Below are 115,343 nucleotides of genomic sequence, written 5' to 3'. Positions count from 1 at the left end.
TAGTAGCTCACGGATGTTAGATACTTTTTTATCTACAAGTAGAATGAATGGGTTGTCTAGCTCTACAGCGCCTTTTTCAGCGTTGTTGATGAAGTAAGGTGAAAGGTAACCGCGGTCAAACTGCATACCTTCAACTACGTCTAGTTCGTTTTCTAACGACTGACCTTCTTCAACAGTGATAACGCCTGAATCACGGCCTACTTTTTCCATTGCTTCTGCAATGATGTCACCGATTTCTTTATCAGAGTTAGCAGAAATAGTACCTACTTGTGCAATTGCTTTAGTGTCTGCACATGGAACAGAAAGTGCTTTAAGCTCTTCAACTGCTGCAGTAACTGCTTTGTCGATACCACGTTTAAGGTCCATTGGGTTCATACCCGCTGCAACTGCTTTTAAGCCTTCGTTTACGATAGCTTGCGCTAATACTGTTGCAGTTGTTGTACCGTCACCTGCAGCGTCATTCGCTTTCGACGCTACTTCTTTAACCATTTGTGCGCCCATGTTTTCGAACTTGTCTTCAAGCTCGATCTCTTTAGCTACAGATACACCGTCTTTAGTGATTACTGGCGCGCCGAATGATTTGTCTAATACAACGTTACGGCCTTTAGGACCTAAAGTTACTCTTACTGCGTTTGCTAAAATATTTACGCCAGTTAGCATTTTGCCACGTGCGTCACCTGCAAAAAGTACTTCTTTTGCTGCCATGATTAAATTCCTCTTAAATTCTGTAAACGGGTTGCTAAACGAAAAGTAGGATTAGCCTACAATGCCTAGAATGTTATCTTCACGCATGATCAGGTACTCTTGACCTTCGATCTTTTCAGCTTTTTCAACATAAGAGCCGAACAGCACAGTGTCACCGGCCTTAACTTCTAATGCTCTTACTTCACCGTTGTCTAAAACACGGCCATTACCAACAGCGATAACTTCTCCGCGAGTTGATTTTTCAGCTGCAGAGCCAGTTAATACAATACCGCCAGCAGACTTAGTTTCTTCTTCTAGACGCTTAACGATGACGCGATCATGTAAAGGACGAATGTTCATTTATTTAGTTCTCCTAACAGTTTCTGAACAGTACAGAAAAAATCTTGTGTTATTGCAGGGGAGTGCTAAAGCCACCCGTTGCGTTTCATTGCATTCATTAATGGGGGTGGCTTAAAAAAATCCAAGTACAAAAATTAAAAAATTTTAATCTTTTCGCTCAAATTCACCATCAATAGTTGTAGGTTGATGGTTTGGCTCTTCATGAGTGGTTGTTTTACTATGATATTGGAAGTGTGCAGAGCCTTGATTTGCCTGCGAACTCATACGTACAGTCGCTTGGCTGGCAAGGCCTGCAGCCAGTTTGTTGCGGATTGCTGGCGTAAGTAGTAAAAAGCCAAAAAAGTCAGTCATGATGCCTGGTGTCATTAATAAAACACCGGCGATAATGACACATAATCCAGTAAATAATTCTTTTGCAGGCATTTGCCCTTGTGCCATTTGTAATTGCACGTTTTGAATCGCGCCCATACCTTGCTGCTTCACTAATTTTGCACCGACAATAGCGGTCACAATTACAAGCGCTATGGTGGCAAAGCCGCCGATCACTTCACTCACTTGGATGAGTAACGCGATCTCCACAATCGGCACTAAAATAAATAACAAAAACAAAAATCTAAACATAACGCTCTCTAAAAAATGTCATTCTCTTTCGAGTCAGTGAAATATAAATTGGGGTGAGCAGGTCATTTTTCAAGACGGAACCTAGGATCACCTTGCTCGCTACACATTATAGTTACTATCGGATACTATGGTGCGACTCACGTAATCAAATAAAGGTTCCTTATGACTACGCATTTTCGACTTATTTTTACTACTTGTGCAAATGAGGCTGAAGCCCGTCAGTTGGCACAACATCTAGTTAAAGAAAAGCTAGCTGCTTGTGTGAACATTTTGCCTACTATTGAATCTATTTACATGTGGGAAGGCGAGGTGACTCAAGCTATTGAGAGTAAGTTACTGATCAAAACTAAGTCAGAAAAAATGAATGAGGTGATCCAAACTATCAAGAAATTGCATAGTTATGAGGTGCCTGAAATTCAGGTCGTTGATGTGGCTACAGGCAATTTAGCCTATTTTAATTGGATGGATGAGGTACTTAATTAATGCGATCGTTCCTTTTATTACTTTGTGCATTGTGGCTAATGCCAGCAAGCGCGAGTAATAACAATTTACTTGGAAATCTACTACAACCTGCGGAGCAAACATTTCTCCCAGTTGATCAGGCTTTTGTTTTCGATTTTGACCAGCAAGGCAAAACCTTATTTATTGGCTGGGATATAGCGCCTGATTATTACCTTTATAAAAAGAAAGTCGAAATTATTGCCAAAGGCGCAGATATTGAAATTCCTGATCTTGGCAAGGGCGTGATTATTGAAGATGAATTTTTTGGTAAGACCGAGGTATTCTTTGATTCGTTAAGTGTGGTTTCTAAGCTTAGTAACGTCACAGAAGGTGCGGTTGTTAAAGTGCGTTTTCAAGGCTGTGCTGAGGCGGGGTTATGTTATCCGCCAGAAGTTAGAACCATTCCTTTATCTGTGATTGCAGGTGAGCAAGTATCACAGGCTGCAGATGCGGGGAATGCATTGGCTGCATTAACACAAGCAGCCGATACTAATGAAGCGTCATCAGCCCCTTCTCAAGAAGTTTCAAAACCAGCTGGTGAGCAGTCATATACCGATAAGCTGGCATCGCAAGGTTTACTAACTAACCTAGTAATCTTCTTTTTAGTTGGTGTTGGTCTTGCCTTTACGCCATGCGTATTCCCAATGTTTCCGATTTTGTCGAGCCTTATAGCGGGTCAGCAGAATTTATCGACTAAAAAAGCGTTCTCGCTGTCGTTTGTATATGTACAAGGTATGGCCGTTACTTACGCAGCACTGGGCTTAGTGGTTGCATCATTAGGTGGGCAAGTACAAGGGTATTTACAGCATCCTACTGTACTAATTAGCTTTAGTATCTTATTTGTATTATTGGCAATGTCGATGTTTGGCTGGTACGAAATCAAATTACCTAGCGGTATGATGAATAAGCTCACTCAGGTTAGTAACCAGCAAAAAGGCGGCAACTATGTTGGCGTATTTATGATGGGTGTACTGTCTGGTTTGATTGCCTCACCGTGTACAACAGCACCATTGTCTGCTGCTTTACTTTATGTGGCGCAAAGTGGTGACTATCTTGTCGGTGGTTTAACACTTTATGTGCTCAGTTTAGGCATGGGCTTACCGTTATTATTACTGGGGACTTCTGGCGGTAAGTTACTACCAAAAGCCGGTGGTTGGATGGAGCAAGTGAAAACCCTATTCGGCTTCATCATGCTAGTTGTACCACTTATTCTGCTTGAGCGTATTGTTGATATTGAAATCATCTGGTTAATGGCGGGTTTATTAGCACTTGCTACAGCGCTTTATTTACATCATTGGCAAAGTGGTCAATCACAAGGCAAGCTAAAAACAGCATTGTGGTTTGCAGCAACCTTATTGGTTGTGACTGGGGCGAGTTTAACGAAAAATTATTTTTGGCCTAGTAAAGCGGTGGTTGCTGAAGCTGCTGTACAAACACATGGTTTTAGACAAGTTGCTAATCTAAGTGAATTAAAAGAAGAAATTGCACAGGCAAGTAGCGAAGGGCGCTTAGTAATGGTCGACTTATATGCCGACTGGTGCGTTGCCTGTAAAGAGTTTGAGCACTACACGTTTCCTGACGCTAAAGTGCAAGAGCAATTTGCTCACTTTGAGTTAATCCAAATCGATTTAACCGAAAGTGATGCAAAAACAATTGAGCTTATGGAAGAATACACGGTATTTGGTTTACCAAGCATTTTGTTCTTTGATAGCCAAGGTAATGAGCTTTTAGAGCAACGGGTAACAGGCTTTTTAAATGCCAAAGACTTTGCAGAACATTTAGCAAAAGTTCGAAATAGCGCTAAATAAACGCAAACGTGCAAGAAAATAGCAAAACGCCACTCATCTGAGTGGCGTTTTTGTATCTGCATCGTAAAAAATACTTATTTTAAGTGAAAAATGGCAAATTCACTGATTGAAGCTCAATTAATCAGCAGGAAAACGCTTAGAATGACCCTGTTGTGTGCCTTGCTATGCTTGACTTTGCCACGAATAGGGAGTGATTAGACCAGTATTTTGCTGCTATTTACGTCGAAATATCTATAATAGGTGGTTAACGTGAGAAATAGTTGCTATTTTACATCAGCACGCTTAGGTTAAGCGTGGGTTTATGATGAATATGGTTAAACTGCTTACTTATAGGATATATCGCGTATTATGGCTGCAAAATTCAAACTTTTAGTTCTAAATGGGCCAAATTTAAACATGCTTGGCAAGCGTGAACCAGAAAAGTACGGTACTCAATCTCTTGATGAGATTATAGCTGAACTTAGTCAGGTTGCTGCCGGTCTCAATGTTGATTTAACGCATTTCCAAAGTAACAGTGAAGCTGCATTAATAGAACGCATTCACGATGCATGGCAAACGGTTGATGCAATTATTATCAACCCTGCTGCATTTACGCATACAAGCGTAGCCTTACGGGATGCATTACTTAGTGTAAACATTCCCTTTTACGAGGTGCATTTAACTAATGTGCATGCTCGAGAAGCATTCCGTCATCATTCGTATTTTTCGGATGTGGCACAAGGCGTCATTATTGGATTAGGAGCAATGGGTTATAAGGTGGCACTTGAAGCTGCTGTTAGCCGGTTGCAAAACACACATTAATTTTTAAATAACTAACAGGCGGGTCGTTCAATGGATATTCGCAAGATCAAAAAACTTATCGAATTAGTAGAAGAATCTGGTATTGCTGAATTAGAAATCACTGAAGGTGAAGAGTCAGTACGCATCAATCGTAACAATATGTCTGCAGCACCTGCAATGCAGTATGCACCACAACAGTTTGCAGCACCGGCGCCAGCAGCGGCACCAGCTCCAGTAGCAGATGCTCCAGCAGCAGAAGCGGCTGCTCCAGCTGCACCGACTGGCCATCAAGTTAAATCTCCTATGGTTGGCTCATTCTACTCAGCGGCTTCTCCAGAAGCAGCACCATACGTAGAAGTAGGTTCTAAAGTAAATGTTGGCGATACGTTATGTATCGTTGAAGCAATGAAGATGATGAACCAAATCGAATCTGATAAAGCAGGCACAGTAAAAGCTATCTTAGTTGAAAATGGCGAGCCAGTAGAATTCGATCAACCTTTATTCATCATTGAATAATAGCGCAACAAAAGGCCAACTCTATGTTAGATAAAGTAGTCATTGCAAACCGAGGTGAAATTGCACTTCGCGTACTGCGCGCCTGCAAAGAGCTTGGGATCAAAACTGTTGCTGTGCATTCAACGGCAGACCGTGATCTTAAGCACGTGTTACTGGCAGACGAAACAATTTGTATTGGTAAACCAGCAGCCACTGAAAGTTACTTAGATATTCCGCGCATTATTGCAGCGGCAGAAGTAACAGACGCAGTTGCTATCCACCCAGGTTATGGTTTCCTTTCTGAAAATGCAGACTTTGCTGATCAAGTTGAGCAAAGCGGCTTTGTATTTATCGGTCCTAAAGGCGACACAATTCGTTTAATGGGTGACAAAGTTTCTGCAATCGAAGCGATGCGTAAAGCCGGTGTACCTTGTGTACCAGGTTCTGATGGCCCATTAACGGCAGACAGCGAGCGCAACATTCAAATCGCTAAGCGTATTGGTTACCCTGTAATCATTAAAGCAGCAGGCGGCGGCGGTGGTCGTGGTATGCGTGTTGTTCGCAGCGAAAAAGAGCTGGTTGATTCAATCGCTCTTACTCAGCAAGAAGCTAAGCAGTTCTTCGGTAATGGTATGGTTTACATGGAAAAATTCCTTGAAAACCCACGTCACATCGAAGTTCAAGTACTTGCTGATGGCCAAGGCAACGCAGTTCACTTAGGTGAGCGTGATTGTTCAATGCAACGTCGTCACCAAAAAGTTGTTGAAGAAGCGCCAGCACCAGGTATCACAGCTGAAATGCGTAAGTTCATCGGTGACCGTTGTACTCGTGCATGTATCGAAATTGGTTATCGCGGTGCAGGTACGTTCGAATTCTTATACGAAAACGGCGAGTTCTATTTCATCGAAATGAATACCCGTATTCAGGTTGAGCACCCAGTAACAGAAATGGTCACTGGCGTTGACTTAATCAAAGAACAGCTAAAAATTGCAGCGGGTCAACCATTATCATTCACACAAGAAGATGTGGTTATTCGTGGTCATGCAATTGAGTGCCGTATTAATGCGGAAGACCCAGACACCTTTATTCCATCACCAGGTAAAATCACGCGATTCCACCCTGCTGGCGGTTTAGGTATTCGTTGGGACAGCCACATCTACGCAGATTACACAGTACCACCTCATTACGATTCAATGATTGGTAAGCTGATCTGTTACGGTGAAAACCGTGATGTAGCTATTGCTCGTTCACGCAATGCGTTAAACGAATTAGTGATCGATGGCATCAAGACCAACACACCACTGCACAAGAAAATCTTGGCAGATGAAAACTTCCAAAACGGTGGTACAAACATCCACTACCTTGAGAAGAAACTAGGTCTGTAAACAAAATTCTGTTTAAGCTAAAAAGCCGGCAACTTTGCCGGCTTTTTTTTGTCAAACTAGGCATAAGAGCGGCTCTCGCCTTACAAAATTATTCTGGTATGATTAACAAAGTAATGTGTTTTTAGTTTTTCATGAGGTAATAATGACCGACAGTGTTGGTTTTCCACTCGCTGATGAAGCAGCAACGGTTAATATGGGTAAGCAACTTGCAACCTTAATGGAGCAAGGGGCAGTCATCTATTTACATGGTGATTTAGGTGCCGGTAAAACGACATTAACCCGTGGTATCGTGCAAGGTTTCGGTCATCAAGGTAAGGTTAAGAGTCCAACTTATACACTGGTTGAGCCTTACCAATTAGCTAAAGCTGATGTCTATCACTTTGATTTATATCGCTTAGGTGATCCTGAAGAACTTGAATATATGGGAATTCGTGACTATTTTTCACCACAGGCTATTTGTGTTGTGGAATGGCCTGAAAAAGGCGGCGAATTTATTCCAACACCGGATCTTGATATCACCCTACGCTATGAAGGCGAGGCGCGTGCTATTGCAATTAACAGCTTAACCGAACGTGGTCAGGTAATTGTTCAGCAACTTAAGAGCGCGCAAGAATAAACATATAAAAATAAAGGTGTATTAGTAAAAATGGGTCGTTGTACGTTTAAACTATTAACTACTTTGATGTTATTGGTTGTGAGCCAGGTTGCGCTTGCACAAAATACTATTAATAGCGTACGTGTGTGGCCTTCACCTGACAGCACTCGTGTGGTCTTTGATTTAAACGATAAACCTGATTTCAGCTATTTCATGCTGAAAAATCCAGCTCGTTTAGTCATTGATTTAAAAAATACCGACAAACTAGATAGCTTGCCTGCTATTCCTAAAAAGCATCAGATTGTTTCAAAACTGCGTTACTCAAAACCTAAAGACAGCAAAAGTGTGCGCTTTGTTTTTGAGCTAGCCCGTGCCAGCAAACCAGTGGTATTTGCTTTACTACCTACCGAACCCTACAAGCATCGTCTAGTGGTTGACCTTGTTGATAAAACACCGAAGGCAGAGCCTGTTGTTTCGACTAACACCAGTGTGAAAAAGCGTGAGCTTCATCAAGAGCGCGATATTGTTATTGCCATTGACGCAGGTCATGGTGGTGAAGATCCTGGTTCAATTGGTCCATCGGGCACTTATGAAAAAGACATTACGCTACAAATAGCGAAGCGCTTAGAGCGAATGATTGATGCTGAAAAAGGCATGATTTCGCGTATGGTGCGCCGCAGTGACTACTTTGTAAATTTAAACACTCGAACTAGCATTGCCCGTAAGAAAAAAGCTGACTTCTTTGTGTCGATTCATGCGGATGCATTTACCAGCCCGCAGCCAAACGGTGCCTCAGTGTGGGTGCTATCACTACGCCGTGCAAATTCAGAAATTGGTAAATGGATTGAGGATAAAGAAAAACACTCGGAGCTTTTAGGTGGTGCAGCTGGGGTATTAAAAGATACCGCAAGCGAAAAATATTTAGCGCAAGCACTGCTAGATATGTCGATGGATCACTCTATGAAAACAGGCTTTAGTGTCGCGGAAGAAGTGGTCAGCGAATTACGAAAAGTGGCTAAAATGCATAAGAAACGCCCGCAAGCGGCGAGCCTTGCAGTATTAAAGTCACCAGATATTCCCTCTATTTTGGTTGAAACAGGGTTTATTTCGAATCCACGCGAAGAGCGAATGCTAAAAACGGCGCAGCATCAGGAGCGCTTAGCTAAAGCAATTTTCACCTCGATTAAAAATTACTATATGCAAAACCCGCCAGATGACTCGCTTTTCGCTAAGTTAAAGTCGCAGTTTCCGACTAAGCACAAAGTTCGCCCTGGTGAATCGTTAAGTATTTTAGCAAGCAGATATAACACCTCGGTGAGTAAGCTAAAAACGGCCAACAACTTAAAATCGAATACCTTGTTCATTGGTCAAGAGCTTGATATTCCTCAAAGCTAGTCAATTTTCGTGTTAGGAACACTATGAGTATAGAAATACTACCCGCGCGATTGGCTAACCAAATTGCTGCGGGTGAAGTGGTTGAACGCCCAGCATCCGTTGTTAAAGAGCTGGTAGAAAACAGTTTAGATGCTGGCGCAACGCGCATTCAAATAGATATTGAGCGTGGCGGTCATAAGCTTATTCGCATTCGCGATAATGGCTCTGGCATTAATAAAGATGAGCTAACATTAGCCTTGTCGCGCCATGCTACGAGTAAGCTTAAGTCACTCGATGACCTAGAGAACATCTGTTCACTTGGCTTTCGTGGTGAAGCGTTAGCATCAATTAGTTCTGTTTCTCGCTTAACCTTAAGCTCAAAGCCAAAGCAGCAAGAGGCTGCATGGCAAGCGTTTGCTGAAGGTCGCGATATGGCGGTGCAGATTAAGCCAACCGCACACCCTGATGGCACTACCATTGAGGTGAAAGACTTATTCTTTAATACCCCTGCGCGCCGTAAATTTCTTCGCACCGAGAAAACCGAGTTTTCACATATTGATGAGCTCATAAAACGCATTGCGCTGAGTCGTTTTGATGTTTCTATCACCCTGACCCATAACGGTAAAGTAGTGCGCCAATATCGTGCTAAACCAAACCCTGAGCAAGCAATAGCGCGTGTCGCTCAAGTTGCTGGTAAAGCGTTTAGTGAACAGGGGCTACATATTCAATCAGGTGAGGCCGGTTTGATGCTGCGAGGTTGGGTATTACCCGTGGGCTCAACTAATAGCACGCAATATACCTATGTGAATAATCGCATGATGCGCGATAAACTCATTCTGCATGCAATTCGCCAAGCCTTTGAAGAAGTCGCAGGCTCTGAAGAGCTACCAGGTTTTGTCATTTATATTGATATTGACCCACGTCAGGTCGATGTAAACGTGCACCCAGCAAAACATGAAGTGCGTTTTCATCAAGGCCGTTTAGTGCATGACTTTATTCTACAGGCAATAAAACAAGTGGTGGTGCCGCTTCAGCACGAAGCTGGTTTTACAGAGCATAATGACACTGCTTTTCAGCATGCTCCGTTTGATGAGGCGCACTCAAGCAGCACACAGCCAAGTTTTACTCAATCAGCGCCAACAGAGCAGTATGATTACCCTAAATCTGAATTACAGCCGACACGTTCAGCGAGTTATTCAGGGGCAACAGGAGCAGGGCGCTCTGGCGGTGGGTTTAGTAGCGACAGTCAAGGTCGCAGTAAAACATCGCACCAAGATGTCAATGCATTTTATCAAGGGATCAGCGAGCAACATGCTGCGCATTTTGACCAAGTACGCCCTGAACCAAGTGTTACAGCACCGGTTGTAGAGCAAGCAAAACTTGCCAAGCTTATTCATGTACGAGAAGGCGAGTGCGTATTTAGTGAAGACAACCAACTCTTTGCTGCGCACTTTAAGCATGCATTAGCACTCGACTGGCAAGCGCACGTAGAGCAAGCAGGTAGCCTTGATGGCAAAGCCTTGTTGTTACCTGTGCGAGTAAATGCAAGTGCTGATGATATTCGTGCTTTAAATGCTCAGCAGTCGTGGTTTACATTACTTGGTTTTGATTTAGTCATTGAAAAACAGTTTGTGATGGTGAAAAAGCTTCCGCCTTGTGTCTATTTACTTGATGTAAGTGATGCTATTGAGCGACTTATTGCTGGCTGTAAAGCCTCACCAAGTTCACTCGATGAATGGTTAGCTTGGTTAGCTCAGCAAATCCCAGCACGCTATTACGCAAGCCAAGCCTTTTTGGAGCAAGTGGCTCGGTTAGAAAATAATCCACAAACTATGCAACGTTTACGTCAAAAAGCAGTTAAAATAGAACTATCTCAGTTTTTAAACTAAGCAAGGTATTTAGGCTTGAATAACTTACCCGTCATTTTTTTAATGGGACCAACCGCTGCAGGGAAAACAGATTTAGCAATTTCTTTGTGTGAGCATTTAAACACAGAAATAATCAGTGTTGATTCAGCATTAGTCTATAAAGATATGGACATCGGCACCGCAAAGCCAAATGCCGAAGAGCTTGCTCGTGCGCCACATCACTTAATTGATATTATCGACCCAGCAGATAGTTATTCAGTGGCAGATTTTCGCCGTGATGCAATTGAAAAGATTGATCTATTTCATCAGCAAGGTAAAGTACCTGTATTGGTTGGCGGTACAATGATGTATTTTAAGTCGCTTATTGATGGCTTATCACCGTTACCAGAGGCATCACCTGAAGTACGTGCTGAACTCGAAAAGGAAGCAAAGCAGTTTGGCTGGCCACATTTGCACAAAGAACTTGTGAAAATCGATCCTGATGCAGCAAAAAAAATGAGCGAAAATGATTCGCAAAGAATTAATCGTGCATTAGAAGTGTATCGTATTACAGGTAAAACAATGACTGAGCTGCAAAAACAAAAGCAGCCTGAGCTTCCTTATACTTTCCATCAATTTGCCATTGCACCTGATGATCGCAGTGAATTACATCAGCGAATTGAGAAAAGGTTTAAAATAATGCTCGATCAGGGGTTTGAAAATGAAGTTTCATCCCTATATAAACGTAAGGATTTACACCCAGACCTGCCTTCGATTCGTTGTGTGGGTTATAGACAAATGTGGGATTACATTGCTGGCGAAATTGACTATGATGAAATGGTCTTTCGTGGTATTGCAGCCACACGGCAGTTAGCCAAGCGACAACTCACTTGGTTAAGAGGTTGGCCTGAAGTAACTTGGTTGACCACGGGTGATGAAGAAAACTTGCAACGTGTAGTAAGTTCGCTAAGCTAGTAGTAGCTGGAAGTTTTTTAGCTTTGTTAAATTAGTTCAGCTACTTAATTATAATAACACCTAGAACGAAGGAAAATAACATGGCAAAAGGCCAGTCGTTACAAGACCCATTTTTAAATGCGTTACGTCGTGAGCGCATTCCAGTATCAATCTTTTTGGTTAATGGCATTAAATTGCAGGGTAAAATCCAGTCATTTGACCAATTTGTTATTTTACTTGAAAACACCGTAAATCAAATGGTGTATAAACACGCTATTTCAACTGTTGTTCCAGCGCGTTCTGTTAACTTCCAAGGCGTTCAAGGAAGTGATGATTCAGAAGAGCAAGAATCTGGAAATTTTTAAACTTAGGAGCGTAATGCTTGTTTGACCGTTATGAAGCCGGCGAACAGGCAGTTTTAGTTCATATCGACTTACCTAAAGAGGGGGATCGCGAAGATCTTCACGAATTAGAGTTGTTGGTATCTTCTGCTGGTGTTAGTAGTTTGGCGATTGTGCAAGGCAGTCGTCAAGCACCACATCCGAAACTTTTCGTCGGGACCGGAAAAGCAGAAGAAATCGCTGAAACTGTCAAAATCCACAATGCAGATGTCATCATTTTCAACCATCAACTTAGCCCGTCACAGGAACGTAATTTAGAAAGCGTTTGCCAGTGCCGCGTTCTTGATCGTACGAGTTTGATCTTAGATATTTTTGCGCAGCGAGCGCGTACTCACGAAGGTAAGCTTCAGGTTGAGTTAGCTCAGTTACGCCACATTTCTACTCGCTTGATCCGTGGTTGGACCCACCTTGAAAGACAAAAAGGCGGGATAGGTTTACGTGGCCCAGGTGAAACCCAGCTCGAAACCGATAGACGATTACTGCGCGCAAGAATTAAAAACATTCGTGCCCGTTTAGATAAAGTGGCTGTTCAACGTGAGCAGGGACGACGTGCGCGTACGCGAAATGAAATCCCAACTGTGTCACTGGTAGGTTACACCAATGCGGGTAAATCAACGTTATTTAACCGTATTACAGACTCAGATGTGTATGCTGCTGATCAGTTATTCGCAACCCTAGATCCAACCTTACGTAAGTTGGATATCGGCGATATAGGTCCAATTATTTTAGCTGATACGGTAGGTTTTATTCGTCACTTACCACACGACCTTGTTGCAGCATTTAAAGCAACCTTAACAGAAACCCGTGAAGCTGATTTACAGCTACATGTTATCGATGTGGCAGACCCTCGTCGAAAAGAAAATATTGAGCAAGTACAGTCTGTTTTAAAAGAAATCGAAGCAGATGAAGTGCCGCAATTATTGGTTTATAACAAAATTGATGCGCTAGATGACGTTGCGCCACGTATAGATAGAAACGACGAAGGTCAGCCAGTACGAGTCTGGTTGTCGGCGCGCACAGGCGTTGGTTGTGAACTGCTAAGTGAGGCAATTAATGAGTTACTTGCCAAAAAGATGTTTGCTGATGAGCTAAAATTACCACCACAACATGGTCGTATTCGCGCAGCATTATTCAACTTAAATGCAGTTCATCAAGAGTGTTTTGATGAGCAAGGAAACTGGTTATTATCGGTACGCTTGCCAATGGCAGAATGGAATCGCTTGAAAAAAGAGATGGGACAAGACCTAGACTCTTTCGTAGTGACTGATTAAAAATCACCAGCATTTGTCTTTTTTAGTATGAGAAATGCTGTAGATTTGATAGATTTAACCTAATTCATTTAGATAACAATGGAGTATAGCTATGGCCTGGAATGAACCGGGTAATAATGGCAATGATAAAGATCCGTGGAATAATAAAGGCGGAAAAGATCAAGGCCCACCTGATTTAGACGAGGTAATGCGTAAGTTCGGCAACAAGTTTGGCGGTTTATTTGGTGGTAATAAGCCAGGTAAAAACGGCGGTGGACTTGGTGGCGCAGGCATTTCTTTCATCCTTATTATTGCCATCATTGTATGGGCATTAAGTGGTATTTACACGGTAAAAGAAGCTGAGCGCGGTATTGTTTTACAATTTGGGCAATACGATCGCATTGCTGAACCTGGCTTACGTTGGAAAATGACCTTCATTGAACGCGTGATCCCTGTTGATATCGAAGCGGTACGCTCGTTATCTGCTAAAGGTTTTATGCTTACCGAAGACGAAAACGTGGTAAATGTAGAGTTTGAAGTACAGTACCGTGTTATCGACCCACATCTTTACAAGTTCAGTGTTACTGATGCCGACCACAGCTTACAACAAGCACTTGATAGTGCATTACGTTATGTAATTGGCCACGTAAAAATGGACCAAGTACTAACGACAGGCCGTGAGTTAGTGCGTCAACAAACGTGGGATGAACTTAACAAAATCATCGAGCCATACAATCTAGGTATTATTGTAAGCGATGTGAACTTTAAAGATTCACGTCCGCCGGGTGAAGTAAAAGACGCGTTTGATGACGCTATTGCTGCACAAGAAGATGAAGAGCGTTTCATCCGTGAAGCAGAAGCCTATGCTCGTGAAATTGAACCTCGTGCCCGTGGTCAAGTTACTCGTATGACGCAAGAAGCAGAAGCGTACCGTGAACGTATTACATTAGAAGCACAAGGTGAGGTAGCGCGTTTTGAAAAGCTATTACCTGAGTACCAAGCTGCTAAAGAGGTAACTCGTAAGCGTCTTTACATCGATGCGATGGAAGAAGTGCTAGGTAACAGCTCTAAAGTGTTAGTTGATGTTGAAGGTGGTAATAACATGATGTATTTACCGCTTGATAAAATCATGGAAAAGCAAGGTACAGCAACACGTGTTGCATTACCAAGCTCAAGTGATATTAAAGACCTTCGCAATAAAATAAACACGTCGCGTAACAGCACGGTAAATTCAAGCAATGACCGTTTCGCAACTGACCGTTTTAATGAGGGAAGATAAGCAAGATGAAAAATTTTAGTTTAGTAATACTTGCCCTTGCAGTTGTGCTGTCTTTCTCAGCGATTTTTGTTGTGCAAGAAGGCGAGAAGGCAATCGTACTGTTATTCAGCAAAGTTGAAAAAGACAGTGATGATAAGGCTGTAGTGTATGGTCCAGGCTTACACTTAAAAGTGCCTTTCTTTAGCCAAGTACGTCGTTTAGATGCACGTATTCAAACGCTAGATGGTGCACCTGACCGTTTCGTAACAAGTGAGAAAAAAGACTTAATCGTTGATTCTTATGTTAAGTGGCGAATTAATGACTTTAGTGCATTCTACCTGCGTGCCCGTGGTGATAAGCAATACGCTGAAACACTACTTAAGCAAAAGGTGAACAACGGTCTACGTACTAATTTCGGTTCTCGTACTATCAGAGAGATCGTTTCTGGTGAGCGTAGTGAGTTGATGGAAGAAGCATTAGTTCAAGCCTCTGAAAGTGCACAAGAGCTAGGTATTGAAGTGCTTGATGTACGCGTTAAGCAAATTAACTTACCACAAGAAGTGAGTAGTTCAATCTTCCAACGTATGCGTGCTGAGCGTACTGCGGTTGCAAAAGAGCACCGTTCTGAAGGTCAAGAGAAAGCTGAAACAATTCGTGCAGAAGTCGACCGCCGTGTAACAGTAATGCTTGCAGACGCTGAGCGTAATGCGCGTACTGTTCGTGGTCAAGGTGATGCCGATGCAGCCGCTATCTATGCTAACGCTTATAACAAAGACGCTGAGTTCTTCGGTTTTGTGCGTAGCCTAGAAGCTTACAAAAACACCTTTAAAAATAAGCAAGACGTGATGGTGATTTCACCTGATAGCGACTTCTTTAATTATATGAAAGGTACAAAAGCACAGTAATTAATATTTGTGTGATAAAAAGCCCTGCTTTATGTAGGGCTTTTTTGTTTTTGCGTGTGATTAATTTTTATCCTTAACTATTTTATAAACCCCTGTTCTGCATGTAGTTGTTTAAGTAATTAAGAAGGTAAAAATTCATGCGCAGAAAAAATAAGCTAAACGGGGTGATCTTTCACCTCGTTTTCTGATAAAATCTCGTCCTAATTTTTTCTAAGTGAATTTGCAATGGGTAAAAACGTTGTTGTACTAGGCACCCAATGGGGTGACGAAGGTAAGGGTAAGGTAGTTGACCTCCTTACAGACAAAGCATCTTTAGTAGTTCGTTATCAAGGTGGTCATAACGCAGGCCATACTCTGGTAATCAACGGTGAAAAGACGGTTTTACACCTTATTCCATCGGGTGTATTACGTGACAATGTTAAGTGTGTGATCGGTAACGGTGTTGTTTTATCACCAGAAGCATTAATGAAAGAAATCGGCATGCTAGAAGAGCGTGGCGTACCAGTACGTGAGCGCTTATTAATCAGCGAAGCATGTCCATTAATTTTACCTTTCCACATTGCATTAGATTTAGCCCGTGAAAAAGCACGTGGCGATAAGCCAATTGGTACTACAGGTCGTGGTATCGGTCCAGCTTATGAAGATAAAGTAGCACGTCGTGGTTTACGTGTAGGTGACTTATTCAACCCTGAACAGTTTGCTAGCAAGCTTAAAGAAGTATTGGAATACCATAACTTCACATTAGAGCATTACTATAAAGCTGAACCAGTTGACTTCCAAAAGACATTTGACGATGCAATGGCTATCGCAGATATCTTAAAAGCAATGGTTGTTGATGTTACTGAGCTTCTTGATCAAACGCGTTTAGCGGGCGACAACATCTTATTTGAAGGTGCGCAAGGTACATTACTTGATATCGACCACGGTACTTACCCGTACGTAACATCATCAAACACAACAGCTGGTGGTGTAGCAACAGGTGCTGGTTTTGGTCCATTACACCTTGATTACGTGCTAGGTATTATTAAAGCTTACACTACACGTGTAGGTTCTGGTCCATTCCCTACAGAGCTTTACGACGGTCTTGATAAACAAGATCCAGTTGGTAAGCACTTAGGTGACAAAGGTCATGAGTTCGGTGCAACGACAGGTCGTTTACGCCGTACAGGTTGGTTAGATGCAGTGGCAATGCGCCGCGCAGTGCAAATCAACAGCATCTCAGGTTTCTGTTTAACTAAACTAGACGTTTTAGACGGTTTAGAAACATTAAAAATCTGTACTGGTTACCAGTTAGAAGATGGCACAGTAACGAACGTTACACCATTAGCAGCTGAAGGTTACGAGAAAGTAACACCAGTATACGAAGAGATGCCAGGCTGGTCAGAAAACACAGTAGGTGCTACGTCAGTTGATCAATTACCGCAAGCGGCACTTGATTACATCAAACGTATTGAAGAAATCACTGGCGTTCCAGTTGATATCATCTCTACTGGCCCAGACCGCGTAGAAACTATGGTATTACGCAGCCCGTTTGCATAATCGTCATAGTGACTGAAAAAAGAAGCTGCCTCGGCAGCTTTTTTTGTGCCCGAAATTCACTCTGGAATGATAATTGTATATTATTTGCTAAGACTGACTTTATTTAAGTGATTTTGATGCGTGTTTTATTGCCTTTAACATTACTCTTCTCAAGCCTAAGCATGGCTGAAGAGCCTATAACAGCTGTGCCTCTGTACACAGAGAGCGAGTTAATTGGCTTGATCAATAAAAATGCACACCTAGCACGTGTAAAGGCAGATGATTGCCAGTTAGTGCAAGATATCGAAGCGCGAGCCAATAAAATGGCACTGCCATCGTATCAGTTCTTGTATGGCGATATGCTAGCTTATGCTGTGTGTGTAGACCGTAATGTAGAGTTAGGGGTCTATTACATGCGTCAGGCTGCTCAACAAGGGCTAGGCGCGGCATTAGAGCAACTTGGTCGCTACTACGATGTAGGCCAGTTAGTGCAGCAAGATAAAGCGATGGCGGTAACCTATTTACGAGAAGCATCAGCCCAAGGCAACTTAAAGGCACAAATGCGACTGGTTAACCTGTTTAATCAAGGTTATGGCAGCCCGCGCGATTATGAAGATGCCTACCGTTGGTTATTTCATTCAATGGTTGCCGATAAAGCAACTCACAAGAAAGTCGAAAATTTACTCGCTAAGCTTGCCGAAAAAATGCCAGACAGCGTCGTTGCACGCGCCCGTTTACCTATGTAGGTAAATACAAATACATATAAAAAAGGCCAGCTAATGCTGGCCTTTTTTTATTTCTCTTCTTTAGTTTCTTTTGGTTTGCCGTTGTTCGGGTCTTTTAGTACCGACAACTTAGGTGGCTGTAGTGCCACAATACGTTCACCTACTTGCGGTGTTTTTTCCATATTTGTAGTGAACGGGCGAATTTTAATAGGTGAATCGTCATCATCAGTTTTCTCACCATTTAAAATAAACAGCGGGATAGCTTCGCTATTAACGTCTTTGTATTGCTCCCAACTAAACTCTTCAGAAATACGTGTTGCACTTACCTTGCCGCCTTTGGCAATTAAGCTACTTAAGCGCGCATAAGCGCCATTGTCGCCAAACAGAATTTGTCGCGATAAGAAGGTCGCACTGTCTTTATTTGCTTTAGCGTGGTTTGTTGAAGAACGCAGTGAAAACACATCTTTTTCGTCAAGTAAATGCGAGAAATACTGCACGCCTAATGCGTTGTGGTGACGGTTAGGCGAAAGCGCGAGTACGCTACGAATCGTCGTTAACGGTAAATAACGCTCAGCATGCTCTGACTGCGGATTACCATAGTAACAAGGTAAGCCATCCATGCGTGCCATTTTGCAGTTCTCCCATGCAGGATCAGATAAGTGCACCGGAATGTTTTGATCTTTTAAGCCGCAAGCAATGGCACGGGCCACATGGTTTGCACCAATAATCAAAATGGTATTTGGCGCTGGCTGACGTACTTTTAATAACTTTGCTAATGGCGTTGCCGTTAAGCTTTGCAGTACCACAGTCACGATGATCACCGTGAAGATAAGTGGCACAATTTTCTCAGCATCGGCAATGCCAGCTTCCACCATACTTAACGCGAATACAGAGCCTACCGCCGCTGCAACAATACCCCTTGGCGCAATCCAAGCCAGAACTAAGCGAGACTTAAGTGGTAAATCGGTTTTAAAAGTCGATATTGCGATACACGCAGGACGGGCTACGAATAACACGATGGCTAAGAAAATAAACACATCGCTATGTAACATCATTAAATCTGATAGCTGTAGGCGGGCTGCAAGTAAGATGAATAACGATGAAATCAAGATCATCGAAAGGTCTTCTTTAAACTCAAGTACAGAGTCAATTTCAAGTTCGTCTTGGTTGGCAAGCCAAATACCAAACACGGTAACAGCGAGTAGGCCAGATTCATGGCTTAGGTGGTTTGAAACCGTAAAACTGATGAGTACTAAGGCAAGAATACCAAACTTGTGTAACTCAAACGGCAGCCACTCCCTACGAATAAGCAGCGTTGTAAGCCAGCCTGCAACCACACCAATGGTTAAACCTACACCGAGAGTTTTAAATAACGCGATAATGGTATGACTTAGTACCTCGCCTTGGCCTACCAGCATGACAGCTTCAAAAACCAATACAGCAAATAAGGCTCCAATAGGGTCTATTACTATGCCTTCCCAGCGTAAAATGCGGTCTATGTCTTGGTTTGGTCTCATAGAGTTTAATAACGGTGCAATAACCGTAGGGCCTGTTACAACAAGTACCGCACCAAGTACAGCGGCTACACGCCAATTAAGTTCTAGAATCCAATAGGCACTTAAACTTATCACCAAACATGTTGTGATCATGCCTATTGAACAAAGGTTACGAACTACCTTGCCAATCCCTTTAAGTTCTCGAAAGTGCAGAGTGAGTGAACCTTCGAATAAAATCACGGCCACACTTAAAGAAACCACTGGGAATAATAAATCTCCCAACAATGCATCTGGTTCTAATACGCCACTAAAAGGCCCGAGAATTAAACCTGTTAGTAGTAAAAATAAAATAGCCGGTACACGAAACGCCCAAGCTATCCATTGTGCCAATACTGAGCACAAGGCGATCCCTGCTATAAAAATTGCTGACATAGAATGAATTATCCTTTAGTTACTACAATTTAAAATGCCAACACCTTAAATAATCGCGTCATTAGTTGCTGACATTATTAAAATAATGCTTGCCTATTAAAGCCTACTCACCGTCATGGATACAAGCAAACTCGTTGCTTCAAATACGATTTTAGTCGTTATTAATACTTTTTGGGTGTGTTTATGAAATTAAACCCTGCTAGGCTCGTTAAAAATTATTACACAATAAAAATGCGCGCCTAAGGTACTGTTAATAAATGTATATTTTCTATGTTTATGGTAAGTATAAAAGTTATGACTACTTTTTGCACTTGATCTTTGCCCCTGATTTCCCGTATTATAATTCGTGTTCAAACAATTTGATATCTAAATAGTTATTAGCTTTAGAGACACTCTTTATAGCTTAGCTTTCTGAAAAGATACTTGTTTGCGACATTATTAGTGTTTTATACACTTTGTTTTCTAATTAAATAGAAATGAGCTCTAAGTTGTTCAGTACATATTTATTACGTGTTGAATAGAATATAAGTTCATTATCTGGTCAATGTTTAGCTCCCATCGTGGCAGCTAAATCTCGGTCATACAATCTACACCCTATCTGTTGGTGTACCAGATTGTATAGGCTCTATGTATGTTGTTATTAATAAAAGCCGCACACAGCTTTTTACAGCGATACATAAACAACACTTATCTTTTTTTATCAACTTATGGTTTATAACCGTTTGGTCTACTGACTGAATAAAAGTTGTGCTATATCTAATCGCAGTACTTGCGTGGCGTAGTCGTGTGCATAGATAAGTAGTTTGGCAAAGTGATAATAGTCAGTGCGTTTAGTAAAGCTAAGCGCGAGTCTTTTAATCAGTGGCAAATTGGCACTGAACAGATAGTAAAATGGAAAGTTGAACAGTTATGCAAAAGTTAAATTGGCGACGTATAGTACTAAAAGTAGGTAGCGCATTAATCGCACCCGAACAAGACGGGTGTCGCTCTCGTTATTTACTGACCATTGCACAGTTCATCGTTCGCTGTCGAGCGCAAGGTATCGAAGTTATTTTAGTATCATCGGGTTCGGTAGCTGCTGGTTCGCATTTATTCCCTGAACAAGAAAAGCGTTCAGTGACGATGAAAAAAGCAATGGCTGCTGCCGGTCAGACAGAAATGATGGCGATGTGGGATCGCTTCTTTGATTTCCCATCAGCACAGATTTTATTAACTCATGGTGACTTACGTGACCGTGAGCGTTACACAAGTATCCGTGAAACCGTTTTCACCTTACTTGAGCATGGTGTATTACCTATCATTAATGAGAATGACACGGTAACAACCGACGATTTAAAAGTTGGCGACAATGATAACTTGTCGGCAATGGTAGCCGCAGCTGCGGATGCCGATGCATTGATGATTTTTTCGGATGTTGATGGTCTATATGACAAAAACCCGAATTTGCATGAAGATGCAGTTCTATTGCCTGAAATTGATAGCATCGATGAATCAATTTACGCCATGGCCGGTTGTGCAACCAGTGCCGTTGGTACAGGTGGTATGAAAACGAAAATCGAAGCGGCTGAAAAAGCCACTTCACATGGTATTACAACCTTTATTTTAAATGGTTTTAAAGAAGAGACATTTAACCGACTGCTTGCGGGTGACAACCCAGGTACTATCTTCACACCATATGAAAAACCAATGCAAGAAGCAGTGCATTGGATGACTCACACAGCAAATGAGCAAGGTGAGGTTGTCGTTGAAGGTTCATTTGATGAATCATTAAAAGATGAAGACGGTTGTATTCGTAGCGATGAAATCGTTGCAGTACACGGAGAATTTGGCGTAGGCGATACCATTTTAGTTCGTAGTGATGATGGTACGCGCCTGGCAAAAGCAACAGCGAATTATAGTAGCTGTTTATTGAATTTTATTGCTGACAACGAGCAAAGTGAATTTAGCGAAAAAATGCAAGATTCAATCGGCCCAGTTGTTTCAGAGAAAGATATCGCATTATTGGAGAAGTCATGAGTTTAATTACGGATATTTCGAGTCAAGCTGCAAAAGCTGCAACCCAGTTAGCTTTACTTGATACTGCTACTAAGAATCAAGTGTTAACTGAGATGGCAGAGGCGCTACGCGAAAGCAAAGCCTTTATCATCAAAGAGAACGAAAGCGATTTAGCGGCAGCACGTGATAACAACCTTGCAGCATCGATGATTGACCGTTTAACGCTTAACGATGAGCGTATTGAAGCAATGGCCGAAGGTATCGAAGTAATTGTTAGCCTTGATGATCCTGTAGGTCAATTACGTGAAATTTCAGAGCGTCCAAATGGTATTAAGATCAGCAAGATGCGCGTACCACTTGGTGTTGTGTGTATGATTTATGAAGCACGTCCAAATGTGACGGCTGATGCCGGTGCGTTATGCTTTAAATCGGGTAATGGTGTTATTTTACGTGGTGGTAAAGAAGCACTACGTAGCTCGCAAGCAATCGCAAGTGTAATGCATAAAGTACTTGAAAAGCATGGTTTACCTGCTGCGTTGATTTCAGTGATCCCAGATCCAGACCGTGGTCTACTCATGGAGCTGATGCAACAGCGTGAAACAATTGATTTAATCATTCCGCGTGGTGGTGAAGGTTTAATTAATTTTGTAACAGAAAACAGCACTATTCCAGTGATTCAGCACTTTAAAGGTGTATGCCACCTTTATGTAGATAAAGACGCTGATTTAAACGTTGCAATCAATTTACTATTAAATGGTAAAACTCAGCGAACTGGTGTGTGTAATGCCCTAGAAGGCTTAGTGGTTCACCAAGATATCGCTGATGAGTTTTTAAACCTGTGTGCAGTTGTTCTTCGTCAAGAAGGCGTAAAAGTAAATGCAGATGCGAAAGCTGCCGAGTACTTTGATAATGCAACAGTACTTGCTGACGACGAGTTTGGTGAAGAGTACTTAGATTTAGAAATCGCAATTAAGGTTGTGCCTGACTTTGCTGGTGCCATTGATCATATTGCTAAATTTGGTTCAAACCACACTGAAGTGATTTGTACTAAAGACCAAGCTGCAGCTGAGTTATTCCAACGCAGTGTGGATGCATCTGTGGTAATGGTTAATGCGTCATCGCGTTTTTCTGATGGTTCACAGTTAGGTTTAGGTGCTGAGATTGGTATCGCGACAACTAAGCTACATGCTTATGGTCCAATGGGTCTAGAGTCACTTACAACTGAAAAATACTTAGTGAATGGCGAAGGCCAAATTCGTGAATAATCACTAAAAAGTAATTGCTTAAAAAGCCGGGCTTTGCTCGGTTTTTTTTGTGTTTAAAATAAAACGAAGACGGTAGAAAGACTAATAAAGTCGCTTTAATTTAGAATTTATTGGTTTTTATTAAAAATTTGGCAGATTGCCTAAAGAGAGGTAGGAAAGTGGTGGAGCTAAGCAGGATCGAACTGCTGACCTCCTGCGTGCAAGGCAGGCGCTCTCCCAGCTGAGCTATAGCCCCACATTCCTAAAAACAGGATGCTTAAGTCTTGCGTCTCAAGCGGGGTGAACTTTAAATATTTTTGCATTTGTGGTCAAGTATTTTTTTTAAAATGTTAGATTTTTTACTCTGTTGTTTTATTTTTGGTAGACTAAAGCGCATTCACTGTTCAAGGCTTATCCAATAATGAAAAAAATAGCATGGCTTTTGGTTGTTTTACTTGCCGGTTGCGCAAGCCAACAAGAAGCGCCTCCTTTTGAAATCAATAATAAGCAGTTTTACGAAAAAAATGATGAGCAAGGCAATAAAATCTTTGCCTATGTAGTGTCAGTTAAAGCACAGGGCAGACGCCCGATTAATCTTGATAAGCCAATGACACGCCGGCAGTTTAAAGATTTTGCCGAGCAAGAAGTATTTGAAGAGTCGAGCAACTTAAAACTTATGCTCGAAGACCAAGCGGTTGAATTATTAAATGAAGAGCTTAAAGAACGACAATACTGCGACGATAAACACGTTATTGACGAAGTATTATGGCGTGATTTAAGTGTGCAATTACGAGGACGTTGTTTGTAAATGTATGCAGATAAAAGCAAGTTAGCTGCTACGCTAGCTCAATTAGATATTAATTATGATGTGATTGAGCATCCACCATTACACGGCAGCTTAGATGCCGATAAGTTTATGCTCGATAGACCGGGCACACGTTTAAAAAACCTGTTTTTACGAGATAACGAAGGTAAGCGCCACTTTTTAGTGATCACCGCTCACGACAAACAACTCGACTTAAAAGCCATTGCTCAGCAGCAGGGGTTATCGCGTTTAGGGTTTGCATCTGATGAGCGATTAGCGCGTTATCTTAAAGTGCCACCGGGCTGTGTTTCTATGTTGGCACTGTTAAACGATAAGCAAAATAATGTCACTCTTTGGCTAGACCAAGAAATTTGGTTTAACGAGCTTTTTCATTGTCACCCTTTTGAAAATACCGCCACTTGGCTGATGAAAAAAGGTGACTTAGAGCTGTTTTTTGAAAGTACCGGGCATCAACCGCGTATCGTATTTCTACCTGCCAAATAAACTAAGCTTAAACCTACTAAGCAGACTAAAAGTAGCACGGTCATAAAGGCAACTTGGCCGTGTTGCTGATATACCAGCCCAGGCAATAACGAACCTAATGCCCCACCGCTATAATAAAACGATACATAACCGCCATTGGTGACACTTGCAGGTGCACTGCTGATTTTATTTACCAGTGGAGCGGCACTTGAGTGGATCACAAACATTGCGCCACAAAAGCCAGTAAAAGCAATAACAAAAAGTAATAACTGTTGGCTCATCAATAGCACCATCGTCAGGCTATAAAATACAAAAACCCAGGTTAGTAAACGCCAAGGTGTTGATGACTTTCGTAACAGCCAAGGTGTGGCTATAGAAGCTAGTGCACCAAGCAAATAACCGCTGTAAACCAGTCCGATGTCTCGGGTGTTAGTGATAGCAAAACTGTCTTGCAGAATGAAAGGTAAATAATTTAACAGTGCCGCAAAACAAAAGAACATACAAAACACCGCTCCGTAGAGCTTTAATACCAACGGATCTTTTAATTGCTTTAGATACAACAGCGGCGACTTTGCAGCATGAATACTCGCGCCTTTACTTGATTTAGGAATGGCGAGCGCAAACAGTACTAACCCTAGTGCTATCACATAGTAAAAACTTTGCCAGCTCAAAAAGTCGGTGAACAAGGCAGCGAGCATACGTCCGAAGTAGCCACCAACAATGGTACTGCCAATGTAAAGCGTCATATTACGTTGTAATTGGTCAGCCTGAAAAGTCACACCGATATAACTGGTCATAGCGGTGAGAGCCGCAGGTAGGGTGATCCCTTGTATAAAACGAACCAGTAATAGCAACTCAAAGCTTGGTGCTAAAGTAAAAGCGATACAGCTGATTGCTAACACAAACATTGCAATTTTTAGAATTGTGAGTGGGTTTCGCTTAGCTAAAAACAAGCCATACACTAAAGGAGCAATTGCTAGTGGCAACATAGTTGCGGTCATTAAGCTACCAGCAGTGGCTGGCGATACAGAAAAATGACTGGCAAATAATCCAAGTAAGGGTTGTGGGGCGTATAAAACAAAGAAAATAAACACAGAGCAAAGTAACAAATGTCGCAGCTGCATTTTTAGCTCCCAAGAGGAAAAGCCCTAGCTTATCGGGTACAGGTTTTTTTACAAGTTCAAAGGCGACTAAAATGATAAATCTTGCGTTAAATCAATATGTCATGATTTCATCGCGTGTTAATCTCACATCAATATACTCGATTGCTGTTAATCAAGTGGGCTCAGTACTGTTATTTGTTGGCAGAGCTGATTAAAATAACCCTAATACGCATTAATAAATTGGAATTTCGTCATGGGTTCATTACAAGATCAATTACTTAAGGCTGGTCTTACTACGGCACATAAAGCTAAAGTAGCCAAATCTGAAAAGCGCAAACAGCAAAAGAAGAAAAAGAAAGGCGCCACGAGTAATCCTAGCGATCTGCAAAAGCATATTGAGCAGACTAAGCTTGAGCAACAGAAAAAAGCCGACGAGCTTAATAAAGCGCGTTTAGAAGAGCAAAAGCAACGTGAGCAAGTGGCTCGCGTTAAACAGATTTTAGAGCATCACAATCAAGATGAGATCCGTGGTGATCGTACATTTAACTTCACTTATGAAAATAAAGTGAAAGAGCTCGAAGTAAACGAAAAAACACAAAAGGCCCTAGCTGGTGGCCGTTTAGCAATTTGTGTTTTAGAAGGCCAATTTTTTGTACTGGAAGACGAACCAGCACGAAAAGTCGCTGAAGTCAGCGAAGACTACATAGTGTTCCATGTTGAGCCTGAAGATAAGCAAAAGGATGAAGATGATCCGTATGCTGATTTTGAAGTACCTGATGATTTAATTTGGTAGTGACTGTTTCTATTGCCGTTACAATTTTCGGGTGCAATATTGTTAAATCATGGTCTACACTAAAGAAAATGTTTAATAACCCGTCAAAAAAGAGAAGATACAAATGAGCAAGATCACGAAAATTTTATGTGGGGCTGGCATTGCAATGGCTGCAAGCCTATCTTTCAACACTATGGCTGCGGATGGTGCAACACTATACACAGCTAAGCTTTGCCAAACTTGCCACGGTGCAGAAGGTAAAGCGCCTATCATGCCTCAGTACCCTAAATTAAATGGTCAAAATAAAGAGTACTTACTAGCACAAATGAAAGACATTAAGTCAGGTGCGCGTAGCAACGGTATGGCTGCTGCGATGAAAGCAATGGTTGCAAACGTATCTGAAGAAGAAATGGCTGCAATTGCTGATTACTTATCACAAGTAAAATAAACACCATTTTAGCGTGAAAAGGCCACATCAATTGATGTGGCCTTTTTGTATCACCTATTGATCATCTATTAATAGTAATTTAGACTTCTATACATCTATTTGTGCAGTGTCACATATACAAGGTTTTCCATGTTTGACTTACCAAAACTCGATTTAAAAAATAAAGTATCTGAACAAGAATGGCAGCTTCGTGTTGATTTAGCAGCATGTTACCGTTTAGTTGAGCACTTTAGATGGGGGGATTTAATTTATACCCACCTATCGGCACGTTTACCGGGCACAGATCACTATTTAGTTAATGCATTTGGTCTTAGTTTTGATGAAGTGACGGCATCTAATCTTGTGAAGGTCGATTTAGCCGGCAATATTCTTGATGACACGCCATTTAAAATTAATCCGGCTGGTTTTACTATTCACAGTGCCATTCATGAAGTTCGTGATGACGCTCACTGTGTTATTCATTTACACACAAAAGAAACCATCGCCGTTGCAACGCAAGAAAAAGGCCTGTTACCACTTAGCCAATACTCAATGTTCTCATTGCCATCATTGTCTTATCATGGCTACGAAGGGTTAGCGGTAAACAGTGATGAGAAAAAGCGCTTGCAAGATGATTTAGGCACTACTAATCACATGCTATTGGTTAACCACGGTGGCTTAACTGTTGGCCCAACAGTGGGAGATGCCTTTATGCGATTTTATGATTTGCAGCGTGCCTGCGAAATTCAATTGGCTATTCAAGCCAGTGGTCAAACGGCAATTCCAGTACCACAACCTATTATCGATAATATTTATAATCAAGCGAATGTCGTGCATAGCGGCAGCACCGGTGGCCAGTTAGCTTGGCCAGCCATGTTGCGTAAAGCTTATCGTCTTGATCCTAGTTTTGCTCAGTAAGGAGTAACCATGAAAGTTAATCGCGTCGAAGTGTTCGATATTCATTGTCCAGACAGACCTGCTTGGACACCTGTTTTTGTGCGTATTCACACCGATGAAGGTATTAGCGGTGTGGGTGAAGCGGGTCTGGCTTATGATTTAGGTCATAGCGCAGCTGCGGCAATGATCAAAGAAATGGCTGATGCCTTTTTAATTGGTCATGACCCATTTCAAACAGAAAAACTGTGGTCACGAATGCTACGCGAAAGCTTTTGGGGTTTAGGTGGTGGTCCTGTTGTATATGCAGCAATGAGCGCCATTGATACTGCACTTTGGGATATTAAAGGTAAAGCACTAGGCTTGCCTGTTTACCAGCTATTAGGTGGTAAAGTTAACGATAAGCTGCGTACTTATGCATCACAATTACAGTTTGACTGGGACAGCGAATTTAAAGCGCTTGTTCACCCAGAAGAATACGCAGAAGCAGCGCTTAAGGCGATGGCTGAAGGGTATGATGCGGTAAAAGTTGACCCAATCCAGTACGATAAGAACGGCAATACTTATTACGATCGCACTAACATTATTTCTCGTGCAGAAATGAAATTATATCGCGCGCGTATGCAGGCTATTCGTGAAGCAGTCGGTGACGAAGTTGACATTATTTTTGAGTGTCACAGTTTACCAGGCGCAACATCAGCAATTCAAATTGGTGAAATTGCTGAAGAGTTCGATTGTATGTATTACGAAGAGCCTGTGAATTACTTAAATCATTCATTACATGCAAAAGTTGCTGATAAAGTAGCGGTGCCAATTGCAGGTGGTGAACGTTTGTATAACCGCTGGGGTGTGCGTCCATACTTAGAAGATCAAAGTATTGATGTGCTACAGCCAGACTTAGGCCTGTGTGGTGGTTTCACTGAAACTAAAAAAGTGTGTGATTATGCTGATATCTTTGATGTGCGTATTCAAGCTCACGTGTGTGGCGGTCCAGTAGCAACCGCAGCTTCGTTACACCTAGAAACTGCGATTCCTAACTTCTTAATTCACGAACATCACACCTATGCGATTAAAAAATGGAACCGTGAATTGTGTATTCAAGATCCACAACCTAAAAATGGTTTCTTCCAAGTATCTGAAGAGCCAGGTATCGGTATTGAATTAAATGATGAAGTTGTTATGCGTTCTCAACGTGTTGAGATTAAGTAATACTAATTCACAATATCAGAGTTAAAATTTAATGTTGAATATTGATAAAGGCCCGTTAGGGCCTTTTTTGTGAAAAAATGTAATTGTTAATATTTATGTATTAGGCTTTTTTATTAAATAATAGGCATGTTTAAGCTGAATGCCGAATCTAAGTTTGCTAGCTTTAATGTTAAATGTTTTGGTTTATTTTGATGTTTTTAATATAACCCATCTCTGTATTGTTTATGTTTCTGAAATTATACAGGTTAAAACCCTTTAATTACATAAAGTTACATTTAACCCCTGATTATAATAAATATGGTTTTTTTGTAATATATTTGTGTTTTTTAATTTACATTCTTGTTTCACTTTACTAATGTAATTGTGCCTATTTTATAGGCGCAAATAATTATAATTTAAACAGGGATACAAAAATGAAATCTATGTTTCGGAAAAGCATAACAGCGATAGCAGTTACTGCATCGCTAGGTTTAGCCCTTCCTGCATCTGCATCGGACGTAATTGGTTCTGTTCAGAATGTGGCAAATACCTCTTCTTACACTGTAAAAGTTAAAAACCCAGCAACAGGTTTAGAACGTACTTTAAATATTTCAGAAAATGGAACGTTCCGCTTTGCATCATTACCTTCAGGTAACTATGACATTCAGATTCTAAAAGACGGTAATGTTGTTGCTGAAGACAAAGTGCGTGTTTCTTTAGGTGCTAACTCAAAGGCAAACTTTGATTTAGCAAGTGTTGCAAACTCAGGCCCTGAAGTTATTCAAGTTGTTGGTGCACGTATTTCATCAATTGATTTATCGACAGCTGACTCAGGCTTGGTTATTACCGATGCTGAAATCGATCGTATGCCTATCAGTCGTGATCTTACTTCGGTTGCATTATTAGCGCCTGGTGCAGTTAAAGGTGATAGTGCATTTGGTAACACTGCGTCATTTGGTGGTTCATCTGTTGCGGAAAATGCTTGTTATATCAATGGTCTTGAAGTAACAAATACACGTCAAGGTCTAGGCTGTGGTGAAGTGCCATTCGAATTTTATGACCAATTCCAAGTAAAAACGGGTGGTTACTCAGCGAAGTTTGGCCGTGCGACGGGTGGTACGATTAACACCACAACCAAAAGTGGTACCAATGAATGGGAATTCTCTGCAGTTGTGCAATATTCTCCTGACTCACTTCAAGAAGAGGGTTCTATTTCACGTGGTAACCAAGGCGCGGGGCAAATTTTCCGAGATGAAAGCGTAGCTTCTGATAATAGCGCGGATGTCACTTTAGCAGTGGGTGGTCCGTTAATTGAAGATACTTTATTCTTCTATGGCTTAGTAAATCCTCGTGATACAGAGTCTACATACACTTGGGGAGGTGACGAATTCTCACCAAACGATCAATATCGTAAAGAATCAGCATCAGGCGGTGATAACCTTTTCTGGGGTGGTAAGCTTGATTGGGATATTACGGATAACCATCGCTTGAGCTATTTTGCTTACTCAAACCGTCGTGATATTGAGCGCTCTGTTTTTGAGTATGACAATGGTGCGATTGGTGATCGTATTGATGGCGCACTTCTAAAACGTGGTGGTAAAGCACAAAGCTTAAGCTATACAGGTATCTTAACAGAAGACCTAGTAGTTACAGCAATGGCTGGTAATATCAAAACTGAGTATGAAACTCAGTCTGAAAATCTAGTTTGTCCAAGTGTAACTGACTCGCGTGGTACTTCAAACCCAATCACTGGCTGTGGTGCTGGTGGTAGTTTTGGTGCAAATAACGATGACAACACACAATACCGCTTAGATGTTGAGTATGTGTGGGATGCACACGAAATTAGCTTTGGTATCGATTATCAAGAGCGTAAATCAGAGCGAATCAGCCAACCAATTGGTGGTCATAGCTATGATTATCGTACGCTTGCAGATAATGGTAGCTGGCAAGCTGATAATGGTGCACTAACCAATAACACAGGTGCTGCACTTGATTATGTTGAAGATCGTATCTTTGACGGTGGTGGTAGCTTTGAGTCAGAATTAACCGCTTACTATCTTGAAGATCACTGGCAAGTAACTGATGATTTTGCTGTTAAAGTTGGCCTACGTATCGACGAATTCGATAGCTGGGGTACGACAGGCAAGTTATTAACAAGCTTTAAAACAGACATTGCTCCTCGCTTAGGTTTCACATGGGATCCAACAGGTACGGGTGATACGAAAGTGTACGGTACATATGGTCGTTACTATTTACCAGTTGCTAATAACACGATTTTCCGTGCGGCATCAGGTGTCAGTGATATTACGACTGCTTATACGTATACGGGTGTGGATCCAACAACAGGCGCACCAACAGGCCTTGCTCCTTTAGCTGATACTATCGGTAGTGGTGGTTTAGCAAACTCACAACAAGTGAGTGGTGTACCTGTTATCCCTGAAAAAGATATTTTCCAAGCAAAAGAAGCGGATCCATTTTCTAAAGATGAGTACATCATTGGTGTGCAACAAGCACTTAATGATGAATACACCGTTGGTTTAAAAGGTACATATCGTGAAGTTGCAACTGCGCTTGATGATTACTGTGGCCGTTACGCATACCCATACTGCGTCATGATCAATCCAGGCTCTACATCAAGCTGGTACAGCGATGGTTATTACTGGAATGGTACTGATTGGGGTGATTCAAGCTTTGATAATGACGGTGTTCCAGATGCAGGCTCACTAACAACTTACTCAGCTGAAACAATCGGCTTACCGAAAGCAAACAATGAGTATACGTCAGTTGAATTTAGCTTGGATTACCGCGCGGAAACTATCCGTTACCAATTCGGTTATACTTGGGCACGTAGTGTAGGTAACTTCGAAGGTGCTGTTAAGTCTGATATCGGTCAAGCTGATGCGGGTATTACGCAAGACTTCGACTTCCCAGCAGTAATGGATGGTTCACAAGGTTATCAACCTAACGATCGTCGTCACACATTTAAGTTCTTCGGTAGCTGGGAACCAGTTGAAAACTTAACTGTTGGTTGGAATGCAACACTACAAAGTGGTCGTCCACAAAGCCTATTCGGTCAAGGTTATCCATCAAAAGATCCAAACCTAAATGGTGGCTGGGGTGATACTTTCTACATCTATACCAATGAGTGTCCAGACACTAATGGTGATGGCGAATGTCAACAAGACGAAAAAATCTATGAGCAGCACACTCGTGGTACAGCGGGTCGTACTCCTTGGACGTTTAACTTAGATTTATCAGCTGCATATGACTTCACGGTATCTGATATTGATATGCGTGCAACTATTAACGTATTTAACGTACTTAATAGCCAAGAGATGACATCTGCGAATGAGCATTATGAGCAAAATGAGGGTGAAGTTAACTCTTATTATGGTTCTGCGTATACATGGCAAGCTCCTCGCTCTGTTCGTTTAGGGTTTGAAGCTCGCTTCTAATCATAATAACAATCAATTTGATTGTCCCCCGACTAAAAAAGCCCGTAAGGGCTTTTTTTATATCTGCTTTTTAGTTTAGGTTAGTTTATCGGTTTACATTTTACCAAAGGCAATGGCTCGGTCGCTTTACTATCTAAATGGCGCACAAAACACATTTTATTTTTGATTAATAATTCAAAACGCTCAGGCATAGCTAGCTGTTTACCCATTATCGGGTTACCTTGCGCATCCAGTACATTCATACTATCAGTCACTAATATACTGCTATTTATAAACGCATCATCGGCTACAGCGATAGGCTTGCTATGCATTAGTCTTGCTATCCCTTTTGCTATTAGCTCACTTTGTGGCTCAGTTAACCGCGCATGCTGCAGTTTCGGTGTTGGCTCTTGGCTTTGAGCACTACAGCCTAGCAGTGTCGATAACAGTAATAGACTAGTTAGTTGGGCTCTCATTAAGGTTCCTACTGCTCTAAAATTTTACTTTGCTGAAGCAAGGTAGAAGTACGGGTATCAAGCACTTTCGGTGTGTCTGTAAAAATAGCCGGTGCAAACCCTTGTTCACTAATCGTTGAAGTGGCGGCAGGGCAGCGGCCAGTCTCACGATAGCTAAGCGCTGTACTTAGCATAGCTTCACTTTCATCGCCTAATTGATGAGTGAAGTCGTCAGCTACAGCGCAGCCTGGGATCATTACAGGTTGAAACTCGCTATCGTTGCTGTTTTGTGGTGCAAAGCCATCTGCATATTCACCAAATTCCTTATTATTGACACCGGTAAACTGAATGCTGAAATACGTAGTATCACAGTTATCAGTTGGGTAGTAACCATAGGGTTTGCCACAGGTTGTTTCGCCTATTTGAATTACCTCGATATCAGCACCGCGTAGGCCATTAATCACTGCCTCACTTGCTGAGCAGGTGTTACCCGTTGTCAGCACAAAAACACGTTCTAGGTTCAACGAAGGCAATGGGGTTCCTGGACTGACAGCTGGGTTTTCGGCAAAGCCTAAAAACTCATCAGTAAAATAAACAGGCTCTAAGCGATCGCCAGTGATTGGGTTAAACGTTGGATGCTGATCATTAAAAATAGTGCGCTCGAAGATTTTACCTGTGGTGTTGCTCTCGCCAGCTACCATGTAAGCAACTTGGCTGGCCATTTGCAGGAATCCACCTGGGTTATAGCGCATATCAATAATTAAATCTTTAACGTTACTTGCAGCTAAATCATTAAAGGCATCGTATAAGGGTTTTTCTGCTACAGCATTATGGCGATTAAACTGAAAGTAGCCTACTTCACCATTAGCGAAGGTCTTTATGTTGCTAACTGCTTGGCCTGTAATAGTTTGTGCAGTCATTGTGACTTCACGAATTTCGCTGGTATTAATGTCTTTGAATACAAAAGAGGTCACCTTGCCAGACTCTGATGGAAAGAGGCCTGCATTTAATACATCAACCTCGGCTTGGGTGCTGGCATTAACAAAGTCAACGCCATCCACTTCAATGACTTCTAAGCCTCGGCTCAGGTTGAGGTTTGCAGCCGGTGAGTTAGGTTCTGTGTAGCTGATAATCCCTTGGCGAGGGGCGCTGGCACTGATTAACTTAAGTTTAAAGCCATAACCAAAAGACTGACCCGATTGGCTCTGAGCTTGCCACTCGTCAGTTGGCAAGCTGGCATGAAAGTTATCTTTGTTTGCACCTGAATCAGTGGTGTTTTGGGTTTTTAATAAGGCAAAGTAATTTAAAACACCATCAGTCAATGCAGGGTCGCGATCAACAATTTCGTCATACCAAAGGTAGGTTTCGTGACTCCAAGCGCGTAGCCAGTGCTTTTCATTAAGTGCTTGGCATTGTTGGTCAAACTTACTTGATGGCTCAAATACACCTTCAGTCCATGTGATATCAGCAGCATCGATAGTCCCTGACTCTGAGTTACCAGAACCACCACAGCCTGTGATAATGAGCGAACAAGTAACTGCTACAGCAGCTAAAGGCTTTTTAAAATGAACAAACATAACACCAACCTAAACAGCTTTACTGACCTGAATATAGCTAGTTTTTAAGCAATTAGATAGATTTCGCGGGCGTTTTTATAGCTTAGTTTATGCCATAAACTCGACTGCGAGCACAGTGAGTGATAGTGCTGCCAGCAGTTTGTGTAACTGGTATTTATTTGGCAAACAGGGAAATTACTGGCAAACATAACGCGATGTTCACCAAAGTACTTAACTAAATTATTAACCAGCCAAAGATGTTTGTTTACGGCAATTTGTGTGAATTCTAACCCTGAGAACTTTATTGCGATATTATCGCAGCGGCTGAGTTTAATGATTGCTTCGAGCCATCTTTGCTCATTACTAATAAAGCCTAAATGATTAATTACCACACGTAATGAGGGCAGTGCGATGCAATATTTAATAAGCTGCTCGGTTACCTGCATGTTTTCAATTTCAAACTGTGCTTCAAAGTGTAAGTTTTCGCTTGCGAGCATAGCTAGGTTATCTTGGCAGTGAGCAGTTAATAAGCGCTTTGCTTCATCACCTTCGGTTATATCGCGAATACCAACCAAAGATGAGTGCTTTAACTCATTGAGTGACGCTTTAAAGCGTTTGCTAGATGCGTCAATCGCGCTGTAGCTGATTGCGCGATAGGGAATGTCATTTAAATGCGTTGCAAGCCAATTAAGCTCATTCACTGGCGCTTGGTTATCAAAGCCAGCTTCAATATGCACCAGTGCTTCTAGTTGAAATGGGCAAGCGGCTTTAAGCTCTGAAGCAGTAATTTGCTTTTTTATTTTATCTAGATTTGGCCAAGCAGGGGGGTTGTTACCTTGTAGCCAAGTGTATTGACCCTCAGTGAGGTTAAAAAAGTGCACATGGGGGTCAATAATTTTGTCGCTCATTGCGTAGTATATCCACCATCAATGCTTTGTAAGCTACCAGTAATAAAGCTTGCTTCTGGGCTTATTAAAAAATTCACCAAAGCAGCAATTTCTTCTGGTTGCCCTAAACGGCCTAGCGGCTGCAGCGCGGCTTCTTCAGCAACAATTTCTGCTTTATCGGCACCACTGCGCTGACAATATGCATCAATCGCATTATGAAACAGTGGTGTTTCTATCGTCCCCGGACAAACCGCATTAGCACGAATGTTAAACGCGGCATAATCCAGTGCTGTCGTTTTTGCCATTGAAGCTAGCGCGTGCTTGGTTAGGTTATAAGCAAACGAGTTTGGTTTGCCAATGATTGCCTGATCAGAGGCAACCAATACGATACTGCCGCCTTGCAGGCTTTTCATGCTAGGTAATACAGCTTGAATTGCTGCATAGGCACCTTTCACATTGAGCGCAAACAGGGCATCAAACGTTGCCTCATCGGTATTTTCGATGCTGGCACTTAAATGACGACCCGCATTAGAGATTAAGGCATCGACGCGACCCGTCTCGGCAATAATTTCGGCGATAACTGACTTCACCTGCTGAACATCACTAACATCACAGTGGCGATAGTTGCCCTCAGACGGGGTGATATCTAAGTTATATACTGTGTAGTCTTCACGCTCTAAACGCTCAACAATAGCTTTGCCAATACCTTTACTGCCACCAGTGACAATTGCAACGTTTGTCATCATTTACCCTTAATGGCTGTGGCCACAACCGCCTTCACCGTGCACGTGGCCGTGTGATAATTCTTCGGCAGTTGCTTGGCGAACATTAATCACCTCAACATCAAACGTTAGTGTTTTACCAGCAAATGGGTGGTTTAAATCACAATCTGCATTGAAACGGCCCACTTTAACGATAGTCACTTGGTGGCGACCTTGGTTTGAATGAACGATTGCAGTCATACCAGGCTTCCACACTTTTGTGTTGCCTTGTAAATGCTTAAGTGGAATACGTTGAATAAGGTTATCAACGCGCTCGCCGTAAGACTCGCTAGGCTCAAGTGTTACGCTAAAGTTATCGCCAGCCGATTTACCTTCAAGGGCTTTTTCAAGACCAGGAAGCATGCCTTCAGTGCCATGGATATATGAAAGTGGCTCGCCATCTTTACTTGATTCGATTTGCTCGCCTGCTTCACTAAGTGTGTAGTGAAACTCAACCGCTGCGTCTTTACTGATCTGCATGTTATTTCTCTTTAGAATTTAAATATAGGCGCTGATTTTACGCTAACCACAAAGAGTGAGCAATCAAGGCTTTTTCAAAGAGCTTTCGATGCCTGACAACATGGCTTCGCTGGCTGGTACTTGCGGCTCAGCGGGTTTTGCTTGCGGTAGGTGCAATGTCAAAATGGTGCCTGGTTTTAAAATGCTGGTGGCACTGAGTTTATTCCACGTTGCAACGTCTTTATGAGGCACGTCGTATAGCTGACTGATACTCCAAATTGAATCACCTGGTTTGACTAGGTAATCAACCGCAATGGTTGCGATAACTTCCTCATGCTGTTCAAGGTAAGGGCTGATATTGTAATCAACCATAAGTGATTCCGACATGGTTTGGGGCTGTGATAAGCGCAATTGTTCACCGACCTTAATCAGGTTACTTGTTTTGCTATTAAGCGCTTTCAGATCCTTTACAGACATATTAAAGCGTCTGGCAATGCCATAAAGGGTATCGTCTTTTTGCACTATATACTCACCGGCAAAGTTGTTGCGAAACAGCTTACTTTGCAACAAGGTGCGGCGCTCCATAGGTAAAAGCAGAGTATGTGGACCATTTGGCGAGCTTTGGTTTTTTAAATATCCTGGGTTTAATTTGTGGAGCTGATTATGTCCCACGCCAGATAAGTTAGCGATCACCGAAAAATCAAATTGCTGGCCAACATCAAATTCTGTGGTGAGTGCTTTATTCGCTAATTTAGGGCGCTTTAAGCCTTGTTCAGGATGCTTTAGTAAATAGCTAAGTGCCAAAAGTTTAGGTATATATTCAGCGGTTTCTTTTGGTAATGATAATGACCAATAGTCAGTTTTCTTGCCAAGCTTTTTATTTTTTTCGATGGCTTTTTTAACGCGTCCTTCACCACTGTTATAGGCAGCAAGGGCATGCAGCCAGTCACCATCAAAGCGTTTATGTAAGTAACTTAAATAAGCTAAAGCGGCATCGGTTGAAGCGAGTATGTCTTGGCGACCGTCATACCATTGGTCGCTTTGCACACCAAAATGATAAGCCGTTGCGCCGACTAACTGCCAAACACCAACGGCTTGCTCTGATGATCGTATTGTTGGTCTAAAATCACTTTCAACAAAGGGTAATAGGGCCAGCTCCATCGGTAGCTTCTGTTGCTCGATACGTGTGACGATATGATACAAATAAGGTGCCGCACGTTTATTTACTTTAATCAGGTAATTGGGCTGTTTTAAATACCATTTTACTCGTGCAGATGTATGTTTATTGGTTTGAAATACCAGCGTTAAATTGTTGGCGATATGCTGCCATAGATCTTTCGAACGAGGCTTTGCTAACGGGGTATTATTGACTGCTATGGGCGCAGCAACAGGACGTGGTTCAACAGCTGTTGAATCGACAAACTCACTAGGTGCTTGTTGGGTTGTTAAATCGGGCTCATAATGGCTAAAAATCTCCGGCCTTGCCCGTTGTTGTTCTGTTTCTTGCTGAGTTACTTGGCATCCTTGTAAGCCAATAAACAAGCTCAGCAAAAGTAAATATTTCAAACTTACTTGAGCCATATAATAAAATCCTTTTACTATTTTAGCCCTATTTTGACAATTTGCTTTGTTTAAGTCCAGCTTCTAGAAACATAGAAAACGCTCTTTCGCCCACTTCATCAAGCTGGTATTGCTGTTTAACCTCTGCAGGAAAAAGCGGAATTAATTCACTCACTGGTTTATCTGGCAAGGAATTTGTCATCTCTTGAATGGTTTTTAAAAACCTTAAAGGGAGTGCAAGTTCAGCAGGTGTCAGTGGCTTACCGTGACCCGGTAAAATAGTTGTCAGTGTGGTATTTTTTTGGATACCTTGCAGCGTGGTTATCCAGCGAGTGAATGTACCATGCCCAGGATAGGGTAAGCTGTCGACTATATCGCCACCTAACAGCACGCGACCTTGATCTGCACTTAAAGTAAGATCGCCTTTAGTGTGCGCTTGATACGGTGTAATAACGATAGGGTAATTACCAAGGTCTAGCTTTGTTGATTCAGTAATGCTAATCGCCGGTGGCTTTAAGGTGAGCTCTCGCCAGCGAAATAAGCGTTTTTTAGCAAGTTCTAGTTTGTCGCGCCAAATAGCTTGTTGATCTTCAGGTTGATTGGCAAGGCGTTGATAGCTCAATTCAATACTTTTTTCATAACCATCTAATTTATCTGTCAATGCTTGCTGCATTGCTGAAAACTCAGTCGCTACTTGCTGATGCACAATAAGTTTAGTTTCAGGGAACTCAGCCTGTAAAACGGCCAAGCCTAGCAGATGATCATCATGATAATGGCTCGCTACTAAATAACATAATGGTGTTTTTAAGCGTTTTTTTAACTGCACTGCGAGCTTTTCTACTTCGGCAAAGTTACCACTGGCATCAAACATTAATGCGCATTCTTTACCTTCAATCAGCACTTGATTCGAATCGTAAAAACGCAGTTTATTTTGTTGTTGTAGAAATTGGATTTCGGGAGTGATGCTATGCCAGCTAACGCTTGCTTGGGCGCTATAGCTTACGAAAAGACAGATCAAAAAAGCACAAAATCGCATAGTGTTTCGCTCTGATAGTGGTTAGTAGAATTGATTGTAAACAAAAAAAGCGCAGGATGCGCTTTTTTCTAAATACTAAGGTGCTGGCTGAGCTTATCTATTAAGCTGTCATGTTGTTGCTCTTGTTCTGCTTGTAGAGATTTAACTTCAAGCAATTCATGACTTAAATGTAATGCTGCCATCAGCAACGCTTTTTGGTCATTGCGAACCGATGAGCGTTGTTTCATTTGCTCCACTAAGTCATTCAAATTTTGTGCAGCAGCAACTAGGGCGTGTTCTTGCCCAGGTGGGCAAGAGAACTCATGTTCTTTACCTAGTAGCTCTACGGTGACCCGCTGACTTTGTGGGCCGCTCATTAGCTAGCCTGTTGAACGCTTTGTAATTTCTCAAGCAGGCCAGTTAGTGTGCTGCTTGTATCTTTTTGTTTCTCTTCGTTTTCTAGTACTTCTAGTTGCAGAGTTTCGTTCTCATCTAAAAGCTTAGAGTTTTGCTCTTGTAAGCTTTTAACTTCGCTTTCAAGTTCACTGTTGCGAAGAATTAACTTGTCGATCAGTTGTTCGAGTTGGGAAAGAGTTTCGTTATTCATAAATGCGCTCATAAAACTGTGATTATTGTCATGCAAATGTAAAGGAAAGTGTCTTGATATGCCAGCATTTACGGCCGTTTTAGAGGATTTTTATTTATTATTAAGGTGTAATTCAGCGTAGCGGCTTTTTTATTCATTTATGATTCACCAATGCGGCAGATGCTAGGATCATTTTCTGTTTATCATGTACAATATGGCTATTCATTTTTAATGCAGTTTTGCATTTGGCGATTTATAAATATGCTTAGTTATCGACACTCTTTTCATGCAGGTAACCCTGCTGATGTGCTAAAACATCTTGTTCTAGCTGAAGTTCTTAAATACCAAACAATTAAAGATAAACCACTTGATTATGTGGACACCCACTCAGGTGCTGGCTTTTTTGAACTTGCAGGCAGTGATGCACAAAAAACACAAGAGTATTTAGATGGGATTGCTAAGCTTTGGCAGCATAACAGTGAACACAATGCACTTAATGAATACATTGAGTTGATTAAATCATTTAACTCAAATGGTAATTTAGATTTTTACCCCGGTTCGCCAAAAATTGCAGAGCACTTTTTACGTCGCCAAGATAACGGTTGGTTCTTTGAGTTGCATCCACGTGACTTAGAGTTACTGCAAGACAACATGAAAGGTAAGCGTTCTATTCGCGTACGTGGTGAAAACGGCTTTCAAGGCTTAATTGGTTTATTACCACCAGCATCACGTCGAGCTTGTGTGCTTATTGACCCTCCTTACGAAATTAAAAACGACTACGATACGGTTGTTAATACCCTTGTGAAAGCGCATAAACGCTTTGCAACTGGAACGTACATGATTTGGTATCCGGTTGTAGATCGTGAGCGAATTGACAGAATGGAAGCGGGTTTAATCGCATCGGGTATGCGTAACATTCAGCTTTTCGAGCTTGCAACAGAGGCAGACACCGACGTTCACGGTATGACAGCATCGGGTATGATAGTGATCAACCCGCCATGGAAACTAAAGCAAACAATGGATGCGGTATTACCAGAGCTTGTTTCATTACTAAGCGATAGCAGTGGTTTTTATCGCAGTGAACAGTTAGTTGAAGAATAATTTCTTCAATATAAAAACGCCCAGCAATTGCTGGGCGTTTTTTTATTTAACTGTTGTTAATTCATATAAGTCGCTGCGAAGGTCGCAAGTGGCTCATCACTATCATCTAACAAGGTTAACTGTTCACCATTGATAGAGTACTTAGCTGTTGCCGCAAGCGCTGCAGACATGGCCGCTTCAATATCCATTTGTGATACACACATTTTTTTGGTGCTTGCTAATGGGTTGAATGTAAGCGTCTGCTCGTTAACCTCGTAACTACCTGAGAAGTTATTACATCCTAAGTGACCATTGGTTGAACCATCGTCTTTAAACTGTACGAAAGGTTCTTTATTTTCAACGGTGATAGCCTCACCGCTGATTGTAACTGCTTTCCAATACGTATTGGTCAATGTCACGTCTGGCTTTTTCGCTGATACTTTTGTCACTGTTACCTTGTACACATCACCAGAGGCATCTTCGGCAAATGGATTATTATGAGTGGTGCTGATGTAAAGTAATTTACCTTGATTCTCAATGCGTGCACTCACACTGTAGCGGTGACGGTCAGCAATTTTGCTTTCGTCATACTCAAGTGCCACGTTGTATGGTGGTGCACCATTTAATTCAATTTCTTGTTCGCTGATAACCTCTGCTTTGGCATCCATTTTTGATACATCAGCAAGTTGTACTTTTAATACTGAACCCGGTGGCAGCATGCTGCGGTCTAAATAAATAACCTGAGTATTGAGGGTTTTCATTGTTGATTGCTCAGCTTGTGGTGCGGCAGAGTCTTCACCACAACCTGTTAATACTAAGCTGCTCCCTAAGATCATTAAACTGCATAGAGAAGCGCGTTTGAAAGATGAGATGGTATCCGAAGCCATGATTGTTTCCTTGCGTTTTAGGGTTATGCGTCTTTGTAATTGAATAAGCATAAAGTTCGCTGACTTAATCATAGCTTAATTAACAAAAAATGGGCACTAGGCCCATTTTCTTAATTACGGATTCGCTTTAAAAAGCAAATTGAGTGCTCGTTATTTTTTCACGTATTTGGTTAGAATAACAATGCGTTGACCATCAACACGGCCTTCAATATGTTCTGGGTTGCTCGTTAAGCCAATGTTTCTTACTGCTGTGCCACGCTTAGCAACAAGGCTGCTGCCTTTCACATCAAGATCTTTAATAAGTGTCACAGTGTCACCCGCTTGAAGTACAACACCATTACTGTCGATGTGCTTAATATCGTCATCTTCAGCTAGGGCTGTTTGCGCCCATTTTAACGTGTCTTCTTCAAGATAAATCATATCTAGTGCATCTTGTGCCCAGCCGTTATCAGCAGCTAAGCGCTTTAACATGCGATAAGCCACAACTTGTACAGCAGGAGTTTGACTCCACATGCTGTCATTCAAGCAGTGCCAGTGGTTTGCAGTCAAATCAGCATTGTTTTCGATTTGATCTTTACAAGTTTGGCAAACATAAATGCATTTATCAGAATGAGCCTCTGTAACAGGCGGCACTTCGTATACAGACAGGTTATCTGTAGCGGCACAAAGTTCACATTGGTTATTACTGCGTTCGATTAGGGCTTGTTCAATGCTCATAGGAGGCTCTTTTTAGTTAACAAGGTAAGAAAAACAGCGCGCATTATAGCAAAAGCAGGTCCAAAGCGGAATATCCCTAATTATTGTAGGGGTATGCTTTTTGTGTATTTATTGATTATGGCATCTAAGCGGCCAGAATTTTTAAGTTCTTTGATTGCTGTATTTATTTTCGGTAACAATGATTGATGCTCACTGCGCAGGCGAATTTTTAGATTACCTAGCGAATGTAATGCACCAAAGCTGATATCTGCATCAAATTGCTCAGCCCAATATAATGCTGGCAGTTTATCAATTATGACGACCTCAATTCGTTGCATTTTTAACGCCTGAATGAGTTGTTGTTCAGAGTGAAAATCAACCCGTTTAAAGCGGTTATCGTCATAATAGTAATAGCCTAAAACAGTCCCTACGGGTTGATTACGAATACTGTTGAGTTGCTGCCATTGAGCCACAGAGCTTTTTAAGCTCACTAGATACTCTTCAACGGCAAACAGGGTGTTTGAGTAACTAAACTGTGGATTTTGTTTTTCTGTCTGGCTCAGCCATTCGGGACTTATGACATCAAAATCGATATGTCCTTGGTGAAGGTATTTAACGGTTCGTTTTGCAGGAAGCTCGACATGCTGCACTTGAATATCAGCAAGCAGCATAACTTGTTTTATAATTTCAGGAAGGATCCCTGGATTGCTTTTATCATCAATATAGTAAGGATAGTAGTTCCCAGAGCCGGTTACATTGTATTTCAGTACAGGTTGCTGCTCAGCCAAAACTGCTTGAGTAAGAAAAAGTAAAATTAAGAAAATCGAGTTAGAGAAGCGCAATGGTCTGATTGAATTCGTTTTCATGTACCTAGTTTGGTTGGGTTTTTGTTTTTTAGCAAGGCAAACATCTTTCACTATACTTATAACAATAGTAATGTGGAGATAGCCACATCTAAGTGAGAAGTAGAATGTCAGAATTAAGTATGGAAGGTAACAAAAGTCAGAGCATGACTCAGTATATAGCCCGGCAGCCAATATTTAATGCTGATAGAAGTTTATATGCTTACGAATTATTGTATAGGGAATCGAGCGATAATGTCTTTCCGGTAGGCACGAGTGATGGCCAAGCAACGGGGCGACTGTTTTTTAACGCGTTAATGTTGATGGGACTCGAGAAGCTAACGGGCTTTCAACCTGCGTTTATCAATCTATCGACTGACGCTATTTTGGATGACTTCCCTAAGTTGCTGCAACCACGCAGTGCGGTTATCGAAATAGTGGAGCGGGCTACTAGCATTCCCAAAGTAGTAAGCCGCGTTAAGCAATTAAAACAAGAAGGCTATTTGTTCGCGCTTGATGATTACGATGGCACAGATAAATGGCAAGATATTTTGCCTTTGATGGATTTTATTAAGCTTGAAGTTACGCAGCCGATTATCAAAACCAACATGATGATCAAAAAGCTCAAACGCAGCTTCCCAGAAACCACTATCATAGTGGAGCGCATTGAAACTTATGAAGACTTTAAGCAACTAAAAGCGGCTGGTTGCGACCTGTTTCAAGGCTACTTTTTTGCCAAGCCAGAGCTTTTAAGTTTTGGTAATGTTGAACCATCAAAAGTTGCCGTGCTTGAATTACTTAACTGTACTGCGCAAACAGATTTAAATTTTGACGCAATTCAACAACGAGTTGCTAAAGATATAGGCCTTACAGCACGCATTTTAAAATTAGTTAATGCGCGGATCAGCAATAGTCAGCAAACAATTCGTTCTATTTCACAAGCGGTTATTTACCTTGGTGAAGACGCGATTAGACAATTTGTACGGGTATTAGCGCTGAGCGAGTTAGGCAATGATAAACCGCAAGAGCTAACTAAACTGGGCTTAACAAGAGCTAAATTTATTGCGCTGATGCTTGAACCTGGTGGTAAAGACCTAGCTGAGCAAGGTTATTTAGTTGGCTTACTCTCTGTTTTAGATGCAATTTTAGATATGGAGCTTGATATCATTGCCAAAGAGTTTTCACTGGGTAGTGAGCTTTCGAGCGCATTGTTAAACTTTAATGGCATGCAAGGTGCGAGCTTACAACTTGTTAAGGCGATGGAAGAAGAGCAGTGGCAAACTGCTCATGAGCTACTAATGATGATCCGCCCTGCGTCAAAGATGGATGTGGTTTTTCAAGCTATGTACGATGCCCGTGCTTATGCCGATGAAGTGTTCGCAAGCTTATCATCGGTTACAGACTAAAAGTGCAGAGTTCGTTATGATGCGGGCTCTGAGTATTAAAAAGGTTTGTAACTAATGCGTGTTGTTTTTCCAGTACTGGCTATTTTAATTGCCTTGGCGCTACTAATCCCTGGTGTAACCCAGCCTGTGCTCACCCTAGAAGGAAAAATCGATAAATCTAAGCTTGCCAAAACAGGTATTGAAATGATTGCCGATGAAGGCGATCGCAATACCCGTAGCGTGTTAATGATGGCTTCAAGCATGTTGGGGCTTGATAAGCTTGAAGGTGAAATAGATGCCTACAAAAAAACACGCAGCATTTGGGGCACCGTGAATGAGCTAGCCAATAACAAAAACTACCTTGTTGCCGCGCTTGTTGCAGTGTTCTCGATTGTTATTCCCACTTTAAAACTCCTGATGCAATTGCTTTATTGTTTTTTACCTGCGAATAGATTTAAGCATTTGCTCGGTCAACTCATACAAAGCCTAAGTAAGTGGAGCATGGTCGATGTGTTTGTGATTGCATTGATCGTGGCCTATTTAGCAGGTAATGCCGATGGGCAAATGGGCGAGCTAATCAAAATGCATGCCGAATTGGGCGATGGATTTTGGTATTTTACTGGCTATTGCCTGTTTGCTATTGCCGCCAGCAGTAGCATTAAAATAGATAAACCCTTGTCGAGCGCGTAAATTTCGGGCTACAATTTGGGCAATTAATTTTTAAGGTATGATGATGACGCGACTTTCAAGCTACTTATTGATAGCTATGATGCTGCTCACTTTTGTGGGTCAGTCAGTTGCGTCTGTTGCTATGGTATGTGATATGCCACATGCCAGCATGCAAATGGATCATCATGCTAATATGAATGCTGACAGCGACATGAGTGATATGGATTGTTGCCATGAAGATGCAATGGATAACAGCGATTGTGCGTGTCCGTTCAATGCCTGTACAGCTCACTCACTCCTGCCGCTAAATGATTTAGTTATTAAATCAATTAAGCAGTCAGAAAAAGTCACCGTGTTAGGCGCCAGCCAGCTTAGTTTCCACGCAAGTTCTTTATATCGTCCACCTATTACTGCTTAAGCAGGATAGGTCTGTCTAAAATTCAGTAAAACGCTGAAATACTCCTTATTCTGCACCCAAAATCTATTGTTTTTTAACCATTTTTAAGATTTTTGGAGCATGTGATGATTCACAGCAAATTGATTAAGGCGCTTTCTCTAGGCGCAGTATTGATAACCTCAAGTTTAGTGAAAGCAGAGCCATTGGCGCTCAATCAGGTGATTGATTATGCATTGACTCACGAGCCTTGGTTACAGGCAAATAAATACCAGCAACAGGCGATAGAAGCGCAAAGCATTGCCGCCGGTACCTTGCCAGATCCAGTATTAACCGTTGGGCTAATGAATTTACCAACCAATGGCTTTGCCTTTGATCAAGAGGGTATGACGCAATTCAAAGTAGGCTTGTCACAACAATTTAGCCGAGGTGATAGCCTTGCCTTAGAGCAACAAGCTTTAAAACAATCGGCTGAGCAATATCCTTGGCTAAGAGCTGACCGCCAAGCACAGGTTAAAGCCATTGTTAGCGAAGCATGGCTAAATGCCTATCGTGCACAAAAAAGTATTCAACTGATCAACCAAGATAAAGCCTTATTTAATCAACTTATTGATATTACAGAGGCAAGCTATGCCAATACACTTGGAGCGACTCGCCAGCAGGATATTATTCGCGCTCAGCTAGAGCTGACTCGTCTTGAAGATAAGCTGGTGATGTTAGAGCAACAGTTTGATAGTGCCAAAAAGCGACTAGCTCAATGGCTACCTATTGAAATGCTAAACGGTTCCGTGAGCGATGAAAATACCAAGGTGGCTGCACTAATGCCTTATCAAGAGCTTGCACCATCGGGGGTGACTGAAGTGCTGATGAGCCACCCGGCAATTATCGCCATTGATCATGCAATGCGTGCTAAAAACACTCAAGTGCAAGTGGCGAAAGAAGCGTATAAACCGCAATTTGGTATGAACCTAGGCTATGGCTATCGTGATGATACACCTATGGGTGACTCTCGCGCTGACTTATTCTCTATTGGGGTGAGTGTTGATTTACCGCTGTTTACTGATAACCGTCAAGACCAACAAGTTAATGCGGCAATAGCTAATGCCGAGGCGGTAAAGACCAACAAACTTATTACTCTACAAAAACTGCAAGGTCAGTATTTTAAAGAGCTTAGCCAGTTGAGCCGACTTGCTCAGCGCAAAGCGTTGTATCAACAGCAGCTATTACCGCAAATGGCAGAGCAGGCTGAGGCGACTTTAAATGCTTACACCAACGATGATGGTGACTTTTCAGAAGTGATGCGCGCACGCATCAGCGAACTTAACGCAAAAATTGATGCGTTGAATATCGAAATAGACAAACAAATAACCCTCGCTCGCCTTAACTATTACGCAGCAGCAAAAGATAACCAAATAAATGCAGCACAAAGCCAAGGAGCTAGCAATGAATAATACAGTGAAATTAGTTATCGCTTTGGCGGTAGGTGCAGCATTGGCAACGGCTGTAAATAAATTGGCTGAGCCAGATCATGAAGCTATGCCAAGCGCTGAGAAAAAGCCGCTATATTGGGTAGCACCTATGGACAGTAATTACCGCCGTGATGAACCGGGTTTATCGCCAATGGGTATGGAATTAGTCCCCGTTTATGAGGAGCAAAGTAGCGCTGAAGACAGCCCAGGTACTGTGAGGATCTCACCCGCGGTCGTTAATAACTTAGGGGTAAGAACAGCGCCTGTACGTTTTAAATCATTACAAACGACGGTTGATACGGTTGGCTATGTGCAATACGACCAAGACCAACTCGTGCATATTCACCCTCGTGTCGAAGGCTGGATAGAAACCTTATATGTTAAAGCCGCAGGTGACCAAGTTAAGCAAGGCGAGCCACTTTATACCTTGTATTCTCCACAGCTAGTGAATGCGCAAGAAGAGCTATTGCTTGCACTTAAACGTAATAATGCTGTGCTTATACGTGCGGCAAAAGCACGCTTAGCCTCACTGAATGTTTCTGACGATTTTATTGCCCGATTAGAGCAAAGCCAAAAGGTGAGGCAAAACATTACCTTTTATGCCAAGCAAAGTGGCGTACTGGATGAGCTAAATATCCGCGAAGGTTTCTTTGTGAAACCAGGCACAACTATGATGAGTATTGCCCACCTAGAAGAAGTGTGGGTTGAGGCTGAAGTTTTTGAGCGTCAAGCAGGGCTTATTCATAAAGGCTTGCCTGTTACCATGAGCTTAGATTACTTACCGGGCAAACGCTGGCAAGGCAAGGTCGATTATATTTACCCAACCCTTGATGAGAAAAACCGTACCCTTCGCGTACGTTTACGCTTTGCCAACCAAGATGGCTTACTCAAACCGAATATGTTTGCTGAAGTGAGTATTACTACTAAGCCAACAGAGCCACAATTAGTGATAGCCAAAGAAGCGGTGATCCGCACAGGTAGCCAAGACCGTGTCGTGATTGATTTAGGTGAAGGTCGCTTTAAATCAGTGGCTGTGACGCTAGGCCGTAGTGATAATCATGATGTCGAAATTTTATCAGGCTTATTGAAAGACGATAACGTTGTGGTTTCAGCGCAGTTCTTAATAGATTCCGAATCAAGTAAGAGTTCTGACTTTATGCGTATGCAAGAACCGGATAGTGAGAGCGCAATGGTGAATGGCGTGATCAACAGCATTGACCGTGAAGCCAGAACGGCCGTGATCAGTCGCGAAGCCATCCCTAAGTGGGGTCGCGGGGCTGCAACTATGGAATTTCATTTTTCGCCGCGCATCGATATGTCTAGTTTGCAAAGCGATGATGAAGTGCATTTTACCTTTAAATTGGTGGACGGTGAGTTTGTGATTTTTGACATCATGACCATGAGCCACCCTATGCAAGGAGAAATGCAATGATAGCTGCCGTGATCCGTTGGTCAGTCGGTAATCGCTTCTTTGTATTACTGCTGTCTTTAATGTTGGCAGGCTTTGGGGTTTTTTCTTTAAAGAATACCCCAGTTGATGCCTTGCCTGACTTATCTGATGTACAAGTTATTGTAAAAACATCTTATCCAGGACAAGCGCCTCAAGTGGTGCAAGACCAAGTAACGTTCCCTATCACCACAGCCATGCTGTCGGTGCCGGGAGCTGAAACGGTAAGGGGCTTTTCGTTTTTTGGTGACTCTTATGTATACGTTATTTTTAACGAAGACACCGACCTTTATTGGGCCCGTAGTCGGGTGCAAGAGTATTTGAGTCAAGTAAGTGCTCGCTTACCAGATTCAGCAAGGCCTGAACTTGGCCCTGATGCAACAGGGGTGGGTTGGATTTACTTGTATGCGCTGGTGGATAAAACCGGTAAGCACGATATTAGCCAGCTACGAAGCCTGCAAGACTGGTTTTTAAAATTTGAGCTGCAAACTGTGCCGGGCGTATCAGAAGTAGCGTCTGTTGGCGGTATGGTTAAGCAATATCAGGTGAATGTCGACCCCGATAAATTGCGTGCTTATGGTATTCCGCTGAGTTTAATTCAAACAGCAATTAAACAAGGTAACCAAGAGCGTGGCGCTTCAGTGGTCGAAATGGCTGAAGCCGAATACATGGTATCGAGCACAGGTTATATTAAAAGTGTCGCAGATTTAGAAGCCATTCCGCTGGGTACTAATGCCAATGGCACGCCACTGCAATTACGTGATGTGGCTGATATAAAACTTGGGCCGCAAATGCGCCGTGGTATTGCCGAACTAAACGGCGAGGGTGAAGTAACCGGTGGGGTGGTAGTGATGCGCTTTGGAGAAAATGCCGAAGCAACCATCAAACTAGTAAAAGAAAAACTAGAGTCGCTCAAAAAAGGCCTGCCTGAGGGCGTTGAAATCATCCCTGTGTACGACCGCTCAAACCTTATTACCCAAGCGCTTGATAACTTAAGCTCAAAGTTAATTGAAGAGTTAATCGTCGTAGCCTTAGTGTGTGTGGTGTTTTTATTCCATATACGCTCATCGATCGTAGCCATTATCACGCTGCCAATGGGTATTTTAACGGCTTTTGTAGTTATGTATTGGCAAGGTATAAACGCTAATATCATGTCGCTTGGTGGGATAGCGATTGCTATTGGTGCAATGACAGATGGTGCTATCGTGATGATAGAAAATATGCATAAGCATATGGAGAAAACCCCACTGACCGATGAAAACCGTTGGCAAGTAGTGATAGACTCAGCCGCAGAAGTCGGGCCCGCGTTATTCTTTAGTTTATTAATTATTACCGTCAGCTTTATGCCAGTGTTTATTCTTGAAGCACAAGAAGGGCGCATGTTCTCGCCACTGGCTTATACAAAAACCTATGCAATGGCGGCCTCGGCTGGTTTAGCGATTACACTGGTGCCGGTATTAATGGGCTACTTTATTCGCGGTAAGGTTATTTCGGAGCAGAAAAACCCAGTAAACCGCTTATTAGTGGCAGCCTATAAACCCTTGTTAAATGCAGTATTAAAAGCGCCGAAAACAACATTGGTACTGGCCTTAGTGTTGGCTGTTATCGGTTTTTATCCGGTTAATAAAATTGGTAGTGAGTTTATTCCTCCTCTTGATGAGGGCGACTTAATGTATATGCCAACGACTTACCCAGGTATTTCAATTGGTAAGGCCCGTGAAATCTTACAGCAGACCGATAAGCTAATTGCCAGTGTGCCAGAGGTCGAATCGGTATTTGGTAAGGTAGGTCGTGCAGACACTGCCACAGATCCTGCGCCGCTCACCATGATCGAAACCTTTATTCAGTTAAAGCCAAAGTCACAGTGGCGCGAGGATATGACAACCGAAAAACTCAAAAAAGAGCTCGATAATCTGGTTAAGTTCCCAGGGCTTACCAATGCGTGGGTTATGCCAATCAAAACCCGAATCGACATGCTTGCCACTGGGATTAAAACGCCTGTGGGGATCAAAGTAGCAGGGCCAAAGCTGAGCGAAATTCAAAAAATCGGTGAGCAAATTGAAGTCATCTTAAAAGATTTACCGGGCACGGCTTCGGTTTATTCTGAGCGCGTTGCCGGCGGTCGCTACATCAAAGTTGATATCAACCGTGAAAAAGCAGCACGGTACGGTTTAAACATTGCTGATGTGCAACAGGTTGTTGCTACTGCTATCGGTGGTATGAATGTGACAGAAACGGTTGAAGGGCAAGAGCGTTACCCGGTTAACTTACGTTATCCACAAGATTATCGCGACTCGCCAGAAGAGCTTAAGTTGTTACCGATAGTGACACCAAACGGACAGCGTATCGCATTGGCCGATGTAGCTCATGTCTTTATCGAAGATGGCCCGCCGGGTATTAAAAGTGAAAATGCCCGCATTAATGGCTGGAGCTTAATCGACATTGAAGGCAGTGATATTGGCAGTTATGTTGAGCGTGCGCAACAAGCGCTGCATGAGCAACTCGAGCTACCTGCTGGTTACTCAATTACGTGGGCGGGGCAATATGAATATATGGAGCGCGCAAAAGCTAAACTCAGTTACGTATTGCCATTAACCTTGGCAATTATTGTGGTGCTGTTATACCTCAATTTTAGAAGCTTTATTGAGGTGGCAATGATCATGCTGACCTTACCGCTTGCGATGATAGGCGGTATTTGGCTGATGTACCTTGAAGGCTTTAACTTCTCGGTTGCTGTTGGGGTTGGTTTTATTGCCCTAGCTGGGGTTGCTGTGGAAATTGGCGTGATCATGCTGGTTTATCTCAACCAAGCTTATCAAGATGCTAAAGCGCAATCAGCACAGTTCACGGTTACAGAGCTGCGCCAAGCAATCATCAATGGTGCAGGCCTTCGGGTTAGACCAGTGATGATGACAGTTGCCACTATTATCATAGGGTTACTGCCAGTGCTTTATGGCACTGGAACGGGCAGTGAGGTGATGAGCCGAATAGCCGCGCCTATGGTCGGTGGGATGCTAAGTGCCATAGTTTTAACGCTACTTGTGTTACCTGCGCTTTACTTTATATGGCGTAGACGCCACCTATAAATTTTACAGTCAGTGTGTAACTTGTACGCTTTTCCTTGCTGTAAGTTACACACTTTATTTTTAAAGTACTGAAAATTAATGAGTTTATTGCTGGTGTGATTTATGCAAAGTCATATTAAATTGATTTTGATAAGGAATGCACATGCAAGTTAAAACAATACAACAAGTTTATGATTGGACCGTGTTATTTCATACTCAAATGGCAGCTAACTTCCACAGTGTTAAAGACTTACTGGACGAGCATAATCAAATGCTGGTGGATTATTACCTGCAATATGAGAAGAAACTGGCAGAAGATCTCGTTGGCTTTAAAGCTATTACAGAAATAAACACGCTTGATACCTATTGCTATGAGTATTTTGCTGAAAACCCAGAGCTAATTACTTTTAACGATATCAGCACAGATCAGCAAATTGATGAAAAGGCGATTCAGGTTTACTTAACCACGCAACACCAAAAAGTAATCGACTTATACGAGTACTTGGTATCGCGAGCTGATACAGAGCAAAGCAAAGAAAAGCTCGAACGTTTACTTGAGCTTGAACATCAAGGCCTTAAGCAAATGATGCAAAGCTCAAACCGCCATATGGATATGTAGTCTTTAATGAAAATCGAGTAAGAAGCCGACTTTTTTAAGGTATTTTTGCTCTTGCTGTAAGTCAGCTAAAAGCAAGGTATGTTCTTTAAGCCACTTATTGTGAAACTTTAAGAACATACTATTTTGCTTGGCTGTTACCTCAAGCTTAAAGCCTTGATCGGTAATACGCTTTTGGTTCAACAATACAGCTAAGCGCAAAATCACGATAAGCTGCAATATTTCATAATGCTGCATGGTATGTAGTGCAGGAAACTCTTCTAAACGAATTTTTTTACGATAAAAACGGATCATGCAACTAAGCAAGGTTTGTTGTTGCTGCGTAAAGCCAGGCAACTGACTATTCGCAACGATATACGCACTGTGCTTATGTATCCCTGATGAATTAACCCCTAAGCCAATTTCATGCAGCTGCGCGGCCCAATCCAGCAAGTTGATGTAGTCAGGATCGGTAAGTTGCCATGCCTCTTTTACTTGTTCAAACAGCCACTTTGCAGTTGTCGAGACGCGGTTAGCATGCTCTTTATCTATGGCGTTACGCTCAGATAGGTTCGCTATGGTATTAGTGCGAATATCTTTGTGGGCGAGCTTTTGTTGCATTTCATGTAGCAGGCCTTCACGAAGTGAAAAGTCGCTGTATTGCAACGCTTCGATTTTAAACAGCCTAAATACCGCAATTAAAATAGCTAAACCACCACATATACTCACTTGCCGCTCAGGTGTAAGACCTTCAATTTGTAGCGCTTTTATTTGTTTAGCTGCAATAAACTGAGTTTTTAGTTCTAATAATCGCTCTAATGTAATCAGCTCTTGCTCGGCATCGTTAGCATTGATCATGGCAAGGATAGATTTAATAGTGCCTGATGTTCCCACCACTGATTGCCAGCCAGCCGATAAGTAATTGGCAAAAATCACTTCGAGCTCTTGCTCTGCACGAACTTCAGCTTTGGCAAAGCGCTTAGCACTGATTTGTCCATCTGCAAAAAATTGCTTGGTGTAACTAACACAGCCCATATTGCGGCTAGTAAGTAATTTATGTTTAAAGTGTTTGCCAATGATGAGTTCGGTACTGCCGCCGCCGATATCAATGACTAAGCGGTTTTCATCGTGATGAATGTAATGGGCAACACCTTGGTAAATTAAGCGCGCTTCCTCTTGCCCCGATATTACTTCGATTGGGTAAGGAAACACTTTACTTGCTTGGGTTAAGAACGAATGAATATTTTTAGCGCGGCGTAATGTGTAAGTGGCGGCCACTTTGACATTCTCAAGGGGGAAGTCCTGCAAGGTAGTAGCAAACTGCTTAAGAATCGCCAGCGCGCGTTCGATTGCTTCTTGGCTTAAATGATTTTTATCATCTAAACCGTCAGCTAAATAAACGCGCTGTTTTTCTTTGTGTAAGATTTGCAAAGAGCCATCGACCTCTCTTGCCACCACTAAATGAAAACTGTTTGAGCCTAAATCAACGGCAGCAATTGAGGGATAATCATTCATTATTATAGTTACTTTCCCATTTCTTAAGGTGGTCATAAATGGCAATTTGCGAGCGAATTTTCTTACGATTGCCGCGGCGCACATAGCTGTTTTTTTGTTCGCTATCGATTATGCGTGCTTTTGTTCTATCTTTAAACTGTAGCTCAAGAATATCAATAATAAGCTGTTTTAATTTTTCATCATAAATCGGTGCGGCTACTTCAACACGGTGATCAAGATTTCGGGTCATCCAGTCTGCCGATGAAATATACACTTTTTCGTCGCCATTATTATGAAACACCATCACCCGAGGGTGCTCTAAAAAGCGGTCAACAATGCTAATAATGCGAATATTTTCGTTAACGGCAGAGGGCACTAACGAACACATGCCACGCACAATAATACGAATTTTCACACCGCGTCTTGCGGCAAAGTAGAGGTGATCAACCAGCTCTTTATCAACAAGGTTGTTTATTTTGAGCGTAATTCTACCAGCCTTACCATGTTCTACATTTGTTATTTCAGCATCAATTAGCGACATAATAGTTTGTCGTGCGTTGACTGGCGAAATCATCAAATGATCAAATTGAAATGGTTTATAGCTGCTTTCGATAAACTTAAACACACTATCGCACTCTTCACTAATGCCCTCAAACTTGGTGAATAAGCTAAAGTCAGTGTAGATTTTGGCGGTTTTTTCGTGGAAGTTACCCGTGCCTATATGGGCATATTTCACTATGTTGTTCTTTTCTTTACGGTGAATAACGCATAACTTACTGTGAACTTTCAACGCAGGAATACCAAAGATCACTTTAACACCGGCATTGCTTAGGATTTTTGCCCATTCAATATTGTTTTGTTCATCAAAACGCGCTTTCAGCTCAACCATAACGGTTACGTGTTTGCCATTTTTTGCTGCATTAATAAGCGTAGAGACAAGTCGAGACTGACTCGCAACGCGATAAATATTGACCTTAATTTGGGTTACATCTGGGTCAAATGCTGCTTGACGTACAAATTCAAGTAAATGATTAAAGGTGTGATAAGGGTAATACAGTAAAATATCTTGTTCTGAAATGGCATCAAACACACTTGAGTGATTGTTAAAAGCCGTGCTTTGTAATGCCGGTAGTGGTTTGTTTTCTAAATACTGACGGCCAACATTCGGAAACGCAATAAAGTCGCGGAAATTACGATAGCGACCGCCGGGGATCAACGCATCATGTTGGCTTATATTAAGGCGCTTTTTCATCACTTTAAGCATTTCAGCTGGCATGCTCTCGTCATAAACAAGGCGCACAGGCTCTGCAGAAATACGTTGTTTTAGACCTTTTGACATTTTATCGAGCAAGCCTTCTTCAAGCTCGTCATCTAAATTGTATTCGGCATCACGGGTTAATTTGATGGCATAACATTGAATATCATCAAAGCTAAAAAAGCTGCTAAACACATCGCGAATAAAGTAGGCGATGATATCATCAAGCATCACAATGGTTTTGTGACGGCGCGTTTTCTCTGGTGGTAAAATAACAAAACGAGATACGCGGTCGGTTGGCACTTCCATCATGGCATAATGACTTTTTTGGTTGGTCATCTCGACAAACAAATAGGTCATGGTGTCGTTGATTTGATCTGAGTAGTCTTTCTTTTCAGAGAGTAAAATCGGCAATATGTGTTGCAGCACATTGTCGTGGAAGAATTTTTTCAGCCAACTCAAGTGAAATTCAGATAGCTCCTCAGGTAACTCAACGTGAATATTGTGCTCGTTTAAGTCATTTAAAATGTCTTTATGAATTTGGTTAAACTTTTTACCAAGCTGCAGCACTTTACTTTGGATCTGATGAAGTAATATTTCGTCTTCTTCAAAGTTCGCATCAGGAATTTTATTAAGTAATATGCGGCGCTTTACATCAGCAACACGAACACGGAAAAACTCATCCATGTTGTTTGAGTAAATACCTAAAAAGCGCATGCGCTCAATAATCGGGTTCGATTTATCTTTGGCTTCTTGCAGCACGCGTTCATTAAAAGACAGCCAACTTAGCTCTTTGGCAAAGTAATTAACGGCTTGAGAAGAAGAATGTGATGCGTTCATCTGGTTTTCCAACGTTTATAGCTAGTTAGAATATAGAGGATGCAGATGACGTTTATATGACGTATTTATCACTTTTATGACATACATGTCAGTTATGTGACATGTATGTCATTAATTTTAAAGCTTAGTTTAAGTTTAAATATCCCTATAAACTTGCTTGTTATGCGTCCTCAATATCAACAATTAAGTCTGTGGTAATAGACTCGAGTGCCGTGATTACTTCGTCCTTGTTCATGCCTATTGGCAAAGCGACGGTGGCAACAGCACTAAAAATTGGCACACCCCAGTTAGGTGCACTTTGTTGTTTTGAATTTAGGTGAGTGATATTCGCCCCTTTGTGACGAATAACGCTGGCAAGCTCTTGCACAATGCCAGGTCTGTCGTTGCCAGTAATGACAAAATTGATTTGTTCAGATTTTTCTTCTGAAAGTGTTTCGGCGCCGCGTTCAATTCTGATTTCTAAATACGGCAAACTATGCAATGCGTCTTGCAGCTCTTGCAGGTGCTCTTCAGGTACTGCTGCCTCAATGATCCCTGCAAAGTGACCTGCAAGGTGGCTCAAATTACTGCTTAACCAGTTACCATGATGGTTTAAAATTGTGGCTGAAAGGTCTTCAACTAGGCCGGGTTTATCTGGCCCCAAAATAGTAATTACTAACTGCTTCATACTTATATCTCTATAAAAATGCCTCTGAAAAATGCAATAAAAGGAAGGAGGCGTTGGTTAAAAATGATTCTTATTGTCGAAAAAAACAAGTCATCTTGAGTATTGATGCAGTTTTATTGTTTGTCCAATTTTTTCCATATAGTTATAAAAAATTAGTTATAACAGTTTGTTAGCTTGTCAATTTGGTCGTTATAAATACGCAGAGCAATGTCGCAATTTGGTCATTTTTTAACTTTAAAATACGTACCTGAAATACTCGCTTTATTACACTGAATTATGACGTTTGTAACATTACTGTCATCTTGGTGAAATATAATGCGCGCAACGTTAAGATTTAAGGGTGTTTTGATGACTTCCAATCCGAATAAACCTACCTTTCATACGGATAGAAGCCGTCTATTTAAAGACAGGTTTGCCAAGTGGGGTATTTCCGCAGGTGGCGTAATGGTGCTAGTAGCACTGCTACTTATATTCTTTTACCTTCTTTATGTTGTTCAACCTATTTTTGAGTCAGCAAAAGTAGATACACGTAACAGTGTAAAACTACAAAATGCGTCAGAAGTTGTGGGTCTTGGCATTGAAGAACAAACAGAAATTGCCTTTTTACTTGGTGAAAAAGGTAATGTGGACTTTTATAATGTTGAAAAAGAGCAGTTTGGTAAAAAGATCACCACTCTTAATACAGAATTACCAAGCGATGTAAGCAGCTTTGCAAGCTCTGCACCGTTTCAGGGCCAATACGCATACGGCCTAGAAAATGGCTCTGTGGTTGTGGTTGCGCCAAAATTCCTAGTGACATTCCCGAACAATCAACGCCAATTAACACCACGTTTAGATTATCCGCTGGGTGATATGGCGCTTGAAGTTGATGAGCAAGGTGCGGCAATCACTAAATTTGCATTTAGCCACTACGAAGATAAAACAGCTGTTGTTGCTTTAACGGCTGACAAGCGCGTTATATTCAGCAGCTTTGTGGGTGAAGAAAACATGTTCACCGGCGAAGTAGAGTGGGTTGTTGAGCGTACTGAGCTTGATATCGAAGGTCGTGTTGATGAGCTATTAATCTCACCAGATACAACACGTACATTCGTGCGTTCAGCAAATCAAATTTACGTATATGATACCCGTTACCCTTCTGAAGTTGAGCAAATCCAACTGCTTGCAGCTAACGAAGAAAACGCGAACCTAGTTTCAACTCAGCTATTAGCTGGTGCCAACTCACTGATGCTTGCTAACGATAATGGCGAAGTATCACAGTGGTTTGAAGTAAACACTGAAAATGGCCGTGAGTTCCAAAAGATTCGTGCATTTGAAACCAGCAAGCAATCGAAACTAAACATTTTTACAGAGTTCTATCGTCGTACCTTCTTCACAGCAGGTGCTAACGGTGAGCTAGGTATTTATTACACAACCAGTGATGCAAAACTGTGGCAAGGTAAAGTAAGCGACGGTCCAATTCAAAACTTTGCAATTGCACCTCGTTCAAATGCGGCACTTATTCTTGCTGATGACGCGCTAAAAGTAATTGAAATTCATAACGAGCACCCAGAAGTAACTTGGTCTGCCTTGTGGCAAGAAGTATGGTACGAAGGTTACCCAGAGCCGGGCTACATTTGGCAGTCAACGTCTGCAAGTGATGACTTTGAATCTAAGTTCTCATTAGTGCCAATTTCATTCGGTACGATTAAAGCGGCAATGTACGCAATGTTATTTGCGGTACCCATTGCGCTTTCAGCGGCAATTTACACGGCGTACTTTATGTCGAGTGAATTACGTAAAGTGGTTAAGCCGACTGTAGAAATCATGGAAGCATTACCAACGGTAATCCTAGGTTTCTTAGCGGGTCTTTGGTTAGCACCATTAATTGAAGAGCATTTACCTGCGATTATTGGATTATTGGTGTTGCTACCAATCGCTATTTTATTAACGGCTTTTGGCTGGAACAAGCTACCGGCGTCAATTCGTCACCGTATTCCTGAAGGTTCGCACTCAATTTTACTTATTCCAGTGGTTATTTTCATTGGTTGGTTATCGTTTGCGATGAGTAACTCAATTGAGCTTTGGATGTTTGACGGCAATGTGCGTCAGTACTTAACCAATGAACTGGGTATGACGTTTGACCAACGTAACTCACTAGTTGTTGGTATTGCGATGGGCTTTGCTGTTATCCCGACTATCTTCTCAATTGCTGAAGATGCGGTATTCAGTGTTCCTAAGCACTTATCAAACGGTTCATTAGCACTAGGTGCAACGCAATGGCAAACATTGGTTCGCGTAGTATTACTAACAGCAAGCCCAGGTATCTTCTCAGCAGTAATGATGGGTCTAGGCCGTGCTGTAGGTGAAACAATGATTGTACTAATGGCAACAGGTAATACACCTATTATGGACTGGAGTATTTTCCAGGGTATGAGAACACTTGCAGCGAATATCGCGGTAGAAATGCCTGAGTCTGAGGTAGGTAGCTCGCATTATCGCATTCTATTCTTAGCAGCATTTGTATTATTCATATTCACATTCATTTTCAACACAGTGGCTGAGTTTGTTCGACAGCAACTGCGTGATAAATACAGTTCAATGTAGGTGGAGAGACACGACATGGTAAAGCAGTGGTTTAAGTCTGGTTCTCCTTGGATTTGGATGACCGGCGGTGCGGTAAGCATCAGTTTAATCTCGGTTCTTGGCTTACTAGCCATGATTGCTTGGAAAGGTTTAAGCTTTTTCTGGCCATCAGAAGTAGTGCAATTTGAGCTGCAAGGCTCAGTTGAAAAACAAACTGTTATCGGTGAAATTTATGACCGTGAACTAGTTGCAAAATCACGTATTGAGGCGACGGGCGTTGATTTATCTCATTACGATAAAGAGCAACTAGAGCGTTTATTGATTAAAACAGGTAACCGTGAGTACGTAGCTCTAGATTTCCGTTGGGTACTAGAGACAGACATCACATCGCGTACTGCGCCAGCTGAGCTTGCTGTATTCGAGCGTAGTAAAAACGGTAACTTCTACGGTTATGTAGAACAGGTTATTAAAGACGGTGAAGTTATCACTGATAACAAAATCGACGTGCTTTATGATCTTGTAGACCGTGCTGTTGACCTGAATGACCAAGCGTTAGACTTACAAAATGGTGATATTGGTCATATTAACTATGAACTTGAGCGTTTACGCTTAAGAGAAAAGGCATACCAGCTTGATAACGAACTAACCGATGAGCGTGTTGCTGAGCTTGCACAAGCGCGTGCTGAGCTACGTGCTGAGTACACAGTGTTAGAAAAGCAGTTATTTGCGCTTCGTAAACAAGCAAAGCGTGACCAAGTAACAGTAAGAGACATGCGTGGTGAAGTGGTTACTTTACCTCTGTATCAAGTTCTTGATGTGTGGTTCCCTAATGACATGGGCTTCTTTGCTAAGCTTGGTCATTACTTTGTACAACTTGGTAAGTTTGTAGCAGATGACCCACGTGAAGCAAACACTGAAGGCGGTGTATTCCCAGCGATTTTCGGTACCGTGTTCATGGTATTACTAATGGCAGTGATTGTGACGCCGTTTGGTGTGGTTGCAGCGATTTACTTACATGAATACGCGGCAAAAAATGCCGTGACTAAGATGATCCGTATCGCGGTAATCAACCTTGCGGGTGTACCATCGATTGTATACGGTGTATTTGGTCTAGGTTTCTTTGTATACATGCTCGGTGGCAGCATTGACCAATTGTTCTACCCAGAGTCATCGCCAAGCCCAGTATTTGGTACGCCTGGTGTGATTTGGTCTGCATTAACGCTAGCAATTTTAACGCTGCCTGTTGTTATTGTTTCGACTGAAGAAGGTTTATCGCGTATTCCAAGTACGGTTCGTCATGGTTCATTAGCACTTGGCGCAACAAAAGCAGAAACGCTATGGCGTATCATCATTCCGATGGCAAGCCCAGCGATTATGACAGGTTTAATCTTAGCGGTTGCACGTGCAGCCGGTGAAGTAGCACCACTAATGCTTGTTGGTGTTGTTAAGATGGCGCCAACACTGCCACTTGACGGTAACTTCCCATACATACATTTAGATAGAAAATTTATGCACTTAGGTTTCCACATTTACGATGTTGGTTTCCAAAGCCCTAACGTAGAAGCGGCACGTCCGCTGGTATATGCCACGGCATTCTTACTGGTATCAGTAATTATCGCCCTGAATATCACCGCGATTGGTATTCGTAACCACTTACGCGAAAAGTTTAGAGCTCTTGAGCATTAATACAGAATTTTTATAGGTAGACAGAGATGATTACAGTTGCACCACAAGTAAACCAAGCGAAAAGCGCGGCAAAGCTAGATTTAGATAACCTAACTGCAGAACAAACAGCGTTAGAGATTAAAGACTTAGATCTATACTACGGTGATAAACAAGCGCTTAGCGGCGTAAATATGAACATCCCAAAAGGTCAGGTAACAGCATTTATCGGTCCATCGGGTTGTGGTAAATCAACACTTTTACGTTGTATCAACCGTATGAACGACCTTGTTGATAGCTGTCGTATCGATGGTGAGATCTTACTACATGGTCACAATATCTATGATAAGAATGTAGATGTTGCTGCACTACGAAGAAATGTCGGGATGGTATTCCAACGTCCTAATCCATTTCCAAAATCAATCTACGAAAATGTCGTTTATGGCCTACGCTTACAAGGTATTAAAGAAAAGCGTAAACTAGACGAAGTGGTTGAACAATCTTTACGTGGCGCGGCGTTATGGGATGAAGTTAAAGACCGTTTACACGATAGTGCATTTGGCCTATCGGGTGGTCAGCAACAGCGTCTTGTTATTGCTCGCTCAATTGCTATCGAGCCTGAAGTACTACTTCTGGATGAGCCTACATCGGCACTAGATCCAATTTCTACTTTAGTTATCGAAGAGCTAATTAACGACTTAAAGAATAAGTTTACCGTGGTAATCGTTACTCACAACATGCAACAGGCTGCTCGTGTATCAGACCAAACTGCGTTTATGTACATGGGTGAGTTGATTGAGTATTCAGATACCAATACGTTATTTACAACACCAAGCAAAAAGAAAACAGAAGACTACATTACAGGTCGTTACGGTTAGTCAATAAAGTCACTTGGTACCGTAAACGAAATTTATAGAGGTAGACAATGGAACATAATATCAATAAACACATTTCGGGCCGCTTTAATGAAGAGCTTGAAAATGTGCGTAACCATGTATTAAACATGGGTGGTTTAGTTGAGCAACAACTAAACAGTGCACTGGATGCTGTTAGTAATGGTGATGCCGATCTTGCACAAAAAGTTCGTGAAAACGACTACAAAGTAAATGCAATGGAAGTGAACATCGACGAAGAATGTACACGCATTATCGCTCGCCGTCAGCCGGCAGCGAGTGACTTACGTCTTGTAATTGCTATTGCAAAAACAATTGCCGATTTAGAGCGTATTGGTGATGAAGCTGAGCGTATTGCTAAAGTTGCGCTGGACTCATTCACAAAAGATCAGCAAGACCTACTGGTGAACATTGAAAACATGGGTCGCCAAGTATCGAAAATGCTTCATGATGTACTTGATGCATTTGCACGTATGGATGTGCAATGTGCGTTTGAAGTACATAAAGAAGACGCCAAAGTTGACCGCGAATACGAAGCAATTACCCGTCAAATCATGACATATATGATGGAAGATCCACGCTCAATCCCGAAAATTATGGATTTAGTGTGGTCAGTTCGTTCATTAGAGCGTATTGGCGACCGTTGCCAGAATATTGCTGAATACATCATCTATTTTGTTAACGGCAAAGATATTCGTCATACATCTCAAGAAGATATCGAAAAGTCGCTGTAAATTTAACCGCAACTTTTCATTATTAAAACGAGCGGCCTTTGGCCGCTTTGTCTATTATTGGTGATGTAAGGCAGAAAAAGCGTTCACAATCGAACACAATGCTGTAAAATTCGCAGCTGCCAAAGCATACTAATTTATAAAGGGTCAGTTATGCCTACAAATGCATTTTTAGGGGTTTTTGCTAAATCACCTATTAAGCCTATGGAAGATCACATTAAGAAAGTACATCAAGCAAGTAAAGCATTGATCCCTTTCTTTAATCACGTGTTTAAAGAAGAATGGCAAGAAGCGGAAGAAATCCGTCTAAACATTCGTAATTTAGAGCGTGAAGCTGATGAAATGAAACGTAACATCCGCCTTCAACTACCTCGTGGCTTATTTATGCCAGTTGAGCGTACCGATTTGCTAGAGCTTGTTACTCAACAAGACAAAATTGCTAACAAAGCAAAAGATATCGCAGGTCGTGTAGTTGGTCGTGAGATGATCATACCTACCGAAATCCAAACAGATTTCCTTGCTTATGTAACTCGTTGTGTTGATGCGACTAAACAAGCGTCAAAAGCAATCAATGAGCTAGATGAGCTGCTTGAAACGGGCTTCAAAGGTCGCGAAGTGACTTTAGTTGAAAAAATGCTCGTTGAATTGGACGCTATTGAACAAGACACGGATGACATGCAGATCAAAATTCGCCGTCAATTGCGCGCCATCGAAAATGAACTTAACCCTGTTGACGTGATGTTCTTATACAAGATCATTGAGTGGGTAGGCGAGCTTGCAGATATTGCAGAGCGCGTAGGTTCTCGTCTTGAGCTGATGTTAGCTCGTTAATTAAAAATCAGTTCAAACACGAAAAAAATTAAAGGTTCACACAATGGATATCATTGCAAATTACGGCACGTTATTGGTTTTAACTGCCGCCGCAGTCGGTTTCTTCATGGCTTATGGTATTGGTGCAAATGACGTTGCCAATGCGATGGGTACATCAGTAGGCTCAAAAGCACTTACAATTAAACAAGCAATCATCATCGCGATGGTGTTTGAATTCGCTGGCGCATACCTTGCCGGTGGTGAGGTTACATCTACAATCCGTAAAGGGATTATCGATGCCACGCCGTTTATGGACATACCTGAGTTAATGATACTAGGTATGATTGCCGCGTTATTCGCTGCAGGTAGCTGGTTATTAATTGCCTCTTTCTTAGGCTGGCCAGTATCTACGACTCACTCAATCATCGGTGCCATCATTGGTTTCGCATTAGTTGCAGTAGGTAGCGAAGCAATCCAATGGAACAAGGTAATGGGTATCGTAGGTAGCTGGATTGTTACCCCTGCTATCTCTGGTTTTATTGCTTACTTGATTTTCATGAGTGCGCAAAAGCTAATTTTTGACACTGATGCACCACTTAAAAATGCTAAGCGTTTTGTACCTATCTATATGGGTCTAGCGGGCTTCATCATGTCGCTTGTAACAATCAAGAAAGGCTTAAAGCACATTGGTATCAACTTAGGTGCTGTTGAAGGCTATGCCCTTTCTATCGCGATTGCTGTTGTAGTTGCTATCATCGGTAAGATTGCGATTGCTCGCCTTAAAATTGACCCTAAAGCTGACAAAGCAATGCAATTCAACAACGTTGAGAAAGTGTTCGCAGTACTAATGGTACTAACGGCATGTTGTATGGCTTTCGCACACGGTTCAAATGACGTTGCTAACGCAATCGGTCCACTAGCTGCTGTTGTAAACATTGTTGAGCACAACGGTGAAATCGCTAAGAAAGCGGCTATCGCATGGTGGATTTTACCACTAGGTGGTTTAGGTATTGTTGCTGGTCTTGCTATTTTAGGTAAGAAAGTAATTAAAACAATCGGTGAAGGTATCACGCACTTAACACCAAGCCGTGGTTTTGCTGCTGAGCTTGCTGCTGCTTCTACAGTTGTTATCGCATCAGGTACTGGTTTACCTATTTCTACTACGCAAACACTTGTAGGTGCGGTTTTAGGTGTAGGTATGGCACGCGGTATTGCAGCACTTAACATGGGTGTTGTAAGAAACATTGTAGTTTCTTGGGTAATTACATTGCCAGTTGGCGCAGCCCTTGCTATTGTTATTTTCTATGTACTGAGAACTGCCTTCGGGGTATAAAAAGTACTAAAAGACTTTTAGCTTGAAAAGATCTCAATGCCTTAGGTATTGGGGTCTTTTTATTTGCAGGTAGAGAATGAATAACTTACCAAGTATTAAACAACTACAGTATTTATTAGCAGTCCACCAACATCAACACTTTGGCCGCGCAGCAAGCGCCTGTTTTATCGGTCAATCAACCTTAAGTAGTGCAATTCAAAACTTAGAAGAAACTTTAGGTTGCCAGCTTATAGAGCGTGAAAACCGCAGCTTAATGTTTACCGCAATTGGTGAAGAGGTTGTCGAAAAAGCACGTAAGATTATTGACGACACCCTTAGCCTTAAAGAGCTGACAAAAAGCTTTTTAACGCCTTTAAGTGGCACACTAACGCTTGGTGTGATCCCGACGATTGCCAGCTTTATTGCTGCGCCTTTATATCATTTCTGCAAACAGACCTTTACCGAGTTAGAGCTAGTCTTGGTTGAAGACACCAGTGACAAGCTACTCGATAAACTTGAGCATGGCCAAATTGATATGGCATTACTTGCTTTACCGTATGACACTGAAAAGTTTCATACCCAAGTACTCGCTAAAGATCAGTTCAGCCTAGTGCACCATAAAGATTACACACCAGCAGATGGCGTGGAAGACTTTAACCTATTACCAGATGCGAGTGTGTTCTTACTAGAGCGTGAGCACTGTATGACAGGCCACGCGTTAAGTGCCTGCCATTTGAATCGCTCAAGCTGTATTAACCCTTTTGAAGCAGCAAGCTTACATACCTTATTAAGTATGGTTGAACACCAGCTTGGTGTTACCTTCTTACCGCAAATGGCTATCAATGCCGGTATTTTAGATAAAAAAGATATGGTTGCTACGCCATCACAAGGCGATGCATACCGAGATATTGGCATTGTGTGGCGTAAAACCACAGGCCGGATCAGAGACTTTAGGCTGTTTAGTCAGCAACTAGAGCTGTTTCTTAATAAGCAGTGTAGCTTAGACGGTCAGTGTGACAACGAATAAAACCTCTAAATAAAACCCCAAATAAAAATATTTGGGGTTTTTTATTATTTAAGCAAACTATTTTTTTCCTTCCCTCGACTAACATAATAACAAAACCATTAAAGGCAGATCAGATGACGAGGCTAGCGTGTTTTTTCAATCACTTGAGACACTAATTGCTAAAGCGCAACAGGGCAATAAACGGGCCTGGTTGAAATTAGTCAAGCAGCACGAAACACAGGTATATAACTATTGCCTAAGGATGTTAAGTCACCCTGATGATGCAATGGATTTAATGCAAGAAGTGTTTATTTCTGTTTATAAAAGCTTGCCGAGTTTTCGTGGTGAATCGAGTTTTAATACTTGGCTCTATCAAATTGTGCACCGGCGTAGTGTTGAATATTACCGCCGCCGTAAGCTGCATCAAGGTTTAGATGGTATACCAGAAGAAAGCTGCGAGCATAGTGAGTTAGAAACCAATCAACTGCAATCTGAGCAGCATCATGAACTCAAAGCAATGATGAACAATTTACCCTGGGAGCAACGCTTGGTGGTGGAGTTAAAGTTTTTTCAGCACTGTACATTTGAAGAAATCGCTGAGCAATTAGGTATTTCGACCAATACAGCTAAATCAAGACTATACAGTGCGCTTGGTAAGTTAAAAGTGCATTTGGAGGCCGTAGATGGCTAATTTAGATTCATTATTTACCGCATGGTTAGAGGGCGAAAGCCTCACTGATGAGCAAATTGCGTTGCTACAAGCCAATGCTGAGTATGCATCAATGATGAACAATGCAATGCAGTGGCAACAGCAAAGTCAACATTATGAAACAGTGCCCGTACCAAATTGGGATCGAGAGTCTACGATGCCGAAAGTGCAAAAACAAAGTCTGTTTTTTGGTGCTGGAATGTGGGCAGTGGCTGCTTCAATAGTATTTTGCGCATGGGTTTTTGTTAGTAATCCACAGCAAGGAAATCAGCAGTTACTTGAGCAAGTGGCCAAGCAAACCAATTTACTAGAGTCACAACAAAAGCAAATTGATCAGTTGCAAAACATCATTACTGCGCAAAACGAAGTGCAGCAACAACAGATGTACCAACTGGCCAAAGAAGCAATAAAAACTGGGCGAGTCGAGCGCCAAGAAGATATTGCCAGCGTACTTGCATATATAAAGACGCAGCGCGCCCAAGACCAAGCGTACTTACGTATGCAGTTAAATGATTTAGCAGAGCAAGTGGATGGCGGACCATTGCCAACCGTTGCCAACAATTTGGAGTATTAAGATGTCAAAATACAAATCAACTACGGCGGCCTTATTGCTTTGCACAGCAGTAAGCTTACCGGCACAAGCAAGTGATGAATTAGATAAAATTCAGCGTGAAGTCGGGATCATGGAAAAAATCCTCTCAGCGGCGTTAAAACAAGATACCGATAACAAGGTAAGAAATGTGTCTTCGAGTTATTTGCAGCATCAAGGTGTGGTGTTTAGCTTTGATGTACGAGGCAGTTCGCGCTGGTCTACAGTGTTTGCCTCTGTACCCGATGCGCCGCTGCCACCTATGCCAGATATCGACTTTGAAGAACTAACTGAAATCGAAGTGTTAGGCGAACATGTGCAAGTGATCAGCGATGCAGTAGTCGTGAAAACGCAAGAAGCCTATCAGCAAGCCATGGAAGTGATGCGCGAAAGCGCAGAGCGAGTACGTGAAGTTGCTGAGCAAGAGCGCGATGTGAGCCGTGAAATCCGTGATCTTGAACGTGAAAAGCGTGACCTTGAATTTGACCGTCGTCACGATAAAGATGCCAAAGAGCAAGAGCTCGAAAAACGTAAACAAGCATTGCAAGCATCGATTAAAGAGCTTGAAAAGCAGCAGCAAAAGTTATCACAAAAGCAGCAACAAATGCGCAAAGAGTTAGCCGAGAAAAAACAAGCTCGTGTAAAAGAGCAAAAGCAACAGCTGGCTTCTTTAGCTAAGCAAGTAGATAAGAGCTTATCACTGACTTTATGTGATTATGGTAGCGGTTTAAGAAACCTGCCTAACGATGAACATGTGAGCTTTATCATCCGTGGTGTTAGCGAAGGTAAAACTGAGCAAGTAAAAGTATTTAAAAAGTCAGACATTAAAAAGTGTGTGGTTGGCGATATAAAAGCCGCGCAATTACTCGAAAAAGCATCAACTTATAGTTTTTAAATTCCCCAACTAAAAAGCAGCCTAAAGTGGCTGCTTTTCATTCATTGAAAATGGTTTTAAATCGGGTAAAAACAACAAGTAAACCCACACGACTAAGTTAAAGTAAGGTACTAAACCTAGCCCTGTAAATGTTTTTACCGGATACCCCTTAAAGGTCGCATTACGGTAACATTGATACGCTATCCCTAGATTCACAATCAGCAACAAAACGATTAGTTGTGTCATCACTTTTCTCCTTTATACCGCCAATAGATGGACTTAACGATGTTAAGTCATACTCAGTATGTTTAATGTAATAAGCAATGTCATGTTTATTATAGATAATCACTATAAAAACACGACATTTTATCTTGCTGTGGATTTAAGTATAGATGAGTATTGTCAGTATGGAAGTTTAAAAACTAAGAAAAAATGTTTAAAAATGTATTAAATTTAGGCTTTTTAAGGCTAGATATTTGTTAGTTAAAAAGATTATTTTCAGATATTTTTTTCAGCTCGTCGCTAATTTTTTCAACCGGTACTGGGCGGGCAATAAAGTAGCCTTGACCATAGTCGATACCAATTTCTTTTAGTGCTAAGAATATTTCTTTGTTTTCAACATATTCAGCAACAGAGCGCTTATCAAGCGAACGGCTAATATCATTAATCGCTTTTACAAGCGCTAAATCGATTGGGTCGTTCAACATGTCGCGAACAAATGAACCATCAATTTTTACGTGTTGAGCCGGTAACTGTTTAAGGTAATTGAAGGTACTAAAGCCAGTACCAAAGTCATCAATAGAGAAGTGACAGCCTAAGCCGTTCAAACGCTCGATCATGGCACGGGTTGCAACTAGGTTGTTAATACTCGCAGACTCGGTGATCTCAAAAATAATGCGTGTTGGTTCAACATTGTATTCTTTTAAGCTCGATTCAATGTGCGGCAGTAAACGTTCATCTAAAAACGACTGTGCTGATAAGTTAATTGCGACTTGGTTAAGCTCTGGGTACTCGGCAACGCTCTTAATAGCATTACGAATAACACATTGGTCCATCAAGAAAGTATCGTTTAGAAGCTCTAAAGCAGGAATAAACTGATTAGGGTAGATGAGTTCATTATCAAGCTTTAAGCGTAATAGCGCTTCAAAGTAGGCGACGTGGCCGCGTTTAAAGTCCCAAATCGGTTGATAGTGCAGTTCGATAGCATCATGTTGTAATGCTTGGCGAATACTATGACCCCATTCAAGACCGGCTTGTAAACTATTGTGATGACTATCTTCTTTTGAATAACAGTGTACTAAGTTACGGCCTAAGCTTTTTGCTACATAAAGGGCGATATCAGCTTGTTTTAAACACTCACTTGGGTCGTTATTTTGCTCGGTGATTTGTGTTAAACCAATTGAACAGCTAATTGAGTACTCTTGACCTTCTGAATGAAAGCGGTGCTTTTCAATCGCCATACAAATACTTTCTGCCACCAAGTGTGCATCGAGTAAGTTAGTATTTTTTAAGATCACGGCAAATTCATCACCACCGATGCGGCACACTAAGTGCTCATCACTAATATTCGCAGTGAATAACTGGGCAACTTCTTTTAAAACGATGTCACCTTGTTGGTGACCTTTACTGTCATTGATGATTTTAAAGTGATCTAAATCGATATAAATCAGCGCGTGCTCTGTATCGTTACTGGTGTATTGTGCTTTACAAATACGTTGTAATTGTTGGTCAAAGTAGTAACGGTTATGGAGCTCTGTGAGCGTATCGTGCAAGGCTAAATGACGAAGTTGTAACTCTGCCTGCTTACGCTCATGAATGTTATCTATGGTGGCGGTAATAGTCGCTGAGTTTTGGCTGTTTTTAATCAGCTGTAAGCGACACTCAACCCAAATGGCATTGCCATTTTTATGTTTTAGCTGGATCTCTACCTGTTGCTGTTGCTCACCACCATGCAGAATACGCTGAATGGTATCTTGTAGCTTTGTTTTACACTCAGGTAAACAAAAGTCAGTTAATGACTTTGCTAAACTAGACTTAATGCCATAGCCTGTTAGGTGCTCCCAGGCAGGGTTAATAAAGCGAATATTACCCTCTTGGTTAAACTCAAGTACCACAGTATTTAGATGTAATAAAATACGTTGGTGGGCAGAAAACAGCTCTTTATAGCGGCTTTGACTTTGGCTTAGTTGCTCTACTTTTTGCGCAAACTCTGCATAGCTCACCATGAAATCTTCACGACGGGCAGCGTGGTCACACACTTTACTTAATAACGAGTGATCGTACGGGGCGCGAATAAAATCAGTAACGCCAGAGAGTAACAACTGCTCAGCATAATCTGCATCATTGTTATCAATGATGGTTACAATCGCTTGCTTTGGGTTGTGTTGTAATATTTCGCTAATTAACCCAGCAGCGGTATCAGAATGAGATTCGGTGGCGTCAATCAATACAATGGCAAATTTTTGCTGCAAATAGGTCGCAAGTGTCGCTTTTGTTGAAGTGGTATGGGTTATCGCGAAGCTAAGTTTTAACTGTTCGCTGATATCTTCTGCTTTACGGTTATCGGTTTCAAGTAGTAATAAATTAAGGCGACTACTTTTTTCAAGGTGAGTTGATAACACGTTGGCTAGCACTTGCGGCAGCATATCTTGGCGTTCAAATGGAAGAACAGCATCAATGCCATAGCTGCGAGCTGTGGTTTCGGCTATACGTTCACAATAGATTGGCGGGGTAAGTAAAATTGGTGTGTTTTTTGGTGTTTTTAATAACCCTGAACGGATCATGCGCGAAAAGCGCCAACCATCAATCTTACCGACCTCAAGGCCTGTAATGATAATATCCACCGGGTGGCTTTTAAGAATTTTAAGCGCATCTTGAGAGTCACTGGCTTCGATAAACGTGAAGACATTAAGCTTGTTTAATGTGGTCTTAATTGTTTCACGCTCAGCAACGCTCGCGTTCAAAATTAGCAGCTTTAACTGCTTTGCCATGGCGCTACTACCTCTTACTTAACCCATGTTTAGTGAATAAGCTAGAATAATGACATTTTGCCTAATCTACAAGCAAACTTTACCCAAAAGCGGTTAATAAGTACTTAAGTTTGTAATCCTTTAAGCTAGTACCAAGTTGACGCAGGGCTTTGCTTGAGGTGGTGGGCGTATCAGAGTAAACTTGGCGCGTTTTTATTAATGAGAGATATGCTCTATGCGCGTAGCTGATTTTAGCTTTGACCTTCCTGATGAATTAATTGCTCGTTTTCCTAAAGCAGATCGAACTAGCAGTCGTTTACTGACGCTTGATGGCCCATCAGGCCAAGTTGAGCATAAAGTATTTAGTGATATTTTATCGCTCGTTAATGAAAATGACCTATTAATTTTCAATAACACCAAAGTGATCCCTGCTCGCATGTTCGGGCAAAAAGAGTCAGGCGGTAAGCTTGAAGTGTTAGTTGAGCGCGTACTCGACGAACACCGTGTGCTTGCGCATGTGCGAGCTAGTAAATCGCCAAAACCAGGCTCAAAAATCATTCTTGAAGGTAAAGCCGAAGCAACCATGGTTGCGCGTCATGGCGAGCTTTTTGAGCTTGAATTTGCCAAAGACGAAAATGTACTCGATATTCTAAACGACATCGGTCACATGCCATTACCACCTTATATTGACCGTCCTGATAACGAGTCAGATCGTGAGCGCTATCAAACTGTATACGGTGAAAAACCAGGTGCAGTTGCAGCGCCAACGGCAGGCCTGCATTTTGATGATAAATTAATGGCAGCCTTAAAAGACAAGGGCATTAACATGGCCTTTGTGACCTTGCACGTAGGTGCAGGTACCTTCCAGCCTGTGCGCGTTGACTCAGTTGATGAGCATGTTATGCATTCAGAGTACATCGAAGTACCAGATGAAGTGGTTAAAGCGGTAGCTGAAACGAAAGCAAAAGGTGGGCGTGTAATTGCTGTAGGTACTACCTCAGTTCGCTCACTTGAGTCAGCTGCTAAAGTGCATGGCGGCAAACTAGATACTTACTTTGGCGATACCGATATCTTTATTTACCCGGGTTATCAGTTCAATGTGGTTGATGCCATGGTGACAAATTTCCACTTACCTGAATCAACGTTAATCATGTTAGTCAGTGCCTTTGCAGGTCAAGAGAACATAATGGGTGCTTACCACACGGCTATTGAGCAGCAGTATCGCTTCTTTAGTTATGGTGATGCGATGTTCTTAACGCGCAAATAACAACAAATAGTTTATACCCAAGCCTCCTCAAGGTGCAGAATTCAGCGTTTCACAGGTGCTTAATATCAAGGCGTTACTTTGCAAGAATGGCAGTCCCTTTTAAGAAGTAACAACGATGAGAGTGAGTGCCTGTGAAGCGCCCAAAGGGTTGGTTTAAAAGCGATTTATACTGCGTTATTGATTTTAATAATAGAACCACTATTACTTGCAATCAATGCCTTGCCTAAATCGCTTTTAATTCCAACTGAAACTCGCATCTTGAGGTGGTTTGGGTATATAGAGCCCAGTTTTTTAACTGGGCTTTTTATTTTCGAATTTAGCCCAATTTATAGTAATAAACCCGCAAACAGGGTAGAATCGAGCGGTTAAATTATAGCTTGTTGGACTGTTTTTCCGACACTGAGGATAATATGAAATTTGAATTAGACCGCACTGACGGTAAAGCGCGCCGCGGCCGCTTGATTTTTGAACGTGGTGTTGTAGAAACACCAGCATTTATGCCTGTAGGTACTTACGGTACTGTTAAAGGTATGACGCCTGACGAAGTGAAAGATACTGGTGCACAAATCTGCCTAGGTAACACTTTCCACTTAATGCTGCGTCCTGGCACAGAAATCATTAAGCAGCACGGTGATTTACACGACTTTATGAATTGGGATCGTCCAATTCTAACTGATTCAGGCGGTTTCCAAGTATTCAGCTTAGGCGCAATGCGTAAAATCACTGAAGAAGGCGTGATGTTCAGTTCACCAGTTAACGGTGAAAAAATCATGCTTTCGCCAGAAAAAGCGATGCAAGTTCAGCGTGATTTAGGCTCTGACATCGTGATGATTTTTGACGAATGTACGCCATACCCTGCGACAGAAAAAGAAGCTAAAGATTCTATGGAGTTATCACTTCGTTGGGCTAAACGCTCAAAAGAAGGTCATGGCGATAACCCAGCTGCGCTGTTTGGTATTATCCAAGGTGGTATGTACCCTGAGCTACGTGCACAATCACAAAAAGGCCTAGAAGAAATTGGCTTTGATGGTTATGCATTAGGTGGTTTATCGGTTGGTGAGCCGAAAAACGAGATGATCAATATTCTTGACCACTGTGCTTACAAAATGCCTGAAGACAAGCCTCGTTACTTAATGGGCGTTGGTAAACCAGAAGACTTAGTTGAAGCGGTTCGCCGTGGTATCGATATGTTTGACTGTGTAATGCCTACGCGTAATGCCCGTAACGGTCATTTATTTGTAACTGGCGGCATTGTTAAAATCCGTAATGCAGTACATAAAACAGACACCGGTCCACTGGATCCTGAGTGTGATTGTCATACGTGTAAAAACTATTCACGTGCATACTTGCATCATCTTGATAAATGTAATGAAATCTTAGGCGCACGTCTAAACACGATTCACAACTTACGTTATTATCAACGCGTGATGGAAGGCTTACGTAATGCCATCAGTAATGGCAAACTAGACGAATTTGTTGCAGATTTTTATGCACGCCGCGGCCAAGAAGTGCCAGAGCTTGCAGATACATCAGATTAAATTTTTAGAAAAATTAAAGAGGAAGTGAAATGAGTTTATTCATCTCAAACGCCCACGCAAGTGCGGCAGGTGCAGCACCAGCAGGTGGTGGCATGGAAATGCTAATCATGTTGGGTATTTTTGGTCTGGTATTTTATTTCTTAATCTACCGTCCACAAGCTAAGCGTGTAAAAGAGCATAAAGCACTAATGAGCGCAATGGCGAAAGGCGACGAAGTACTAACGCAAGGTGGTTTAGTAGGTAAGATTGCTAAAATCGCTGATGACAAAGACTTCATCGTGATTTCATTAAACGACCAAGCAGAAGTAACAGTACAAAAATCAGCTGTTTCTGCAGTATTGCCAAAAGGCACTATGAAGTCGCTATAACAATAAAAATAAGGACTCACACGTGTTAAACAAGTTTCCATTATGGAAGTATTTACTTGTTCTTGTAGTGTTAGTCGTTGGTATTTTATATGCCTCTCCAAATTTGTATGGCCGAGATCCGGCCATACAAGTATCGGGCACTAAAGGTACTGATGCTGACCTCAGCGTACTCGATAAAGTAAATGCGACTCTCAAAGAACATAACGTTACTGTTAAATCAAGCAAACTTGAAGACGGACAAATCCTCGTTCGTTTTAAGAATGTTGAAGACCAACTAAAAGCGCAAGATCTACTGCGTGATTCCCTTAGTGAAGATTATATCTCTGCAATCAATATGGCGCCTGCTCAACCAGAGTGGTTAAAGTCATTGGGTGGTAACCCAATGAAACTAGGCCTAGATTTAAGCGGTGGTGTTCACTTTACTATGGAAATCGACATGGCGACGGCGGTTGATACTCAGCTTGAGCAAATGGAACAAGATTTCAAAAGTGACTTACGTGAAGAAAAATTGCGTTATCGTACTATTCGCCGTGTAGCGAACAGTGAGCGATTACGTGTTGAAATGCGTAACGAAGAAGATAAAGATGCAGCAGAGCGTTTCTTATCAACTCGTTACCCATTAAATGTTTACGTTGATGATAGCAGCAGCGACAATGCTTTTTATGCCAGCATGAGCGAGCAAAAGCTTAAAGAAATTCGTGACTACGCTATCAAACAAAACGAAACGATTATCCGTAACCGTATTAACCAAATCGGTGTTGCAGAGCCTAACGTACAGCGTCAAGGTGCTGAGCGTATCATCGTGCAGCTTCCGGGCGTGCAAGATACAGCGCGTGCTAAAGAGATTCTGGGTGCAACAGCAACCCTAGAGTTCCGAGAAGTTGATGAAAACGCAGATGCAAGTGCAGCCCTGCAAGGCCGTTTACCGCCAGGTACAGAAATGATCATGGCGCGTGAAGGTTACCCTGTGGTACTTAAGCAGCGAATCATTCTTGAAGGTAGCCACATCACTGGCGCGCAATCAGGTATGGATGAGTATCAACGTCCACAAGTTAGCATTACGCTAGACAGCAAAGGTGGCGCAAAAATGAATGCGTTCACTAAGCGTGCTATCGGTAAACGCATGGCAACGGTATTCATTGAATACAAGCCATCAGGTAAAACAGATGAAAACGGAAAAGCACTTCCACCAATTAAAGTTGAAGAAGTGATTAACGTAGCGACGATTCAAGCGCGTCTTGACCGTTCATTCCGTATTACTGGTATCGATAACCCAGCTGAAGCACATAACCTAAGCCTATTACTTCGTGCCGGTGCACTTGTAGCGCCAATTCAAATCGTTGAAGAGCGCACGGTAGGTCCAAGCTTAGGTCAAGAAAACATTGAAGCAGGTATGACAGCGGTTGTGCTTGGTTTTGTGTTTGTTCTTGTATTTATGCTTTTCTATTACAAAGGTTTCGGCATGGTGGCAAATTTGGCACTGGGCGCAAACTTAGTATTAATTGTGGGTGTGATGTCGCTTATTCCTGGTGCAGCGTTAACGCTACCGGGTATTGCTGGTATCGTATTAACCGTCGGTATGGCTGTTGATGCCAACGTACTTATCTTCGAACGTATTCGTGAAGAACTTGCTGATGGCCGTAGTCCACAACAAGCCGTTCACTTTGGTTACGACAGCGCGTTTAGCACAATTTTAGATGCTAACATCACAACACTTATCGCAGCAGTGATCCTATTTGCAGTGGGTACTGGTCCTATTGCTGGTTTCGCAGTAACACTAGCGATTGGTATTATCACCTCTATGTTTACAGCCATTGTTGGTACCCGTGCGGTAATCAACTTATTCATTGGCGGTAAGCGTATTGATAAGTTGTCGATTTAGGAGTCAGCATGCAAATTTTAAAACTCGGTGGTAAAACACTCCCGTTTATGAAGTTAAGAAAGTTTGCCATGACATTATCAACTTTGTTGATTTTGGCTTCTTTCGTGTCGTTTTTTACTAAAGGCTTGAATTTTGGTCTCGACTTCACTGGCGGTACCGCTGTTGAGGTAGGCTTTACACAAGCACCTGATCTTAAAGAAGTACGTGATGCAATCACTGAAAGTGGCTTTGAAGATTTCTCGGTGCAACTGTTTGGCTCAAGTAAAGAAATTTTAGTGCGTCTTGCTCCGCAAGGTCCTGGCGTAAAAGCAGAAGTAATTGGTAACCAAATCATTACGGCATTACAAAAAGTTGAGTCGACAGTAGAAATGCGTCGTATCGAATTTGTTGGCCCAAGTGTTGGTGAAGATCTAAAAGAGCAGGGTGGCCTTGCCATGTTAACTGCACTTATCTGTATCTTAATTTACGTTGCGTTTCGTTTTGAATGGCGTTTTGCGGTAGGTGCTGTATCGGCACTATTACACGACGTTATCATCACATTAGGCTTATTCTCAGTACTTGGCCTAGAGTTTGACTTAACGATTCTTGCGGCTATTTTGGCGGTAATAGGTTACTCACTGAACGATACCATCGTTGTATCTGACCGTATCCGTGAAAACTTCCGTAAAGTGCGTATTGATGACACGATTGAAATTATCGATATCTCATTAACGCAAACGTTAAACCGTACCCTAGTAACATCAATCACCACTATTCTAGTATTGATTGCGTTATTTGGTTGGGGTGGTCAAACGATCCACGGTTTCGCAACGGCATTACTGTTTGGTGTGTTCATCGGTACTTATTCATCTGTTTATGTTGCTTCAGCTGTAGCAATTGCAATGGGTGTAAGTAAAGAAGACTTAATTCCAGAAGTAATTGAAAAAGAAGGTGCGGATCTCGATCCTATGCCTTAATAAGTGATACAAAAAGAAACCGCCCTAATTAGGGCGGTTTTTTTATGGGAGAAATTATGAAACACCTGATGTTTAGCGTGTTTATACTTTTAATGCTTAGTGCTTGTGACGATAAGCCTGAGCCAGAACAGACTGATGTGCAGCAAATACCTGAGGTAACACTTCAGCAGCAGTTCGACAGCTATAAAGGGTTGGCTTGGCAAGTTGTAGAAGCACTACAAAACCAATCAACTGCTCAGCAATTACAAGAGCTGACACTTAAGCTAATTACTTCATCAACAGGTTTGTTCTTAAATCTAAAAGCACAGTTGCCAGAGTGTGAGGCAAGCTTGCAAGCGATGGCAGGCGCTACAGAGTTTCAGCAACAACAAAGTGATGATATAGAGGCGTTGAAGAATGTAATAACAATTAATGTAGAGCCTGAACTACCTGAGTTTGCTGCGCCAAGCTGTTATCACGCACAAAAGTTATTACTTAATCCGCTCGCAGTTTATAAATTTGCGCAACAAGCTGATTTAGCACAGAGTGATTACCAAAAAGCTAAATTAAAAATGACAGATAGTTTTGCCCGCATTAAGCAACTTGAGCTGATCACCGCTATTGAGTAATCTGCACTCGTCATAGCCTTGCCATAAAATTGTCATACAAGGTTGATAATTTACCCACCTATTTGTATTACTAACGCTAGGTGTAAGGTGAACGCACAACTACAGCAGATCTTAGATAACAGTGCAATTGAGACCTTGTTTCAACCTATCTTTGATATTTCTAATCAACATATTTTGGGTTATGAGGCATTAAGCCGCGGCCCGAAAGGGTCTGAGTTAGAAATGCCGAGTGCATTATTCAGTGCAGCTATTGCTTGCCATAAGATCTCTGAATTAGAGCTACTTTGCCGCAGTAGAGCAATTGAGAACTTTGTGAAACTCAATTTACAAGGCAAGCTATTTTTAAATGTAAGCCCTAAAACCTTACTTGACCCTTGCCATCCTAAAGGTGAAACATTACACCTAGTTGAGCACTTTGGCCTAGCAACTAATCGGGTAGTAATTGAAGTTACAGAACAAGAAAAAGTCGATGATGGCTTTTTATTGTTAAAGACCATTGCCCATTATCGTGAGTTAGGCTTTTCGATTGCCATTGATGACTTAGGGGCTGGCTATTCGGGCTTAAAGCAGTGGTCTGAGCTATGCCCTGAGTTTGTAAAAATAGACCGCTACTTTATCGACCACTGCGATCAGAGTGTGGTTAAAAAAGAGTTTTTAAAGTCAATTATAGAGCTTGCAAAAGCCACCAATACGCAAGTTATCGCAGAAGGCATAGAACGGGCAGAAGAGCTTCGTTTACTCGAGAGCTTAGGTGTGCAACATGCACAAGGCTTTTTACTCGAAAGGCCGAGCTTACAGCCAAGTTACGAAATTAATATCCACTGCTTAAAACACTTAGAGTCATCAGACAATAGCAATACTTTTGAGCAGTCTATGGCAATCGGTTGGTTGGCAGTCGAGCACGCCAGCATAGAAGCAACAACCCGCTGTAAAGATGCCCACAGTATCTTTGAGCAAGATAAAACGCTAACTAGTCTTGCCGTATTGGAGCACAATATTCCTGTTGGTTTATTACACCGAGATCAACTCACTGAAGTGTTTGCTGCTCCCTATGGCCATGCACTTTATGATAAGCAACCAGTTACTTCTTTAATGGATAAACAGCCGTTAATCGTTGACGAAAACGAGTTACTCGATACGGTGAGTCAGCAAATTACTGAGTTTGAGTTTGATATTCGACGCCACATTGTTATCACCCGAAGTGGTGAATACTTAGGGTTGGCACCATTACGTAATATCTTAAAACACATTACCGAAGAAAAAATCCGCCATGCACAACATGCCAACCCGCTTACTATGCTGCCGGGTAATGTCGCAATTAACGAAGCAATTGAGCTGAGGCTTCGTAATAATTATCCGTTCTCACTCGCATACGTTGATTTAAACCACTTTAAACAGTTCAATGACTTGTACGGTTATGCTAGTGGTGACAGCGTTATAAAATTACTTGCAGAAGTCATCGTAGAGGCCTGTAGTACTAGCAAAGGGTTTGTCGGGCACATTGGCGGTGATGACTTTATGGTGGTGTTCGATAAAAATGATGCAGAGCAAGTTTGCCATGACATCATTAGTAAGTTTGAGCTGCAGTCTCGGGCCTTTTTCACCCCAGAACATATTGAGCAAGGGGGTTATTGGGCAAGCAATCGAGAAGGTAAAAAGCAGTTTGTGCCACTACTTACATTATCAATCGGTTTAGTTAAGCCTGACTTAGAGCTATGTATTAACAGCCACCAAGTTGCAGCGCTGGCAACAGATGCGAAAAAAGAGGCCAAGCGTTATCAGAGTAGTCATTTGTTTGTATGTAAACGTAGCCGACCAGCCCCCGCAGTGGTGCGTTTAAGCAGCCAAAAAGATGAAGCATTCCCTATTAGTTCATGAAGAAATTTTAAGTTCGCTTAATTTTACTTGTGTCCCTGTTTAACTGGGTGTAGCTTAAAAAAAACACATAAACAAAAATAACAATGAAGCGACTATGTAGTGCAATCCTAGTATTGCTAAGCCTAGGATACAGCCTTACCACAGAAGCTAACAATGTGGTCAATTTAGCGATTGAGCAACGCCCACTGTATAAACGCGATTATTATCTTCATGAATTGCTGGCAGCGGCTCTACGCGCCAGTAATTATCAAGCAGAAATAAACGAAGTTCTGGTTCATCCTCATCAACAACGTACCTTGCTGATGCTCGATGAAAAGCAGGCCGATGTGTTTTGGAGTATGACAAGTCCCGAGCGAGAACACCTTGCAATAGCAGTTAGAGTACCTTTGTTTAAAGGCTACATTGGTAAACGCGCATTACTCACTAAGCGAGCGTTTTTACCGCGTTTTAAAGATGTAAAAACGAAACAAGATTTAGCGCAGTTTAGTGCCATTCAAGGCCATGATTGGCCCGATACTAAAATCCTTGCTCAAAACGGCTTAACAGTCAGACCGCTGGCAAATTACCAGGCAATGTTTAGCTTAGTGATCAGAGGGCGAGTTGATTATTTTCCGCGTTCGTTCATTGAGGTCATTTCTGAAATGGAACAAATCAAAAGTGACGATCTGGCTATAGTGCCTGACCTTTATATTAGCTATCCAACGGCATTTTACTTTTTTGTCAGTAACCACAAGCCTGAATTGGCAGAAGCTCTGTTAAAAGGACTCAAGGTGATGAAAAGCACTGGCGAATTTGAACAGTTATTTGCCAGTTACTTTGCTGAAGACTTGGCTAAGTTGCCATTTAAAGAAGGTGAAGTCATAGAGATAAAACTCGACAACGATTATTTTCAGCCACAAAAAAAGGAGCGGTAGCTCCTTTTTTGCATTTTTACATTACAACCCGCTATTAGCGAAGTAGTGACTCAGTTAACACTGGGCGAATTTCACGAATGATTGCTTGAGTTAACTTAGGTGCACCACAAATGATGTTGCCGCTTTGGTTGTAGTTAATACCACCTGCGAAATCAACAACCATACCGCCAGCTTCTTTAACTAAAAGCTCGCCTGCTGCTGTGTCCCATGGCTTAAGGCCAATTTCAAAGAAACCATCAACACGGCCCGCTGCAACATAAGCCATATCTAATGCAGCAGAACCTGCACGGCGGATATCAGCAGTGTGCACGAAAAGTGCTTTAAACGCTTCAGAGTATGCGTCTAAGTGGTGCTTTTGTTTGAATGGGAAACCAGTTGCAAGTACAGAACCTGCTAACTCGTTAGTTTTAGTTACGCGTAAACGCTTGCTGTTAAGCTGTGCGCCTTGACCACGAGAAGCAGTGAATAATTCACCACGGATTGGATCATAGATAACAGCTTGGTCTAAACGACCTTTAACTTTAAGTGCAATAGATACTGCGAAATGAGGGATACCCTTGATGAAGTTAGTTGTGCCATCAAGTGGGTCAACAATCCATTGGTAATCTGCATCTTTACCTTTATGCTCACCAAGCTCTTCACCTACGATAGTGTGATCTGGGTAAGATTTTAAAATGGTATCACGAATTGCGGCTTCAGCTTCTTTGTCGATGTTAGTCACTAAGTCGTTAGTGCCTTTTTGTTGTACATCAACTTTTGATAAATCTTCACTTGCGCGAAGTAAAATTTTGCCTGCGTTACGCGCAGCGCGAACCGCAATGTTTAACATTGGATGCATAGCATTACCTTTGGGTTGTAAAAGAACGAATATATTTAAGCCGGCGTATTCTAGCGATTTCTAGCGTAAAGTAAACAATAAACTCGAATAAATTAGTTTGTTTTTTGTACAGTTCTGATTTTGTTGTTGATTTAATTTCAGAAGAAGGGGTTAGTGGTCAGCCGTCAGCCGTCAGCCGTCAGCCGTCAGCCGTCAGCCGTCAGTTTGAAATTTGCATTCTGAAAAATTCGTGCCTATATAAAGTTTTTATACTTAAAAGGGTGCGAGTATGAATTTTGAAAAATTAGAAGTATGGAAGCGTTCAGCAAGATTAAGTGCTGACATCTACAAAGAAACGACAGATCTAAATGATTTTGGCTTTCGCAATCAGCTCACTCGTTCTGGTTTATCAATACCGAGTAATATCGCAGAAGGTATGGCGAGAGTCAGCAAAAAAGAGCGGGTACGTTTTTTAGATATATCAAGATCGTCAATAGCAGAAACACGAACGCAAATTTATATCGGAATTGAGATTAAATATATCGATGCCGCCATAGGTAGAGCTTGGGTGAGTGAAACGGAAGAGCTATCAAAAATGTTGACATCTCTTATGTATAGGATCGAAGCTGATAGCTGATAGCTGATAGCTGATAGCTATGTTATAATCCCCGCAATTTTTGACTTTCAGTAAGTAACAACGCAATGACACTTGATGATATTCGTATCGTATTAGTTAACACATCACATTCTGGTAATATTGGCTCAGCGGCACGTGCTATGAAAACGATGGGCTTATCAAATTTATATCTAGTTGATCCTGCTTGTGAAATTGACAGTCATGCGAGTGCGCTTGCGGCCGGTGCAACTGATGTTTTAGGTAAAACAGTGGTTGTTGATACACTGGCAGATGCGATTGCTGATTGTGGCTTAACAATTGGTACCAGCGCACGCTCACGTACTTTATCTTGGCCTATGGTTGAGCCGCGTGAATGTGGTGAAAAATTAGTGGCTGAGGCTGAACAGGGCCCTGTTGCACTCGTGTTTGGTCGCGAAAATAGTGGTTTAACGAACGAAGAACTACAACAATGTAACTACCACGTATGTATTCCTGCAAACCCTGAATACAGCTCACTAAATCTAGCAATGGCCGTGCAAACGCTGTGTTATGAAACACGTATGGCATATTTAAATAAACAGCCAAAAGTACAAGAAGAAGACGAAGCAACCTACCCAAATGCAAAGCAAACTGAGCTGTTCTACGAGCATTTAGAGCAAACGCTAAACGACACAGGTTTTATCATCAAGCAACACCCTGGCATGGTGATGACTAAACTACGTCGCTTATTTAACCGCGCACGTCCAGAAGAAGCTGAGATGAACATTTTACGCGGTATTCTTACCTCTATTAATAAGTCTATTAAATAATCACAGGTTATAAGTATAATACTTGACTAAATTACTCAGGTAATTACAATGTACCCAGTACTTGACTGTTTTTGTCAAGTATTCGGTTTTATCAATGGCAAGTATCAATTTTTATCAAGTGATAATACTTGACTATTTTGGTCTGGTAATTAAAATTTGCACACCTTAGCGTGCAGTAACATCGGGGGCTCCATGAAGTTAACATCAAAAGGCAGATACGCAGTAACCGCCATGTTGGATGTTGCACTACATACAAATGTGGGTGCAGTGCCTCTTGCCGATATTTCTGAACGCCAAGAGATTTCGTTATCTTACCTTGAACAACTATTCGCCCGTTTACGTAAAAACGGCCTTGTGACCTCTGTGCGTGGCCCAGGTGGCGGATATTTACTAGGTCGAGAAGCGAACGAAATTTCTGTCGGCGATGTGATTAACGCCGTTGATGAGTCTGTTGATGCAACACGTTGCCACAATGCAACGGGTGGCTGCCAAAGCGGCATGCGTTGTTTGACTCATACCTTATGGTCGGACTTAAGCGCACGTATCGAAGAGTTTTTAAATAGTATTACCCTTGCTGAATTGGTGGAAAAGTCAGATGTGAAAGAAGTCGCATCGCGCCAAGATAACAGCATCAACAATGCAATTAAGCAACTGGAAAACATTCAAGTAAGCTGTCAACTGTAGCTTGACGAAAGCGGAGAGAGAAATGAAGTTACCGATTTATTTAGATTACGCAGCAACCACGCCTGTTGATGAACGTGTGGCAAAAGAAATGATGCAATGCCTGACTATGGACGGTAATTTTGGTAACCCTGCATCACGCTCACACCGTTTTGGTTGGCAAGCAGAAGAAGCAGTTGATCAAGCACGTACAGATATTGCTGATCTGATCAACGCTGACCCGCGTGAAATTGTTTTCACTTCAGGTGCTACAGAATCAAATAACCTAGCAATTAAAGGTGCTGCGCAGTTCTATAAGAAGAAAGGCAAGCACGTTATCACTGTTAAAACAGAGCACAAAGCAGTGCTTGATACGTGTCGTGAACTAGAGCGTCAAGGTTTCGAAGTAACCTATATGGACGTTGAAGAAAATGGCTTACTTGACCTTAAAAAGCTTGAAGCTGCAATGCGTGACGACACAGTACTTGTGAGCGTAATGCACGTAAATAACGAGCTAGGTGTTATCCAAGATATCGCGACAATCGGCGAAATGTGCCGTGAGCGCAAAATTATGTTCCACGTAGATGCTGCACAAAGCGCAGGTAAAGTTCTTATCGACGTGCAACAGTTAAAAGTAGATTTCATGTCGTTCTCTGGCCACAAAGTATATGGCCCGAAAGGTGTAGGCGCACTTTATGTTCGTCGTAAGCCACGTGCACGTTTAGAAGCGCAAATGCACGGTGGTGGTCATGAGCGTGGTATGCGTTCAGGCACACTAGCTACTCACCAATTAGTTGGTATGGGTGCGGCATTTAGAATCGCTAAAGAAGATTTCGAAAAAGACCATGCACACATCAGCGCACTTCGTAAGCGTCTGATTGATGGCATCATGGCTGATATGGACGAAGTTTACTTCAATGGTGAACCAAGTCACTCAGTTCCAGGTATTGTAAATATCAGCTTCAACTTTGTTGAAGGTGAGTCGTTATTAATGGCTGTTAAAGACATTGCTGTTTCATCAGGTTCAGCCTGTACCTCAGCAAGCTTAGAGCCTTCTTATGTACTACGTGCATTAGGCCGTAATGACGAGTTGGCACACAGCTCAATTCGTTTCAGCATTGGCCGCTTTACGACTGAAGAAGAGATTGATTACACCGTTGAACTAATCAAAAACTCGATCGGCCGTTTACGTGAGATGTCTCCTCTATGGGAAATGCATCAAGAAGGTATTGATTTAGATTCAGTTGAGTGGGCGCATCACTAATCAGTGATCGCCGCCGCTAGCAGGTAGTGAGGATAGTATTATGGCTTATAGTGATAAAGTAATCGATCATGTTGAAAATCCACGTAACGTGGGTGCTTTAGACAAAAATGATCCGTCAGTTGCAACAGGTATGGTGGGTGCACCAGCATGTGGTGACGTAATGAAATTGCAAATCAAAGTATCACCAGAAGGTGTAATTGAAGACGCAAAATTCAAAACATATGGTTGTGGTAGCGCAATCGCTTCTTCTTCACTTGTAACTGAGTGGGTAAAAGGCAAAACATTAGATGAAGCTGCAACAATCAAAAACACTGATATCAGTGCTGAGCTTGAATTACCGCCAGTGAAAATTCACTGCTCAATTTTAGCAGAAGACGCGATTCAAGCAGCAATTGCTGACTACAAAAGCAAACAAGCGAAGTAAGAGATAAATTCATGGCAGTGACATTGACAGATGCGGCAGCAAACCGCGTAGAATCATTTTTAGCAAATCGCGGCAAAGGCATTGGCCTACGCGTTGGCATTAAAACGACGGGCTGTTCAGGTCTTGCTTATGTTCTTGAATTTGTTGATGAGTTAGCAGACGGCGACGAAATTTTTGAAAGCCGTGGTGTGAAAGTGATCGTTGATGCTAAAAGCTTGGTCTACATTGATGGTACTGAGCTTGATTACACCAAAGAAGGTTTGAACGAAGGGTTTAAGTTTAACAACCCGAACCAAGCCGATGAGTGTGGTTGCGGCGAAAGCTTCACCGTTTAAGCTTATAAAACTTTCTTTGCTTGAAGCCCTGCCTATGTAGGGCTTTGTTCTTTCCTGTTTACCGAGTTGGATTATGTAATGCGTTACTTTGAGTTATTTGCAATTCCAGTAGATTACAACATTGATTTAGCGACTATTAATAAACACTACCTTGAGCTGCAACGTGCAGTTCACCCAGATCGCCACGCAAGCTCTAGCAGCCGTGATAAATTACTTGCTGTGCAAAATGCAGCAGAAATCAATGATGCATTACAAACTTTAAAACACCCGGTAAAACGTGCTGAGTACATGCTAAGTGAGCTTGGTGTTGATATTCGCGCCGAGCAACAAACATTACAAGACCCGCTATTCTTAATGCAGCAAATGGAGCTGCGTGAAGAATTAGAAGAACTTGAAAATGCCGCAGATCCTGATGCAGCAATTGCCCAGTTTGAAGCGCAAATTAAACAGCTCGATAAACAATACAGTAGTGAATTAGCCGCTCAGCTGGCAAGTAATGATGAGCAACAATGGCAAGCTGCCGCTGACAATATTCGTAAATTGAAGTTTGTTTATAAGTTACGCGATGAACTAGAGCGTATTGAAGACAGTTTATTTGATGATTAATCGTTAGTTGTTATACAACAGCTATTTAAGAGTTTAAAAAGAGCATTATGGCATTATTGCAAATTGCTGAGCCGGGGCAGAGCGCGGCACCACATGAGCACAAATTAGCAGTCGGTATTGACCTTGGTACAACTAACTCGTTAGTTGCAACAGTGCAAAGCGGCGAAGCGCGTACACTGACTGATTTAGCAGGCAATGCGATGCTACCTTCGGTTGTTCAATATCAAGCAGATAGCATTGTGGTTGGTGAGCGAGCGGCAGCAGCTGCTACTCAAGACCCTGCAAACACACTAATTTCAGTTAAGCGTTTTTTAGGTAAAACTCAGGCTGAAATCGAAAAAAGCTATGGTCAACTGCCGTACGAATTTTGTGAGCATGATGGCTCATTAGCAATCAGCACGGTTGCGGGTGCAATTAGCCCTGTTACTGCATCGAGTGAAATTTTAAAAGCATTAAAATTACGTGCAGAAGACAGTTTTGCAGGCCAAGACATCTTAGGTGCGGTTATTACTGTGCCAGCTTATTTTGATGATGCTCAGCGTCAAAGCACTAAAGATGCCGCAGAGCTTGCAGGTATTAAGGTATTACGTTTATTAAACGAGCCAACGGCTGCGGCTGTTGCTTATGGCCTTGATTCAGGCCAAGAAGGCATTATCGCAGTGTACGATTTAGGTGGCGGTACCTTCGATATTTCTATTTTACGTTTACACCAAGGTGTATTTGAAGTGCTTGCTACAGGTGGTGACTCAAGCCTTGGTGGTGACGATTTTGACTCGCTATTGGTTGATTACTTCAAAAAACAAACGGGTGTGAGCGAGCTTTCTGCATCGGTATTGCGTTTATTCATTAATAAAGCAAAAGCCTGTAAAGAAGCGCTAAGCCAATACCAAACTGTAAATGTTGGTTTAGAGTTTGATGGTCAAAGCCACAAAGTTGAAGTAACCCGCGAAACGTTTGATGAGCTTGCTCTTAGCCTTGTGAAGAAAACACTACGTTCTTGTCGCCGTGCGGTTAAAGATGCCGGTATCGAGAATGAAGAAGTACTACAAGTTGTAATGGTTGGCGGCTCGACTCGTATGCCAATTGTACGCTCTCAAGTTGCTGCATTTTTTGATAAAGAGCCACTGACTTCTATCGACCCAGATCGCGTAGTTGCACTCGGTGCAGCACTGCAAGCAGATGTATTGGTTGGCAATAAGCCAGATTCAGACATGTTGCTATTAGACGTATTACCACTGTCGCTAGGTCTTGAAACCATGGGTGGCTTGGTTGAGAAAATCATTCCACGTAACACCACGATCCCTGTTGCACGTGCACAAGAGTTTACTACTTTCAAAGATGGTCAAACGGCAATGTCACTGCATGTACTACAAGGTGAGCGTGAGTTAGTTGATGATTGTCGTTCGTTGGCTAAATTCAGCTTAAAAGGTATTCCGGCCATGGCAGCAGGTGCTGCGCACATTCGCGTAACCTTTAAAGTAGATGCTGATGGCCTATTAAGTGTATCGGCAATGGAAAAATCAACCGGTGTGCAAGCTGAAATTCAGGTCAAACCATCATTTGGTTTATCGGACGACCAAGTTGCAAACATGCTAAAAGAATCAATGACTAATGCAAAAGACGATATGCAAGCGCGTATGCTGAAAGAACAGCAAGTTGAAGCGTTACGAGTTGTTGAAGCGCTTGAAGCATCACTGGCAACCGACAGTGCATTACTTGATGAACAAGAATTAGGTGCGTTAAAAGCAGAAATTGCTAAACTTGTTGCCGTACGCGAAAGCGCAACAACACCTGCAGAAATTAAAGCAGCGATTGAAGCTGTAGACAATGCAAGTAGCGAATTTGCTGCTCGTAGAATGGATGCATCAATCAAAAAAGCGCTGCAAGGGCAGTCAGTAGACGAAGTTTAACGAGGTAAGGTATGCCACAAATTATTTTTCTTCCACACGAAGAGTTATGCCCAGAAGGCGCTGCTATTGAAGCTCCTGCAGGTGAAACGGTATTAGATGTTGCACTAAAAAACGGTATTAGCATTCCGCATGCATGTGAAAAATCATGTGCTTGTACAACATGCCACTTAGTCATCCGTGAAGGCTTTGACTCTTTAGATGAAAGTGATGAGCTAGAAGATGACATGCTAGATAAAGCATGGGGTCTTGAGCCAGAGTCACGCCTTGGTTGCCAAGCGGTGATCAAAGATGAAGATTTAGTGGTTGAAATTCCAAAGTATAATCTCAATATCGTTAATGAAGAGCATTAATTTTTAACGGCTTTGATTTCGTAAAAACCGCTGTAGTTGCTTGGTCTCTACAGCGGTTTTTTGTTTTTAGAGCTGTCAGCTTTCAGCCGTCAGTTTTTAGCAGATCGAGAGGGTGGTTCAGCTATTAGTGTTTTTGAGCAGCAATAGCTTTACATTCATTTCTCAGGTTTTATGTTTTTGATAGCTGATAGCTGATAGCTGATAGCTGATAGCTGATAGCTGATAGCTGATAGCTGATAGCTGATAGCTGATAGCTGATAGCTGATAGCTGATTTTGGAGGTTCTATGTCTGATTTGGTTTTTTCTGATTCGTTTATCGACGGTGACTTTTATTCTACGAGCCAGCGTTTTAGTGTAGATAACCCCGCAACCGCTGAGGTAATTACTCAGGTTTCTGATATTGATGAAGCCGGGGTTGAGCAGGCTTTAAAAAGTGCTGACGAGGCATTTAGCAAACTAAAGCAAACAACTGCAACCGAACGTAGTGAAACGCTGCGCCGATGGTATGAGTTGGTTATTGAGCACAAGCAACAGCTTGCTGAGTTAATGACTAAAGAGCAGGGTAAGCCTTTAAAAGAAGCCTTGGGCGAAGTGGAATACGGTGCTGGCTTTATTAAATGGTTTAGTGAAGAGGCAAAGCGTAGTTATGGCGACACAATTCCTGCTACCGACAGTAAGCATCGTTTAACAACGATAAAGCAACCAATTGGTGTGGTGGCTGGTATTACACCTTGGAATTTCCCGATTGCCATGATCACCCGTAAAGTTGCACCCGCTTATGCCGCGGGTTGTAGTTTTGTGATTAAACCTTCGGAGCATACGCCATTATGCGCTATTGCCTTAGCCTACCTTGCTGATAAAGCAGGATTTGTAAAAGGAGCGCTGAACGTGGTGGTCTCTGAAAACGCAAAAATGGTGGGTGAGATCATGACCGAGTCGGAGCGTGTTCGTAAGTTCACATTCACAGGCTCAACCGGTGTAGGTAAGCAGTTACTATCGCAGTGTGCCTCAACAATTAAACAAACGTCAATGGAGCTTGGCGGCAATGCCCCGTTCATTATCTTTGATAATGCCGATTTAGATGAAGCTGTTGCTGGCCTAATGGGGGCTAAATTCAGAAACGCAGGGCAAACTTGTGTTGCCGCTAACCGAATTTTTGTTCAGCGCTCAGTGCTTGAAACTGTGCTTGAAAAACTCACTGACAAAGTAGCTGAGTTAAAGGTAGGTAATGGTCTTGATGACGGGGTAGATATCGGCCCATTAATTTACCCTAAAGCAAAAGAGAAAGTTCAAACGCTTGTGCAAGATGCGGTTGATAAAGGGGCGTCGTTAATCGGTGACAACAGCGAGCTTGAAGGTAGCTTTCAAGCGCCATTAATTTTAACTGATGTTACTCCAGAGATGGATATCTATCATGATGAAGTGTTTGGCCCAGTTGTGAGCATAATCACCTTTGATGACGAACAAGAAGTACTTCAACTTGCGAACGACGTGCCATACGGTTTAGCTGCGTATTTTTATAGTGAAAACATCAAGCAAGTTTATCGAGTAAGCGAAGCACTTGAATACGGCATGATAGGTATTAACGAAGGCCTCATCTCAAACCCCGTAGCGCCATTTGGCGGCGTTAAACAGTCAGGCTTAGGCCGAGAAGGCGGCCACCAAGGGTTAGATGAGTACCTAGAAGAGAAGTATCTTTGTGTTAAAATTTAAGCCATCAGACTGATAGCTAAGTCCTTGCGCGCGAAATAAATTTCACGCCTACAATACTTCGCACCTCGTAGGAACGGCTTTAGCCGTGAATAGGTCAAATCTGTTCGGCGTTAAAACGCCTCCTACTTTGTAGGCGTCACGCTTGCTTGGCGGGTTTTACATTCAACACCTTGACGGCAAATCCAAAGCATCGCGCGAAATAAATTTCACGCCTACAATACCTTGCACCTCGTAGGAGCGGCTTTAGCCGTGAATAGGTCAAATCTGTTCGGCGTTAAAACGCCTCCTACCATGTAGGCGTCACGCTTGCTTGGCGGGTTTTACATTCAACACCTTGACGGCAAATCCAAAGCATCGCGCGAAATAAATTTCACGCCTACAATACTTCTCACCTCGTAGGAACGGCTTTAGCCGTGAATAGGTCAAATCTGTTCGGCGTTAAAACGCCTCCTACTTTGTAGGCGTCACGCTTGCTTGGCGGGTTTTACATTCAACACCCTGACGGCAAATCCAAAGACATCGCGCGAAATAAATTTCACGCCTACAATACCTTGCACCTCGTGGGAGCGGCTTTAGCCGTGAATAGGTCAAATCTGTTCGGCGTTAAAACGTGTCCTACTTTGTAGGCGTCACGCTTGCTTGGCGCGTCTTATATTCAACACTCTTTCGATGGACTAACGCCTTACCAACAAACAACACAATTCGGCTTCAAACTTATAGCTTGCGGCTTAAAGCTTCTAAATCCTCACCTATATTTTTCACAAAATGATAGCGCTGTCATTTTAGTTTTTATATGATAGGAACGAATTATTAACAAAAATGAAAAATAGTACGCAGAAATACCGTACACTCAGGGCTTAAACGAGGAGAAAGTAATGGATTTTAAGAAGTCACTATTCGCGGTAATGCTAGCGACTGCGCCTTTAATGGCTAGTGCAGCATTAACTCAATCGCAAGTTGATCAGTTTGCGAAAGGTACCGAACTGCTGTTTTCGGTAGAAGATAACTTTCGTAATAAAGATGCGGGCTTTTTAGGAAAAATTACCCTCAACAATGGCTCTGATGTGGCGTTACCTGCAGGCGAGAGCGACTGGCAGCTTTATATTCACTCAGTTCGTAAAATCTCAACCGAGCATGTCGCGGGCTTAAACATTGAACACGTTAATGGTGATCTTCATCGCATCGTACCAACGAGCTCGTTTAAAGGTTTAGGTGCAGGTGAAAGTTTAGAGTTGCCGTTTGATGCGCAAGTATGGATTGTAGCTTACAGTGACTTTATGCCACGGGCATTTTTTGTTTCAGGTAAGAATAAACCAGCCGTATTTGCCAACACCGACACTGAAGACTTTAAACAGTTTGTGACGCCATTTACCCGTGAAAATCAGTTACGCCGTTACAATGAGCCGAAAGATTTATCGGTTTTAGCAACGGCAAAAGTACGTTTCGAGCGTAATAGCACTGATAAGGTGTCGGTTAGTAAAGAGGATGCTTTAAAGCGTATTATTCCGAAGCCTCGTAAAGTCGATTTTAATCGAGGTAGCGCAACGTTAAACAATAATTGGCAAATCAGTTATCAAGGTCAGCTGAAACACGAAGTTATGGTGTTTATGCAAGACTTGCAAGATGACTATGGCATTAGCCTTAAAGCACAGCCTGATCATATCAATGTCGGCAAAGACAAAGTAATACGCTTAAAAGTTGACCCTAAACTCAATAATGCAAAAGCAGAAAGCTACACTCTAGAGATTGATGATGAAGTGATCACTATCGTAGGTAGCGATAACGCCGGTGTGTTTTATGCGATGCAAAGCTTATTGAACCTCATTCCTGCAAATAGCCAAGGCAGTGCCAGCTTACCGCAGTTAGAACTTGAAGACTCACCGCGTTATGGTTGGCGTGGTATGCATTACGATAATGGTCGTAACTATCATGGCAAAGAAGCAATGTTCAAGCTGGTTGAGCAAATGGCTCGCTATAAAATGAATAAGCTACACTGGCACTTTTCAGAAGATGAAGGTTGGCGACTTGAGATCCCAGGCTTACCAGAGCTCACCGACGTTGGTGGCTATCGCTGCTTTGATTTAGAAGAACGCGAGTGCTTATTAACTCAGCTTGGCACAGGGCCATTTAAATCAGGCTCAGGTAATGGTTATCTGAAACGTGATGAGTTTGTTGAGCTATTAAAGTTTGCGAAAGACCGCCACATTCAAATCATCCCTGAAGTTGAAGGCCCAGGTCATGCGCGAGCCTCAATTAAAGCGATGGAAGCGCGTTATCACAACATGTTAGAAGAAGCTGAGAAAGCCGCTAAAAACAACATTAAAACGCGCTCTGCAAACAAAGAAATTCAACACATAGATATGGGGCCAGCAAAGCAATATTTGCTTACTGATCCAAAAGATACCTCTGTGTACATGACGGTACAAAACTACAAAGATAACTCGATGAATGTATGTATGGACTCAACCTACGCATTTTTAGATAAAGTAACTTATGAACTTCAGCAGATGTATCGCGAGGCAGGTGTGCAGTTAAAGAACCTGCATATTGGTGGTGATGAAGTCGGTGCTGGTTCGTGGATAGGCTCGCCAATCTGTCAGGCGTTATTTGCCGATCCTAATAACGGTGTAGCTGGCCCCGCTGATTTAAAACCTTATTTCACACAACGTGTTGCAACCTTACTTGAAAAACGCGGTATTTCTCCGGGTATTTGGGAAGATGGCATCATGTATGACCGCGAAAATTCGTTTAAACGTGATGAGTTCCCTAACAAAACTTTTACCGTTAATACTTGGGATAACATTTGGGAATGGGGCGTTGCCGATAGAGCATACCGCCTAGCAAATGCTGGTTATCAAGTGGTGTTATCACACGGTACGCATTTGTACTTTGACCACCCATACGAAGCAAGCCCTGAAGAGCGTGGTTATTACTGGGCCACTCGTTACACAGATACGAAAAAAGCCTTTAATTACATGCCTGATGACGTGTATGCCAATGCCGATTACACCCGTACTCGTGAGCCAATCGTTAATTTAGAAGCGTTGGTGGGCCGCCCACTACCTAAACTTGAAAAGCCTGAAAATATTCTAGGTATGCAAGGTCAGGTATGGTCAGAAACAATCCGTACTGAAGAGCAAGTCTTAGCAATGATCTTCCCGCGTATTTTGTCAGTGGCAGAGCGCGCATGGCACAAAGCCGATTGGGAAGGCGAAAATGTCGATATTAAAAAACAAGCAAAAGACTGGGCTGAGTTCTCAAGTGCTGTAGGCTTAAAAGAGCTTGATAAGTTAGCTAAAGATGGCATCGAGCTGCATTTACCAGTACCGGGCGGTGTGATTGAAGATGGTAAATTGTATGCCAATAGCGCATTTGCATATTTGAGCATTGAGTACAGCCTAGATAACGGCCAAAGCTGGCAAACTTATGCCGAGCCTGTGAAGGTTGATAACAATGCAAAAGTTGCACTACGCACCCGCTTAAACGCAAAACAAACCAGTCGCGTGACCGTTGTTGGTGAGTAATGTTTCTGCGATAAATAAATATGATGCCTACAGCAAAGTGTAGGCGTCATTTTTGCTTGCGCGTCTGACTAAAATCTGGCGGCCTAAAAACTTCGCGCGAAATAAATTTCACGCCTACAATACCCCGCAACTCGTAGGCGTCACGCTTGCTTGGCGCGTCTTACATTCAACACCGTTCGTTCAAAACTGACAGCTGAAAGCTGACGGCTCCTAGAAACCACTTAAAAGAAATATGTCAGCGCTGTCATTTTTGTTGCGATAGTGTTATAAATATTTAATATCTCTTTTATATAATCATCTGAATGAGCAGCGCTGTAGAGTCGAACTGTGCTGTTATGGGAAATGTTATGTCTGAAATGAATAAACAAAGCAGTGTTGTGCCTATGGCGATTGTTGCAACGCTGTTTTTTATACTGGGTTTTGCTACATGGTTAAATGGTTCACTGATGCCATTTTTACAGCAAATTTTGCAGCTTTCACCTTTTCAGGCATCGCTGATTATTTTCTCGTTTTATATCGCCGTGACTTTTACGGCTTTACCTTCGGCGATGATCATCAGAAAGGTAGGCTATAAGAATGGCATGGCGCTGGGTATGGCGACCATGATGGTGGCAGGTTTACTGTTTATTCCTGCTGCAAAAACGCAAATTTTTGCACTGTTTTTATTCGCTCAACTTGTTATGGGAGCCGGGCAAACATTATTACAAACAGCGGTTAACCCATACGTAGTAAGAATCGGCCCAGAAGAATCAGCCGCGGCTCGCGTTAGTATTATGGGTATATTAAATAAAGGTGCAGGTGTTGTTGCGCCGATTGTGTTTACCGCACTGATACTCAGCGATTTTAAAGGCTTTGTAGGTAAAGAGCTTAGCCAAACTGATATTGATGCAATGGCCAATGGCTTAATATTACCGTATTTAGGGATGGCTATTTTTATTGGTATACTCGGCTTTGCGGTAACTAAAATGCCTTTACCAGAGCTAATTGATGACGACGTTGATGAACAAAAACCGGGGCAGGTAAAAGAAGCGCTAAGCCATCCGAGCCTTGCCTTAGGGATTGTGGCACTTTTTGTTTATGTAGCTGTTGAAGTAATAGCAGGTGACACCATTGGTAGCTTTGCGTTGTCTTTAGGTGTTGAAAAATATAGTGTTATGACATCGTACACCATGGGTTGTATGGTGCTAGGTTACTTTTTAGGGATTTTGCTTATCCCACGAGTGTTATCGCAGCAAACAGCGCTAACTATTTCAGCGGTATTGGGTTGTGTGTTAACGCTAGCGATAGTTACAGGTAGCAATGAAACTGTATTTATATCAACATTATTTGGCCTAAAATCGGTACTGCCTGATACCTTATTGCTCATTGCTGTGCTAGGCTTTGCTAATGCCATTGTTTGGCCTGCAGTTTGGCCGTTAGCATTATCTGGTTTAGGCAAGCTAACTAGTGTAGGCTCTGGTTTGCTCGTTATGGGTATAGCCGGTGGAGCGTTTGGTCCATTATTTTGGGGCTTAGCAAGTGGCGGCGTAAAAAGCGCAGAAGCACAACAAATGGCTTATATTGTGATGTTGCCTTGTTATTTATTCATACTTTTCTATGCTGTTAAAGGCCACAAGATGAAAAGTTGGAAGTAATTATGAGTTTGAGGTCGGGTGTAAAGCACACAACCTTGAACTTTGAAAAGTATTTCTAGTAAATAGAAATAATCCCGTGTGTAATGCCACCGAAAGGTGGCATTTTTTTGTTTGGGGTTTGAAAAGTTAGGCGCTAGGTATTAGGGGGCTAGGCATTAGGCGCTAGGTATAAGGCGCTAGGTATTAGGGGATAGGCTCTAGGTGCTAGGCTTTCGCGTGAAATAAATTTCACGCCTACAATATTTCACACCTCGCAGCTCTCGTTCGTAGAAACGGCTTTAGCCGTGAATTATCTTAGAGACTTCGGCACTAGAGTACTTCCTACATCGTAGGCGTCACGCTTGCTTGGCGCGTCTTACATTCAACACCTATCTGAAGGGGGAATGTATTGCGATCAAACAACACAGTTCGGCTCAAAACTAACAGGTGAAAGCTGACGGCTTTTTGAATTGAAAACAGGTGTTAAAGAAAAATCTTGAAATCCAAAATAAAAAATATTTAAGAAAATATAGGGATTTACAAAGGGGGAAAAGTGGGGCGACTGATGGGGCTTGAACCCACGACAACCGGAATCACAATCCGGGGCTCTACCAACTGAGCTACAGCCGCCACTGAGATACACCTCGTTTGGTGTGGCGCGCATATTACATAATTAAGGTTGGCTTGTGAAGCCCTAAATTGAAAAAAGTAGAAAAAACTTATTTACCTCAGAAAATTCAGAAAACCATCACTGGTCAGCTCGCGTTCAGTTTCGCAGATTAGACTTGCGACTTTTGTAATTGAGCAAATACTCATTTCGTAGTTTTATGCGTAATTTAATGATTTTTTAACCAAAGATCATATATAATTTGTACAGCGTGACGCTACAAATGAACTTCAGGAGAGAACATGGATACAATAATGAACTGGATCAACGAGAATTCAGGTTTAATCATACATTACGCCGTTCAGGCGGTTCTAGCGCTAATCATTTTCTTTATCGGTGGTCGCATCGCTAAATTCTGCGAAGGCTTAACTGAAAAAGCATTTGATAAAAAGAAAGTCGATAAAGCTGTAGGTTCATTTGTTGCTAGTATTGTCTATGCAATTGTATTTGCTGCAACAATCTTAATGGCACTATCTCAATTAGGTATTGAAACTACTTCATTCATTGCTATTTTAGGTGCGGCTGGTTTAGCAGTAGGTTTAGCACTTCAAGGTTCACTATCTAACTTTGCATCAGGTGTTTTAATCATCTTACTTCGTCCTTTCAAATCAGGTGACTATGTAGAAGCAGGTGGTAAAGCGGGTACAGTTAAGAAAATCGAAATTTTCTCTACAGAATTACGTACACCAGATAACAAAGTAATTATCATGCCCAACTCATCAATTATGGGCAGCCCAATTACAAACTTCTCTCGTGAATCAACTCGTCGTATCGATTTAGTAATCGGTGTTGGTTACGATGCAGATCTTAAAGAAGCAAAAGCAGTTCTTAAATCAGTTTTAGATAAAGAAGAGCGCTTATTAAAAGACCCAGCATACACAGTAGCGGTATCTGAGCTTGCAGATTCAAGCGTAAACTTTGTGGTTCGCCCTTGGGTTAACTCAGCTGATTACTGGCCAACGTATTTTGATTTAATGGAAAACATTAAGATCGCACTAGACGATGCCAACATCACAATCCCATTCCCGCAAATGGATGTTCATTTGCACAAAGAAGACTAATAAGTCTAACGTACAAGTAGTAAAGGTTATTTTTTAATGAAATTAAAAGCATTATCAATTCTAGTTGCAGCAAGCGCTGCAACTAGCGCATTCGCAGCAGATGAAACCAAAACTTGGGATGTAACCAGTGAATTAGGTGCTATCGTAACAAGCGGTAACACTGAAACAACCACACTTAAAGGTGGTATCAAGGTATTACATAACCTAGAAAACTGGAATAACGAGTACAAGTTAGACGGCATCTACAAAGAAGATGAGATCGAAAACGACCAAGGTGTAAAAGAAACACAGCGTACCAACGAAAAGTACTCAATTTCAGCGCAAGGTAACTATAAATTAAACGAAAAGCACTCACACTTATTCATCTACGGTTCGCACGTATCTGATTACTTTGGTGCATATCGTAATGAATCAGTAATCTCAGCGGGTTATGGTTTACGTTTAATCGACCGCTCTGATATGTGGTTAAACGCAGAAATCGGTCCGGGTTATAAGTACTTCCAATATCCAGACGACAGCACTGAAGTTGATGACAACGGTGACTCACTTGCCGGTGAGCGCGAAGGTGAAGCAATCGCACTAGGTAAAGTAGATTACAACTGGCAGATTTCAGACAGTGCACGTTTTACTCAGTTAGTATCAGTTGAATATGGTGATACCAACACTAAAACACGTTCAGAGTCTGCAATCCTTGCTAAGATTAACGGTTCACTACAAATGAAAGTAGCTTACAACATCACTCACAACTCAGATGTTGCCGATGATAAAGAAAACACAGATACAGAAACGTCACTAACGCTAGTTTACAGTTTTTAACTAAATAAATCGTTTTGTTGACAATTTAATGACAAAAAGGGACGAAAGTCCCTTTTTTATTTCTGTAATTTTCAGGTAGAATAGACAATCTTTTTGACTGTAGAACTATGGATATCCCTACCTGTGATGTTATTTAAAAGACTCTTCATTACTTTTTTGCTGTTAACTTCCGCATCAGTATTGGCTTTTACTCCTACAGCCGCACAAATCGAACAATTTAAAAAGCTTCCTAGAGCGCAGCAAGAGGCACTAGCAAGGCAGTATGGTGTAGATTTATCGACGATTACAGGTAAGAAATCTTCAACCGACCAAATTGAACAAGAATCAACAATACAACCTCGTTTAGAACAAGAAAAAGAACAATTAACAGATGAAGAGCGCTTTGCTCCAAAAGTTGATGAAGTAAAGCCTTTTGGTTATGACTTGTTTGCTGGTGAGCCAACATCATTTATGCCAAGTGAAAATGCGGCAGTTCCTGATACCTACTTAATTGGTCGTGGAGATACACTTAACATCAACTTTTACGGTAAAGAAAGCGAGAGCTATGAAGTTGTTGTTGACCGCGAAGGGCGTATCAGCATTCCAAACTTAAGTCCTGTTCAAGTGGCGGGTCTGACTTTTGCAGAAGTCAAAGAGTTAATCAAAGCAAAAGTTGAACAAGAAGTAATTGGTATTAAAGCATTTGTTTCAGTAGGTAAACTTCGTAGCATTCGTGTGCTAGTGCTTGGTGAAGCGTACAAACCGGGTAGTTATTCTGTTTCATCACTGACTACCGTATCGCATGCACTATTTGTTAGTGGTGGGGTATCTGATATTGCTTCACTACGTAATATTCAAGTTAAACGTGCGGGTAAGGTTGTTGCAAACTTTGACTTGTATGATCTATTAATCAACGGTGATAGCAGCAACGATATTATTTTAAAGCCTGGCGATGTGGTGTTTATCCCATCAGTTGGCTCACAAGTCGCTGTTGAAGGCTTAGTAAAACGCCCTGCTATTTTTGAGCTAAAAAAAGGTGAAACAGCAGCACAGTTATTAAAAATGGCGGGTGGTTTAAAGCCGCAAGCTTACGCTAAAAAAGCAATTGTTGAACGCTTCAATAACAATAATATGAAAGAAGTGTTATCAGTAGACTTTAGCGGTAATCAAATTAATTATACCCCTCGTGATGGGGATCGTATTCGTTTTAACCCTGTAAGCTTTCAATATCAAAACAGTATTAGCTTAATTGGTGCTGTTGCTCGTCCTGGCCATTATCAGTGGCATCAAGGAAAACACATCTCAGACATTCTAACTTCGGTGCGTGGTGACTTGCTGCCTCAGGCTGATTTAGGTTACGGATTACTTGTTCGTGAAGTTAATGTAGCAGGTGATATTCAAGTTTTTCAATTTGATATAGCACAAGCGATTGTTAAGGCTGCAGAGCATGATTTAGAGTTAAAAGCTAACGATAAGCTTTTTGTATTTAGCCGTTATCAAGAAAAGCAAGCTGAAGAAACTGCACTTGCAAATATGGCGCTTACAGAAGCGCAGCAAGAGCAGCAGTATAAAGTAAAACAATGGCATCAATACCAGCAAAGAGAGTTTGAAAAATACATCGGTGTTACAGGCTCATCAACAGGACTAAAGTCAAAAGAAGACAGAACTAAATCGATTGCAGATATTGCCAAGCACAATTTAACTGACGATGAAGAGCTACTTGAGACAAAAGATTATGCAGTTTTCAGTCGTTTTAATCTATTAAAGCCAATTATTTCTAAACTAAAGCAGCAGGCTACAGTCTCTATGGCAATGCAGCTTGTAGAAATAAATGGCCATGTAACTTACCCAGGTGTTTATCCTCTTACAGTTAATGGCGAAGTAAACGATTTGATAGCCGCCGCCGGTGGTTTACTTGAGTCTGCTTATACTGAGCAAGCTGAAATAACCCGTGTAATGGATGGCGACGCATCAAAAGTTAAACATATAAAATTTAACCTGCAAGCTGCCATGTTAGGTAGTAATGGTGAAAAGATCGCATTACGTAGTAAAGATAGTATTAATATCTTCTCTATTCCTAACTGGCAAGAAAACGTAAAAGTAGAGCTTAAAGGCGAAGTGAAATTCCCTGGGGTTTACACTATTCGTCGCGGTGAAACATTAAGCAACTTACTAGAACGTGCTGGCGGTTTTTCTGAATTTGCCGCGCCTAATGCTGCTATCTTCACTCGTGAAGCAATTCGCAAACAAGAGCAACAGCAACTTGCAAAACTTTCTGAAGATTTGCGTCGTGACATTGCATCAAAAAGCTTTGAGAACTCTGTAAGTAGTAACAGTCTTTCTTATGATGAAATGAATAAGCTATTGAATGATCTGGCTAACGTTGAAGCTGTGGGACGATTGGTTATTGATTTACCAATGATTGTAGAAGATAAACAAAGGCTTGTTCTGCAAAATGGTGATGCGCTTTATGTACCAAGTAAACGTGATTCAATCAGTGTAATTGGTGAGGTTAACTACGCAACCTCACACTTATTCCAGCAAGGTATTACGGTAGACGATTACATTGATCTTAGTGGCGGCTTAAAAGAGCGCGCAGCAGATGAACGAATCTATATCATCAAAGCTAACGGCTCAGTGAAAATCCCAAGTACAGGCAGCTGGTTTGCAGTTAATGACACAAACACGCTTGAAGCCGGCGATACCATCGTAGTGCCAATGAACTCAGATTACATGGACAACCTAACTCTGTGGAGCACTGCGACACAGATTGTTTATCAGTTAGGTGTAGCAGTTGCTGCTATTAGTAGTATATAAAGCCTATTTTTACAGAGATTAAAATGTCTAGTTTAAATCATAATATGAAAGTCGAAAATTCATCTGAAGATGTTGACTTAAAAAAAGTTTTTAATGTCTTTTTTAGGTACAAATGGCTGATTTCATCAATAACTTTAGTAGCAGCTTTAATTTCAGTAGTATTTGCTATTAACCAGCCAAATATTTATAAATCGACTACTTTAATTATGCCTGCTGAGCAAGAGAGTAAAGGAGGGCTGTCCTCTCTCGCTAGTCAATTTGGCGGACTTGCTAGTTTGGCAGGAATGAATATTCCATCACAATCAAATAAATCAAAGATAGCTGTAGAAATACTTAGGTCGCGCCTATTCATATCAAAATTTATAAATAAACATAACTTATTACCTGATTTGATAGCTGCAGAATTTTGGGATTTAGGTAGTAATAAGTTGAGTTATAACCCAGATTTATATGATGCTGAGATGAAAAAGTGGGTGAGGGAAGTGCAGCTTCCATTTACGCCTAAGCCTACAGATCAAGAAGCTTATAAAAGTTTTTTAGAGAAGCTAAGTATTATAGAAAACATTGAAACTGGCATGATCACTATTTCATTTGATCATATTTCACCTTATTTTGCTAAAAATATTCTCGATTTACTAATAGAGGATATCAATAATGAAATGAAAAAGAAGGATATTGAGGAAGCTAAAAAGAGTATCGCATTTCTAGAAGAGCAAATACGCAAAACAAGTGTTTCAGATATAAAGTCAATTTTCTATAACCTAATTGAAGAGCAAACTAAAACTATAATGTTTGCCGAAGTAAGAAAAGAATATGTTTTTAAGGTAATTGATCCTGCAATTGTTCCAGAATTAAAAGATAGACCCAAAAGGGCATTAATTTGTATTTTTGGCACTTTGCTTGGGTTTATGCTGAGTCTTTTGATTGTCTTTTTCTTGTCGAATATAAAAGGCATCTATTCAAAGTGATAGTAGTATTTGGCCTGAAACGCTATGAACAACTATAAATTTTACTTATGAATCTAAGAACTATAACTCAATACTCACTAGGACCTGTCGGTTCTGCGTTCCTTGGATTTGTAACTTTACCTCTGATTACATGGCATTTCAGTTCAGAAGATGTTGGAAGGCTGAGCATGCTATTTATAGTACAGAGTTTTGCTGTACTTTTTTTTTCCATAGGTTTAGATCAATCTTACATTCGTTATTATTACTCCTCAAAAGATGTAGGTCAATTATTTAAAGATTGTATTACACCAGGCATTATCTTATTTATAATTACGTCTTTAACATTATATCTATTTGATCCCACTCTGATATCTTACATTTTGTTTGGGATTGAGGATTCAACATTAACTTTAATGACTTTAGCATGTATTTTGGTCGTTTACTTACAAAGGTTTATATCTTTAATTGTACGAATGCAGGAAAATGCATTATTGTTTTCCTTAAGTCAATTCTTACCTAAAGTATTCTTTCTATGTTACTTTTTCATTATAATTTTATTTGAAGAAGGCTCAGGTTTTATATATTTGCTATTAGGTCAGCTTATTTCGAACCTATTAATTCTTTTATATTTATTGTATGGAAATAAAGAGGGAATTTATAAATCGATATTGATAAAGTTTTCTATTAAAAGATTTTCAGAGTATTTTAGTTACGGGTTGCCTTTAACTATTGGTGCTATAGCTTATTGGGGGCTTACTGCTACAGATAAGTTTTTTTTAAGAGCTTACTCATCATTAAATGAGTTAGGCATCTACTCTGTTGCTATAAGTTTCTCTACTGCAGCAATAATTTTCCAGAAAGTATTTACAACAATATGGACTCCATACGTTTATAAGACTATAAACGGCGGGCATGATGATAATGAAATTAGGAATATAAATAAGTATGTGGTTTTATTTGTTGCAGTTATAATTTCACTGCTCGGTATGGCAAGTTGGGTAATTGATTATATACTGCCAAATGAATATTCTTTGGTGAAATATTTAGTAATACCTTGCATGTTAGCCCCATTATTTTATGTGCTTTCAGAAACAACAGTGATTGGACTTAATATAGTAAAAAAGACTAATTACTCAATGTTAGCATCAATTTTTGCTTTTGCTATTAATTTTATAGGTAACTTTTTCTTAGTGAAAAAATTCGGTGCATATGGAGCTGCGATTAGTACAGCAACTTCATTTTGGGTATTCCTTGTTCTTCGAACTGAGTTGTCATGTTATTTTTGGAAGAGTATACCGAGGGTAAGGTTATATATATTAACCTTATTTCTTTTGGTAGCATCAATAGTAACAATAATATTATCAAGTAAAGTTATAGTGTTAATTTGGGTTTTTTTATCACTAGCAGTAGTAACCCTTTTCTATAAGGATTTTTTGTTCATGTTATCAACTATAAAAAAAGCAAAAGTATAGAGGCTTAAATGAAAATCTTTTTCTTTGGTCAAGCCACTGGCGGAAATGCATTATTGTGGTTCAACTTCCTAAACCATCAAACTAAAAATAATAAGCAATTAGAAATTACATTTTTGGCACGAACCCTTTGTACTTTGAAGCACTCTTTTAAGGTTTTTTCACCTTATGGTTATAAAAAACTACCAAAGGTAATTCAAAAACTAAGGAATAAAAGTGTTTCATTATTTTTACTTGACCTCTATTTATTCCTCCTAAAAAGAAAAGGAATACAAGATTTATTAATTCTACAAGGGAACTATACACCAGCGACTAACTTGAAAGTATTAAGTAAGATAGAGCATAAAAAGTCAATATTAAACATTTATGGAAGTGACTTTTATAGAAAATATCTTAGAAAAGAACTTGATAAAGCTGGGCTGAAACAATTTATAGAGGTTCTTGAAAAAGTAGATGTAATTCATTGTAACTGGCATACAACGAAAGATGACTTCCTAAATGAGTTTCCACAGTTCAGTGAAAAGGTTCTGTGTTGTCCATGGGGAGCAGATTTAGATTGGTATGAACATGAAATGAAACCTAAAAAGAGAAAAGAAAACAAAGTCTTTTTATCTACTAGAGCATTGCACTCATATAATAATGTAGATCTAGTAGTTGAAGCATTTTGTAAAGCTTTTCCTAGTAATACACATCATCAGTTACATATAGTTGGTGCCTATGGTTGCGATCCTGAAGTACTTAAAAAGATACGTAAAACCATTATAGATTATGATCAAAGCAATAACATTAAAATTGATATAGATAAATGGTACGAAGGTATTGATCTAATGAATTTATATGACAGCGCTGATTATAATATTTGTTTTGGTTCTACAGATCAATTAACGATAAGTATCGTTTATGCTTATTTACGGGGAACAAAAAACATACTTTCTCCCTTAGATAATTACCAGTACCTTAGCCAATTAGGTTTCAAAACACAGTCTATATGTGAAGAAATTTCAGTTGAAAACCTTAAAGAAAAGTTTCTATATTTAGTTGATAATTCGATGGATGAAGAAAGTATTATAAGTGATGAAAAATTAGCAAGAGAAGTTTTTAATTTAGAAACAGTCTTTAATCACTATATGGAAAAAATTAATGAATAATAATACTACTCCAGGCTATATAACATTATTAGATATTTTAATTAAGGGCTCTGATAAGCTTGATTTTTCACTAGATTCTATAGAAGCAGGGCATAATGGGCCTTATAAAGATGAAGAGACAAGAGCTAGAAATATCGCACACTGGATAATAATTTTCAGTTGTATATATAAGGAAACTAAAGAAATTAAATATAAAGAGTTTTCTTATCAAGCTATTGATCTTCTTTTATCAGAACAGTTCCGCCCGATGAAAGCAGCATTTTTCTGTCGAAAAAATCCTCTTAAAGACTTCTCTAATGGTGTTATGGGACAAGCGTGGATCATGGAAGCATTAATCTATTCATCAAAAGTTTATAATGATAGTGAGTTGATGAAGCAGGCTATTTCTCTTTATAGAATGCATTCATTTGACAGTAACCGAAGTCTTTGGAGGGTATTGAATGTAGAAGGCTCTTTTGGAGACTTCGACCAAACTTTTAATCATCAACTTTGGTTTGCATCTATAGCTGCAAAGTTGGACTTTAGCATTGCAAAAGAGCAAAGCCTAAGCTTTATGGATAATGTATTAAGCAATGTAGAATTGTATTCAGATGGAATTATCTATCATAAATCATCGATTTATAGTTTTAAAATAGAAAAGAACCTAGGATTTGGTTCGATCTTAGATTATTTTTTCAATAAAATGTATTCTTTTAAAATTAAGCGTTCTCTTTATTCTAAATCTGTAGGTTATCACTCCTTTAACCTGGTCGCCTTAAGTTATTTATATTCTGAATTCAAAGAACATGCTTTTTTCAAAAGTAAAAAGTTTGAGAAAATTATATCAGTAATAAAATCTGAACAATATTTAAAGTCATTAAAGAAATCTAAATATTCTTATCAATATAATCCGCCAGGTATTGAGGAGGCAATAGCACTCTCAAATATTATTTCAGATGAGAATTATGCAATTAAAGCACTTGAAAGGCATTTTTCGATTACAGGAATCAGTAATACAGTCAATGTGCATGACTACCATACAAGTTTAGCTAGGCTTTATGAAATTGCTTTGTTAGATATTAAACTAACTACACCTATTAAGGTATCTTCTGAAATGGTGTCTAAGTGACAAAAGATAAGGTCAACTTTGTAATATTCTTTAGCATTTTCTTTTTTCCATTATTTCCATCAATAATGGTTAATTCTCAGGTTCATATTAATATTTTAGTTTTTTTACTTTCAATACTATACCTGATTATTTATAAAAAAAGTGTTGATTTTTCCCGTGACAAGGTTGTTATAAGTTATTACTTAGTCCTTTTATTATTACTTAGTGTTAGTTTTATTTTTGACATCGTAAGCTTAGAGATATCTATTGGAAGTGGATTTTCCTACTTAAGGCCATTGATGTTGTTGGTGATAACTATTGCCGCTATTGATGCTGTCAAAAATTCTGATTTTGTATGTAAGCAACGGCTGGCTTTGATTGTTCTTGCTTCGACTTTATATGTTTTTGTTGAGTTGATTTTAAACTCTCAGCCATATTTTCATGAGCTCGTTTTTTATCTTTATAAAAGAGAGTTTAGATTTGAACTTTTATTTTATGCTGTAACCTTTTTTGGAACTAGTTACTATTCAGGCTATGCTTTTCTGATTCTTTTCTTTTTGGCATTAATTAATTATAACAAGTATCAAACTACACTTTTTGGTTTCCTTTTAGTCGTCTTTACAGCACTGCTGGTTTTATTATCACAGAGTAAGTCGATGATTTTCTCTTTGTTTATCTGTATATATTTGTATGCTTTTTTTAAATCTAAGAGTTTATTGCTTAAGTCTATTCTATTCTTCTTCCCTTTTGCGTTAGTGTTTTTATTTTTTATTAATAAAGATGTAATTTCTAATCTACTTATCTCAACAGAACTTCGCTCACTAAAGTCTCTTGATACATTATTAATGAATACATCAAACTCTGGAACTTTGAATGTCCGCTTTGAGCAAATAATTTCAGCTTTTAATTCAGCATATGAAAAGAGCATCTTTTTTGGAAGCGGGCTCGGAAGGGATGAAAGTTTAGAATCATTACCGGCTGTATATTTTTTTAGATATGGACTCCTATCAATATTTTTCCATTATTTTGTTGTATTTTTTATTGTAGTCTTCTCATTTATAAAAATGCGTGAACTGCGTAAATCAGATGACTTTATTTACCCGCTTGTGGTATTCTTATGGGCTTTTACTTTACCCTTAACGCAATTTAGTGGGGTAATGGTAGAAATGTCAAAACTATCATATATGTCAGCGCTGATGGTTGGTTATCTTTTAAAGTTGAGAGGTTTGAGTGCCAAATAAAGTTCTTGTATCAGTAATTATACCTTACTACAACTCTAGGGCTAGTTTATCCAAACTGTTATCTTCAATTCCTGAGCATGATTGGCTAGAAGTAATTGTTGTTAATGATCACTCTGACAGTATAGAAGATATAATTTCTAAACATAAACGTTCTATTACTTTTATGCAATTACAAGGGCATCGGTGGGCTGGAGCGGCGCGAAACTTAGGCTTACAAAAATCAGTCGGTCAATTTATTCTATTTGCTGATGCCGATGATTGTTTTTTAGAAGGTGCGTTTGATAAAGTTTATAATTATTGCCATAAATCAAATGATTTAGTTTTTTTTACACCGACGAGTAGAAAAGAGTCGGGAGAATCATCTACAAGGCACCTAAGTTATAAACAGCTTATCTTAGATTTTATTGAAACAGGCAAAGATGCGATAAAATACAGATTTCATGTTCCTTGGAGTAAACTTGTAAGTAGAAAGTTAATTGTAGATAACAATATACTTTTTGATGAAGTGATTGCTTCAAACGATGTTAACTTTTCTTTGAAATGTTCATATTTCGCTAAAAATATTGCTGTTACTACTGATGAAATATACTGTGTTGTTGAAAGTGATCAAAGCTTAACAAAGCAACTGTCTGAAGAAGTAATTGACTCTAGGTTCGATGCACTTTCACGCTACAATGACTTTCTTATTTCTAAAGGCGACCCGAATCTAGCTGCTATGTCAGGCCATCTTTTTTCAGCTTATAAATTCGGCTTTAATAAGTTTTTAAGTCGTTATTTCTACTGTCGCTATAGAGGGTATAAAATTTTTTATAGTTGGTCTCATATTTTTAGTGTTATTAGGAGAAGAAAGTTAGTCTAATGAAAATTTTATATTTGCATCAATATTTTGCTACCCCTTCTTCTAAAAGTGGAACTCGTTCTTATGAGATGGCTAAAAGGTTAGTTAAAAATGGCCATGATGTGACTTTTGTTACATCTTCGGCTTATTTATCTGATGAATTCAGTTTAAAAAATGGATGGAATTATTTAGAAATTGAAGGAATTAAACTTCATATCTTAAATCTTAATTACTCTAATAATGATGGTTTTATTAAGCGAATTTTTAAATTTATTAACTTTTCTATTCGCTCTACATTTAAAGCTTTAAAAGTTAAATCCAATGTGGTTTTTGCTACTAGTACTCCGCTTACAATTGCGATTCCAGGATTAGTCTATTCAAAAATTAAAGGAAAGCCTTTGGTTTTTGAGGTCAGAGATTTATGGCCAGAGCTTCCTATTGCAACAGGGGTGATTAAAAATCCATTAATAATTTCTTTTGCTAGGTGGTTAGAAAAGTATACATATAGAAACTCTTCTCGCCTGGTTGGTCTTTCTCCCGGAATGTGTGATGGTATTGCTCAGCAAGGGATACCTAGAAGTAAAATAACCTTAGCTACTAACAGTTGTGATACAGAACTCTTTGATGTCGATAGTATCGTTGGTGAAAATTATATTAACTCCAATTTTAGCTTTCTAAATGGCCGTAAATTAATTGTTTATACAGGAACTTTCGGTTTGATCAACGATGTTGGGTACCTTGTCGAAATAGCTAAGGAAGCTATGAACATTGCACCTGAGTTATGCTTTGTTGCAATAGGTGAAGGTATGGAGAAAGAAAAGGTTATTGAGAAGGCGTCAAGTGCAGGAGTTCTCAATAAGAATCTTTATATATTACCAGCTGTACCTAAAACGGAGATTGTAAAGATTCTTTCCGCTGCCGACTTATCACTCTCATTATTTGGACCTATAAAGGAGATGTGGAATAATTCGGCTAATAAACTTTTTGATTCTTTGGCCTCACAGACTCCGATTGCTATAAATTACGGAGGCTGGCAAAAAGAATTTATACTTGAGTCTAAATGTGGTGTTGTTCTTGACCATAGGAACTATAAATGTTCGGTTATTAATATCAAAGATTTCTTATTTGATATGAAGGCATATAACCTGGCAAAGGATAGTTGCCGCACACTTTCTTATGAGCGTTTTTCGAGAGATATTATGGCTAAAAAGTTAGAGAACACGATACTGGAAGCATGTGATGATTAAGCGGTTTTTTGATTTTATTGTTTCGCTTTTTGCTTTGCTTTTATTATCCCCACTAATGCTTATTTTATCTTTATTGGTGCGATTCAATATAGGCTCACCTATTCTTTTTAAGCAGGAGCGGCCAGGTCTCAATGGTCATGTGTTTAATATGCTTAAATTTAGAACCATGTTAAATGATACAGATAGTCAAGGCCGACTCTTACCCGATGAAAAAAGAATTACAAAGTTTGGCGCGTTCTTACGTTCAACAAGCTTGGATGAATTACCTGGTCTCATAAATGTTCTCAAAGGTGAGATGAGTTTGGTTGGTCCAAGACCTCTTCTTGTTCAGTATTTACCTCTATATAACAAAGAGCAGGCACGACGCCATGATGTTCGTCCAGGTATAACTGGGTGGGCCCAAGTTAATGGCCGAAATGCTATTAGTTGGGAAGATAAGTTTAAATTTGATGTTTGGTACGTCGATAATCATAGCTTTTTACTTGATATAAAAATTCTTTTTTTAACAGTAAAAAAGGTATTTGTTCGTGAAGGTATTAGTGCTGATGGTGAAGCAACAATGCCACTCTTTAAAGGTAGTGATAAAGAATGAAAGATATTATAGTTATTGGCGGTGGAGGCTTTGCCAAAGAAGTTATTTGGCTAGCTAATGATTGCAATCGTAAAGTTAGAGGTGTCTTAGACGATAATTCCGAAACTCATGGCCTTGAACTTCAAGGTGTAAATGTCTTGGGAAATATAGATTCTTGGATTGAATATGCTTCAGATTGTCAGTTTGTAATTGCAATTGGTAATCCTCGTGTGCGTAAGTTAGTGGCTGATAAAATGAAGCTTTTAGGGGACCCTGATTACGCAATCTTAGTACATCCTAGTGTACGTTTCTCAAACACAGTTAAAATTTCCAAAGGAGCTATTGTTTGCGCTGGAACTATTTTGACAACAGACATTGAACTTGGTGAGCACTGTGTTTTAAATCTTAATGTCACTGTTGGTCATGAGTGTGAAATTAGAGATTTTGTAACAGTTGCACCTATGGCTGCTATTTCAGGAAATGTGACCTTACATGATTTGGTTGAAGTTGGTACTGGGGCTGTAATTAGGCAGGGGCTAACTCTAGAAGGCGGTTCAATGCTTGGGATGGGTGGGGTTCTAACTAAGAATATACCGGAAAAATTTATTTTTGCAGGTAACCCAGCAAAGAAACTCAAGGAGATTGTTGAGTAATGGAAGTATCAATCATTGGTTCAGGTACAATGGCAACAGGTATTGCCCAAGTTATTTGTAACTGCGTTCAGATTACTAAGGTTAACATTATTGCTCGCACAGAAGCTAAAGCAGCTAATGTGATAGATATTTGCGAAAAAGGTATGAAGCGACTTATTCGTAAGTCTAAAATTACCGAAGAGCAAGCTTCTACATCTGTTGAAAAATTACAAGCCTGTACAGATTTAGAGGTCATTAGGAATTCAGATTTAATTATAGAAGCTGTAGCCGAAGACTTTACAGTAAAAATGGAATTATTTTCTAAGCTATCTAACTTAGTGTCCAATAATGCAATCGTAGCAACGAACACTTCTTCTCTATCAATTACTGCTTTTGCCAGTGTACTGCCTAATCCTAAAAATGTTGTAGGCTTGCACTTTTTCAATCCTGCACCCGTAATGGAGTTAGTTGAGATTGTTGTTGGTCATGAAACATCTAGCTCTATTGTGGAAAAGTTAGAGTCACTAACAAAGATGTTAGGTAAATCACCTGTGGTTGTGCAGGAGGCTCCTGGATTCGTAGTTAATCGTATGCTTATTCCTATGATTAATGAAGCTGTTAGTATTTTAGCTGAAGGTGTTGCTACAGCAGAGGATATTGATAAGGCTATGAAGCTTGGTGCGCATCATCCGATGGGCCCATTAGCTCTAGCTGATTTAATTGGTAATGATGTGAATTTATCAATTATGGAAACGCTTTATAGCGAAACAGGTGATCCTAAATACCGAGCACATCCTTTACTAAGGAAAATGGTTCGAGCAAATCATTTAGGGCGAAAATCTAAAAAAGGCTTTTTTGAGTATAAGTAATGTTAAACACTCCTTTTTCTCCGTGGCCAAGCTTTACCCAAGAAGAAGCTGATGCTGTTAGCCGCGTTATTTTATCGAATAAAGTTAATTATTGGACCGGTACAGAAGGCCGTGAATTTGAAAATGAATTTGCGGCTTGGACTGGTACAGAGTACGCTGTAGCGTTAGGTAATGGAACTCTTGCTCTCGATCTTGCTTTAAAGGCATTAGATATAGGTCCAGACGATGAGGTAATTACTACACCTCGTACATTTTTAGCTTCTGCGAGCAGTATTGTTACTGCAGGTGCATCGCCAATATTTGCTGATGTTGATCTTAACAGTCAAGCAATCACAGCTGAGTCTATTAAAGCCGTACTTACTCCTAAAACTAAAGCTGTCATAGTTGTGCATTTAGCTGGAATGCCGGCTGAGATGGATGCAATCATGGCGTTAAGTAATGAGTATGGATTCTATGTTATTGAGGATTGTGCTCAGGCACATGGAGCAAAATACAAAGGTAAGTCAGTTGGGAGCATTGGCCACATTGGAGCTTGGAGCTTTTGCCAAGACAAAATAATGACTACAGGCGGTGAAGGTGGCATGGTTACCACAAACTCTAAAGAGTTATGGTCAAAAATGTGGAGCTACAAAGATCATGGTAAAAGCTTCGATGCCATTTACAATCGCGAGCATCCTCCAGGATTTAGATGGCTACATGAAAGCTTTGGTACTAACTGGCGTATGACCGAGATGCAGGCTGTAATTGGACGTATTCAGCTAACTCGTATGAGTGACTGGACTGCAAAGCGTCAAGCTTATGGTGCACAACTAGATCAGGCTGCAAGTGGTTATAATTGTGTCCGTTTAGTGTCAATACCTGAATATATTGAGCATGCTGAGTATAAGCATTATATGTTTATAAAGCCTGAATCTTTAGCTGAAGGATGGGATCGGGACCGAATAGTTAACGAAATAGTAGCTCGTGGTGTGCCCTGTTTTCAAGGAAGTTGCTCTGAAGTTTATTTAGAAAAAGCTTTTGATAATACTTTGTGGCGACCAGCTGAGCGCTTGAAAAATGCTGTCCAGTTAGGTGAAACCTCATTAATGTTCCTTGTACATCCATCTCTAACTCAGCATGAAATTCAGCAAACTACAATTGCTATACACGAGGTTTTAGAAGCCGCATCTAAATAACATAGTCTTAAGTGGTAGTTAGTTGCTTCTCCGGTAACAAATTGCCACTTTTTTTTACAAAAAAGCAAAGGATTGTTAAGCACTGCTCAACTAGATTATAGGAATTGTTTTAGTTGTTCCTAATGTAGTAGAATTAGAGTAGGACTGATATGTTACTTTTTAATAGGGACCCTTTCTTGTTTTTAGATACTCTTGTCAAATTACCGCGAAACCAAAAAAGAGTTGTTTCTTTAATTATAGATACTTTTTTTATATTTTTATCTTTTTGGCTTGCATTTATATTAAGACTCGATAGCTTGAAAGAGTTTTATGACTACCAGAACTGGTTATTACTTTTAGGGGTATTACCATTAAGTTTGTCTGCTTTTGTGAAGCTAGGCTTATATCGTGCTGTTTTACGGTATATTAACTCTCAAGCTTTATGGGCAATTTTAGCAGGTGTGATCTTATCCACGGTCTCTCTAATTGGCCTTTCATTCTTTATTGGGGCGCAAGTCCCAAGAACTGTACCTGTTATATACTTTTGTATCGCTTTGCTGCTTATTGGTGGTAGCCGATTAACAGTACGTGCGATCGTCGGTAAACTCATTATGCGCAGAAAAGAAGGCGTGGTTATTTACGGTGCAGGCTCTGCTGGACGTCAATTAGCAACTGCGTTGGCTAATGGACCTGAATATGCCCCAGTTGCGTTTTTAGACGATGACCCCAAAAAACAAAATACATTCGTACAAGGGTTGAATGTTTTTTCATCTAAAGAAATTGCAAAAGTAGTTGCTACTAAATCAGTCACGAAAATTTTATTAGCTTTACCAAGTGCTACCCGAAGCCGCAGAAAAGAAATCCTCAATGAAATTGAGTCTTTTAAACTACAAGTTATGACGATTCCTGGAATGGCCGATTTGGTAGCAGGGAACACTTCATTAGAACAAATAAAAGAAGTAGGTGTTGAAGATCTTTTAGGGCGTGACCCAGTAGAGCCAAACACCGAATTAATGTCTGCTAATATTCAAAATAAGGTTGTTTTGGTTTCAGGTGCAGGTGGGTCAATTGGCTCTGAGCTTTGTCGTCAAATTGTTAAAAACTCACCAACGAAGCTAGTCTTGTTTGAACTTTCTGAATATGGCTTATATGCAATTGAAAAAGAGCTGAAAGACTACGTTTTTCAAAACTCCTTAAATATCGAAATAGTGCCAATTCTTGGCTCTATTCAAAACTTTAAACTCATCTCAATGACACTTTCGTCATTTAAAGTGCAAACTATATATCATGCTGCGGCTTACAAGCATGTGCCTTTAGTTGAGCATAATGTTATTGAAGGTGTTAAAAATAATATATTTGGCACCAGTAACATTGCCCGTGCTGCGATAGAAAATAACGTTGAAACCTTTGTACTTATTTCAACCGATAAAGCGGTTCGACCTACCAATGTGATGGGGACAACCAAACGTATGGCTGAGTTAGTGCTGCAAGCATTATCTGATACGCAAAAAACTACGCGCTTTACTATGGTTCGTTTTGGTAATGTTCTGGGTTCTTCAGGCTCTGTTGTACCATTATTCAGGCAACAAATTAAGCAAGGCGGCCCTATCACTTTAACCCATAAAGACATAACTCGTTATTTTATGACGATTCCTGAAGCTGCACAGCTTGTTATTCAAGCAGGTGCAATGGGTAAAGGTGGCGATGTGTTCGTTTTAGATATGGGCGAACCGGTTAAAATAATGGATTTAGCGACTAAGATGGTCCACCTCTCTGGCTTAGAAGTGAAGTCAAATAAACACCCTGAAGGTGATATTGAAATTCAATGTACTGGCCTACGTCCTGGTGAAAAGCTTTATGAAGAGCTATTGATTGGTGATAACGTTGTTGGTACTGATCATCAAAGAATCATGAGTGCACACGAAGTTAAAATGCCATGGGATGAGCTTGAACAAGTTTTACTTGAGCTTAAATCGTCATGTGATTTAAACGATCACCACTCTATTCGTAAGTTGTTGTTAGAAGCACCAACAGCCTTTAATCCCACAGATGGTATTTGTGACCTCCATTGGCTTGAGAGTGTAAAAAATAACGAAAACGTAACTGTATTAAAGAATGCAAAGTAAAAAATAAAGTAGTTTAATTAGGTATATATGAATATTACAATCGCGGGTACAGGTTATGTTGGTTTATCTAATGCCATGTTGTTGGCCCAACATAACAATGTAGTAGCTCTAGATATTGTTGAAGAAAAAGTAGCGCAACTAAATGCCGGGAAGTCGCCAATATCAGATACAGAAATTGAAGATTTTCTTGCTAATAAACAACTGAGTTTTACTGCCACTACAGATAAGCAATTAGCTTATCAAAATGCAGATTTCATCATCATCGCTACACCTACCGATTATGATCCAGAGACCAACTACTTTAATACAAAGTCAGTTGAAGCTGTTATTGCTGATGTACAAACAATAAACCCAACAGCAGTAATGGTTATTAAGTCAACTGTACCTGTTGGCTTTACCGAAAGCATTAAGCAAAAGTTTAATACAGGAAACATTATTTTCTCTCCAGAGTTTTTAAGAGAGGGTAAAGCGTTATACGACAACTTACACCCATCGCGTATTATTGTGGGTGAACGATCAGAGCGCGCCGAGGCATTTGCAAATTTATTAGCACAAGGGGCTATTAAAGAAGGGATTGAAGTATTGTTTACTGATCCAACTGAAGCAGAAGCCATTAAGTTGTTTTCAAATACTTACCTTGCTATGCGCGTAGCCTACTTTAATGAGCTTGACAGCTACGCAGAAAGTCATGGTTTAAATTCTAAACAAATAATCGAAGGGGTAAGTTTAGACCCACGTATAGGTGGTCATTACAACAACCCTTCTTTTGGTTATGGTGGCTATTGCTTACCTAAAGATACCAAGCAATTATTGGCTAACTATCAAAACGTGCCAAACAACATGATCCGCGCCATTGTAGACGCAAACTCTACTCGTAAAGATTTTATCGCAGAGTCGATCCTCGCAAGAAAGCCAAAGGTAGTGGGTATTCATCGTTTAATCATGAAGGCTGGTTCGGATAACTTTAGAGCATCCGCTATTCAAGGCATCATGAAGCGAATCAAAGCTAAGGGTGTTGAAGTGATAGTTTATGAACCTGAATTACATGAAGAAACTTTCTTTAACTCTAAAGTGACCCATGACCTAGCTGAATTAAAGTCTTCTGCAGATGTAATTATTGCCAACAGAATGGTAACTGAGCTCGATGATGTTGCAGAAAAAGTGTACACCAGAGACCTGTTTGGTAGTGATTAGTTCTCACTTGGGGTAATAACAATTTTGTAATAGACACGCCTAAATTCTCTGCGTATAATCGCTGGCTCATAAAAACCAATCCTTTTGGATTGGTTTTAAGGAAAATGAGTATTTTAGGTGTGACTATGGAAAGTTGGTACTTACTTTTTTGTAAATCAAAACAAGAGCTAAGAGCTCAAACTAACCTTCAAAACCAAGGTTTTGAAGTATTCTTTCCCGAACATAAAATCGAGCGTATCGTAAAAGGTCGCCGTTCAATTCGTACATCTCCTCTTTTTCCTAGTTATTTATTTATAAAGCTAGACTCGCAAAACTGTAACTTTTCTGCGGTAAAAAATACCCGTGGAGTAAGTGGTTTTGTTGCTTATGGTCATAAATTTCAAATCGTACCTGAGCAGTTAATTGCTCAACTCAAATCTATGAGTGATATGAGTGAGGTAACATCTTCGCTACCAAAAGCCGGTGATGTTGTTTATCTAAACACAGAGTCATTTAAAAATGTTCAAGCTATTTACCAAGAGTCAGATGGTGACATGCGTAGCATTTTGTTAGTTAATTTATTGAACAAACAAGTCACCGTAAGTGTAGATAATAAAGAAATCAGTTTATAAGTCGCGATTCAAAACGACATTAACGTAGAAACGGCTTTAGCCGCGAACATGATTTAAATGTTCGGCGTTAAAACGCCTCGTACGGAACGGATAATTTATAAGTCGTGATTCCGCGCGACATTAACGTAGGAACGGCTTTAGCCGTGAACATGCTCAAAATGTTCGGCGTTAAAACGCCTACTACGGTGTAAGCATTAAGATTTAACACGTAAAAAACAAAAAATGATAATAAAATCAGTATGTAGGAACTGCAACCTAGGGGCGGAAGCGTGCCCGGAGGGCTAGACAAGCAAAGAGTTTTGCTTTCAAGATGGAGCGAGAAGCGAGAAGCGAGAAGCCCGTAGGAACGGCTTTAGCCGTGAGTGTTTGAAAATGTTCGGCGTTAAAACGCCTCCTACATTACATTTTACGGCGTAGGCGTCACGCTTGCTTGGCGCGTCTCAAACACGGCACTGTTATTAATAATTCGCGCGAAATAAATTTCACGCCTACAAAATTGTACGCACAGTGATGGCCTAGACGCCCAACCTCGTAGGAACGGCTTTAGCCGTGAATGGGAAATAATGTTCGGCGTTAAAACGCCTCCTACATTACATTTTACGGCGTATGCGTCACGCTTGCTTGGCGCGTCTCAACCGCGGCGCTGTTGTTAATAATTCGCGCGAAATAAATTTCACGCCTACAAATGGTTAATACCGAAGGGTAAGGCGTAGCCAATCCCGTAGGAACGGCTTTAGCCGTGAATGGTTGAAAAATTTTCGGCGTTAAAACGCCTCCTACAAGTAGGCTTTTGTATTCATAACGCGATATCGCTTGCAAACACACACAAGCAACGATTTACAATCTTGAAGAACCTAGAACCTAGAACCTAGAACCTAGAACCTAGAACCTAGAACCTAGAA

General features: G+C 41.0%; 102 protein-coding genes and 2 tRNA genes (1 of these 104 running past the window's edge). 79 read left to right on the top strand and 25 right to left on the bottom strand.

The window, feature by feature from the left end; translation table 11 throughout:
- From groL to VRK28_RS15260, 3 genes are all read right to left on the bottom strand, one after another.
- Positions 1-705, bottom strand: the start of a protein-coding gene (gene groL, locus VRK28_RS15270) for a chaperonin GroEL (protein WP_062566647.1). It extends 942 nt beyond the left edge of the window; 705 of the gene's 1,647 nt are visible here — the first part of the coding sequence; its start codon is at positions 703-705; its stop codon lies off the left edge, out of view.
- Between the two features lie 51 nt (positions 706-756).
- Positions 757-1,044 carry a co-chaperone GroES gene (locus VRK28_RS15265; RefSeq protein ID WP_036973362.1) on the bottom strand — a complete coding sequence of 96 codons (288 nt, stop codon included), beginning with the start codon at positions 1,042-1,044 and terminating at the stop codon, positions 757-759.
- Positions 1,045-1,188: 144 nt separating this feature from the next.
- Complete coding sequence (locus tag VRK28_RS15260) at positions 1,189-1,665, bottom strand: FxsA family protein (protein ID WP_054552425.1); 477 nt, start codon at positions 1,663-1,665, stop codon at positions 1,189-1,191.
- 162 nt (positions 1,666-1,827) lie between these two features.
- Between VRK28_RS15260 and cutA the strand changes: the two genes are divergently transcribed.
- From cutA to VRK28_RS15185, 15 genes are all read left to right on the top strand, one after another.
- The gene (gene cutA / locus VRK28_RS15255) at positions 1,828-2,148 is read left to right on the top strand and encodes a divalent-cation tolerance protein CutA (RefSeq protein ID WP_054552426.1); all 321 of its coding nucleotides are present in this window, start codon (positions 1,828-1,830) and stop codon (positions 2,146-2,148) included.
- Positions 2,148-3,974 (top strand): protein-disulfide reductase DsbD, encoded by a 1,827-nt coding sequence (locus VRK28_RS15250; RefSeq protein WP_269408453.1) that lies wholly within the window; start codon positions 2,148-2,150, stop codon positions 3,972-3,974. Before cutA ends, VRK28_RS15250 begins: the two co-directional genes overlap by 1 nt.
- 348 nt (positions 3,975-4,322) lie before the next feature.
- Entirely contained in the window at positions 4,323-4,775 is a 453-nt protein-coding gene (aroQ, locus tag VRK28_RS15245; RefSeq protein WP_062566645.1) for a type II 3-dehydroquinate dehydratase, read from the top strand.
- Positions 4,776-4,805: 30 nt separating this feature from the next.
- Positions 4,806-5,270: an acetyl-CoA carboxylase biotin carboxyl carrier protein gene (gene accB / locus VRK28_RS15240; RefSeq protein ID WP_217875186.1), complete on the top strand. Its 465-nt coding sequence runs from the start codon at positions 4,806-4,808 to the stop codon at positions 5,268-5,270.
- 23 nt (positions 5,271-5,293) lie between these two features.
- Positions 5,294-6,634 carry an acetyl-CoA carboxylase biotin carboxylase subunit gene (accC, locus tag VRK28_RS15235; RefSeq protein ID WP_062566644.1) on the top strand — a complete coding sequence of 447 codons (1,341 nt, stop codon included), beginning with the start codon at positions 5,294-5,296 and terminating at the stop codon, positions 6,632-6,634.
- 142 nt (positions 6,635-6,776) lie between these two features.
- Entirely contained in the window at positions 6,777-7,250 is a 474-nt protein-coding gene (gene tsaE / locus VRK28_RS15230; RefSeq protein ID WP_332394109.1) for a tRNA (adenosine(37)-N6)-threonylcarbamoyltransferase complex ATPase subunit type 1 TsaE, read from the top strand.
- Positions 7,251-7,316: 66 nt separating this feature from the next.
- Positions 7,317-8,624 (top strand): N-acetylmuramoyl-L-alanine amidase, encoded by a 1,308-nt coding sequence (locus VRK28_RS15225; protein WP_332394122.1) that lies wholly within the window; start codon positions 7,317-7,319, stop codon positions 8,622-8,624.
- Between the two features lie 23 nt (positions 8,625-8,647).
- Positions 8,648-10,492 carry a DNA mismatch repair endonuclease MutL gene (mutL, locus tag VRK28_RS15220; RefSeq protein WP_332394108.1) on the top strand — a complete coding sequence of 615 codons (1,845 nt, stop codon included), beginning with the start codon at positions 8,648-8,650 and terminating at the stop codon, positions 10,490-10,492.
- Positions 10,493-10,507: 15 nt separating this feature from the next.
- Positions 10,508-11,425, top strand: a complete 918-nt coding sequence (gene miaA, locus VRK28_RS15215) for a tRNA (adenosine(37)-N6)-dimethylallyltransferase MiaA (protein ID WP_082710980.1) — start codon at positions 10,508-10,510, stop codon at positions 11,423-11,425.
- Between the two features lie 80 nt (positions 11,426-11,505).
- Positions 11,506-11,769: an RNA chaperone Hfq gene (gene hfq / locus VRK28_RS15210; RefSeq protein WP_054552435.1), complete on the top strand. Its 264-nt coding sequence runs from the start codon at positions 11,506-11,508 to the stop codon at positions 11,767-11,769.
- A gap of 17 nt (positions 11,770-11,786) precedes the next feature.
- Positions 11,787-13,076: a ribosome rescue GTPase HflX gene (hflX, locus tag VRK28_RS15205; RefSeq protein WP_054563491.1), complete on the top strand. Its 1,290-nt coding sequence runs from the start codon at positions 11,787-11,789 to the stop codon at positions 13,074-13,076.
- Between the two features lie 91 nt (positions 13,077-13,167).
- Positions 13,168-14,334, top strand: coding sequence for an FtsH protease activity modulator HflK (hflK, locus tag VRK28_RS15200; RefSeq protein WP_054563492.1), 1,167 nt, complete (start codon positions 13,168-13,170; stop codon positions 14,332-14,334).
- A gap of 5 nt (positions 14,335-14,339) precedes the next feature.
- The gene (gene hflC, locus VRK28_RS15195) at positions 14,340-15,218 is read left to right on the top strand and encodes a protease modulator HflC (RefSeq protein WP_062566639.1); all 879 of its coding nucleotides are present in this window, start codon (positions 14,340-14,342) and stop codon (positions 15,216-15,218) included.
- A 225-nt stretch (positions 15,219-15,443) separates the two neighbouring features.
- The gene (locus tag VRK28_RS15190) at positions 15,444-16,757 is read left to right on the top strand and encodes an adenylosuccinate synthase (RefSeq protein ID WP_054552439.1); all 1,314 of its coding nucleotides are present in this window, start codon (positions 15,444-15,446) and stop codon (positions 16,755-16,757) included.
- A gap of 116 nt (positions 16,758-16,873) precedes the next feature.
- Positions 16,874-17,482, top strand: coding sequence for a tetratricopeptide repeat protein (locus tag VRK28_RS15185; RefSeq protein ID WP_054563494.1), 609 nt, complete (start codon positions 16,874-16,876; stop codon positions 17,480-17,482).
- A 47-nt stretch (positions 17,483-17,529) separates the two neighbouring features.
- Here VRK28_RS15185 and VRK28_RS15180 read toward each other — a convergent pair whose 3' ends face one another.
- Positions 17,530-19,389 carry a cation:proton antiporter gene (locus VRK28_RS15180; RefSeq protein ID WP_250659784.1) on the bottom strand — a complete coding sequence of 620 codons (1,860 nt, stop codon included), beginning with the start codon at positions 19,387-19,389 and terminating at the stop codon, positions 17,530-17,532.
- Positions 19,390-20,298: 909 nt separating this feature from the next.
- Between VRK28_RS15180 and proB the strand changes: the two genes are divergently transcribed.
- Entirely contained in the window at positions 20,299-21,405 is a 1,107-nt protein-coding gene (gene proB, locus VRK28_RS15175) for a glutamate 5-kinase (protein WP_054552442.1), read from the top strand.
- Positions 21,402-22,649 (top strand): glutamate-5-semialdehyde dehydrogenase, encoded by a 1,248-nt coding sequence (locus tag VRK28_RS15170; protein WP_058583963.1) that lies wholly within the window; start codon positions 21,402-21,404, stop codon positions 22,647-22,649. Before proB ends, VRK28_RS15170 begins: the two co-directional genes overlap by 4 nt.
- Positions 22,650-22,808: 159 nt before the next feature.
- Here VRK28_RS15170 and VRK28_RS15165 read toward each other — a convergent pair.
- Positions 22,809-22,884, bottom strand: a tRNA-Ala gene (locus tag VRK28_RS15165).
- A gap of 165 nt (positions 22,885-23,049) precedes the next feature.
- Between VRK28_RS15165 and VRK28_RS15160 the strand changes: the two genes are divergently transcribed.
- Positions 23,050-23,436 carry a hypothetical protein gene (locus tag VRK28_RS15160; RefSeq protein WP_054563498.1) on the top strand — a complete coding sequence of 129 codons (387 nt, stop codon included), beginning with the start codon at positions 23,050-23,052 and terminating at the stop codon, positions 23,434-23,436.
- Positions 23,437-23,937, top strand: a complete 501-nt coding sequence (locus tag VRK28_RS15155) for a prolyl-tRNA synthetase associated domain-containing protein (protein ID WP_062566636.1) — start codon at positions 23,437-23,439, stop codon at positions 23,935-23,937.
- Here the strand turns inward: VRK28_RS15155 and VRK28_RS15150 are convergent.
- A complete protein-coding gene (locus tag VRK28_RS15150; RefSeq protein ID WP_062566635.1) occupies positions 23,904-25,040 on the bottom strand; it encodes an MFS transporter in 1,137 nt (378 codons plus the stop codon). The genes VRK28_RS15155 and VRK28_RS15150 overlap by 34 nt on opposite strands.
- A 232-nt stretch (positions 25,041-25,272) precedes the next feature.
- Between VRK28_RS15150 and VRK28_RS15145 the strand changes: the two genes are divergently transcribed.
- The 5 genes from VRK28_RS15145 (at position 25,273) to VRK28_RS15125 (ending at position 31,755) form a co-directional block, all read left to right on the top strand.
- On the top strand, positions 25,273-25,812 hold the full coding sequence (locus VRK28_RS15145; protein WP_063529912.1) for a DUF2058 domain-containing protein: 540 nt from the start codon (positions 25,273-25,275) through the stop codon (positions 25,810-25,812).
- A gap of 103 nt (positions 25,813-25,915) precedes the next feature.
- Positions 25,916-26,239 (top strand): c-type cytochrome, encoded by a 324-nt coding sequence (locus VRK28_RS15140; protein WP_054552448.1) that lies wholly within the window; start codon positions 25,916-25,918, stop codon positions 26,237-26,239.
- A gap of 129 nt (positions 26,240-26,368) precedes the next feature.
- Positions 26,369-27,136: a class II aldolase/adducin family protein gene (locus VRK28_RS15135; RefSeq protein ID WP_054552449.1), complete on the top strand. Its 768-nt coding sequence runs from the start codon at positions 26,369-26,371 to the stop codon at positions 27,134-27,136.
- A 9-nt stretch (positions 27,137-27,145) separates the two neighbouring features.
- Entirely contained in the window at positions 27,146-28,321 is a 1,176-nt protein-coding gene (locus VRK28_RS15130) for a mandelate racemase/muconate lactonizing enzyme family protein (protein WP_054552450.1), read from the top strand.
- Positions 28,322-28,734: 413 nt separating this feature from the next.
- Complete coding sequence (locus tag VRK28_RS15125) at positions 28,735-31,755, top strand: TonB-dependent receptor (RefSeq protein ID WP_062566633.1); 3,021 nt, start codon at positions 28,735-28,737, stop codon at positions 31,753-31,755.
- 80 nt (positions 31,756-31,835) lie between these two features.
- On the opposite strand, the gene VRK28_RS15120 is transcribed toward VRK28_RS15125, so the two are convergent.
- The 9 genes from VRK28_RS15120 to VRK28_RS15080 form a co-directional block, all read right to left on the bottom strand.
- A complete protein-coding gene (locus VRK28_RS15120) occupies positions 31,836-32,210 on the bottom strand; it encodes a hypothetical protein (protein ID WP_062566632.1) in 375 nt (124 codons plus the stop codon).
- A gap of 8 nt (positions 32,211-32,218) precedes the next feature.
- The gene (locus VRK28_RS15115; protein WP_062566631.1) at positions 32,219-33,766 is read right to left on the bottom strand and encodes a S41 family peptidase; all 1,548 of its coding nucleotides are present in this window, start codon (positions 33,764-33,766) and stop codon (positions 32,219-32,221) included.
- A 44-nt stretch (positions 33,767-33,810) separates the two neighbouring features.
- Positions 33,811-34,653, bottom strand: a complete 843-nt coding sequence (locus VRK28_RS15110) for an amidohydrolase family protein (RefSeq protein ID WP_062566630.1) — start codon at positions 34,651-34,653, stop codon at positions 33,811-33,813.
- Positions 34,650-35,375: an SDR family NAD(P)-dependent oxidoreductase gene (locus VRK28_RS15105; protein ID WP_062566629.1), complete on the bottom strand. Its 726-nt coding sequence runs from the start codon at positions 35,373-35,375 to the stop codon at positions 34,650-34,652. Before VRK28_RS15105 ends, VRK28_RS15110 begins: the two co-directional genes overlap by 4 nt.
- Before the next feature lie 9 nt (positions 35,376-35,384).
- Positions 35,385-35,873 (bottom strand): FKBP-type peptidyl-prolyl cis-trans isomerase, encoded by a 489-nt coding sequence (locus VRK28_RS15100; RefSeq protein ID WP_054563509.1) that lies wholly within the window; start codon positions 35,871-35,873, stop codon positions 35,385-35,387.
- Between the two features lie 63 nt (positions 35,874-35,936).
- Complete coding sequence (locus VRK28_RS15095) at positions 35,937-37,433, bottom strand: LysM peptidoglycan-binding domain-containing protein (RefSeq protein WP_332394107.1); 1,497 nt, start codon at positions 37,431-37,433, stop codon at positions 35,937-35,939.
- 28 nt (positions 37,434-37,461) lie between these two features.
- Positions 37,462-38,448 carry an MBL fold metallo-hydrolase gene (locus VRK28_RS15090; RefSeq protein WP_130167219.1) on the bottom strand — a complete coding sequence of 329 codons (987 nt, stop codon included), beginning with the start codon at positions 38,446-38,448 and terminating at the stop codon, positions 37,462-37,464.
- A 68-nt stretch (positions 38,449-38,516) separates the two neighbouring features.
- Positions 38,517-38,804 carry a cell division protein ZapA gene (locus tag VRK28_RS15085; RefSeq protein WP_332394106.1) on the bottom strand — a complete coding sequence of 96 codons (288 nt, stop codon included), beginning with the start codon at positions 38,802-38,804 and terminating at the stop codon, positions 38,517-38,519.
- Complete coding sequence (locus VRK28_RS15080) at positions 38,804-39,034, bottom strand: cell division protein ZapB (RefSeq protein WP_054563591.1); 231 nt, start codon at positions 39,032-39,034, stop codon at positions 38,804-38,806. Before VRK28_RS15080 ends, VRK28_RS15085 begins: the two co-directional genes overlap by 1 nt.
- Positions 39,035-39,274: 240 nt before the next feature.
- On the opposite strand from VRK28_RS15080, the gene VRK28_RS15075 reads away from it, so the two are divergent.
- Positions 39,275-40,114 (top strand): 23S rRNA (adenine(2030)-N(6))-methyltransferase RlmJ, encoded by an 840-nt coding sequence (locus tag VRK28_RS15075; protein WP_055020897.1) that lies wholly within the window; start codon positions 39,275-39,277, stop codon positions 40,112-40,114.
- A gap of 56 nt (positions 40,115-40,170) precedes the next feature.
- Here the strand turns inward: VRK28_RS15075 and VRK28_RS15070 are convergent, their stop codons facing one another.
- The 3 genes from VRK28_RS15070 to VRK28_RS15060 form a co-directional block, all read right to left on the bottom strand.
- Positions 40,171-40,980 (bottom strand): META domain-containing protein, encoded by an 810-nt coding sequence (locus VRK28_RS15070; RefSeq protein WP_058583951.1) that lies wholly within the window; start codon positions 40,978-40,980, stop codon positions 40,171-40,173.
- A 150-nt stretch (positions 40,981-41,130) separates the two neighbouring features.
- A complete protein-coding gene (locus VRK28_RS15065; protein ID WP_058583950.1) occupies positions 41,131-41,697 on the bottom strand; it encodes a PhnA domain-containing protein in 567 nt (188 codons plus the stop codon).
- 80 nt (positions 41,698-41,777) lie between these two features.
- Positions 41,778-42,542: a substrate-binding periplasmic protein gene (locus VRK28_RS15060; RefSeq protein ID WP_054563515.1), complete on the bottom strand. Its 765-nt coding sequence runs from the start codon at positions 42,540-42,542 to the stop codon at positions 41,778-41,780.
- 104 nt (positions 42,543-42,646) lie between these two features.
- Here VRK28_RS15060 and VRK28_RS15055 point away from each other — a divergent pair, with 104 nt between their 5' ends.
- The 7 genes from VRK28_RS15055 to VRK28_RS15025 all read left to right on the top strand — a co-directional run bounded on the left by VRK28_RS15055 (position 42,647) and on the right by VRK28_RS15025 (position 51,566).
- Positions 42,647-43,924, top strand: coding sequence for an EAL and HDOD domain-containing protein (locus tag VRK28_RS15055; protein ID WP_055198963.1), 1,278 nt, complete (start codon positions 42,647-42,649; stop codon positions 43,922-43,924).
- Between the two features lie 54 nt (positions 43,925-43,978).
- Positions 43,979-44,593: a paraquat-inducible protein A gene (locus VRK28_RS15050; protein ID WP_332394105.1), complete on the top strand. Its 615-nt coding sequence runs from the start codon at positions 43,979-43,981 to the stop codon at positions 44,591-44,593.
- A gap of 43 nt (positions 44,594-44,636) precedes the next feature.
- Positions 44,637-44,990 carry a hypothetical protein gene (locus VRK28_RS15045; RefSeq protein ID WP_332394104.1) on the top strand — a complete coding sequence of 118 codons (354 nt, stop codon included), beginning with the start codon at positions 44,637-44,639 and terminating at the stop codon, positions 44,988-44,990.
- Between the two features lie 104 nt (positions 44,991-45,094).
- Complete coding sequence (locus VRK28_RS15040; RefSeq protein ID WP_332394103.1) at positions 45,095-46,417, top strand: TolC family protein; 1,323 nt, start codon at positions 45,095-45,097, stop codon at positions 46,415-46,417.
- Positions 46,410-47,867 carry an efflux RND transporter periplasmic adaptor subunit gene (locus tag VRK28_RS15035; protein WP_332394102.1) on the top strand — a complete coding sequence of 486 codons (1,458 nt, stop codon included), beginning with the start codon at positions 46,410-46,412 and terminating at the stop codon, positions 47,865-47,867. The genes VRK28_RS15040 and VRK28_RS15035 overlap by 8 nt, the downstream gene beginning before the upstream one ends.
- Positions 47,864-50,968 carry an efflux RND transporter permease subunit gene (locus tag VRK28_RS15030; protein WP_332394101.1) on the top strand — a complete coding sequence of 1,035 codons (3,105 nt, stop codon included), beginning with the start codon at positions 47,864-47,866 and terminating at the stop codon, positions 50,966-50,968. Before VRK28_RS15035 ends, VRK28_RS15030 begins: the two co-directional genes overlap by 4 nt.
- A gap of 142 nt (positions 50,969-51,110) precedes the next feature.
- Positions 51,111-51,566, top strand: coding sequence for a hypothetical protein (locus tag VRK28_RS15025; RefSeq protein ID WP_054563522.1), 456 nt, complete (start codon positions 51,111-51,113; stop codon positions 51,564-51,566).
- Between the two features lie 3 nt (positions 51,567-51,569).
- Here the strand turns inward: VRK28_RS15025 and ppx are convergent, their stop codons facing one another.
- The 3 genes from ppx to VRK28_RS15010 form a co-directional block, all read right to left on the bottom strand.
- On the bottom strand, positions 51,570-53,057 hold the full coding sequence (ppx, locus tag VRK28_RS15020) for an exopolyphosphatase (protein ID WP_332394100.1): 1,488 nt from the start codon (positions 53,055-53,057) through the stop codon (positions 51,570-51,572).
- On the bottom strand, positions 53,050-55,131 hold the full coding sequence (gene ppk1 / locus VRK28_RS15015; protein WP_332394099.1) for a polyphosphate kinase 1: 2,082 nt from the start codon (positions 55,129-55,131) through the stop codon (positions 53,050-53,052). Before ppk1 ends, ppx begins: the two co-directional genes overlap by 8 nt.
- 160 nt (positions 55,132-55,291) lie before the next feature.
- Positions 55,292-55,798, bottom strand: a complete 507-nt coding sequence (locus VRK28_RS15010) for a glycine cleavage system protein R (protein ID WP_054563525.1) — start codon at positions 55,796-55,798, stop codon at positions 55,292-55,294.
- 348 nt (positions 55,799-56,146) lie between these two features.
- Here VRK28_RS15010 and VRK28_RS15005 point away from each other — a divergent pair, with 348 nt between their 5' ends.
- The 10 genes from VRK28_RS15005 (at position 56,147) to VRK28_RS14960 (ending at position 66,967) form a co-directional block, all read left to right on the top strand.
- Complete coding sequence (locus VRK28_RS15005) at positions 56,147-58,381, top strand: ABC transporter permease subunit (RefSeq protein ID WP_269408439.1); 2,235 nt, start codon at positions 56,147-56,149, stop codon at positions 58,379-58,381.
- A gap of 15 nt (positions 58,382-58,396) precedes the next feature.
- Positions 58,397-60,046, top strand: coding sequence for a phosphate ABC transporter permease PstA (pstA, locus tag VRK28_RS15000; RefSeq protein ID WP_130167225.1), 1,650 nt, complete (start codon positions 58,397-58,399; stop codon positions 60,044-60,046).
- 26 nt (positions 60,047-60,072) lie between these two features.
- A complete protein-coding gene (gene pstB, locus VRK28_RS14995; protein ID WP_062566615.1) occupies positions 60,073-60,900 on the top strand; it encodes a phosphate ABC transporter ATP-binding protein PstB in 828 nt (275 codons plus the stop codon).
- A 47-nt stretch (positions 60,901-60,947) separates the two neighbouring features.
- Positions 60,948-61,649, top strand: coding sequence for a phosphate signaling complex protein PhoU (gene phoU, locus VRK28_RS14990; RefSeq protein WP_054563528.1), 702 nt, complete (start codon positions 60,948-60,950; stop codon positions 61,647-61,649).
- A gap of 150 nt (positions 61,650-61,799) precedes the next feature.
- Positions 61,800-62,477, top strand: a complete 678-nt coding sequence (locus VRK28_RS14985) for a TIGR00153 family protein (protein WP_054552477.1) — start codon at positions 61,800-61,802, stop codon at positions 62,475-62,477.
- A gap of 43 nt (positions 62,478-62,520) precedes the next feature.
- Positions 62,521-63,789, top strand: coding sequence for an inorganic phosphate transporter (locus VRK28_RS14980; RefSeq protein ID WP_054563530.1), 1,269 nt, complete (start codon positions 62,521-62,523; stop codon positions 63,787-63,789).
- Between the two features lie 76 nt (positions 63,790-63,865).
- Complete coding sequence (locus VRK28_RS14975) at positions 63,866-64,795, top strand: hydrogen peroxide-inducible genes activator (protein WP_063528173.1); 930 nt, start codon at positions 63,866-63,868, stop codon at positions 64,793-64,795.
- Between the two features lie 127 nt (positions 64,796-64,922).
- On the top strand, positions 64,923-65,465 hold the full coding sequence (locus tag VRK28_RS14970) for an RNA polymerase sigma factor (protein ID WP_063528174.1): 543 nt from the start codon (positions 64,923-64,925) through the stop codon (positions 65,463-65,465).
- Positions 65,458-66,057: a hypothetical protein gene (locus tag VRK28_RS14965; RefSeq protein WP_062566612.1), complete on the top strand. Its 600-nt coding sequence runs from the start codon at positions 65,458-65,460 to the stop codon at positions 66,055-66,057. The genes VRK28_RS14970 and VRK28_RS14965 overlap by 8 nt, the downstream gene beginning before the upstream one ends.
- Before the next feature lies 1 nt (position 66,058).
- Positions 66,059-66,967, top strand: coding sequence for a hypothetical protein (locus tag VRK28_RS14960; protein WP_063528176.1), 909 nt, complete (start codon positions 66,059-66,061; stop codon positions 66,965-66,967).
- 21 nt (positions 66,968-66,988) lie between these two features.
- Here VRK28_RS14960 and VRK28_RS14955 read toward each other — a convergent pair whose 3' ends face one another.
- Both VRK28_RS14955 and VRK28_RS14950 read right to left on the bottom strand, forming a co-directional pair.
- A complete protein-coding gene (locus VRK28_RS14955; protein WP_054563535.1) occupies positions 66,989-67,192 on the bottom strand; it encodes a hypothetical protein in 204 nt (67 codons plus the stop codon).
- 233 nt (positions 67,193-67,425) lie between these two features.
- Complete coding sequence (locus VRK28_RS14950) at positions 67,426-69,936, bottom strand: two-component system response regulator (RefSeq protein WP_332394098.1); 2,511 nt, start codon at positions 69,934-69,936, stop codon at positions 67,426-67,428.
- 214 nt (positions 69,937-70,150) lie between these two features.
- Between VRK28_RS14950 and queA the strand changes: the two genes are divergently transcribed.
- From queA to VRK28_RS14910, 8 genes are all read left to right on the top strand, one after another.
- Positions 70,151-71,182: a tRNA preQ1(34) S-adenosylmethionine ribosyltransferase-isomerase QueA gene (gene queA / locus VRK28_RS14945; RefSeq protein WP_063528499.1), complete on the top strand. Its 1,032-nt coding sequence runs from the start codon at positions 70,151-70,153 to the stop codon at positions 71,180-71,182.
- Between the two features lie 410 nt (positions 71,183-71,592).
- Positions 71,593-72,720, top strand: a complete 1,128-nt coding sequence (tgt, locus tag VRK28_RS14940; protein WP_058583935.1) for a tRNA guanosine(34) transglycosylase Tgt — start codon at positions 71,593-71,595, stop codon at positions 72,718-72,720.
- 29 nt (positions 72,721-72,749) lie between these two features.
- The gene (gene yajC / locus VRK28_RS14935; RefSeq protein ID WP_036973302.1) at positions 72,750-73,088 is read left to right on the top strand and encodes a preprotein translocase subunit YajC; all 339 of its coding nucleotides are present in this window, start codon (positions 72,750-72,752) and stop codon (positions 73,086-73,088) included.
- Between the two features lie 22 nt (positions 73,089-73,110).
- Positions 73,111-74,970, top strand: coding sequence for a protein translocase subunit SecD (gene secD / locus VRK28_RS14930; protein ID WP_063528500.1), 1,860 nt, complete (start codon positions 73,111-73,113; stop codon positions 74,968-74,970).
- A gap of 8 nt (positions 74,971-74,978) precedes the next feature.
- On the top strand, positions 74,979-75,926 hold the full coding sequence (gene secF / locus VRK28_RS14925; protein WP_063528501.1) for a protein translocase subunit SecF: 948 nt from the start codon (positions 74,979-74,981) through the stop codon (positions 75,924-75,926).
- 56 nt (positions 75,927-75,982) lie between these two features.
- Positions 75,983-76,534, top strand: a complete 552-nt coding sequence (locus tag VRK28_RS14920; RefSeq protein ID WP_063528502.1) for a hypothetical protein — start codon at positions 75,983-75,985, stop codon at positions 76,532-76,534.
- Between the two features lie 87 nt (positions 76,535-76,621).
- Positions 76,622-78,412, top strand: a complete 1,791-nt coding sequence (locus tag VRK28_RS14915) for a GGDEF domain-containing protein (RefSeq protein WP_063528503.1) — start codon at positions 76,622-76,624, stop codon at positions 78,410-78,412.
- An 83-nt stretch (positions 78,413-78,495) separates the two neighbouring features.
- Positions 78,496-79,326, top strand: coding sequence for a substrate-binding periplasmic protein (locus VRK28_RS14910; protein WP_063528504.1), 831 nt, complete (start codon positions 78,496-78,498; stop codon positions 79,324-79,326).
- A 34-nt stretch (positions 79,327-79,360) separates the two neighbouring features.
- On the opposite strand, the gene suhB is transcribed toward VRK28_RS14910, so the two are convergent.
- Positions 79,361-80,164, bottom strand: coding sequence for an inositol-1-monophosphatase (gene suhB / locus VRK28_RS14905; RefSeq protein WP_054552496.1), 804 nt, complete (start codon positions 80,162-80,164; stop codon positions 79,361-79,363).
- Between the two features lie 268 nt (positions 80,165-80,432).
- Here suhB and VRK28_RS14900 point away from each other — a divergent pair, with 268 nt between their 5' ends.
- From VRK28_RS14900 to nagP, 12 genes are all read left to right on the top strand, one after another.
- Complete coding sequence (locus VRK28_RS14900; protein WP_062566604.1) at positions 80,433-80,780, top strand: four helix bundle protein; 348 nt, start codon at positions 80,433-80,435, stop codon at positions 80,778-80,780.
- Positions 80,781-80,845: 65 nt separating this feature from the next.
- A complete protein-coding gene (gene trmJ / locus VRK28_RS14895) occupies positions 80,846-81,568 on the top strand; it encodes a tRNA (cytosine(32)/uridine(32)-2'-O)-methyltransferase TrmJ (RefSeq protein WP_062566066.1) in 723 nt (240 codons plus the stop codon).
- A gap of 192 nt (positions 81,569-81,760) precedes the next feature.
- A complete protein-coding gene (iscR, locus tag VRK28_RS14890; RefSeq protein ID WP_054552499.1) occupies positions 81,761-82,252 on the top strand; it encodes a Fe-S cluster assembly transcriptional regulator IscR in 492 nt (163 codons plus the stop codon).
- A gap of 22 nt (positions 82,253-82,274) precedes the next feature.
- Complete coding sequence (locus tag VRK28_RS14885; protein WP_054552500.1) at positions 82,275-83,492, top strand: IscS subfamily cysteine desulfurase; 1,218 nt, start codon at positions 82,275-82,277, stop codon at positions 83,490-83,492.
- Between the two features lie 40 nt (positions 83,493-83,532).
- Positions 83,533-83,916, top strand: a complete 384-nt coding sequence (iscU, locus tag VRK28_RS14880; protein WP_054552501.1) for a Fe-S cluster assembly scaffold IscU — start codon at positions 83,533-83,535, stop codon at positions 83,914-83,916.
- An 11-nt stretch (positions 83,917-83,927) separates the two neighbouring features.
- Entirely contained in the window at positions 83,928-84,251 is a 324-nt protein-coding gene (gene iscA, locus VRK28_RS14875; protein ID WP_054552502.1) for an iron-sulfur cluster assembly protein IscA, read from the top strand.
- 78 nt (positions 84,252-84,329) lie between these two features.
- A complete protein-coding gene (hscB, locus tag VRK28_RS14870; protein ID WP_054552503.1) occupies positions 84,330-84,857 on the top strand; it encodes a co-chaperone HscB in 528 nt (175 codons plus the stop codon).
- A gap of 47 nt (positions 84,858-84,904) precedes the next feature.
- Positions 84,905-86,767, top strand: coding sequence for a Fe-S protein assembly chaperone HscA (gene hscA / locus VRK28_RS14865; protein WP_063529989.1), 1,863 nt, complete (start codon positions 84,905-84,907; stop codon positions 86,765-86,767).
- Positions 86,768-86,778: 11 nt separating this feature from the next.
- On the top strand, positions 86,779-87,117 hold the full coding sequence (fdx, locus tag VRK28_RS14860; protein WP_054563549.1) for an ISC system 2Fe-2S type ferredoxin: 339 nt from the start codon (positions 86,779-86,781) through the stop codon (positions 87,115-87,117).
- A 285-nt stretch (positions 87,118-87,402) separates the two neighbouring features.
- The gene (locus VRK28_RS14855; RefSeq protein WP_063529988.1) at positions 87,403-88,830 is read left to right on the top strand and encodes an NAD-dependent succinate-semialdehyde dehydrogenase; all 1,428 of its coding nucleotides are present in this window, start codon (positions 87,403-87,405) and stop codon (positions 88,828-88,830) included.
- A gap of 875 nt (positions 88,831-89,705) precedes the next feature.
- Positions 89,706-92,354, top strand: coding sequence for a family 20 glycosylhydrolase (locus VRK28_RS14850; RefSeq protein ID WP_332394097.1), 2,649 nt, complete (start codon positions 89,706-89,708; stop codon positions 92,352-92,354).
- Positions 92,355-92,701: 347 nt separating this feature from the next.
- The gene (gene nagP, locus VRK28_RS14845; RefSeq protein WP_095209730.1) at positions 92,702-93,988 is read left to right on the top strand and encodes an N-acetylglucosamine MFS transporter NagP; all 1,287 of its coding nucleotides are present in this window, start codon (positions 92,702-92,704) and stop codon (positions 93,986-93,988) included.
- A 533-nt stretch (positions 93,989-94,521) separates the two neighbouring features.
- Here the strand turns inward: nagP and VRK28_RS14840 are convergent.
- Positions 94,522-94,597 (bottom strand) — tRNA-His (locus VRK28_RS14840).
- A gap of 279 nt (positions 94,598-94,876) precedes the next feature.
- On the opposite strand from VRK28_RS14840, the gene VRK28_RS14835 reads away from it, so the two are divergent.
- The 17 genes from VRK28_RS14835 to rfaH all read left to right on the top strand — a co-directional run bounded on the left by VRK28_RS14835 (position 94,877) and on the right by rfaH (position 114,441).
- A complete protein-coding gene (locus VRK28_RS14835; protein ID WP_054563554.1) occupies positions 94,877-95,695 on the top strand; it encodes a mechanosensitive ion channel family protein in 819 nt (272 codons plus the stop codon).
- Between the two features lie 36 nt (positions 95,696-95,731).
- Positions 95,732-96,511 carry a DUF481 domain-containing protein gene (locus VRK28_RS14830; RefSeq protein WP_063529616.1) on the top strand — a complete coding sequence of 260 codons (780 nt, stop codon included), beginning with the start codon at positions 95,732-95,734 and terminating at the stop codon, positions 96,509-96,511.
- A 126-nt stretch (positions 96,512-96,637) separates the two neighbouring features.
- Complete coding sequence (locus VRK28_RS14825) at positions 96,638-99,307, top strand: SLBB domain-containing protein (RefSeq protein WP_332394121.1); 2,670 nt, start codon at positions 96,638-96,640, stop codon at positions 99,305-99,307.
- Between the two features lie 23 nt (positions 99,308-99,330).
- A complete protein-coding gene (locus VRK28_RS14820) occupies positions 99,331-100,275 on the top strand; it encodes a Wzz/FepE/Etk N-terminal domain-containing protein (protein WP_130167236.1) in 945 nt (314 codons plus the stop codon).
- Between the two features lie 47 nt (positions 100,276-100,322).
- On the top strand, positions 100,323-101,726 hold the full coding sequence (locus VRK28_RS14815; RefSeq protein ID WP_130167237.1) for a lipopolysaccharide biosynthesis protein: 1,404 nt from the start codon (positions 100,323-100,325) through the stop codon (positions 101,724-101,726).
- A gap of 8 nt (positions 101,727-101,734) precedes the next feature.
- Positions 101,735-102,871: a glycosyltransferase gene (locus VRK28_RS14810; protein ID WP_250659805.1), complete on the top strand. Its 1,137-nt coding sequence runs from the start codon at positions 101,735-101,737 to the stop codon at positions 102,869-102,871.
- Positions 102,864-103,979, top strand: coding sequence for a hypothetical protein (locus VRK28_RS14805; RefSeq protein ID WP_130167239.1), 1,116 nt, complete (start codon positions 102,864-102,866; stop codon positions 103,977-103,979). Before VRK28_RS14810 ends, VRK28_RS14805 begins: the two co-directional genes overlap by 8 nt.
- The gene (locus VRK28_RS14800) at positions 103,976-105,199 is read left to right on the top strand and encodes a hypothetical protein (RefSeq protein ID WP_250659806.1); all 1,224 of its coding nucleotides are present in this window, start codon (positions 103,976-103,978) and stop codon (positions 105,197-105,199) included. Before VRK28_RS14805 ends, VRK28_RS14800 begins: the two co-directional genes overlap by 4 nt.
- On the top strand, positions 105,189-106,058 hold the full coding sequence (locus tag VRK28_RS14795) for a glycosyltransferase family 2 protein (protein WP_130167241.1): 870 nt from the start codon (positions 105,189-105,191) through the stop codon (positions 106,056-106,058). The genes VRK28_RS14800 and VRK28_RS14795 overlap by 11 nt, the downstream gene beginning before the upstream one ends.
- On the top strand, positions 106,058-107,284 hold the full coding sequence (locus VRK28_RS14790; protein WP_130167242.1) for a glycosyltransferase family 4 protein: 1,227 nt from the start codon (positions 106,058-106,060) through the stop codon (positions 107,282-107,284). Before VRK28_RS14795 ends, VRK28_RS14790 begins: the two co-directional genes overlap by 1 nt.
- Positions 107,277-107,876: a sugar transferase gene (locus VRK28_RS14785; protein ID WP_130167243.1), complete on the top strand. Its 600-nt coding sequence runs from the start codon at positions 107,277-107,279 to the stop codon at positions 107,874-107,876. Before VRK28_RS14790 ends, VRK28_RS14785 begins: the two co-directional genes overlap by 8 nt.
- Positions 107,873-108,508, top strand: a complete 636-nt coding sequence (locus VRK28_RS14780; RefSeq protein WP_130167244.1) for an acetyltransferase — start codon at positions 107,873-107,875, stop codon at positions 108,506-108,508. Before VRK28_RS14785 ends, VRK28_RS14780 begins: the two co-directional genes overlap by 4 nt.
- The gene (locus VRK28_RS14775) at positions 108,508-109,356 is read left to right on the top strand and encodes a 3-hydroxyacyl-CoA dehydrogenase family protein (protein ID WP_130167245.1); all 849 of its coding nucleotides are present in this window, start codon (positions 108,508-108,510) and stop codon (positions 109,354-109,356) included. The genes VRK28_RS14780 and VRK28_RS14775 overlap by 1 nt, the downstream gene beginning before the upstream one ends.
- A complete protein-coding gene (locus VRK28_RS14770) occupies positions 109,356-110,531 on the top strand; it encodes a DegT/DnrJ/EryC1/StrS family aminotransferase (protein WP_130167246.1) in 1,176 nt (391 codons plus the stop codon). The genes VRK28_RS14775 and VRK28_RS14770 overlap by 1 nt, the downstream gene beginning before the upstream one ends.
- A gap of 149 nt (positions 110,532-110,680) precedes the next feature.
- Positions 110,681-112,636, top strand: a complete 1,956-nt coding sequence (locus VRK28_RS14765) for a polysaccharide biosynthesis protein (protein WP_063529827.1) — start codon at positions 110,681-110,683, stop codon at positions 112,634-112,636.
- A 27-nt stretch (positions 112,637-112,663) separates the two neighbouring features.
- Complete coding sequence (locus tag VRK28_RS14760; protein ID WP_063529828.1) at positions 112,664-113,830, top strand: nucleotide sugar dehydrogenase; 1,167 nt, start codon at positions 112,664-112,666, stop codon at positions 113,828-113,830.
- Between the two features lie 125 nt (positions 113,831-113,955).
- Complete coding sequence (rfaH, locus tag VRK28_RS14755; RefSeq protein ID WP_058583906.1) at positions 113,956-114,441, top strand: transcription/translation regulatory transformer protein RfaH; 486 nt, start codon at positions 113,956-113,958, stop codon at positions 114,439-114,441.
- The last annotated feature ends 902 nt before the right edge of the window (positions 114,442-115,343 follow it).

It is taken from the genome of Pseudoalteromonas sp. P80D2, from assembly GCF_036680945.1.
Classification (GTDB): Bacteria; Pseudomonadota; Gammaproteobacteria; order Enterobacterales; family Alteromonadaceae; genus Pseudoalteromonas; species Pseudoalteromonas shioyasakiensis.
Note: the sequence above shows the minus strand (reverse complement) of the source record. Positions and strands in the feature narration are given on the sequence as shown.

Bases quoted from the DNA above. Each gene is read 5' to 3' on its own strand.
- VRK28_RS15265 (WP_036973362.1), bottom strand. From the start codon at position 1,044: ATGAACATTCGTCCTTTACATGATCGCGTCATCGTTAAGCGTCTAGAA.
- VRK28_RS15260 (WP_054552425.1), bottom strand. From the start codon at position 1,665: ATGTTTAGATTTTTGTTTTTGTTATTTATTTTAGTGCCGATTGTGGAG.
- cutA (WP_054552426.1), top strand. From the start codon at position 1,828: ATGACTACGCATTTTCGACTTATTTTTACTACTTGTGCAAATGAGGCT.
- VRK28_RS15250 (WP_269408453.1), top strand. From the start codon at position 2,148: ATGCGATCGTTCCTTTTATTACTTTGTGCATTGTGGCTAATGCCAGCA.
- aroQ (WP_062566645.1), top strand. From the start codon at position 4,323: ATGGCTGCAAAATTCAAACTTTTAGTTCTAAATGGGCCAAATTTAAAC.
- accB (WP_217875186.1), top strand. From the start codon at position 4,806: ATGGATATTCGCAAGATCAAAAAACTTATCGAATTAGTAGAAGAATCT.
- accC (WP_062566644.1), top strand. From the start codon at position 5,294: ATGTTAGATAAAGTAGTCATTGCAAACCGAGGTGAAATTGCACTTCGC.
- tsaE (WP_332394109.1), top strand. From the start codon at position 6,777: ATGACCGACAGTGTTGGTTTTCCACTCGCTGATGAAGCAGCAACGGTT.
- VRK28_RS15225 (WP_332394122.1), top strand. From the start codon at position 7,317: ATGTTATTGGTTGTGAGCCAGGTTGCGCTTGCACAAAATACTATTAAT.
- mutL (WP_332394108.1), top strand. From the start codon at position 8,648: ATGAGTATAGAAATACTACCCGCGCGATTGGCTAACCAAATTGCTGCG.
- hfq (WP_054552435.1), top strand. From the start codon at position 11,506: ATGGCAAAAGGCCAGTCGTTACAAGACCCATTTTTAAATGCGTTACGT.
- hflK (WP_054563492.1), top strand. From the start codon at position 13,168: ATGGCCTGGAATGAACCGGGTAATAATGGCAATGATAAAGATCCGTGG.
- hflC (WP_062566639.1), top strand. From the start codon at position 14,340: ATGAAAAATTTTAGTTTAGTAATACTTGCCCTTGCAGTTGTGCTGTCT.
- VRK28_RS15190 (WP_054552439.1), top strand. From the start codon at position 15,444: ATGGGTAAAAACGTTGTTGTACTAGGCACCCAATGGGGTGACGAAGGT.
- VRK28_RS15185 (WP_054563494.1), top strand. From the start codon at position 16,874: ATGCGTGTTTTATTGCCTTTAACATTACTCTTCTCAAGCCTAAGCATG.
- VRK28_RS15180 (WP_250659784.1), bottom strand. From the start codon at position 19,389: ATGTCAGCAATTTTTATAGCAGGGATCGCCTTGTGCTCAGTATTGGCA.
- proB (WP_054552442.1), top strand. From the start codon at position 20,299: ATGCAAAAGTTAAATTGGCGACGTATAGTACTAAAAGTAGGTAGCGCA.
- VRK28_RS15170 (WP_058583963.1), top strand. From the start codon at position 21,402: ATGAGTTTAATTACGGATATTTCGAGTCAAGCTGCAAAAGCTGCAACC.
- VRK28_RS15160 (WP_054563498.1), top strand. From the start codon at position 23,050: ATGAAAAAAATAGCATGGCTTTTGGTTGTTTTACTTGCCGGTTGCGCA.
- VRK28_RS15155 (WP_062566636.1), top strand. From the start codon at position 23,437: ATGTATGCAGATAAAAGCAAGTTAGCTGCTACGCTAGCTCAATTAGAT.
- VRK28_RS15150 (WP_062566635.1), bottom strand. From the start codon at position 25,040: ATGCAGCTGCGACATTTGTTACTTTGCTCTGTGTTTATTTTCTTTGTT.
- VRK28_RS15145 (WP_063529912.1), top strand. From the start codon at position 25,273: ATGGGTTCATTACAAGATCAATTACTTAAGGCTGGTCTTACTACGGCA.
- VRK28_RS15140 (WP_054552448.1), top strand. From the start codon at position 25,916: ATGAGCAAGATCACGAAAATTTTATGTGGGGCTGGCATTGCAATGGCT.
- VRK28_RS15135 (WP_054552449.1), top strand. From the start codon at position 26,369: ATGTTTGACTTACCAAAACTCGATTTAAAAAATAAAGTATCTGAACAA.
- VRK28_RS15130 (WP_054552450.1), top strand. From the start codon at position 27,146: ATGAAAGTTAATCGCGTCGAAGTGTTCGATATTCATTGTCCAGACAGA.
- VRK28_RS15125 (WP_062566633.1), top strand. From the start codon at position 28,735: ATGAAATCTATGTTTCGGAAAAGCATAACAGCGATAGCAGTTACTGCA.
- VRK28_RS15120 (WP_062566632.1), bottom strand. From the start codon at position 32,210: ATGAGAGCCCAACTAACTAGTCTATTACTGTTATCGACACTGCTAGGC.
- VRK28_RS15115 (WP_062566631.1), bottom strand. From the start codon at position 33,766: ATGTTTGTTCATTTTAAAAAGCCTTTAGCTGCTGTAGCAGTTACTTGT.
- VRK28_RS15110 (WP_062566630.1), bottom strand. From the start codon at position 34,653: ATGAGCGACAAAATTATTGACCCCCATGTGCACTTTTTTAACCTCACT.
- VRK28_RS15105 (WP_062566629.1), bottom strand. From the start codon at position 35,375: ATGACAAACGTTGCAATTGTCACTGGTGGCAGTAAAGGTATTGGCAAA.
- VRK28_RS15100 (WP_054563509.1), bottom strand. From the start codon at position 35,873: ATGCAGATCAGTAAAGACGCAGCGGTTGAGTTTCACTACACACTTAGT.
- VRK28_RS15095 (WP_332394107.1), bottom strand. From the start codon at position 37,433: ATGGCTCAAGTAAGTTTGAAATATTTACTTTTGCTGAGCTTGTTTATT.
- VRK28_RS15090 (WP_130167219.1), bottom strand. From the start codon at position 38,448: ATGCGATTTTGTGCTTTTTTGATCTGTCTTTTCGTAAGCTATAGCGCC.
- VRK28_RS15085 (WP_332394106.1), bottom strand. From the start codon at position 38,804: ATGAGCGGCCCACAAAGTCAGCGGGTCACCGTAGAGCTACTAGGTAAA.
- VRK28_RS15080 (WP_054563591.1), bottom strand. From the start codon at position 39,034: ATGAATAACGAAACTCTTTCCCAACTCGAACAACTGATCGACAAGTTA.
- VRK28_RS15075 (WP_055020897.1), top strand. From the start codon at position 39,275: ATGCTTAGTTATCGACACTCTTTTCATGCAGGTAACCCTGCTGATGTG.
- VRK28_RS15070 (WP_058583951.1), bottom strand. From the start codon at position 40,980: ATGGCTTCGGATACCATCTCATCTTTCAAACGCGCTTCTCTATGCAGT.
- VRK28_RS15065 (WP_058583950.1), bottom strand. From the start codon at position 41,697: ATGAGCATTGAACAAGCCCTAATCGAACGCAGTAATAACCAATGTGAA.
- VRK28_RS15060 (WP_054563515.1), bottom strand. From the start codon at position 42,542: ATGAAAACGAATTCAATCAGACCATTGCGCTTCTCTAACTCGATTTTC.
- VRK28_RS15055 (WP_055198963.1), top strand. From the start codon at position 42,647: ATGTCAGAATTAAGTATGGAAGGTAACAAAAGTCAGAGCATGACTCAG.
- VRK28_RS15050 (WP_332394105.1), top strand. From the start codon at position 43,979: ATGCGTGTTGTTTTTCCAGTACTGGCTATTTTAATTGCCTTGGCGCTA.
- VRK28_RS15045 (WP_332394104.1), top strand. From the start codon at position 44,637: ATGACGCGACTTTCAAGCTACTTATTGATAGCTATGATGCTGCTCACT.
- VRK28_RS15040 (WP_332394103.1), top strand. From the start codon at position 45,095: ATGATTCACAGCAAATTGATTAAGGCGCTTTCTCTAGGCGCAGTATTG.
- VRK28_RS15035 (WP_332394102.1), top strand. From the start codon at position 46,410: ATGAATAATACAGTGAAATTAGTTATCGCTTTGGCGGTAGGTGCAGCA.
- VRK28_RS15030 (WP_332394101.1), top strand. From the start codon at position 47,864: ATGATAGCTGCCGTGATCCGTTGGTCAGTCGGTAATCGCTTCTTTGTA.
- VRK28_RS15025 (WP_054563522.1), top strand. From the start codon at position 51,111: ATGCAAGTTAAAACAATACAACAAGTTTATGATTGGACCGTGTTATTT.
- ppx (WP_332394100.1), bottom strand. From the start codon at position 53,057: ATGAATGATTATCCCTCAATTGCTGCCGTTGATTTAGGCTCAAACAGT.
- ppk1 (WP_332394099.1), bottom strand. From the start codon at position 55,131: ATGAACGCATCACATTCTTCTTCTCAAGCCGTTAATTACTTTGCCAAA.
- VRK28_RS15010 (WP_054563525.1), bottom strand. From the start codon at position 55,798: ATGAAGCAGTTAGTAATTACTATTTTGGGGCCAGATAAACCCGGCCTA.
- VRK28_RS15005 (WP_269408439.1), top strand. From the start codon at position 56,147: ATGACTTCCAATCCGAATAAACCTACCTTTCATACGGATAGAAGCCGT.
- pstA (WP_130167225.1), top strand. From the start codon at position 58,397: ATGGTAAAGCAGTGGTTTAAGTCTGGTTCTCCTTGGATTTGGATGACC.
- pstB (WP_062566615.1), top strand. From the start codon at position 60,073: ATGATTACAGTTGCACCACAAGTAAACCAAGCGAAAAGCGCGGCAAAG.
- phoU (WP_054563528.1), top strand. From the start codon at position 60,948: ATGGAACATAATATCAATAAACACATTTCGGGCCGCTTTAATGAAGAG.
- VRK28_RS14985 (WP_054552477.1), top strand. From the start codon at position 61,800: ATGCCTACAAATGCATTTTTAGGGGTTTTTGCTAAATCACCTATTAAG.
- VRK28_RS14980 (WP_054563530.1), top strand. From the start codon at position 62,521: ATGGATATCATTGCAAATTACGGCACGTTATTGGTTTTAACTGCCGCC.
- VRK28_RS14975 (WP_063528173.1), top strand. From the start codon at position 63,866: ATGAATAACTTACCAAGTATTAAACAACTACAGTATTTATTAGCAGTC.
- VRK28_RS14965 (WP_062566612.1), top strand. From the start codon at position 65,458: ATGGCTAATTTAGATTCATTATTTACCGCATGGTTAGAGGGCGAAAGC.
- VRK28_RS14960 (WP_063528176.1), top strand. From the start codon at position 66,059: ATGTCAAAATACAAATCAACTACGGCGGCCTTATTGCTTTGCACAGCA.
- VRK28_RS14955 (WP_054563535.1), bottom strand. From the start codon at position 67,192: ATGACACAACTAATCGTTTTGTTGCTGATTGTGAATCTAGGGATAGCG.
- VRK28_RS14950 (WP_332394098.1), bottom strand. From the start codon at position 69,936: ATGGCAAAGCAGTTAAAGCTGCTAATTTTGAACGCGAGCGTTGCTGAG.
- queA (WP_063528499.1), top strand. From the start codon at position 70,151: ATGCGCGTAGCTGATTTTAGCTTTGACCTTCCTGATGAATTAATTGCT.
- tgt (WP_058583935.1), top strand. From the start codon at position 71,593: ATGAAATTTGAATTAGACCGCACTGACGGTAAAGCGCGCCGCGGCCGC.
- yajC (WP_036973302.1), top strand. From the start codon at position 72,750: ATGAGTTTATTCATCTCAAACGCCCACGCAAGTGCGGCAGGTGCAGCA.
- secF (WP_063528501.1), top strand. From the start codon at position 74,979: ATGCAAATTTTAAAACTCGGTGGTAAAACACTCCCGTTTATGAAGTTA.
- VRK28_RS14920 (WP_063528502.1), top strand. From the start codon at position 75,983: ATGAAACACCTGATGTTTAGCGTGTTTATACTTTTAATGCTTAGTGCT.
- VRK28_RS14910 (WP_063528504.1), top strand. From the start codon at position 78,496: ATGAAGCGACTATGTAGTGCAATCCTAGTATTGCTAAGCCTAGGATAC.
- suhB (WP_054552496.1), bottom strand. From the start codon at position 80,164: ATGCATCCAATGTTAAACATTGCGGTTCGCGCTGCGCGTAACGCAGGC.
- VRK28_RS14900 (WP_062566604.1), top strand. From the start codon at position 80,433: ATGAATTTTGAAAAATTAGAAGTATGGAAGCGTTCAGCAAGATTAAGT.
- trmJ (WP_062566066.1), top strand. From the start codon at position 80,846: ATGACACTTGATGATATTCGTATCGTATTAGTTAACACATCACATTCT.
- iscR (WP_054552499.1), top strand. From the start codon at position 81,761: ATGAAGTTAACATCAAAAGGCAGATACGCAGTAACCGCCATGTTGGAT.
- VRK28_RS14885 (WP_054552500.1), top strand. From the start codon at position 82,275: ATGAAGTTACCGATTTATTTAGATTACGCAGCAACCACGCCTGTTGAT.
- iscU (WP_054552501.1), top strand. From the start codon at position 83,533: ATGGCTTATAGTGATAAAGTAATCGATCATGTTGAAAATCCACGTAAC.
- iscA (WP_054552502.1), top strand. From the start codon at position 83,928: ATGGCAGTGACATTGACAGATGCGGCAGCAAACCGCGTAGAATCATTT.
- hscB (WP_054552503.1), top strand. From the start codon at position 84,330: ATGCGTTACTTTGAGTTATTTGCAATTCCAGTAGATTACAACATTGAT.
- hscA (WP_063529989.1), top strand. From the start codon at position 84,905: ATGGCATTATTGCAAATTGCTGAGCCGGGGCAGAGCGCGGCACCACAT.
- fdx (WP_054563549.1), top strand. From the start codon at position 86,779: ATGCCACAAATTATTTTTCTTCCACACGAAGAGTTATGCCCAGAAGGC.
- VRK28_RS14855 (WP_063529988.1), top strand. From the start codon at position 87,403: ATGTCTGATTTGGTTTTTTCTGATTCGTTTATCGACGGTGACTTTTAT.
- VRK28_RS14850 (WP_332394097.1), top strand. From the start codon at position 89,706: ATGGATTTTAAGAAGTCACTATTCGCGGTAATGCTAGCGACTGCGCCT.
- nagP (WP_095209730.1), top strand. From the start codon at position 92,702: ATGTCTGAAATGAATAAACAAAGCAGTGTTGTGCCTATGGCGATTGTT.
- VRK28_RS14835 (WP_054563554.1), top strand. From the start codon at position 94,877: ATGGATACAATAATGAACTGGATCAACGAGAATTCAGGTTTAATCATA.
- VRK28_RS14830 (WP_063529616.1), top strand. From the start codon at position 95,732: ATGAAATTAAAAGCATTATCAATTCTAGTTGCAGCAAGCGCTGCAACT.
- VRK28_RS14825 (WP_332394121.1), top strand. From the start codon at position 96,638: ATGTTATTTAAAAGACTCTTCATTACTTTTTTGCTGTTAACTTCCGCA.
- VRK28_RS14820 (WP_130167236.1), top strand. From the start codon at position 99,331: ATGTCTAGTTTAAATCATAATATGAAAGTCGAAAATTCATCTGAAGAT.
- VRK28_RS14815 (WP_130167237.1), top strand. From the start codon at position 100,323: ATGAATCTAAGAACTATAACTCAATACTCACTAGGACCTGTCGGTTCT.
- VRK28_RS14810 (WP_250659805.1), top strand. From the start codon at position 101,735: ATGAAAATCTTTTTCTTTGGTCAAGCCACTGGCGGAAATGCATTATTG.
- VRK28_RS14805 (WP_130167239.1), top strand. From the start codon at position 102,864: ATGAATAATAATACTACTCCAGGCTATATAACATTATTAGATATTTTA.
- VRK28_RS14790 (WP_130167242.1), top strand. From the start codon at position 106,058: ATGAAAATTTTATATTTGCATCAATATTTTGCTACCCCTTCTTCTAAA.
- VRK28_RS14785 (WP_130167243.1), top strand. From the start codon at position 107,277: ATGATTAAGCGGTTTTTTGATTTTATTGTTTCGCTTTTTGCTTTGCTT.
- VRK28_RS14780 (WP_130167244.1), top strand. From the start codon at position 107,873: ATGAAAGATATTATAGTTATTGGCGGTGGAGGCTTTGCCAAAGAAGTT.
- VRK28_RS14775 (WP_130167245.1), top strand. From the start codon at position 108,508: ATGGAAGTATCAATCATTGGTTCAGGTACAATGGCAACAGGTATTGCC.
- VRK28_RS14770 (WP_130167246.1), top strand. From the start codon at position 109,356: ATGTTAAACACTCCTTTTTCTCCGTGGCCAAGCTTTACCCAAGAAGAA.
- VRK28_RS14765 (WP_063529827.1), top strand. From the start codon at position 110,681: ATGTTACTTTTTAATAGGGACCCTTTCTTGTTTTTAGATACTCTTGTC.
- VRK28_RS14760 (WP_063529828.1), top strand. From the start codon at position 112,664: ATGAATATTACAATCGCGGGTACAGGTTATGTTGGTTTATCTAATGCC.
- rfaH (WP_058583906.1), top strand. From the start codon at position 113,956: ATGGAAAGTTGGTACTTACTTTTTTGTAAATCAAAACAAGAGCTAAGA.